The 115,343-nt window shown below is 44.3% G+C and carries 93 protein-coding genes and 1 tRNA gene (2 of these 94 running past the window's edge); 61 read left to right on the top strand and 33 right to left on the bottom strand.

Annotated features, from left to right (window positions below; genetic code table 11):
* Positions 1-2,269 carry the 3' portion of a DEAD/DEAH box helicase gene (locus EKG38_RS12070; protein WP_126520495.1) on the top strand. The gene continues 1,016 nt to the left of window position 1, outside the view, so 2,269 of the gene's 3,285 nt are visible here — the last part of the coding sequence; its start codon lies beyond the left edge, outside the window; its stop codon occupies positions 2,267-2,269.
* A 3-nt stretch (positions 2,270-2,272) separates the two neighbouring features.
* On the opposite strand, the gene EKG38_RS12065 is transcribed toward EKG38_RS12070, so the two are convergent.
* Positions 2,273-2,959: a flagellin gene (locus EKG38_RS12065; RefSeq protein ID WP_126520494.1), complete on the bottom strand. Its 687-nt coding sequence runs from the start codon at positions 2,957-2,959 to the stop codon at positions 2,273-2,275.
* 211 nt (positions 2,960-3,170) lie between these two features.
* A complete protein-coding gene (locus EKG38_RS12060; RefSeq protein ID WP_126520493.1) occupies positions 3,171-3,590 on the bottom strand; it encodes a secondary thiamine-phosphate synthase enzyme YjbQ in 420 nt (139 codons plus the stop codon).
* A 578-nt stretch (positions 3,591-4,168) separates the two neighbouring features.
* Here EKG38_RS12060 and EKG38_RS12055 point away from each other — a divergent pair.
* On the top strand, positions 4,169-5,461 hold the full coding sequence (locus EKG38_RS12055) for an O-antigen ligase family protein (RefSeq protein WP_126520492.1): 1,293 nt from the start codon (positions 4,169-4,171) through the stop codon (positions 5,459-5,461).
* 246 nt (positions 5,462-5,707) lie between these two features.
* Here EKG38_RS12055 and EKG38_RS12050 read toward each other — a convergent pair whose 3' ends face one another.
* The 3 genes from EKG38_RS12050 to EKG38_RS12040 all read right to left on the bottom strand — a co-directional run bounded on the left by EKG38_RS12050 (position 5,708) and on the right by EKG38_RS12040 (position 9,553).
* Positions 5,708-6,949, bottom strand: a complete 1,242-nt coding sequence (locus EKG38_RS12050; RefSeq protein WP_126520491.1) for a GGDEF domain-containing protein — start codon at positions 6,947-6,949, stop codon at positions 5,708-5,710.
* 191 nt (positions 6,950-7,140) lie between these two features.
* Entirely contained in the window at positions 7,141-9,201 is a 2,061-nt protein-coding gene (locus EKG38_RS12045; protein WP_246033155.1) for a sulfatase-like hydrolase/transferase, read from the bottom strand.
* An 88-nt stretch (positions 9,202-9,289) separates the two neighbouring features.
* The gene (locus EKG38_RS12040; RefSeq protein WP_126520489.1) at positions 9,290-9,553 is read right to left on the bottom strand and encodes a hypothetical protein; all 264 of its coding nucleotides are present in this window, start codon (positions 9,551-9,553) and stop codon (positions 9,290-9,292) included.
* 355 nt (positions 9,554-9,908) lie between these two features.
* On the opposite strand from EKG38_RS12040, the gene EKG38_RS12035 reads away from it, so the two are divergent.
* The 16 genes from EKG38_RS12035 (at position 9,909) to EKG38_RS11960 (ending at position 25,509) form a co-directional block, all read left to right on the top strand.
* Positions 9,909-11,360, top strand: a complete 1,452-nt coding sequence (locus EKG38_RS12035; RefSeq protein ID WP_126520488.1) for a L,D-transpeptidase family protein — start codon at positions 9,909-9,911, stop codon at positions 11,358-11,360.
* 37 nt (positions 11,361-11,397) lie between these two features.
* Complete coding sequence (locus tag EKG38_RS12030) at positions 11,398-11,805, top strand: helix-turn-helix domain-containing protein (RefSeq protein ID WP_500691051.1); 408 nt, start codon at positions 11,398-11,400, stop codon at positions 11,803-11,805.
* Positions 11,806-12,526: 721 nt separating this feature from the next.
* Positions 12,527-12,706 (top strand): Flp family type IVb pilin, encoded by a 180-nt coding sequence (locus EKG38_RS12025; RefSeq protein ID WP_126520486.1) that lies wholly within the window; start codon positions 12,527-12,529, stop codon positions 12,704-12,706.
* 111 nt (positions 12,707-12,817) lie between these two features.
* The gene (locus EKG38_RS12020; protein WP_126520485.1) at positions 12,818-13,393 is read left to right on the top strand and encodes an A24 family peptidase; all 576 of its coding nucleotides are present in this window, start codon (positions 12,818-12,820) and stop codon (positions 13,391-13,393) included.
* 10 nt (positions 13,394-13,403) lie between these two features.
* Positions 13,404-14,711: a DUF8689 domain-containing protein gene (locus tag EKG38_RS12015; RefSeq protein WP_439332656.1), complete on the top strand. Its 1,308-nt coding sequence runs from the start codon at positions 13,404-13,406 to the stop codon at positions 14,709-14,711.
* A gap of 40 nt (positions 14,712-14,751) precedes the next feature.
* Positions 14,752-15,579 carry a Flp pilus assembly protein CpaB gene (cpaB, locus tag EKG38_RS12010; protein WP_126520483.1) on the top strand — a complete coding sequence of 276 codons (828 nt, stop codon included), beginning with the start codon at positions 14,752-14,754 and terminating at the stop codon, positions 15,577-15,579.
* Positions 15,580-15,627: 48 nt separating this feature from the next.
* A complete protein-coding gene (locus tag EKG38_RS12005; RefSeq protein WP_185826844.1) occupies positions 15,628-17,079 on the top strand; it encodes a type II and III secretion system protein family protein in 1,452 nt (483 codons plus the stop codon).
* A gap of 18 nt (positions 17,080-17,097) precedes the next feature.
* Entirely contained in the window at positions 17,098-17,382 is a 285-nt protein-coding gene (locus EKG38_RS12000; protein ID WP_126520482.1) for a hypothetical protein, read from the top strand.
* 80 nt (positions 17,383-17,462) lie between these two features.
* Complete coding sequence (locus EKG38_RS11995; RefSeq protein WP_246033154.1) at positions 17,463-18,827, top strand: pilus assembly protein TadG-related protein; 1,365 nt, start codon at positions 17,463-17,465, stop codon at positions 18,825-18,827.
* Between the two features lie 9 nt (positions 18,828-18,836).
* A complete protein-coding gene (locus EKG38_RS11990; RefSeq protein ID WP_126520571.1) occupies positions 18,837-19,325 on the top strand; it encodes a TadE/TadG family type IV pilus assembly protein in 489 nt (162 codons plus the stop codon).
* Positions 19,322-19,777, top strand: a complete 456-nt coding sequence (locus tag EKG38_RS11985; RefSeq protein ID WP_126520480.1) for a TadE/TadG family type IV pilus assembly protein — start codon at positions 19,322-19,324, stop codon at positions 19,775-19,777. Before EKG38_RS11990 ends, EKG38_RS11985 begins: the two co-directional genes overlap by 4 nt.
* Positions 19,778-19,845: 68 nt before the next feature.
* Positions 19,846-21,144 (top strand): CpaE/TadZ family protein, encoded by a 1,299-nt coding sequence (locus EKG38_RS11980; RefSeq protein WP_126520479.1) that lies wholly within the window; start codon positions 19,846-19,848, stop codon positions 21,142-21,144.
* Between the two features lie 2 nt (positions 21,145-21,146).
* Positions 21,147-22,472 carry a TadA family conjugal transfer-associated ATPase gene (locus EKG38_RS11975; protein ID WP_126520478.1) on the top strand — a complete coding sequence of 442 codons (1,326 nt, stop codon included), beginning with the start codon at positions 21,147-21,149 and terminating at the stop codon, positions 22,470-22,472.
* Positions 22,473-22,484: 12 nt separating this feature from the next.
* Positions 22,485-23,462 carry a type II secretion system F family protein gene (locus EKG38_RS11970; RefSeq protein WP_126520477.1) on the top strand — a complete coding sequence of 326 codons (978 nt, stop codon included), beginning with the start codon at positions 22,485-22,487 and terminating at the stop codon, positions 23,460-23,462.
* A 2-nt stretch (positions 23,463-23,464) separates the two neighbouring features.
* Complete coding sequence (locus tag EKG38_RS11965; RefSeq protein WP_126520476.1) at positions 23,465-24,430, top strand: type II secretion system F family protein; 966 nt, start codon at positions 23,465-23,467, stop codon at positions 24,428-24,430.
* A gap of 44 nt (positions 24,431-24,474) precedes the next feature.
* Positions 24,475-25,509, top strand: coding sequence for a tetratricopeptide repeat protein (locus tag EKG38_RS11960; RefSeq protein WP_126520475.1), 1,035 nt, complete (start codon positions 24,475-24,477; stop codon positions 25,507-25,509).
* Between the two features lie 80 nt (positions 25,510-25,589).
* Here the strand turns inward: EKG38_RS11960 and asnS are convergent, their stop codons facing one another.
* Positions 25,590-26,990, bottom strand: coding sequence for an asparagine--tRNA ligase (gene asnS / locus EKG38_RS11955; protein ID WP_126520474.1), 1,401 nt, complete (start codon positions 26,988-26,990; stop codon positions 25,590-25,592).
* Between the two features lie 409 nt (positions 26,991-27,399).
* Here asnS and EKG38_RS11950 point away from each other — a divergent pair, with 409 nt between their 5' ends.
* Entirely contained in the window at positions 27,400-27,735 is a 336-nt protein-coding gene (locus EKG38_RS11950; RefSeq protein ID WP_126520473.1) for a hypothetical protein, read from the top strand.
* Positions 27,736-27,872: 137 nt separating this feature from the next.
* On the opposite strand, the gene EKG38_RS11945 is transcribed toward EKG38_RS11950, so the two are convergent.
* Both EKG38_RS11945 and pabB read right to left on the bottom strand, forming a co-directional pair.
* On the bottom strand, positions 27,873-28,442 hold the full coding sequence (locus tag EKG38_RS11945) for a CoA pyrophosphatase (RefSeq protein WP_126520472.1): 570 nt from the start codon (positions 28,440-28,442) through the stop codon (positions 27,873-27,875).
* Positions 28,443-28,498: 56 nt separating this feature from the next.
* On the bottom strand, positions 28,499-29,908 hold the full coding sequence (gene pabB, locus EKG38_RS11940) for an aminodeoxychorismate synthase component I (protein WP_126520471.1): 1,410 nt from the start codon (positions 29,906-29,908) through the stop codon (positions 28,499-28,501).
* A gap of 210 nt (positions 29,909-30,118) precedes the next feature.
* Between pabB and EKG38_RS11935 the strand changes: the two genes are divergently transcribed.
* The 5 genes from EKG38_RS11935 to yjjG all read left to right on the top strand — a co-directional run bounded on the left by EKG38_RS11935 (position 30,119) and on the right by yjjG (position 36,893).
* Positions 30,119-31,657 carry a fumarate hydratase gene (locus tag EKG38_RS11935; protein ID WP_126520470.1) on the top strand — a complete coding sequence of 513 codons (1,539 nt, stop codon included), beginning with the start codon at positions 30,119-30,121 and terminating at the stop codon, positions 31,655-31,657.
* 228 nt (positions 31,658-31,885) lie between these two features.
* Positions 31,886-33,940 carry a dipeptidyl-peptidase 5 gene (locus tag EKG38_RS11930; protein WP_126520469.1) on the top strand — a complete coding sequence of 685 codons (2,055 nt, stop codon included), beginning with the start codon at positions 31,886-31,888 and terminating at the stop codon, positions 33,938-33,940.
* 166 nt (positions 33,941-34,106) lie between these two features.
* Positions 34,107-35,435 (top strand): DUF2157 domain-containing protein, encoded by a 1,329-nt coding sequence (locus tag EKG38_RS11925; RefSeq protein WP_126520468.1) that lies wholly within the window; start codon positions 34,107-34,109, stop codon positions 35,433-35,435.
* Positions 35,432-35,980, top strand: coding sequence for a GDYXXLXY domain-containing protein (locus tag EKG38_RS11920; protein WP_126520467.1), 549 nt, complete (start codon positions 35,432-35,434; stop codon positions 35,978-35,980). Before EKG38_RS11925 ends, EKG38_RS11920 begins: the two co-directional genes overlap by 4 nt.
* 238 nt (positions 35,981-36,218) lie before the next feature.
* The gene (yjjG, locus tag EKG38_RS11915) at positions 36,219-36,893 is read left to right on the top strand and encodes a pyrimidine 5'-nucleotidase (protein WP_126520466.1); all 675 of its coding nucleotides are present in this window, start codon (positions 36,219-36,221) and stop codon (positions 36,891-36,893) included.
* 106 nt (positions 36,894-36,999) lie between these two features.
* Here yjjG and EKG38_RS11910 read toward each other — a convergent pair whose 3' ends face one another.
* Positions 37,000-38,583 carry an isocitrate lyase gene (locus tag EKG38_RS11910; RefSeq protein ID WP_126520465.1) on the bottom strand — a complete coding sequence of 528 codons (1,584 nt, stop codon included), beginning with the start codon at positions 38,581-38,583 and terminating at the stop codon, positions 37,000-37,002.
* 116 nt (positions 38,584-38,699) lie between these two features.
* On the opposite strand from EKG38_RS11910, the gene EKG38_RS11905 reads away from it, so the two are divergent.
* The 3 genes from EKG38_RS11905 (at position 38,700) to EKG38_RS11890 (ending at position 43,316) form a co-directional block, all read left to right on the top strand.
* Positions 38,700-39,644 carry a LysR family transcriptional regulator gene (locus EKG38_RS11905; protein WP_126520464.1) on the top strand — a complete coding sequence of 315 codons (945 nt, stop codon included), beginning with the start codon at positions 38,700-38,702 and terminating at the stop codon, positions 39,642-39,644.
* Positions 39,645-40,069: 425 nt separating this feature from the next.
* Positions 40,070-42,244: a malate synthase G gene (locus EKG38_RS11895; RefSeq protein WP_126520463.1), complete on the top strand. Its 2,175-nt coding sequence runs from the start codon at positions 40,070-40,072 to the stop codon at positions 42,242-42,244.
* Between the two features lie 277 nt (positions 42,245-42,521).
* The gene (locus tag EKG38_RS11890; RefSeq protein WP_126520462.1) at positions 42,522-43,316 is read left to right on the top strand and encodes an alpha/beta fold hydrolase; all 795 of its coding nucleotides are present in this window, start codon (positions 42,522-42,524) and stop codon (positions 43,314-43,316) included.
* A 94-nt stretch (positions 43,317-43,410) separates the two neighbouring features.
* Here EKG38_RS11890 and adhE read toward each other — a convergent pair whose 3' ends face one another.
* Complete coding sequence (adhE, locus tag EKG38_RS11885; RefSeq protein WP_126520461.1) at positions 43,411-46,011, bottom strand: bifunctional acetaldehyde-CoA/alcohol dehydrogenase; 2,601 nt, start codon at positions 46,009-46,011, stop codon at positions 43,411-43,413.
* A gap of 334 nt (positions 46,012-46,345) precedes the next feature.
* Between adhE and EKG38_RS11880 the strand changes: the two genes are divergently transcribed.
* The 3 genes from EKG38_RS11880 (at position 46,346) to EKG38_RS11870 (ending at position 48,389) form a co-directional block, all read left to right on the top strand.
* Positions 46,346-46,978 (top strand): YchE family NAAT transporter, encoded by a 633-nt coding sequence (locus EKG38_RS11880; protein WP_126520460.1) that lies wholly within the window; start codon positions 46,346-46,348, stop codon positions 46,976-46,978.
* Between the two features lie 225 nt (positions 46,979-47,203).
* Entirely contained in the window at positions 47,204-47,608 is a 405-nt protein-coding gene (locus tag EKG38_RS11875) for a CBS domain-containing protein (RefSeq protein WP_126520459.1), read from the top strand.
* Positions 47,609-47,699: 91 nt separating this feature from the next.
* A complete protein-coding gene (locus tag EKG38_RS11870) occupies positions 47,700-48,389 on the top strand; it encodes a class I SAM-dependent methyltransferase (RefSeq protein WP_126520458.1) in 690 nt (229 codons plus the stop codon).
* Between the two features lie 69 nt (positions 48,390-48,458).
* On the opposite strand, the gene EKG38_RS11865 is transcribed toward EKG38_RS11870, so the two are convergent.
* Together EKG38_RS11865 and yfbR are read right to left on the bottom strand one after the other, a co-directional pair.
* Complete coding sequence (locus tag EKG38_RS11865; RefSeq protein WP_126520457.1) at positions 48,459-49,793, bottom strand: anti-phage deoxyguanosine triphosphatase; 1,335 nt, start codon at positions 49,791-49,793, stop codon at positions 48,459-48,461.
* A 21-nt stretch (positions 49,794-49,814) separates the two neighbouring features.
* Positions 49,815-50,402: a 5'-deoxynucleotidase gene (gene yfbR / locus EKG38_RS11860; RefSeq protein WP_126520456.1), complete on the bottom strand. Its 588-nt coding sequence runs from the start codon at positions 50,400-50,402 to the stop codon at positions 49,815-49,817.
* 212 nt (positions 50,403-50,614) lie between these two features.
* Between yfbR and EKG38_RS11855 the strand changes: the two genes are divergently transcribed.
* Together EKG38_RS11855 and EKG38_RS11850 are read left to right on the top strand one after the other, a co-directional pair.
* Positions 50,615-51,490: a helix-turn-helix domain-containing protein gene (locus EKG38_RS11855; RefSeq protein ID WP_126520455.1), complete on the top strand. Its 876-nt coding sequence runs from the start codon at positions 50,615-50,617 to the stop codon at positions 51,488-51,490.
* Positions 51,491-51,764: 274 nt separating this feature from the next.
* Positions 51,765-52,811 (top strand): UDP-glucose--hexose-1-phosphate uridylyltransferase, encoded by a 1,047-nt coding sequence (locus tag EKG38_RS11850; protein WP_126520570.1) that lies wholly within the window; start codon positions 51,765-51,767, stop codon positions 52,809-52,811.
* Positions 52,812-52,864: 53 nt separating this feature from the next.
* Here EKG38_RS11850 and EKG38_RS11845 read toward each other — a convergent pair whose 3' ends face one another.
* The 7 genes from EKG38_RS11845 to EKG38_RS11815 form a co-directional block, all read right to left on the bottom strand.
* On the bottom strand, positions 52,865-54,079 hold the full coding sequence (locus tag EKG38_RS11845; protein ID WP_126520454.1) for a pyridoxal phosphate-dependent aminotransferase: 1,215 nt from the start codon (positions 54,077-54,079) through the stop codon (positions 52,865-52,867).
* Between the two features lie 289 nt (positions 54,080-54,368).
* The gene (gene efp / locus EKG38_RS11840) at positions 54,369-54,929 is read right to left on the bottom strand and encodes an elongation factor P (protein WP_126520453.1); all 561 of its coding nucleotides are present in this window, start codon (positions 54,927-54,929) and stop codon (positions 54,369-54,371) included.
* A 45-nt stretch (positions 54,930-54,974) separates the two neighbouring features.
* Entirely contained in the window at positions 54,975-56,153 is a 1,179-nt protein-coding gene (gene earP / locus EKG38_RS11835) for an elongation factor P maturation arginine rhamnosyltransferase EarP (protein ID WP_126520452.1), read from the bottom strand.
* A gap of 84 nt (positions 56,154-56,237) precedes the next feature.
* Positions 56,238-56,768, bottom strand: coding sequence for a flavodoxin FldA (fldA, locus tag EKG38_RS11830; protein ID WP_012142681.1), 531 nt, complete (start codon positions 56,766-56,768; stop codon positions 56,238-56,240).
* Between the two features lie 48 nt (positions 56,769-56,816).
* Complete coding sequence (ybfE, locus tag EKG38_RS11825; RefSeq protein ID WP_012142680.1) at positions 56,817-57,092, bottom strand: LexA regulated protein; 276 nt, start codon at positions 57,090-57,092, stop codon at positions 56,817-56,819.
* Between the two features lie 11 nt (positions 57,093-57,103).
* On the bottom strand, positions 57,104-57,325 hold the full coding sequence (locus EKG38_RS11820) for a DUF2788 domain-containing protein (protein WP_126520451.1): 222 nt from the start codon (positions 57,323-57,325) through the stop codon (positions 57,104-57,106).
* Positions 57,326-57,397: 72 nt separating this feature from the next.
* A complete protein-coding gene (locus EKG38_RS11815) occupies positions 57,398-58,174 on the bottom strand; it encodes an alpha/beta fold hydrolase (RefSeq protein WP_126520450.1) in 777 nt (258 codons plus the stop codon).
* Between the two features lie 291 nt (positions 58,175-58,465).
* Here EKG38_RS11815 and seqA point away from each other — a divergent pair, with 291 nt between their 5' ends.
* Positions 58,466-59,008 carry a replication initiation negative regulator SeqA gene (gene seqA, locus EKG38_RS11810; RefSeq protein ID WP_126520449.1) on the top strand — a complete coding sequence of 181 codons (543 nt, stop codon included), beginning with the start codon at positions 58,466-58,468 and terminating at the stop codon, positions 59,006-59,008.
* Between the two features lie 78 nt (positions 59,009-59,086).
* Positions 59,087-60,742 (top strand): phosphoglucomutase (alpha-D-glucose-1,6-bisphosphate-dependent), encoded by a 1,656-nt coding sequence (gene pgm, locus EKG38_RS11805; protein ID WP_126520448.1) that lies wholly within the window; start codon positions 59,087-59,089, stop codon positions 60,740-60,742.
* Between the two features lie 83 nt (positions 60,743-60,825).
* Here pgm and msrA read toward each other — a convergent pair whose 3' ends face one another.
* Positions 60,826-61,305 (bottom strand): peptide-methionine (S)-S-oxide reductase MsrA, encoded by a 480-nt coding sequence (gene msrA, locus EKG38_RS11800; protein WP_126520447.1) that lies wholly within the window; start codon positions 61,303-61,305, stop codon positions 60,826-60,828.
* A gap of 353 nt (positions 61,306-61,658) precedes the next feature.
* Here msrA and astE point away from each other — a divergent pair, with 353 nt between their 5' ends.
* The 8 genes from astE (at position 61,659) to EKG38_RS11760 (ending at position 72,845) form a co-directional block, all read left to right on the top strand.
* Entirely contained in the window at positions 61,659-62,702 is a 1,044-nt protein-coding gene (astE, locus tag EKG38_RS11795; protein WP_126520446.1) for a succinylglutamate desuccinylase, read from the top strand.
* A 220-nt stretch (positions 62,703-62,922) separates the two neighbouring features.
* Positions 62,923-64,101, top strand: a complete 1,179-nt coding sequence (locus EKG38_RS11790; protein WP_126520445.1) for a thiamine pyrophosphate-dependent dehydrogenase E1 component subunit alpha — start codon at positions 62,923-62,925, stop codon at positions 64,099-64,101.
* A 3-nt stretch (positions 64,102-64,104) separates the two neighbouring features.
* On the top strand, positions 64,105-65,082 hold the full coding sequence (locus tag EKG38_RS11785; protein ID WP_126520444.1) for an alpha-ketoacid dehydrogenase subunit beta: 978 nt from the start codon (positions 64,105-64,107) through the stop codon (positions 65,080-65,082).
* Positions 65,083-65,092: 10 nt separating this feature from the next.
* A complete protein-coding gene (locus EKG38_RS11780; RefSeq protein ID WP_126520443.1) occupies positions 65,093-66,721 on the top strand; it encodes a dihydrolipoyllysine-residue acetyltransferase in 1,629 nt (542 codons plus the stop codon).
* Between the two features lie 127 nt (positions 66,722-66,848).
* On the top strand, positions 66,849-67,916 hold the full coding sequence (nadA, locus tag EKG38_RS11775) for a quinolinate synthase NadA (protein ID WP_126520442.1): 1,068 nt from the start codon (positions 66,849-66,851) through the stop codon (positions 67,914-67,916).
* Positions 67,917-68,073: 157 nt separating this feature from the next.
* Positions 68,074-70,068: a methyl-accepting chemotaxis protein gene (locus EKG38_RS11770; protein WP_126520441.1), complete on the top strand. Its 1,995-nt coding sequence runs from the start codon at positions 68,074-68,076 to the stop codon at positions 70,066-70,068.
* A gap of 144 nt (positions 70,069-70,212) precedes the next feature.
* A complete protein-coding gene (locus EKG38_RS11765; protein ID WP_126520440.1) occupies positions 70,213-70,923 on the top strand; it encodes an HAD family hydrolase in 711 nt (236 codons plus the stop codon).
* A 344-nt stretch (positions 70,924-71,267) separates the two neighbouring features.
* On the top strand, positions 71,268-72,845 hold the full coding sequence (locus EKG38_RS11760) for a BCCT family transporter (protein WP_126520439.1): 1,578 nt from the start codon (positions 71,268-71,270) through the stop codon (positions 72,843-72,845).
* Between the two features lie 135 nt (positions 72,846-72,980).
* Here the strand turns inward: EKG38_RS11760 and EKG38_RS11755 are convergent, their stop codons facing one another.
* The 4 genes from EKG38_RS11755 to cls all read right to left on the bottom strand — a co-directional run bounded on the left by EKG38_RS11755 (position 72,981) and on the right by cls (position 77,901).
* Entirely contained in the window at positions 72,981-73,697 is a 717-nt protein-coding gene (locus EKG38_RS11755) for a 3'-5' exonuclease (protein ID WP_126520438.1), read from the bottom strand.
* Between the two features lie 3 nt (positions 73,698-73,700).
* A complete protein-coding gene (locus tag EKG38_RS11750; protein WP_126520437.1) occupies positions 73,701-75,584 on the bottom strand; it encodes a DUF294 nucleotidyltransferase-like domain-containing protein in 1,884 nt (627 codons plus the stop codon).
* 529 nt (positions 75,585-76,113) lie between these two features.
* Positions 76,114-76,203: transfer RNA gene (locus EKG38_RS11745), tRNA-Ser, on the bottom strand.
* A 240-nt stretch (positions 76,204-76,443) separates the two neighbouring features.
* Positions 76,444-77,901 carry a cardiolipin synthase gene (cls, locus tag EKG38_RS11740; protein ID WP_126520436.1) on the bottom strand — a complete coding sequence of 486 codons (1,458 nt, stop codon included), beginning with the start codon at positions 77,899-77,901 and terminating at the stop codon, positions 76,444-76,446.
* 265 nt (positions 77,902-78,166) lie between these two features.
* On the opposite strand from cls, the gene EKG38_RS11735 reads away from it, so the two are divergent.
* The 8 genes from EKG38_RS11735 (at position 78,167) to EKG38_RS11700 (ending at position 88,545) form a co-directional block, all read left to right on the top strand.
* Positions 78,167-79,021, top strand: coding sequence for an endonuclease/exonuclease/phosphatase family protein (locus EKG38_RS11735; RefSeq protein WP_126520435.1), 855 nt, complete (start codon positions 78,167-78,169; stop codon positions 79,019-79,021).
* 184 nt (positions 79,022-79,205) lie between these two features.
* On the top strand, positions 79,206-81,152 hold the full coding sequence (locus EKG38_RS11730; RefSeq protein ID WP_126520434.1) for a RecQ family ATP-dependent DNA helicase: 1,947 nt from the start codon (positions 79,206-79,208) through the stop codon (positions 81,150-81,152).
* A 181-nt stretch (positions 81,153-81,333) separates the two neighbouring features.
* Positions 81,334-83,112, top strand: a complete 1,779-nt coding sequence (locus EKG38_RS11725; protein WP_126520433.1) for a DUF885 domain-containing protein — start codon at positions 81,334-81,336, stop codon at positions 83,110-83,112.
* 213 nt (positions 83,113-83,325) lie between these two features.
* Positions 83,326-84,006 (top strand): response regulator transcription factor, encoded by a 681-nt coding sequence (locus tag EKG38_RS11720; RefSeq protein WP_126520432.1) that lies wholly within the window; start codon positions 83,326-83,328, stop codon positions 84,004-84,006.
* 337 nt (positions 84,007-84,343) lie between these two features.
* Positions 84,344-85,471 carry a M14 family metallopeptidase gene (locus tag EKG38_RS11715; protein ID WP_126520431.1) on the top strand — a complete coding sequence of 376 codons (1,128 nt, stop codon included), beginning with the start codon at positions 84,344-84,346 and terminating at the stop codon, positions 85,469-85,471.
* Between the two features lie 72 nt (positions 85,472-85,543).
* Positions 85,544-85,861: a zinc ribbon domain-containing protein gene (locus EKG38_RS11710; RefSeq protein WP_126520569.1), complete on the top strand. Its 318-nt coding sequence runs from the start codon at positions 85,544-85,546 to the stop codon at positions 85,859-85,861.
* Positions 85,858-86,139 carry a YeaC family protein gene (locus tag EKG38_RS11705; protein ID WP_126520430.1) on the top strand — a complete coding sequence of 94 codons (282 nt, stop codon included), beginning with the start codon at positions 85,858-85,860 and terminating at the stop codon, positions 86,137-86,139. The genes EKG38_RS11710 and EKG38_RS11705 overlap by 4 nt, the downstream gene beginning before the upstream one ends.
* A gap of 267 nt (positions 86,140-86,406) precedes the next feature.
* The gene (locus EKG38_RS11700) at positions 86,407-88,545 is read left to right on the top strand and encodes a methyl-accepting chemotaxis protein (RefSeq protein WP_185826843.1); all 2,139 of its coding nucleotides are present in this window, start codon (positions 86,407-86,409) and stop codon (positions 88,543-88,545) included.
* A gap of 94 nt (positions 88,546-88,639) precedes the next feature.
* Here EKG38_RS11700 and ansA read toward each other — a convergent pair whose 3' ends face one another.
* The gene (ansA, locus tag EKG38_RS11695; RefSeq protein WP_126520428.1) at positions 88,640-89,653 is read right to left on the bottom strand and encodes an asparaginase; all 1,014 of its coding nucleotides are present in this window, start codon (positions 89,651-89,653) and stop codon (positions 88,640-88,642) included.
* A 166-nt stretch (positions 89,654-89,819) separates the two neighbouring features.
* Positions 89,820-91,658 carry a signal peptide peptidase SppA gene (sppA, locus tag EKG38_RS11690; RefSeq protein WP_126520427.1) on the bottom strand — a complete coding sequence of 613 codons (1,839 nt, stop codon included), beginning with the start codon at positions 91,656-91,658 and terminating at the stop codon, positions 89,820-89,822.
* 583 nt (positions 91,659-92,241) lie between these two features.
* Between sppA and EKG38_RS11685 the strand changes: the two genes are divergently transcribed.
* Complete coding sequence (locus tag EKG38_RS11685) at positions 92,242-94,257, top strand: oxidoreductase (protein ID WP_126520426.1); 2,016 nt, start codon at positions 92,242-92,244, stop codon at positions 94,255-94,257.
* A 113-nt stretch (positions 94,258-94,370) separates the two neighbouring features.
* Here the strand turns inward: EKG38_RS11685 and EKG38_RS11680 are convergent, their stop codons facing one another.
* The 6 genes from EKG38_RS11680 to ubiG form a co-directional block, all read right to left on the bottom strand.
* A complete protein-coding gene (locus tag EKG38_RS11680; RefSeq protein WP_126520425.1) occupies positions 94,371-96,014 on the bottom strand; it encodes a methyl-accepting chemotaxis protein in 1,644 nt (547 codons plus the stop codon).
* 309 nt (positions 96,015-96,323) lie between these two features.
* Positions 96,324-96,671, bottom strand: a complete 348-nt coding sequence (yfaE, locus tag EKG38_RS11675; protein WP_126520424.1) for a class I ribonucleotide reductase maintenance protein YfaE — start codon at positions 96,669-96,671, stop codon at positions 96,324-96,326.
* Positions 96,655-97,785, bottom strand: a complete 1,131-nt coding sequence (gene nrdB, locus EKG38_RS11670; protein WP_126520423.1) for a class Ia ribonucleoside-diphosphate reductase subunit beta — start codon at positions 97,783-97,785, stop codon at positions 96,655-96,657. The genes yfaE and nrdB overlap by 17 nt, the downstream gene beginning before the upstream one ends.
* Positions 97,786-97,930: 145 nt before the next feature.
* Entirely contained in the window at positions 97,931-100,219 is a 2,289-nt protein-coding gene (nrdA, locus tag EKG38_RS11665; RefSeq protein ID WP_126520422.1) for a class 1a ribonucleoside-diphosphate reductase subunit alpha, read from the bottom strand.
* A 414-nt stretch (positions 100,220-100,633) separates the two neighbouring features.
* On the bottom strand, positions 100,634-101,338 hold the full coding sequence (locus EKG38_RS11660) for an HAD-IA family hydrolase (RefSeq protein WP_126520421.1): 705 nt from the start codon (positions 101,336-101,338) through the stop codon (positions 100,634-100,636).
* A complete protein-coding gene (gene ubiG, locus EKG38_RS11655; RefSeq protein WP_126520568.1) occupies positions 101,339-102,052 on the bottom strand; it encodes a bifunctional 2-polyprenyl-6-hydroxyphenol methylase/3-demethylubiquinol 3-O-methyltransferase UbiG in 714 nt (237 codons plus the stop codon).
* A gap of 297 nt (positions 102,053-102,349) precedes the next feature.
* On the opposite strand from ubiG, the gene gyrA reads away from it, so the two are divergent.
* Together gyrA and serC are read left to right on the top strand one after the other, a co-directional pair.
* A complete protein-coding gene (gene gyrA, locus EKG38_RS11650) occupies positions 102,350-105,064 on the top strand; it encodes a DNA gyrase subunit A (RefSeq protein ID WP_126520420.1) in 2,715 nt (904 codons plus the stop codon).
* A 178-nt stretch (positions 105,065-105,242) separates the two neighbouring features.
* Positions 105,243-106,337, top strand: a complete 1,095-nt coding sequence (gene serC / locus EKG38_RS11645; RefSeq protein WP_126520419.1) for a 3-phosphoserine/phosphohydroxythreonine transaminase — start codon at positions 105,243-105,245, stop codon at positions 106,335-106,337.
* A 48-nt stretch (positions 106,338-106,385) separates the two neighbouring features.
* On the opposite strand, the gene EKG38_RS11640 is transcribed toward serC, so the two are convergent.
* On the bottom strand, positions 106,386-107,591 hold the full coding sequence (locus EKG38_RS11640; RefSeq protein ID WP_126520418.1) for an amino acid aminotransferase: 1,206 nt from the start codon (positions 107,589-107,591) through the stop codon (positions 106,386-106,388).
* Positions 107,592-108,039: 448 nt separating this feature from the next.
* Between EKG38_RS11640 and aroA the strand changes: the two genes are divergently transcribed.
* The 8 genes from aroA to EKG38_RS11600 form a co-directional block, all read left to right on the top strand.
* Complete coding sequence (aroA, locus tag EKG38_RS11635) at positions 108,040-109,320, top strand: 3-phosphoshikimate 1-carboxyvinyltransferase (RefSeq protein WP_126520417.1); 1,281 nt, start codon at positions 108,040-108,042, stop codon at positions 109,318-109,320.
* A 288-nt stretch (positions 109,321-109,608) separates the two neighbouring features.
* Complete coding sequence (gene cmk / locus EKG38_RS11630; RefSeq protein ID WP_126520416.1) at positions 109,609-110,301, top strand: (d)CMP kinase; 693 nt, start codon at positions 109,609-109,611, stop codon at positions 110,299-110,301.
* A 102-nt stretch (positions 110,302-110,403) separates the two neighbouring features.
* The gene (gene rpsA, locus EKG38_RS11625) at positions 110,404-112,071 is read left to right on the top strand and encodes a 30S ribosomal protein S1 (protein ID WP_126520415.1); all 1,668 of its coding nucleotides are present in this window, start codon (positions 110,404-110,406) and stop codon (positions 112,069-112,071) included.
* Positions 112,072-112,142: 71 nt separating this feature from the next.
* The gene (gene ihfB / locus EKG38_RS11620; protein ID WP_012142641.1) at positions 112,143-112,430 is read left to right on the top strand and encodes an integration host factor subunit beta; all 288 of its coding nucleotides are present in this window, start codon (positions 112,143-112,145) and stop codon (positions 112,428-112,430) included.
* A 122-nt stretch (positions 112,431-112,552) separates the two neighbouring features.
* Positions 112,553-112,843: a LapA family protein gene (locus tag EKG38_RS11615; RefSeq protein ID WP_126520414.1), complete on the top strand. Its 291-nt coding sequence runs from the start codon at positions 112,553-112,555 to the stop codon at positions 112,841-112,843.
* A gap of 1 nt (position 112,844) precedes the next feature.
* Positions 112,845-114,005, top strand: a complete 1,161-nt coding sequence (gene lapB, locus EKG38_RS11610) for a lipopolysaccharide assembly protein LapB (RefSeq protein WP_126520413.1) — start codon at positions 112,845-112,847, stop codon at positions 114,003-114,005.
* Positions 114,006-114,090: 85 nt separating this feature from the next.
* The gene (gene pyrF / locus EKG38_RS11605; protein ID WP_126520412.1) at positions 114,091-114,795 is read left to right on the top strand and encodes an orotidine-5'-phosphate decarboxylase; all 705 of its coding nucleotides are present in this window, start codon (positions 114,091-114,093) and stop codon (positions 114,793-114,795) included.
* A gap of 109 nt (positions 114,796-114,904) precedes the next feature.
* On the top strand, positions 114,905-115,343 hold the 5' portion of the coding sequence (locus EKG38_RS11600) for a DUF2058 domain-containing protein (protein ID WP_126520411.1). Its footprint extends 104 nt past the window's final position; only the first 439 of its 543 coding nucleotides appear in the window; the start codon lies at positions 114,905-114,907; its stop codon lies off the right edge, out of view.

Below are 115,343 nucleotides of genomic sequence, written 5' to 3'. Positions count from 1 at the left end.
TGCTAACTTCTCGCTATTCAATGGTGAGGTCGTTTACTCATTGAGTGAGGTTTTTGATTACGCTCAAGAAGTACCTCACTGTTTAAATTTAGCCGCAGAATGGAATATCCAACTGTCAGACCTGCCATTATTAACCTCAATGTTTGAATCTCCCGTGTGGCAAAGTTTTCCCCTTGGCAGTCGTCTGTTACCCAGTGTATTGAGTGAGCAGATGATAGCCCTGTATCGGTTATCGTTGGCGGGGTGGTGCATTGAATTTGATATGAAGAATCGATTCAGTATTGTCAAAGCTCAACGTTGGTATGGTGACGTTGCTCAGGATCCTGGTAGTAAAAATTGGTTTGATCTAGAGATAGGCGTCGAAGTCAATGGACAGAAAATCAATCTGTTGCCTTATCTTGTCAAAGCGATTCGCTTGGGACTCGTCGACAATATTGAAGATAAAGATACTATTTTGATGGAGCTTGATAGTGGTGAGCGACTCTCTTTACCTGTGGATAGAGTCAAGCAGATATTAGCCGTACTGGTTGAATTATATGAAGCAAGGCCACTGTCAGATACCGAAACGCTAACACTTCCCATGCATCAGGTGACAAGGCTTGCAGAGCTATCTTCACAATTAAAGGGCCAACAGAAACAGTGGCATTGGCAGGGAACCACTTGGTTAAACAATAAAGCGCAGCAGCTTTACTCATTTTTAGATAGTCAGGCGCACAGTGATTTTTTTGTGCCTCAACCCGATGGGTTAAATGCTAAATTGAGAGAGTATCAACAGCAAGGCTTGAATTGGTTACAATTTCTGCAAAATCAGTCATTCGCCGGGATCCTGGCCGATGATATGGGACTTGGAAAGACCATTCAGACGCTGGCGAGTATTTTATTCGATAAAGAGTCCGGACGATTAACTAAGCCTTGTTTAGTGGTGGCTCCGACGAGTTTATTAGCAAACTGGTTGCATGAGGCGCAGACATTTACTCCGGCACTTAATGCACTCTTGTGGTCTGGTCCCCGACGTCACAAGTTAGCGTCACAAATTGAAGCGACCGACCTATTAATAACAAGTTACGGGACCCTACAGCAGGACTCACAATTTTGGGCCGATAAACACTTTCATCTGATTGTTTTGGATGAAGCACAAACGATTAAGAATGTCCGTAGTCGTATTGCAAAGGTGGTGGCGAGTTTATCGTCCACGCACAAACTGTGCTTAACGGGAACGCCACTGGAAAATCATTTAGGAGAATTGTGGTCGTTGTTCAATTTTTTGATGCCAGGTTTTTTGGGAACCTATGCGCAGTTTCAGCGTTTGTATCAATTCCCCATAGAAAAAGAGCAAGATGATGAAAGGCGTCTAGCTTTAGTTAAGAGGATCAGTCCTTTTATGCTACGCCGAATGAAGTCGGATGTAGCGACCGAACTGCCTGAAAAAACGATAATTAATGAGTATATTAGTTTAACTCAGGAGCAGGGCGATCTTTACGAAACCATTCGTTTGACTATGTCCGAAGAGGTGCAGAAAGCGGTGATGCTTTCCGGCATTAAGCGAAACCGTCTGGCGATAAGTAATGCATTACTGAAACTCAGGCAGGTATGTTGTCATCCTCAACTATTAAAACTCAGTCATAGTCATATTAGCCAGACTGAAGGCGTTACAGCATCGAATGATGAGAATGACAATAGTGACGCCACGGTTTCGTTTACTCAGGGAAGTGTCGAACAGGGGCTAACCGAATTTGCCACCAGCTCCGGTAAACTCAATTGGTTGGCAGATAAACTCCCCTCTATGCTTGCAGAAGGGCGCAGAATTCTTATTTTTTCATCCTTTACCAGCATGTTAACCTTGATAGGTGAACTGTTGGAACAATTAGCCGTCACTTATGTGGAATTGACCGGTAAGAGCCGCGATCGTGCAAGTTTAGTCAAACGTTTTCAGCAACATGAAGTCCCCGTTTTCTTAATCAGCTTAAAGGCCGGCGGTGCGGGTTTGAACCTTACCGCAGCCGATGTCGTTATTCATATGGATCCATGGTGGAACCCAGCCGCAGAGCAGCAAGCGAGTGATCGAGCGCATCGTATAGGGCAAGATAAATCTGTATTTGTCTATAAGTTGATCTGTAAAGATACGGTGGAAGAGCGCATCCAGTTGTTACAGGAGTCTAAGCAGAGCCTGGCGCAGAGTATCTATCAGCAAGAGAGCGCAAGTGTGACTGATATGAGTGGAGATGATTGGCTTGAACTACTTAAACCAATCACCATGGATGAATCATAATTCTCAGACAAATTGGTTGAAGAGTAAACCTTTGCGCTCCTCTTCATCTTTTTTTGTTCGTACGGCAATTCTTAGCTGAATTTCGGCTTTAACTTGTTCAGATGAGGTTTCTGCATAATCGGTATCTTGAATACGGGAACGGGCTTCAGATGTATTGATGCTACTCACTTGATAGTTATTGATGCGGCTATCTAAGCCATTGCTTTGAGCGCCAATATCGCTGGCAGTTTGATCTATGGTGGCACTGGCGTCCGATACTATTGTCTGAGAAGCCGAAGGGTCTGAGGCGTCGAGGCCAGAAATAAAATTGGCCTGACCCAGCGCGCTTTGTGCAATAACGTTGATCTCCTCCGTCAGTTGATCGAGTTCAGCTTGAATTGCGGCGTTATCATTGAGTGGGTTTCCGGCCTGTATCGATAATTCATTGGCTCGCTGCAGGCTATCCGTAATAGATGAGAGCTGACCAGCCTGCGTATTGTAGATGCTCTGTTGATCTCTGGCATTAGTTGCACGCCTGTCCGCTGCGTTAATACTGGAAGTTAATCGATTGGCTATCTGCAAGCCTGCGGGATCATCGGAAGCTCTGTTAATCTTAAGGCCCGAGCTGAGTTTTTCCGCTTCCTCCTCGCGTTTCTTCTCAAAGCGATCTATGTAGCTTAGTGCGGATGATTCTGTGCCTGGTAGCTTCATGTAAGCCTCATAGAATTTAGGAGTTACTTAATTATCTAACCTGGCTGGATAAAAAACAAACACTGCAGAGTGCCTATTTAGAGTAAATTGATGTAAAGAAATACTTGATAGAAGGAAGGGAACTAAGAGAGTATTTCTCTCAAAAGAATATGCTCTTGTTCTATAACGCAAAATCTACTAGAAAATGCTTAATCGGTAATTCCTTCTAAGTTCATTCTCCCTGTATTGTCACAATGAGGCTGCGTGCACCCGCGTGATCTCTTGGCTCGCACAGATAAATCCCTTGCCAGATACCAAGATTTAATCTGCCTTTTGTGATGGGTAGAGTGAGCTCACAGCCAAGGAGTGATGATTTAAGATGGGCTGGCATATCATCGGGACCTTCATAGGTATGCGTGTAATAGTGCTCATTTTCAGGCGCCAATCGATTGAAGAATCGCTCGAAATCTTCACGTACACTGGGATCGGCATTCTCGTTTAAGGTCAGTGCGGCCGAGGTATGCTGAAGTAGAATATGTACGAGCCCAACGCGTAATTGACTAATATCGGTCACTGCATGTTCAATTTCTGAAGTGATTAGGTGAAATCCACGTGTTTTTGCGGTGAGAGTGATCTGTTTTTGGCTCCAGATAGTATCTGCATCTGTCCTCGAAGTTTAGAGGGATTATATCGCCTCAGATGCTGTCTGAATAGAAGGTAAGCATGGCCCGATAAAACTAAATTAGCGGATCAGCTAAAAATAATTGAGTTTTATTGTATGAGATGCTGCTACACCGCGTTTGTCATACCAATTCATGTCATAAGAGGTACCGCTTAGTTTTTTAGTTATTGAAAATTTGTGATTCGTGGTGAGACATTCAGACCAATTACTTGGCTTGTTTCCTTTGTAGTAATAGTTTCTAATCAATGAAATTGCAGTGGCCACTTTTCTTAGCCTCGGCTTATACACAAGCCAGTATCTGTGCTGACCTTAGAAGTCGATTTGTTTGAATTGAAACTTTTTCGAGTATAGAGCTAAGGAGAGTTCGCAAAAATGTCAATGTCAATGTCAATGAATGTCTTCTATACTATTTACTTATAAACAAAAAAACAAACCATTCAATGGCCTATTTTTATATAGCAGATATAAATGAAATGTAGTTCAGCTTTATTTAGGGGGTGATAAATGATTGTGACAAGTTCAAAACAATCTCATTGGGAGTAAAGCGTATGAAAGGATTCAGTATGGCAAGATTTTTTAAAATTGAAAAAAAGGCCATCTTTTGTACGATGCTTATCTGGATAACTATCGCAGTGACGTTAGTTGGGGGAAGTTCACCTGTCATTACCTCTTTCACTATTGCCAAGTTAGAACTACTTTTTGTCAGCGCGTATTTTTTTATCCATGGGATAAGTTCAATAAAGAGGATATGCTTACAAAACTTTTTTAGCCCGTCACGTCTATACCTCTTTCTAGCTATATGTTTAATAATGTCGACCCTCACAAATTTTAACTCTGATAATGAAATTGAATCCACTGTCGTTAGCGTCAGTGTAATCTTTAAAATAATTCATTTTATTTTTTTTACTGTGTTGGTTTCTACTCTTGTTGAGTTTGCTTTAGTTCAAAGTGAAGTTTTCATTTATATTCCTATTGCTATTCTTTTTATTTCTGTGGTTGTTTTTCTTATGGGGGTGGGGGCATTTCCTTCGAAATTGTATGATAGCAGCCCTTTATTTCCTTTTGCGAGGAATATTAGGTATTTGGGATATCTTTGCACGGTGGGCATCTCAATTGTGGTTGTGTTGTTCATGAGTGAGAAATCAAAAGTATTAAATCTTTTCGGATTTTCATGTCTTATTGTTTCAAATTGCTCGTTATTGGTTTGGCTAGGTGGAAGAGGGTCATTACTTTCAATTCTAGCTGTTATAACTATCTACTGCATTTACTTGTATCAAACTGGAGAACTTAGATTGAAGAGAGTCGTTCCACTACTAGTACTGCTAATTTTGTCTGTGAGTACAGCGTATTCACTAACATGCTTTGAGTGGAATGGCCCTGCGAGATTCTTTAATCAAGGAGAAGTACTGCAAAATATTGAAGACGTGAATAAATTATCTTCAAGCAGAGTTTTAATTTGGCAGCAAACTCTTGAGGCGATTGGAGAAAAACCATGGCTTGGTCATGGGCCTGAGGGTTATCGACTTCATCCAGACCATATTTTTGGATTGCAACCCCATAACTCTATTTTACAAATATTGGTAACTTATGGCATAATTGCGAGCATAATACTACTTTATATTTTTGTGGGATTTTTAAAGATTTGTAAGAAACAGGTTTATGATTTAGATAATAATTACAGACAAGAAAGTGTAATAGCGACTATGGTTATACTTGGATTAGCTATACATAGTTTGGTGGATGGGACCTTTTATCATTCTCAACCTGTTTTCTACGCAATATTAGCCGCAGCAACCATTATCTCCATCGAAATTAAAGAGTTTGCAACCAATATCGGCTAAGATAGCAACTAAGCTAATAGTACTGTTCGGCGTTGTTGATTAAATGCTCGCTAGAAATATAGACACCAAAAAATTTCTAGCTAACTAGGAAGCTTGTTTCTAAACAAGCATTCCTAGTCCTATGGAGTTATTATTTTCCTTTACACCAGATAAAACTTCGTATTAGCACAAGTTTGAGCGTGTCATTATATTTACTGAAAATGTTAGAGTATATAAGTGATTTTATTACTCAAGTACATCAAAAAATCAAGCAAACCTCAAGTTTGTTACTTTATTTCTACCGCTGTTTTTTGCGCGATATAATGCCTTATCGGCTGCTTGTATTACATTTTCCGGTGAAAGCTCTGAAAGACTATCGGCAACACCTATACTCACTGTGATGCTTACGGACTCTTCCTCGACCTGTTCGGGCTTCATTTTTAGAACAACACCCCCACCTCTGATTGGCCGTGATTTATAGTTTCTGAGCTTTAAGTCATACTCAGCCACTCTGGTTCTTAGGCTATTAAAGTAAGGCATACATTGGTTAGCATTTTTCCCCTTAAATAAGACCGTAAACTCCTCACCTCCATACCTGAATAACTTTCCTTTCCCCTTATTCTTACTCATTAACTGCGCGACTAATCGAAGGACTTCATCTCCCGTTCTGTGTCCATAGGTGTCATTGAAATGTTTGAAATGATCTATATCTATCATGGCAATAGTATAAAGACCACTCAAATTTGTTATCTCAATCTCTAGTGCTCGTCGTCCAGGAAGCTCTGTCAATTGATCGATAAAAGCAAGTTCATGGCTAGAATCAATAATGGTAATCAATAAGACAGCAGCAGCTAAAGAGAAGCAGAGCTCTGGCATTAGTGGTTGGTAAAATGATAGGACTAAAACACTACTGAAGAGCAGGGCTATAAATATCGACTGTTCATAATTGTTCCCCCGAAATAGCAGTAGCAAAGCACTTATTAACGTTAAAAGGAAAGCCAATATAATAACCACTAAAGGTGCGGGGGAAATTGTTGGGAGAGGCTTTATGAATGATTGCCATAGCCAGCTTATGTCCATCAAAGCAAGTTGTCCCAACGCAATGTAAACCCATAGAAACTGTAACAGTATAAATCCGCAATATGCTGCACCAAATCTGGATAGTATCCTTTTTTCGGGCAGGAGATGTATGAGAAGTATATTTAATGGTAATAACGTTGCGAATAACACAAAGGTAATTCGATCTGTATCGTTAGCTATTGGCAAACTTAACCAGTTTTGAGTCACATAGTATCCAAGTAGCATCAATAGTGAGACTAAACCGGTGCTTCCCTGATTAAACGGCTGACTTAAGAACAAAACCAAGGTTAAGAGCACATAGGGTAGCGCGTTAAGTAACTCTTGATAGGTAGCTAATAGCGTAAACAGCTGCTCATTTGGCAGGTAAACTAGTATTGCTAAAAGAATGGGAAAGCCAATCTTAAATAATGAGCTTCTAAAAAATGACATGCTGAAATCCTTTGAATATACTCACAAAAATCCATATCGTGGTCTTTTTCAATTGTTAAAAGTCAACAAGTATATAAGACTTTAGCAATTTTATGTTTTATTCACTACTAACATGATAGTCAACAATTGCCCTGTGTACTTTTTTTATTTGAATGGTTAAGCTATCTCTTTTGTCCTGATTTGAAATATCTCTATGGATGAGACGGGACTTCTCTGTTCAAATTTGTAATATTGTTATCCTGCATCGATTGTGACTCTGTTATCGCATTTTGGCATTGTCCTGTTTTGTCAAAGCCCTGATCATCCCGGTAGTGTTCACACAAACGAGTAAGCATTTTTACCCAGGGAGCGCTACCCTGATAGTTAGTTATTGAACTCCAGGTCTTCATTTTTGTATCAACCAGAATCAGCTCTTCATAATCCGGTAACATGGCAAGTTGCCAGTGTTTATAATAGATAGAACGTTGCTTTTCACCTATTAATTCATTGTGAAGTTGCGGTAACATGACAATTCGCCCATTCTCTCTGACTTCATATTTGGATGCGGTTTCTGATAGGACTTTTCTATCGTCGATGAAACTTGCGTTGATTGATTTTACAGGCCGAGATGATTCCACGAACACCTCCCTTTCTGTTATATCGGTAATTTTTGATCTCCTCTCTTTTGGAAGTACAATTCCATCAAAGGCTTTATCTGAACGTTCTAAACTTAAATTAAGTTCGCTAAACAAACTCGGGGCGATGTCGATTAGTGAAAAAATACCGGACACCATTTGAGGCTTAGATGGTGACCCCTGGGGAAATTTTCTATATGCCATGAGTACGTTTGACTGTTCCTGGCTGAGAATATTAGTGCCGTGACCCCATGCATTGACATTCAGATTACTACTATCATTTATATTGTGGTTGGCTAATGTATCTTGTTCTAACATGAAGCCTTCACCATGATCTGATACCAGATAAACAATGGCATTTTCTAAGAAACCACGATTCATGAGTTCATCCATAAAATGATGAAATTGCTCATCTACCTTAGATAGCAAGGCTTGGTACATAAAGTGGTTATAATTGCCTTTCCATTTGGCGCTATCCATATCGATAAAGTCTTTTGAGGTATATGGCCAGTGCAGTTGACAAAAGTGAACGGCTAAAAAATTTGGCTTATTAGTAGATAAACTACTGCTCACAGTTTGGTTAAATAATATTGGGTCGTAGGCCTTTCCGTAGGCGCGGTTCATATAAAGGTACGGGAACAATATCTCCGAGAGGGGAAGCTTGATAAAGAGGTTTATTAAAGGGATATCTGCAATATTAGTAATTATGGCATCGGCGGCCCCAATTTTAGGTCCTACAACTTGATCGAAACCATACTCTTCATCTATTTGATTAAAACGCCTCTCATCCATTGCATAGGTTGTCATGTAACCTTGTTGTTTGAGTTCTCTGATTAAGGGGAACTCTGTTTGTACCAGCTCGGGTGGCGCGAGGTTAAATCTTGCACCATTTTTTATCGGGTATTGCCCCGATAGTAAGCTCATCCACGCAACATAGGTTCTTGCTTGAGGTGTATAGGTTTCATCAAAAATACTCGCCTCGGAAAGAAATTTATCAATATTAGGCGTGAAGTGGTTATCCCTGTTGCGGTAACCCAAATGATCCGGTCTCAATGCATCTATGCCGATAATAAACACATTTGGACTAGTTTTATCGATTGGGTCATACGTTTCATCAACCTTTGAGGTCGAGATATAACTTATGGATAAAGTCACCATAACAAGGCCAAGCGTGGCGTTTCTGCCTATTAAATGGTAGAGGCTCCATAAAAATTGAGTTGTGATTAAGCCACCCAGGACAGTTAACCCTAAAGGTGAAGCTAAAGGAGTATCCCTTAAAAAACCAAGCAGAGAAGTCGGAAACAGGTAAGCATTTGTGGCGAATACCAGCGTAAAGTGGGAGAGACTGATAATTAGCCAGATCTGTGTCCTTATCCCTTCGTGTCGAATCAAATAGAACCATGGTCGACAAGATAGAGTGATAATCAAGGACCAGATCAGATGCAGTAACAGGATAAGTAAGCCAAATTGTGCTAAATCAATCAGTAACCCTTGGCTAAGCAGATGTGTCTGGTTGACATGTATCATTGCGGTTGCAATAGAAAATGAGGAGTAGTATTGCAGCAGTTGCCTGAAGTTATAGAGTAAGATTAATGAAAGTAACATCAAGGCGTTCGTTCGCCAAAATGTTCTCTGCATAGAGACCTCTCCTGAGTTTTCAGGTTTTATAGCGTACATAAATTCCCTTAAATTCTAACCCTAAATACATAGACAGCTTAGAGGGCCACTATTTTTTAGTATCTGTCGTATTTTTGGTAACAGCTAATACTTTATATTTATTATTGTCCTCGAGGGCACTATAGACATCAGAAGCTGGCCAGTCTCCTAAAATCAGGTATCGCTCAGCTAAGCTGGAACCTGACGGACTGTCCGTTGTGATAGCCAATCTGGACTGGTAAACCTGCCATGCGGGGATGATATTGATCCCCAGTAAAAATATGATGATGACAGATAAGCTCACCTGTATTGTCCAACGGGTTCCTAATGTCATTGAAACTATCCATCCTTATCAGTATCTGCTCATATAAAGCCTGATAAAATATTATTTCTATAAAAAGTATAGTTGGCTTTGAGTTTGTTAGTAAAAAGTAAGATCATTTTTTAAGTTATTCAAGATGAAAGTTTGTCCATAGCAAATTTTTGTACTAAACGTTATAAAGATGATTTGACGAAAATTATAAGGTTGAGAACAAGATGTTCAAGAATTGCTGCCCAACCAGAATTTCTGATTTTTTTACAGCTAAAACCTATGTTCTGTAGCATCAAAGCTTACTTTTCTTTAATTTACTAATTACTTCCTTTAAATATTGAGTTGTAAGCAGTTTTTCTGATAAGGCGCTAAGAGTATGAGATTGGATTCATTGTTATTCATATCTATTGCGGTCGTTATGATGTTTGCTTGTGATCTGTCCGAGGCAAAGCCTTTGAGTGATGAACATATGATGTCAGAAATTTATGAACAAGATGCCGATGAGCTTCTATGGTTTGATCAAAGAGGCGTTAGTTTAAATGGAATGACCCTTATTAGTTTACTCGATGATCTTGGGGTAGAGGTCGATATTCCTCTATCTATTGAAGCCACTACATTGCGTAAACTAGCGGATACTAACTACACAGAAGCGTTATTGACCGTTATCGACCGGATGTCAGATTTGAGTTATAAAGAGCTGTCAGTGGAGCAAGTTAAACTGCTACTGGCGATTAAGAATGAGCGTTTAGCTGAATACCTCGATACAATATTACCCTCTTTTGATGAGGTTTACCGACTCAGAACCCTGATTGGTGAATACAAGAAGAAGGTAAATTTAAAGTGGCCCACGATGAGTCAACACGAATTTAGATTGGGGCAATCCTCAAATGAGGTTAAACAGTTAAGGTGGATGCTCACAGTACTTGGCGATCTTGAGCATAGTGAGTTAACCCGTTACCGGGAAGCCATTTATGATCCTATGGTCATAGATGGAATTAAGTCTTTTCAGCTTAGACATGGCTTAAGGGTCAATGGCAATCTTGATAAATACACTGTGGAAGCCATAAATGTCACTCCTTTGCAAAGAGTGGAACAGATGCAACGAAATCTGTGGCGTTGGATAGCACTATCCGGCCTAAGCTTTGAAAAGCTAGTGTGGATAAACATACCCGGTTATCAATTGAGTCTCTTTGAACAGGGGAGTGTGGTGTTACAGATGAAAGTCATTATAGGTAAACCGAGCTCACAAACACCACTACTCTCGACTCATCTGACTCAACTGACTATCAACCCAACATGGACACCGCCTGCTAGCATCATAAAAAGTGAGCTTTTACCCCTTAATGCAAAAGAGCCTGGATATCTTAATCACAAGCAGTTCGAGCTACGTGGTATAGGAATGAATAAAACACAGGTCATTAAACTGGATCAGATCAATTCCAAACAGCTCCCGACGCTACTAAGTCAATATAGGTTGGTGCAAGCACCGGGTGAAGATAATGCGTTGGGAAAGATGCGATTTACTATTATTAACAGACATTCCATATACCTTCATGATACGCCAGCTAAACAGTTATTTGAGAGTAAAAACAGAGCAATGAGCCATGGGTGTATTCGGCTGGAAAAACCTATCATTCTTTCTAAATACTTGGTGGAAACGGATGAGAAGGCAAGAGAGTTGAGAAACGCCTTAGAGGGAAATGAGACTCGGTATTTTTCTCTATCGACTCCTATTTCAGTATATATCACGTACCATACGTCTTGGGTTGATAACTCAGGAAAACTTCAAGTCAGACCTGATATCTATAACCTTGATATGGAGATATAGCACTATGGCCGAACCCGCGTGTGATACTCCCGACTTTATGAAACTTATTCAACAAGAAAAAAATGCCAGAATGAAATTGAAGCTGCTGGCCTTGCTTCATTTCCATGAAGGTAAGTCCAGATATCAAATTGCAGACTACCTGAAAGTAAGCCGAACAAGTGTCAATAAATGGATTACAAGTTATTTAACATATGGTCTGGATGGACTTAAAGATAAAAAGCACACTGGCAGACCAGCCTCTTTAACAGATGAGCAGGTACAGCAACTTTCACGATATATTAAACATCGTACGACGACACGAAACGCAGATAAACTGCAGGGCAGCGATATTCAGGCATACATCGCGGATAACTTTGGCGTATATTATGAAATTTCCAATATATACAGAATATTAGACCGTTTGGGTTACTCATGGGTGACTCACTCTAACAAGCGTTTCGGATAACTTTGCCGTATATTATTAAATTTCCAATATATACAGAACATTAGACCGTTTGTGTTATTCATAGGTGACTCAGTCTCAAAAGCGTGTATTGATCGATGGTATCTAGTTTCTGTAACTATTTTTGGCTAATCGGGTCGACAAAAGCTGATCGACCATTTATTTTTAAATACAGACTGAGTTTTAAATATTTTTCGTTTCGCCGTTGAAATATGGTAACAGAAATAATCATAAATTTTTGCTATCGACGTGTTTGACTGTTTAAAATAATCTTTTTAACTTAATGGGTTAGAGTCACTTCTTTTTGTTATTTATCCTGAATTAAACTGTCAACTGATTAATTATCTGATCTGATTTAGCTGTTATTTTAATAAACAGTAATCTGACGATTACTTATACTCTACCTCCTTTGATATCAATTGTTTAACGCTAATGTGGATGGGATTTTATATGCTTTTTAGCTATGCGTACGTATAGTTTCCCTTCAGAAAAGTATTATTAATAATCTATTTAGGCACATTTGACCTCCTCTACAACAGATCAGTAATTTAATCAGCGTGGTGCATCCCCGATACCTTTGCTACTTTTAAGTTAGCTTTAGGGTTCATGAGCTGTGGGCACTATTAGCAGCTAGGTGGGTCTAGGTAGGTGATATAGACCGACTACTAACTAAGGCGTTTTCGTAACCTTTAGTATTGTGTCGTTGAACTAGGAGAAACATATTATGAACATTAAACAGGTATTCATTGATTTTATTGAAGATGAAAGTGGATTAACTGCAGTAGAGTACGCTATCGCGGGTGGTCTTGTGGTGGGCGGTATGGTTGCAGCATTTACTATGTTGGGAGAGGGTGCAACAAAACGGATTGAAACACTCTGTTCTGCGGTCGGTGGTGATTGCTAATAAGAAATGATGGTTGAGTAATTAGGTGTATAAGTATTACATCTGTGTTCGTGATAGCAGCGGGCTAAATTCAAATTCGCTGAAGCTGCTATACTTTTTTGAGGAGGAGTTATGTCTGAAACACAATTATCTCTTCAATTGCTCTTAGCGGCTCTGTTTTTTATAGCGGCAATAAGCATCGATCTTTATAAAGAAAAAATTCCAAACACATTGTGCCTAATGGCTATCTTTTGCGGGTTTGCCATTAATGCATATTATGCTCAGTTATCGGGTGTGTTAATGGCTAGCTTTGGTTTTGGGTTGGCATTTATACTGCTTTTCCCTACTTTTTTATTTCGCATTCTAGGCGCTGGCGATATTAAGCTTATGATGGGAATTGGGGCCTTAATGGGACCCGAATTAATTTTTTCCAGTCTCGTGTATGGAATAGTTGCAGGAGCGGCGACAAGTTTAGTGCTTGTTATCTGGAAAACTGGATTTACCGGAGTATGGAAATCAATGAAGAGGTATTGGGACTGCTTTTACCTGCGAAGTTATTTTAAACCTGAACCAGGAGAAGCTGCCGGATTGACTGTTCCCTATGCACCAGCACTCGCTATTGGTTGGTTATGGGCATGCTTTCTCGATAAAGATATCGTGGCACTCTTTCAAAACTGGTCTCTCTATCTTAAGTTAGGGGTCACTTGATATGTTTAGAATGAATGCTGGCGATTCCATGCGAGAGCATAGAGTCGTAAATACGAGTATAAATTCTGAACTGGCTCCGAGACCTAAATCAATTGAAGATACGGGCATTCAAGAGTCTCTTTTACTCGACATTATGCTTAAACACCTGCTTGGAGGTGGGGTCTTAACTAAATCTGAATTGGTCATGAAAATGGGCATTTCTGGCGGCATTATTCAACATCTATTGGATAGTGCTAAACAGCTTGCCTGGGTTGAAAACAGACAATCAACTCCCGATGGACAGATGCGCTATGCGCTAAGTCATGGGGGAGAGGAATATGCCAAAAAAGTATCTGATAAGAGTGGTTACCGAGGTTTAGTGCCGGTTCCACTTGCTCAGTACACTGAAATTTGTCAACAGCAGTCCAGTCGAAAAAATCCAATCACCTTAGAGATGTTACAGTATGGGTTACAGGCGCTGGTTTTGCCCAATGCGCTTCTGCGCAAGATCGGTCCAGCACTGAATTCGAGTCGCCCGGTTCTTATTTATGGCCCTCCGGGAACGGGGAAAAGTTATCTCTGCCGTAATCTCAATTTAACATTGGGTGATAATGTCTTGATTCCTTATGCAATAGCTATCGGGAACGAGGTGATACAAGTATATGATCCACAACTTCACCATAAGGTTGAGAGCACTACGCCCGTAAATGCTCTGGATTTGGTACAAGGGCATGATCCTCGCTGGATCGAATGCAAGAGGCCACTACGTATTACTGGTGGTGAGTTAACCGCTGATATGCTCGAGGTGCAATTTGATAGCCATAGCCGAACCTACATGGCTCCGATTCAGTTAAAGGCTAACAATGGCATTTTACTTCTGGATGATTTGGGTCGTCAAATGATCAGTGCCAAACAGCTTTTTAACCGGTGGATTATTCCTATGGAAGAGCGAAGAGATTTTCTCTCTTTGCAATCGGGTGAACATTTTGAGATCCCTTTCGAGCTAATCTTACTTTTTTCTACTAACCTAAATCCTAATGACTTAGTCGATGATGCATTTCTACGCCGTCTTGGATACAAGATTCATTTCGACGCATTAGATGAGCCTTTATATCGCAGGATTTGGTTTCAGGTGTGTGAAGAGAAAGGGCTTAGCTGTAGTGAAGAGATGTTTCAGCATCTGCTCATTGAATTTCATCAGAGGTATGCAAAGCCTTTGATCCCATGTTATCCACGTGATCTGTTGGGAATTATGGCCGATCAAATTAGTTTTATGGAATTAAAACCTGAGGTAACGAAGGAATTAATTACAGAAGCTTGGTCAATCTATTTTGTGTAGTTCATATCGTTAGTCTTAATAAGCGAGAAAGGAGCTCTTGATGAACAATAAAACCATATTATTCGTCCTATTGTCGTTAATATTTGGTGTCGCAGCCGTTTTCCTTGCACAAAGTTGGTTGAAAACTAATACCGAGACCTTTAATCCGCAAGCTTCAACGAACGTGATCACTATGGCCACTTTGGTTCCGCTTGGAACATTACTTGAGCGAAAACATCTTATTCTTACTCCTATGCCGAATTCCGTTATCCCGGAAACAGCGATTAAAACATTTGAAGGTGCTGAGGGGATGGTCGTTAAACATAACCTGTATGCGGGCGAGGTACTTCGCAGCGAAAGGATAACTACAAAAGGTGAGGGAAGCACATTAGCAAGCTTGATCACTCCACAAATGCGCGCCGTCACCATTAGGGTTAATGATGTGGTTGGTGTTGCTGGTTTCTTACTCCCGGGTAATCGTGTTGATGTACTCAACCTATTTAAAAGAGGGGGGCGGCTGCAAACTGATGTTGTGTTGGCGAACGTTAAAATTCTTGCAATAGATCAACGCTCATCAAATGATGAAAACAAGCCAAAATTAGTTCGCGCAGTGACGCTCGAACTCAATTTAGATCAGGCTGAAGTGTTAATGATTGCAAAAGGTCGTGGATCATTACAATTAGCTTTAAGAAATCCACTTGATTCAACAAAAGTTGAACTAGCAGCAATTAATGAGGCTAAAGATACAATTGATAGCTCGCCCACGTCAGCAGCTGTCAAGCCTATACCTATGGTATCTAAAAACATTATTCAAGTTTCAACTAAAACGAATTCAAAAGTCTATCTGCTTAAAGGAATGCAAGAGCAGGTAGTTAAAGTGAGTCATTAGATATAGATGGTTTTTTTCTCGTATTGTATTAATAAAAAGGAGTGCACCATGCAAGGTAAATTAACCAAAATGGTTACGCTAGCATGTTGTTTTTTAGCTTTTGCTCTTGTTTTGATTAATTTTTCAGCGAATGCTGGCGGTCCAACAGGAGCGAACCGGGATATTAAACATATCCCTATCTTTAAGTCACGGGTATTAAAACTAAAGCAAGCAATTCATCGGGTATCTGTGGGGAATCCAAATATTGGTGATATTAAACTACTTCCTAATAACGAACTCTATGTGCTTGGAAAGAAGTTAGGTAGTACCAATATCATGGTTTGGGATAAGAATGAGCAGTTGGTCGATGTGATTGATATTGAAATCACACATGATCTAAATGGGTTAAAGACACGATTGCATGAGTTTCTGCCAGGTGAAAAGTTAGGTGTACAAACCTCACAAGGCCAATTATTGATTAGCGGCCAAGCGAGCAATTTGAAAAAAATGAATACGGCGGTCGAACTGGCACAGGCTTATGCTGATGCTGCATCTGTCTCTAAAGTTAAAAGTACAGTATTAAACATGATGACAGTGGGTGGAGATCATCAGGTGATGCTCGAAGTCGTTATTGCAGAAGTTCAAAAAGAGGTCGCCCGTCAATTTGATTCTAAATTCTTTATCTTTAACAAAGGCGATAAAGGGTTTATTGGTACGGCAGGTGCCGGTGGGGCCTTCGATCTTGACCCTGCTGCAGCCATAGACAGTAGTGGCTTTTTTGCTCGTTATCTCGAAGGCAATTTAATGATGAATTTTGCACTCGATGTAGCTAAACAACATGGTCTCGCGAAAGTTTTGGCTGAGCCTAATGTAACGGCGATGAGCGGACAATCGGCTGAGTTCTTATCGGGGGGAGAGTTTCCTATTCCGGTACCCGGAACCAATGGGTCCACGACGATTCAATACCGAGATTTTGGTGTCGGCGTTAAATTTGTTCCATCAGTATTAGACTCAGGTCAGATAAATTTAAGTTTAAACGTAATGGTAAGTGAAGTCAGTAACGCTAATTCGGTTACGCTTTCCGGAGGTTCTAATACCGCACTTGTCGTGCCTTCCATAGTCAAGAGAACGACAGCAACAACCGTTGAATTGGCCGATGGACAAACCATAGCAATCAGTGGACTCATCAGTGACACTTTACGTGAAAATATCGATAAATTACCGGGTCTTGGAGATATACCCATCTTAGGCCAGCTATTTACCAGTAAAAGTTTTAAGAGTGGGCAAAGTGAACTGGTTATTTTAGTAACGCCTAGGTTAGTTAGACCGTTTAATAAAAAGCAGCTATCACTGCCTACCGATGATTTTGTTTTGCCATCTGATATGGAGTTTTATCTCTTAGGCCAAATGTCACATAAGCAGTCCGAACAAGAGAAGCATGAAACGCCTTATGAAGCGATAGAGTCCGACGCGAAAATTGATGACAGTGGTACTCAGCAAAAATATGGGCATTCACTATAGTTAATGGAGAGGTGGTGTATGAATAAGTTAAACGTAAACCTTAGCGGCTACATTAAACCTTGCTGTTTGGTTGGCATTCTTCTATTAACGGCTTGTGCCCAAGTCAATGACTTTCCAATGGGAGAAAGTTACCAACAGGTGAAGCAAGTTCAGATATTAGACCCGGGGGCACCTGAAAGAAATGACGGTATTGTAGGTGTATTAGAGGGAAATTACGGTGAAAGAGTGATGCAAGCCTATCGTATAAGTAATGAGGCCCCCAAAACTGGGAGAGAAAAGGTTTCCGTTAAGGCGATTGATTGATTTTCTTAGGTGTGTCATGGGGAGTTAATTATTCAATGTAGGAAAATAGACGGTTTCTATTTCATAGCATGGTGATCAAGATGAATATAAGACCATATCGCAAACAAGCTGGAGCTATCCTGGTCATGTTTACCATTGCCCTTTTTTCGCTGTTAGTGGTTGCGGCAATGGCTCTTGATGGTGGGCATATGTTACTGAATAAGGGGCGTTTACAAAATGCCGTTGATGCGTCAGCGCTGCAAGCTGGAAAAGTGTTACAAGGCGAAGGTACACAGTTTCAAGCGCGGCAAGCAGCGACAGAACTTTTAATCGCAAACCTACAATATGTTGAAAATAGTGAGCTGGAAGGCGTGGTCACTTTGAGCTCTCCTGATTACAACTCTGATCAGGTTACCGAAAATCTGTTTATCGAGTTTTCTGAGTGGCCGGATCCCTTTATTCCTGACTCTCTTGAGGGCATTGAATATGTACGTGTTCGTCTTGAAAATGTTGGAATGCAGAATTTTTTCGCTCAAATTATCGATTTTAATAAGTCTATCAGGGCGTCGGCGGTAGCGGGAAGAAGTACTGATATTGCATGTTTTGACCGCATAGCCCCGTTAATGGTCTGCGCCAATGATGATAGTGCTGTGCGACCCGATCCAGTCCCTAGTGGTTATGATTTTGGTTTTTTGACCGATCAGCTATATATATTAAAAACAGCGGCGGGAGAAGATCATGATTTGGGGCCAGGAAATTTTCAACCTCTAAGGACTGATGGAAATAGAGGCGCTAACGATCTTAAAGGTGCACTGGCGGGCGATTTTACTTTAGCTTCCTGTATAAGGATTGGCGATGAAGTTCCTACAGAGCCCGGCAATAAACCTAACGCAGTGACCGAGGGTTTAAACACTCGGTTTGGTGAATATCCCAATGGCGGAGGGCAAAATGGGCTAAATGAAGGTGACCATAAACGGGACGTGAATACCTGTACCGGAACTCCAGTTCTCGTTGATGATGAAGGGGATCTTCTCATCGCCCGAAATGAAGATGGTACCCCCATTTATGATCCTGAATATGGAACGACGAATCCTGTTGATGAAGATGGAGGGGATATCGACTACTATTCCTTCTTTAACTATGATGAAGGCAAAGGTACGGCACTAGACAGCTGTATTGACGGCGATATCACAACGGGTGCTTTGATGGATGCTGGCCGACGAATGTTACCTATTGTTGTTGGCGATTGTACGGGTAAAACAAATGGTGCAAATACCGTTAAGATATTGGGAACCGGTTGTTTTTTCCTCACACAAAAAATCTATAAGCAGGGAAATAGAAACTTTGTCGTTGGTGAGTTTGTTCATATGTGTGGTGCTAGTGGAGCGACCTCATTAGATCCTACATTCGAAAGTAACTCATCAACCATCGTTTTGTTTCGTGATTCAGACAGTCCAGATTCATAGGAGTCGATGATGAAAATAGCTAAGCAGAAAGGTGTTGCTGCAGTAGAGTTCACTATACTGCTACCTATTCTCTTACTTCTGGTTATTGCTACAGCAGAGTTTGGCAGGGCAATATATCAGTATAGTAATTTAACTCGTATAGTTAGGGATGCTGGTCGTTATCTATCCGCGACTGCTATTCAGGGGACTTCTGGGCTTGATAGTAGTTTTAGTGGCGGCTGTTCGGGTACTGATTGTGATGACAATTGTAATGACTGTGTCACTCAAACAAAAGATTTAGTTATTTATGGATTAATCGGAGGTTCAATCCCCTTACTTAATGGACTCAATGCCGGTGATATCACTGTATCCGGCGATCCTGACACTCAGATAGTTACCATCTCTGTTGTTTATGACTGGCAACCCCTTTTTGGCGAACAGATTAATGGTTTTGGATTTGGAGATGGAATTCGCTTAGGTTTTGACTTTAATGTTAGCTATAGCTTGAGGGCTATATGAGGTATCAACGCGGAGTTTATGCCGTCGAGTTTGCGATTGTCGGCGGGCTGTTTTTAATGCTGTTGTTGGCCATGCTAGAAGTCGGTAGGTTGATGTATACTTATAATGTGCTCCACGAGGCTTCGAGAAGGGCAGCGAGAATCGCGGTGGTTTGCATTATTAATGATGTCGATATTCAAACCATGGGGCTTTTTGATGGCGTGGAGTTGGTTCCAAATTTAACGAACGCGAATTTGATCATTAATTACGTAGATACTGCCGGAGATACTGCAAGCGGAATAGATATCGCCATGGTTAGAGCCGATATTGTGAACTATCAGCATCAATTTCTTATACCAGGATTTGATAGAATTATCTCTTCCCCCACCTTTACGACCACATTACCCAGAGAGAGTTTTGGAGTGTACCCAGTTGGTTCAAGTGGCAAGTCTGGACTAATCGATTGCAATTAATTTGTTTCATTTCTGAAATTTTTACTATAGTAAATACAAGGACTTTTAAATCTGAGAAGGAAATCTGAATGGATAAGCCGCTGGAGCTCCTAGTGACGAATAATGATGACAGTGGAACGGTTAACGTTGGCCATTCAACTTCCGCTTCTATCGTGGAAGCTAAAGGCCGTCAACATGGCAAAAGCAGCAATATCTTATCTTACCCAGTACATGCTTTATTGATCAACAGTCTTCAGCTCCAGCTCACAGAGATTGAAACCAAATTAAATGATTGCCTGAATTTATCGTGGGAGGGTACTAGGGTGTTGAACGCTTATACAATGCGTGTAAATGCGGCTAGGCCATACAATTTGATTTTATTGGTGCTACCTAATGAAGAGAATAGTGCGATGGAGGCCCTTACACAAGCTGCGAGTTATGGCGTTGATATTGTGATTCTAGGGCAAAACACACCTCAAAGTGTCCTTCGCTTAGCCTTCCAACAAGGGGTCAGTGATTTTATTCCACTTGATGAGCCAGAGGTCGATCTGCTACAGGCATTAGAAAAGATTGCACTGAAACTTTCTGAAAAAGCCGACTTGGCACCCGTAGTGGCCGTGATGAATGGTAAAGGTGGCTCTGGAGCAAGCTTTATCGCAACGAGTATGGCTGTAATCGCCTCAGCGAGAGAAGAGGGGGAAGTGGCTTTACTCGACACGGATCTACTACAAGGCACGTTAGCCCATATGCTGGGGTTAGAGCCTAGCTATTTTATTACAGAAGCAATCCAAGAACTGGAGTCCTTGGATGAAGTTGCCCTAAAAGGGACTATGACCAACAAAGGACATTTGCATCTATTAGCTGCGAAACCGTTTGCAGTGTTGAATGCAACGGAGCATATCGAACTACGTAATACCAATGAGCTTCTTTTGAAATGTCGGCAATACTATGATCAGGTCATCGTCGATCTTTCTCGTGGTCCGGAGGTATGGAATGCAGATATTCTTACTAACGCCGATATTTTACTGGTGATGCAGCAGAATGTGATGAGTATTAGAGAAACAAAGGCCATTGTTAATCAGTTAGTTAATTTTATGGGGATCGATAGTAAGCGAATACATCTGCTAGTTAATCGTTATCAAAAGACAAATGCAGGAATAAGCCTAAAAGATATACAAGAGACAACTGGGATTAAGTCACTATTTGTCGTGGCAAATGATTTTAAGCTCGCCAGTCAGTGTATAGATTTGGGTACGCCCATAACCGATGTCGCAAAAAGAGAACAGATGCTGACTGATCTGAATTTGGTCACTGAGCACTTTTTTCCGAAGTCGAGTAATGGCGATAAAAATTCGAAAGGATTTTGGAACCGATTATTAGGTAAATAATTATGACAGTCCTGAGCCAACAAGGGATGACAAACTTTAAAGCGCTTTCAATAGAAGAGCTACAGATCAAAGAACAGGTCTATAATAAACTGTTAAGTGTGATGGATCTTTCTTTGATAGAAACGCTCTCAAAAGAGCAGGCCACAGAACAAATTATTGAGATTTGTGAAAAGCTCATTACCGAACTGCATCTGCCTATTAATCTGTCTTCCAGACAGCACTTGGTTAGACTGATCATAGACGAGGTATTAGGTTTAGGGCCCTTGGAGACGCTACTAGCAGATCCCACCATTTCAGATATCTTAGTGAACTCCTTCGATAGGATATATGTGGAGCGTCGAGGAAAACTCGAGCAGGTATCAATTAAATTTCACAGCAACGCTCACTTGCTCAATATAATAGATCGGATTGTATCAAGTGTCGGACGACGTATAGATGAATCATCTCCTATGGTTGATGCTCGTCTTGAAGATGGTTCCCGTGTGAATGCCATTATTCCCCCATTGGCACTAGATGGTCCCGCCTTATCCATCAGAAGGTTTGCGGTGGACAAACTCAATGCCGAACAGCTCATCAATATTGGTTCGATAACGGCACAGATGAATGAGTTATTAAAAGCTGCTGTTAAAGGGAAACTGAATATTTTGGTCTCTGGAGGTACGGGTAGCGGTAAAACGACACTGTTGAATATGTTATCCGGGTATATTCCCAGCGATGAAAGAATTGTTACCATCGAAGATTCTGCTGAGTTACAGCTGCAACAACCCCATACCGTTCGACTGGAAACACGTCCTGCAAATATTGAAGGACGAGGTGAAATCACCCAAAGAGATTTAGTGAAGAACTGTCTACGTATGAGGCCTGATCGGATTGTTATTGGTGAGGTTCGGGGCGGAGAAGCATTGGACATGCTAACCGCGATGAATACCGGTCACGAAGGCTCACTAACAACATTGCACGCCAACAGCCCGAGAGATGCATTAGGTCGACTGGAGTATATGGTATGTATGGCCGGTTTCGACATGCCAGTCAGTAACATAAGAACGCAAATCGCTTCCGCCATCAATCTGGTTGTTCAACTGGAGCGTCTCGAAGATGGCACCCGTCGTGTGACCAGTATTCAGGAGATTAACGGCATGGAGGGGGATGTCATTACTATGTCAGAGATATTCCGTTTTGTTCGGGAGGGGCGGGAACAAAATGGCGATATTATCGGTAAGTTTAACGCAACTGGTGTGATCCCTGGATGTCACAGTAAACTTAAACAGCATGGTATCGATCTGCCTTTCGAGTTGTTTAACTCTGGCGATCCATTCGCTGACTTTTAGAGGAACTTTGTGATGCCTTCAAATGAAATAATATTTCTGGGGTTAATTTTTCTGGCTGTTATCTTGTTGTCACAAGCACTATTTTTACCCGTATATAGCCCACAAAGAGCGAATACGGCCTTAGTGAGAAAGCGTCTGAAACAATTGTCTAAAAGTTCAGCGGGCACAGAATTTGATACTTCATTGCTTAGAAAAAATAAACTGGAAAAATTGACTCGATTCGGGAGAGCATTGGAAAAGATCGAATTCATCGAAAATTTAAGCTATCGCCTGGAACTTGCTGATTATAAGATGATGGGCCATCATTTTTTTTTACTTGCTTTAGTCTCCACCATCATAACAGGACTATTAACCTGGCAATTTACCCGTGAGCCTATCATTACGGTATTCGTAATGGCCGTGACCCTTATGCTGTTTCATATCAAACTTTCTCGAGATACCAATAAGCGTATGGATCAAATAGAGGCTAGCTTTCCCGATGCCTTAGATGTCGTTCGAAGAGCACTGCAGGCCGGATACTCCTTCTCTGATGCGATTAAGTTGGCTACTGAAGAGTTGGAGGGACCCATAGCTAAAGAGTTCAAGTTGATGTTTGTCAATATCAATTATACCAAAGATATTAAACGTGCACTGCTTGGGTTTATTGAACGAGTGCCTAGTATCTCAGCTATGGCTTTTGCCAGTGCCGTTATGGTGCAAAAAGAAACGGGTGGTAATTTGGCCGAGAATATTCAAAGTCTGTCGAGAGTGATAAGAGAGAGATTCACCTTCAGGCGTCGGGTAAAAACTTTATCGGCGGAGGGAAGGCTGTCTGCCTGGATTTTGATTTTGCTGCCATTTGTTCTGTTTGCTGTGATATATCTTCAAACACCTGCATATGTTGGCGAATTAACGGGAACTGAAGGTGGTAAAAAATTATTGATGTGGGGGGCTATTGGTATGACTATCGGTGGCTGGTGGATTAGCAAAATAATCAGAATAGATATGTAATTATGGACTATTTAATTGGATTGTTTGGTTCTCTCTTCGACGACCCTGAATACATAAAATGGGCGATTTTTGCTGTGGCAGGAATTGCAGGGGTCATGTTCGCAATGTCAGTCGCCTTCTTGATTAGTGGTATCTACTCGCCACTTCGTCAGAGGCTTAAGAGTATTAATAAAAAAGATCAGGGATATACGGGAACTGCCGATATCAACTCGACGATCGAGCATAGTATAGGCCGCGTCGCGAACCGTTCTCCAATCAACTTATCCAATGATGAGACTCGTAGGTTACTCATTCATGCGGGCTTACATTCAGAAAATGCGATGGCAGTTTTCAGCTCGATAAGATTAATCTTACTTCTTATCGGTGCGGGCTCGTCGGTTTTAGTCTTAAGCTTATACCCGGATTTATCAACAATGATGAGTGTGTATGTTGTTGCCCTGCTTGTTGGCGGTGCTTTCCTGTTACCCTCTTTGGTGCTCAAGAAGGTAGCTACTAGTCGAATGAGGATGCTGAAAACTGGGTTTCCTGATGCGTTGGATCTGTTGGTTGTGTGTTGCGAAGCAGGTTTAGGCTTGATGGCTGCAATGCAGCGAGTCGCCCGGGAGCTAGCATTGAGCCACCCAGCATTAGCCAGTGAGCTTGAGCTGGTATGTAGTAAGGTGAGAGCCGGTTTGACCGTTAAGGTGGCACTTCAGGAGTTTACCGATCGAACGGGGTTGGAAGATATCAAGGGGCTTAATTCAGCCATTTCTCAAAGCATACGTCTTGGTACCGGTATTGCGGAAACATTGCGTGTTTTTTCTGATGAATACAGAAATAAGCGACTTCAGGAAGCCGAGGAGCAAGCGGCGAAGTTAGCAGTAAAAATGATCTTTCCGATGATGCTATGCATCTGGCCTTCGTTTTTCATTGTTGCCGTTGGGCCGGCGGTGCTCAAGGTCATGAAAGTATGGGGCCAGGCATTTTAGGTAAGTACGGATGTAGATGTAGATAATAATCTTAGGGAGCGCTAATGAAAGATGTTGATCGATTTTTCAGTAATAAGAGGTGTGCACTTTCAGTGCTGATAGCACTGTCATTGCAACTACTTGTGGCCTGTACTGCGACAAAAACAGATGAGGAGTTGCTCAATTTAGAGATGACACCGCCGACTCGGCAAGATCTTTATGATGGCACCTCTATGGGATCTGTTACTGCGGCAAACCCTCCCAGAGATGAGGCAGATGCATTAGTGCGTGCAAAAAAAGAGGAAGGTAAGGGAAATCTGGATCAGGCATTATACCTCTACGTACAGGCGCTCGATTTTAAAGCCGATAACGCACTGACTCTATACAATATAGCTAGAATTCACAGTATCAAGGGTAATATTCAACTTGCCTATCTTACCTATAACGAATCCTTGACCATAGATCCTGAGTTGATGATGTCTCATGCCGGGCTTGGTTTGATTAATATGGATAAACGTCAGCACGAACAGGCAAAAATTCATCTTGAAAAAGCGGTGAGTTTAGATCAAACAAGACTCACGACTACCGGTATAGAGGCTCCGGAGGAGGGGTTGTACCTTTTGGATCTACAATCTCCAATACGAATTTATAATGCGCTGGCGATTCTTTATGACTTAGAAAATAGGCATGAAGAAGCCCGTCATTATTATTCTCTGGCATTGCGCAAAGAACCTCACTCAGCTTTGATTATCACTAATTTGGGATATTCACACTATCTCGGTGGAAATATTGCCCTTGCTGAGAAATACCTTAAGCAGGCGATTAAGGAAGATCCAAGTTTTGAACGTGGCTGGACTAATCTAGGACTGGTTTATGTCAGAAAGGGATTATATTCCAGAGCATTATCGACGTTCGAGCATACAATGGAACCTGCCGATGCCTTGAATGATTTAGGGTATTTCCTCATGTTAGAAGGGGAGTTTGAACAGGCTGTTGAATTGTTTCAGAGAGCCATTGATAGCTCTCCAAGCTACTTTGAGCAAGCTCAAAAGAATCTAAGAAGAGCATCGATGGAATTAGATACTCAAAAAAGGAATTAGTTTTAAACTGTTAAACATCAGATATAAAAAAACGCCCATTTGGGCGTTTTCTCGTTGTTTGGCTAACTTCAGCTAATAGCTTAGAAGTTTGCCGATTTTGGTGCTCGAGGGAATGGGATCACGTCACGGATGTTAGCAACACCGGTAACATATGAAACCAAACGCTCAAAACCAAGACCGAAACCTGAATGTGGGACGGTACCGTAGCGGCGCATATCACGGTACCACCAGTAGTCTTCCTTACTCAGACCCATCTCTTCAAGACGTGCATCAAGCACATCAAGACGCTCTTCGCGCTGTGCTCCACCGATGATCTCACCAATGCCTGGTGCGAGTACATCCATCGCGGCAACGGTTTTACCATCATCATTGAGGCGCATGTAGAATGCCTTGATGTCTTTTGGATAGTTTTTAACAACAACCGGAGCCTTGAAGTGCTCTTCAGCCAAGTATCTCTCGTGCTCGGATTGAAGATCGATTCCCCACTCAACGGGATATTCGAACTTCTTACCGCAACTCTTCAGGATCTCTACCGCATCGGTATAGTCGACTTGAGCAAAATCACTGCTGACAAATGACTCAAGACGCTCGATAACTGTCTTATCGACGCGTTGAGCGAAAAACTCAAGGTCATCACGACGCTCTTCCAGTACGGCTTTGAAACAGAATTTAAGCATCTGCTCGGCAAGACCCGCGACATTATCGAGATCGGCAAATGCGACCTCAGGTTCTACCATCCAGAATTCAGCTAAGTGACGACTGGTGTTTGAGTTCTCTGCGCGGAAAGTGGGGCCGAAAGTATAAACCTTAGACAGTGCGCTCGCGTAGGTTTCTGCGTTTAACTGACCCGAGACGGTCAAGAAAGACTCTTTACCGAAGAAGTCTTCGCTGTAATCGACTTTACCTTCGTCGGTACGTGGGAGATTTTCCATATCGAGAGTCGAAACGCGGAACATCTCGCCAGCACCTTCAGCGTCTGATGCAGTAATAAGCGGTGTCGAGACCCAGATGAAGCCCTGTTCATGATAGAAGCGATGAATAGCCTGGGATAGGCTGTTACGTACTCGCGCTACTGCACCAATAATGTTGGTTCGTGGGCGCAGATGAGCCAACTCTCTCAAGTGCTCGATAGAGTGACGTTTAGCCGCCATCGGGTATGTATCTGGATCTTCAACCCAACCAGCAACTTCAACAGCAGAAACTTGTAGCTCGAACGCTTGACCTTTACCTGGAGAGTCAACGACTTCACCGGTCATAACGACAGAACAACCAGCGGTTAGTTTTAAGATTTCGTCATTATAATTTTCTAAGCTATTTGGCACTACACCCTGAATAGGGTCAAAGCAGGAACCATCATAAACGGCAAGGAAAGAGATGCCGGCCTTGGAATCTCGGCGAGATCTTACCCAACCGCGAACAGTAACTTGCGAACCGATCGCAAATTCACCTTTAAATACAGAAGCGACAGATGTAATGCTCATTGTTGCTTAGTTCTCCAACGAAACGTTTTATAAAAAAATTTGGACGTTCATATTACCCTGCTGACGGCTTTTCTCAAGTGAAAAAGGGGATAATCATGCCATAGAAGTTAAATAAGCTGTGATTCTTTTGCATATGCTCGAATTTTATCCCTGATGAACAGAATTATTGCTGAGAAAAGCGGATTAAACCAAGGGATCATCCCTGGATGTTGATAGACAAGTGCTTCTATACCCGTGTTTATCGAACTCTGGTAATTTGTCGCACTAGTTTATGGTTCATAGGGTTATAGCGAGGGGAGAATAAAACTTATAAAAATAAGTAACTGAAAATCACGGTCATAATACAATATGATGTTGCTTAAAAAATGTTATATTTAAAGTATATCTGGTGGCTGACAGGAGAGACTAATTGAAAAAAGTTAAAATGTTTCAGTTATTGCTGGCTTCTCTTTCCATTATGGGGTGGTCACTGGCTGTATATGCACTCTTGCTTTTCGATGAGGCAAGGCCCGATCGCGCCGTAGGCTATTTTCTCAGTAAGGGAGCGTCAGTTCGTTTAAATTGGGATCCGATCCAGACGGTTCAACTCGAATATGTTATCTGGGTTTGTGCAGCGATCAGTTTGATAAGCATGATATTTAATTATTACACCGCTCACCATAGCAGGATGGGTTATTGGTTTAATATTCCATTGCTTCTTCTAAGTTCTGTTGCGGCGGGCTTGTATCTGCGCTTCTTTGTTTAGTTAAGAGAAATCCACTCTCTCTGTCTCTGGTTTCCGGATTGGCGGCTTCGTTCTAATACCAGGCTTGGATAACTACCTCTGGCCCTTCAATATCAAACTCATGAGTGCGGGTCAGCGGAAAGCCATAATTAGATCTGTTATTGGCTTAGTTGCTTACATAAGTGCTCGATAATTGCCGCCGTAGCGCCCCAGATAACATGATGTTTATAAGGGATAAAGTAGATTGGGTAATCTATGCCATTACGGCGGTATAGGTATTGTTTCCTGTTGGCTGTCTTTAATAGAAATTTCAATGGAATCGTAAAATATTCAGCAACTTCACCCGGGTCCAGTATGGGTTCAAAATCATTTTTTACGATGCCAAAAACAGGTGTGATTTCAAAACCTGTAAACGTCTTATATTTAGGATATTGTCCCAGTACCTCTACATTTGATATCGGCAGTGCAATCTCCTCCTCGGCTTCTCTTAAGGCTGTGGCAATGTGGCTGCTATCACTATTTTCTACTTTACCCCCGGGAAAACTGATTTGGCCAGGGTGATGCCGGAGATGGCTGGGTCTTTGAGTCAGAATGAGGTGAGTTTCATTCTTGACCTGAGTGAAAGCGATAAGAACGGCTGCCGGCTGAAGTTTACTGGAGATTAGGGGGCTCGTGAGAGCGGCAAGAGGTTGAAGGTTATACCTTATCCTCAACTCTATTAAGTTCATACGGCCCCCCAAGTTTATCAAACAGTTAATATTTACTCATACAAGTTCTGGTAACTTTAAGAGTACACCTTTTCAAGAACAGGAAGTATCTTACTGACCTTATCGAAGGTTTCCTGATATTCATCGTTAGCTTGGGAGTCGGCGACAATACCGCCACCAGCCCAACAGTGTATGTGGTTGGCTTGTGCAACTAATGTGCGGATGGTAATGCTGGTGTCCATCTGTCCATCTTGGCTGATATAGCCAATAGATCCACAATATAGGCTGCGCCTCGAGGGTTCAAGTTCTTCTATTATCTGCATCGCACGGATTTTTGGGGCGCCAGTAATAGAACCACCGGGAAAAGCCGCTTTTAACAGGTCGGTTGCTTGATATTTATTGTGTAACTCCGCCGTTACCGTACTAACTAAGTGGTGGACGGCTGGGAAACTGTCAATTTGGAAGAGGTGGGGAACCTTGACTGAGCCTGCTTTTGCAACTTTGCCTATGTCATTTCGTAACAGATCGACAATCATTAAGTTTTCGGCGCGATCTTTCTCTGACTCGGCGAGTTCGAGTGCAGAAGAGGTGTCTGCTTCTGCATTTTCAAATCGAGGTCGGGTTCCTTTAATGGGCTTTGTTTGCACTTGACCATCACGAAGCTGAATAAAACGCTCCGGTGAGATAGAGAGTATCGCCGCATCATCTAATCGGATAAATGCCGAAAAGGGAGCTCTGTTTGTCTCACGCAGTTTGAGGTATGCGCCCCATTCATCACCTCGATAGCTTGCGGTAAAGCGCTGAGTCAAATTGATCTGATAGCAATCACCACTATTGAGATAGGATTGAATTTTATCAAACTTTTCGATGTATTGAGCTTTAGTTATCTGATTAATCCATCGACTGGTTAGGCTGAAGTCACCAGTAACCGAATTGGATTTAGTATCGAGTCGGGTATTAAGTCGAGCCAGAGTCGACTCAAGTGCAGCCTCTCCATGATAATGTGCCAGAATCCAGCCTGCGTTTAAACGGTCGAAAATTAATGCCCAGGGATATAAGCCAATATTCATTTCGGGCAGTAATATGTCTCTGGCCGCTATTTCGGGTAGATGCTCAATCTGGCGACCCAAATCATAACTGAAGCAGCCCACTGCGCCACCGCTAAAGGGTAATGGGCTTGGATATTGATGAGGGAAATAGTGCTTTATGGTGTCATTGAGAAACTTGAAGGGGTCACCAGTGTGAACTTGACTATTCACTAATTCGCCGCTTCGTAGATGATTCACCCTGCTCGATTGGCCATCGGTTACAATCGTCGCGATAGGATCGCACACTATGATGTCAAATTTTGCATCCTGGTGAGCTGCATCTGCCGAGTCGAGCAGCATGGCCCAGGGCTTGTCTGCGAGGTGGGAGAATAGTTCTGTGGTGGTGTATTTCCAATTCAGATGCCTGAAAGCAAGTTGCTGCTGCGGCGAAAAACTCATCGATTAACCTTATCTAAAATGTGATATTCCCCTAAAAGTCGCGAAAGAGTATCATATCCAAATGCCGGGATTAATAAAAAGAAACACGCAAGCCATACAAGGCAATGACGTGCTACATTCTCTGCGGGCTGGGGGAGTGTATGAAATGTCCGAGCAGGAATAACTAAAAACAAATACGCAAGCCAAAAATGGCTAATGGAGCGCACCCTAATGTCTGTTGAAAAGGAAGTGTCTGTGACTAAAGAAGTTATCATTAAGCAAGCCGATCTAATTGAGAGCGTTGCCGATTCCCTACAATATATCTCCTATTATCACCCCAAAGATTTTGTCGATGCTATGTCTGAAGCCTATGACAGAGAAGAAAGTGCAGCCGCAAAAGATGCCATTGCACAGATCTTAATTAACTCTCGTATGTCGGCAGAAGGAAAGCGTCCTCTGTGTCAAGACACCGGTATCGTTACCTGTTTTGTTAAAGTGGGTATGGGTGTTAAGTGGGATAAGACTGATATGACGGTTCAGCAGATGGTCGACGAAGGCGTCAGACGTGCGTATCTGAACCCGGATAACCCATTAAGAGCCTCAATCGTTTCAGACCCTGCCGGAGCGCGTAAGAACACCAAGGATAACACTCCGTCTGTCGTTCATATCGATATGGTACCCGGGGATCATATTGATGTTGCTATTGCGGCTAAGGGCGGCGGATCAGAAAATAAATCTAAGATGGCAATGCTCAATCCCTCTGATGATATTGCTGCATGGGTTGAGAAGACACTGCCGACAATGGGAGCGGGTTGGTGCCCACCAGGAATGCTGGGTATTGGCATCGGCGGAACCGCAGAGAAAGCGGCGGTACTCGCTAAAGAGTCACTGATGGATCCTGTCGACATTCATGAACTACAGGCAAAGGGCGCTGAAACTGCCGAAGAGAAGTTGCGTCTGGATATCTTCGAGCGCTCAAATAAACTCGGTATCGGTGCTCAGGGCTTAGGCGGTTTAACCACGGTTCTCGATGTAAAGATCAAGTCGGTTCCAACACATGCAGCCTCTAAGCCTGTCGTCATGATCCCGAACTGCGCGGCAACACGTCATGTTCATTTTCACTTAGATGGAACGGGTCCTGCTGTATTGACGCCTCCATCATTAGAAGGTTGGCCCGTGATCACCCGTGAAGCGGGTGAGAACACTCATCATGTCGATCTAAACAGTGTGACACAAGCCGATATTGAAAAGTGGAAGAGTGGCGATACCTTGCTACTTAACGGCAAGATGTTAACCGGCCGTGATGCTGCCCATAAACGTATTCAAACCCTAATTGAAAGCGGCGAAGGTCTGCCTGAAGGGGTCGATTTTACCGGTAAGTTTATCTACTACGTAGGGCCAGTGGATCCCGTTGGTGATGAAGTTGTCGGCCCAGCAGGGCCAACGACAGCAACGCGTATGGATAAGTTCACCGATATGATGCTCGAGAAAACGGGCCTGATGGGGATGATAGGTAAAGCCGAGAGGGGATCTGCAACGGTAGAATCCATCAAGAAGAATAAAGCGGTTTACCTGATGGCTGTCGGTGGCGCCGCCTACTTGGTGTCGAAAGCGATTAAAACCTCCCGCGTTGTCGCTTTTGCTGACTTAGGCATGGAAGCTATCTATGAGTTTGATGTTAAAGATATGCCGGTCACTGTGGCGGTAGACTCCAATGGGGTCAATGCTCATGAGACGGGTCCCGCTATCTGGAAACTCAAACTCAGTTAACACCCTCTGTTTTTGGTCACTGAATTTTTAATAGCAGGTTAGACCGATGATACTTGGCTTAGGTATCTTGCCTAAGCCTTATTATTTGGGTAGTGTTCACCACCAAGATAAAATCATAGACTTGCATGGATGCGGGAGATAACAATTTTATTTATGTAGTGGCGGCGATGTTCGTCTCAATCAGGTCGCTTATAAATCAAACTTAAATCAACAAAGACGATAATAACAATGAAAAAAACTGCAATCATTCTTGCCATCGCGAGTGCCGGACTGTCAATGTCGGCTCAGGCCGCTAATCCAGAGCCTTTTACGGTGCAACATCTAGTTAAAATCAATAAGCTTCATTCACCCGCTTTATCAAATAGTGGCAGTAAAATTGTTTATGCTGTCAAAAAAATTGATGCAGAGGGTGAGTCCAGTTCCGATCTCTATATTAAAGATCTGTCTCAAGCTGACAGTAAGGCTAAGCAGCTGACCTCGGTAAAAGGCACTGAACACAGCGTCGCCTTTGCTGCAGACGACCAAGCTATCTATTTTCTCGCCGGTCGCAGTGGTTCCAGCCAACTGTATAAGTTGCCTTTAACCGGCGGAGAAGCTATTCAGGTCTCTGACTTCCCGCTCGATGTCGAAGGTTTCAAGCTGTCTCAAGATGGCACTCAAGTCGTAATGAACATGAGAGTATTTCCTGAGTGTAAAGATCTGAAATGCTCTGAGGATAAGTTTACTGCTGAGCAGGAGCGTAAATCATCGGGACGCGAATATAAACAACTAATGGTCAGACATTGGGATACCTGGAGTGACCATTCAAGAAGCCACCTGTTTGTCGCAAAGCTCAATGGTGAAAAGATCACTACGGCTGTGGACGTCACTGCAGGTTTAGATACGGAAACACCGCCAAAGCCATTTTCGGGCATGGAAGAGGTAACCTTTACACCTGATGGTAAACACCTTGTTTACGGCGCTAAAGCGCCGAGTAAAGATCAGGCTTGGATCACCAATTACGATTTATGGCAGGTTCCGGTAACCGGCGGCGATGCGGTGAACCTTACCGAAGCCAATAAAGCCTGGGACGCCAATCCGACGTTCTCTGCCGATGGCCGTTACCTGGCCTATCTTGCCATGACCAAGCCTGGTTTTGAGGCCGACAGATACCGCATTATGTTGCGCGATACGGTAACAGGGCAGGAGAAAGAGGTAGCTCCGTTATGGGATAGAAGCGCGAGTTCGCTCACCTTCGGTAAAGATAATCGTACACTCTATGTCACGGCTCAGGATGTCGGGCAGGTTACCGTATTTGAAGTTAATACCCAATTTGGTGATGTGAAAACGGTCTACAACGATGGTAGTAATAGCGTCGTTGGTGTGACTAACGAAAAGATTATTATTAACCACAAATCTTTAGTTCAACCGGGCGATCTCTACTCGATGAACTTGGATGGTCAGGGGATTAAGCAACTAACCCAAGTTAACCAAGAAAAATTAGCCGAGATCAAGTTTGGTGAGTTCGAGCAGTTTAGCTTTAAGGGCTGGAACAATGAAGAGGTGCATGGTTACTGGATAAAGCCTTCCGACTACAAAGCCGGTCAGAAGTATCCTATTGCATTCCTCGTTCATGGTGGTCCACAAGGATCATTTGGTAACTCATTCAGCAGCCGCTGGAATGCTCAACTGTGGGCGGGTGCCGGTTACGGTGTGGTAATGATCGACTTCCATGGTTCAACGGGCTATGGCCAGGAATTTACCGACTCGATCACACAAGACTGGGGCGGAAAACCTCTCGAAGACCTTCAGAAAGGTCTGACAGCCGTCACTAAACAGCAAAAGTGGCTGGACGAGACTCGTACCTGTGCCTTGGGTGGTTCATACGGTGGCTACATGATGAACTGGATCCAGGGTAACTGGAGTGACGGTTTCAACTGTCTGGTCAATCATGCCGGTCTGTTCGATATGCGCTCTATGTACTACGTGACCGAAGAGCTATGGTTCCCTGAATATGAGTTCGGTGGTACCTATGAAAACAACAAAGAGCTGTACGAGAAGTTTAATCCGGTGAACTACACTGAGAACTGGAAGACTCCAATGTTAGTGATTCATGGTGAAAAAGACTTCCGTGTTCCCTATGGTCAGGGTTTAGCCGCGTTCAGCCTTATGCAACGTAAAGGGATCCCATCTGAGTTGCTTATCTACCCAGAAGAGAACCATTGGATCCTCAATCCAGATAACCTTGAGCAATGGTACGCCAATGTACTTGGTTGGATGGATCGTTGGACCGAAAAGAAATAAGCGTTCAAACTTGAAATAACATAGACTTACTTACTGAGGCCAGAATATTTATTCTGGCCTTTTCTGTTTTTAGCGCTTAAGTTGAGACTAGAATATTTCGGCTTAAGTCGAGTCTCATCATTCTTAAATTACAACTCAGGTTGACGGTAGCGAATAAGGACAGGGAATGCGATTGATCCAGCTTTTCAAAAAGGAGTTGTCTCACGAAGCTCGTATCTGGGTGCGTGACGAGCTTGTGTCGGAGCAGCAGGCAAATTCGATATTGGCTCGCTATGGCACAAGTATCAACGATGACACGGATAAGAATTCCTTCGGTTATTACTTGCTGATGTCATTGGGGGTTTTGTTTATTGGTTTAGCGCTGATACTGATCGTTTCACACAATTGGGATGAGATCCCAAGAAGCATTCGTACGGGAAGTCTACTGCTATTAACCCTGGTGACCAACGCCGTCGGAATTAAACTATTTTTATCGAAGCGAAGTCGAGCCGGCATCATCTGGTTACTCTTTGGCGGCATGAGTTATGGTGCCAGCATCATGCTCATCGCACAGATCTATCATCTGGGTGAGCACTTCCCCGATGGCATATTCTGGTGGGCATTGGGTATATTGCCCTTGGTGGTGTTTACTCAGAGTCGACTTTTGGCGCTGTTGTCCTTGAGCTTGGCCAGTATCTGGCTAGTGGTCGAATCGGGGGAAGACTTTTTCCCGACGCTTTATCCGATATTTATATTAGTGACACTTTGGTTAACCCTGTTTCAGGCACGTTCTCGTTTGCTGTTCCTGGCTTGTGTTGTGGGTTTACTTGTCTGGATAAATTTAGGTTTGGCATGGATCATGGGGAGTGGCTATCACTTCGATCCCGTTGCAGAGCAATTACCATTTTCTTTAGGCCTGGGACTTATTATAAATGGGGTTGCCTGGTGGCTAATGCGTGCAAATAAGAGTGACTGGCGAGAGTACGGGCTGGTGGTACACATCTGGTTACTCAGGGCGGCCATTATTACCTTATTAGTATTCAGCTTCGAAGGCGTATGGGAAGAGTACCCGAGAGAGCAGAGTTGGTTGTCCGTGATGAGTGTTATCTTCATCATAGTGTCGGGTATGCTTGCTTTTGGGCTATCTCGCGCAAGTGGTCGATATGCATCAATGCCGGCATTGATGCTGACTGGCTATCTGGCGTTCTCATTTTATCTGGTGAGCGGGTTTAGCCATATGGAATTTATCGCAGCCATCGCGACCAACTTGATGCTGCTCTTAATGGGGATCCTCCTGATACGAAGAGGGATCGATCAATCAGAAACCCACTATTTCTATACCGGCGTTGTCGTCCTGTTACTGACGGCATTTATTCGCTATTTCGATCTCATTGGTGATTACATAGGTGGTGCTGTGCTGTTTCTCGTTGCTGCGGGTATCTTGATGGCCGCGGCAAAATACTGGAAGCATCATGTCACCCTTATCGCCTTAAAACAGGGGGAGGGTAGCGAATGAATACCATGACAATGCCTGATTGGCTGCATAAGAAGCCCGGTAAGCGAACGATACAAATTGGGCTTATTTTAACTCTTTTTTTTCAACTGGCTGTTTTATGTGTCGAATACCTGGGCTCTGTACTGCCAATATGGACAGGTGAAGAGATCATCTTAAAGACTGAGCCCGTCGACCCGCGCAGTCTGTTTCGGGGAAATTTTGTGCGTTTGAACTATGAGATTAACCGCATCCCGACTGAGCCCCAAACAGAGTATAAAATAGGGAGTCTGATCTACGTTAGCCTGGTTGAAAGTCATGGTATTTGGCAGTTCGATAAGCTCAATACCGCTAAGCCTCACCAGGGAACCTATATTCGAGGACGAGTACGCAGAATCGACTCTGGTACAGTTCGGGCTGAGTATGGCATTGAGGCATTTTTTATGCCCAAAGAGAAAGCCTTGAAAGTCCAAAATGAGATGGGCGGTCAGGCACAGGTTCGGGTATTTGTCGCCCCTAACGGTAAGGCTCGTGCGGTGGGGTTTAAATGTCTGGGAGAGGCGTGCTGACAACCTTTGTTTCGTTGGGAAGTGAATTTGAACAAATTACGACAGTGGTGATCAGGGCGAGTTCCAGAATCACTCAGGACCAGAATTACTCAGAAAGAGTTTTATGGTAATTGTTCGGCTTATAAAATAAACTCCCGCATCTAACGAGAGTATCCCTATGCTGGCGGCATGTTTAACCTGCCGCCGCACTAAGTAGAAGCCTCTTTCCCTATCAAGCAGACATAATAGAATATTATCAATGAAATATGATTGGATCCTCTTCGACGCCGATGAAACCTTGTTTCATTTCGATGCTTTCGAAGGCCTGAAATTGATGTTTAGCCGTTTTGGCGTGAGTTTTACCCGTGTCGATTTTGATGCCTATCAACTCGTTAACCAGCCACTCTGGGTCGATTACCAAAATGGTGTTATCTCTGCGGCGCAACTTCAGCAACAAAGGTTTACCCACTGGGCAGAAAAGTTAAGTGTAACCGCAAGTCATCTTAACAGCGCCTTTTTATCGGCAATGGCCGAAATTTGTGCTCTGCTGCCTGGCGCAAAAGAGTTAATAGAAATATTAAGTGGTAAGGCAAACCTTGGCATCATCACTAACGGCTTTACTGAGCTTCAGACCGTCAGATTAGAAAAGACGGGGTTGCTTGGTGCATTTGAGCATGTCGTGATATCTGAGCAAGTCGGAATAGCTAAACCCGATGTCGGGATTTTCGAACACGCATTGAAGCGCATGGAAAACCCTGACAGAGACAAAGTCTTAATGGTGGGTGATAACCCTCACTCTGACATTCAAGGCGGGCTAAATGCCGGATTGCATACCTGTTGGTTGAACAGCCACAATGCACCGAGACCGAAGGGGATAGAGCCTCACTTTGAAGTGACCTCGCTGCATGAGTTACAGCAGATCTTAGTGGCTTAATAGCGCTTTAACAATCCGTATTATTGTAATAAAAAAAGCCAGAGTATTGCTACTCTGGCTTGGCTCTAGTGGGAAGCTAGAAGGAAATGGTATTAATCAAATTTGATTAACCAAACTGGTTCATTGTGTTGTCTTTACCCGATGCTTTCAGTGCCTGATCTCCAGAGAAGTACCCTTTGTGATCGTCACCCATATCTGAACCCGCCATATTCTGGTGTTTAACACAAGCGATGCCCTGACGGATCTCCTTGCGCTGTACGCCGGCGACATAACCCAGCATACCTTGGTCACCGAAGTACTCTTTAGCCAGGTTATCTGTAGACAAGGCCGCAGTATGGTATGTCGGTAGTGTGATCAGGTGGTGGAAGATACCCGCTTCACGCGCCGCATCAGCTTGGAAGGTACGGATCTTCTCATCGGCTTCTATCGCAAGCTCTGTCTCGTCATAATCGATACTCATCAATTGAGCACGATCGTAACCCGATACATCCTTACCCGCTTCTGCCATTGAGTCGAAGATCTGCTGACGGAAATTAAGCGTCCAGTTAAACGAAGGTGAGTTGTTATAAACCAGCTTGGCATTCGGTACGGTTTCACGGATAGCGTTTACCATTGCGCCAATTTGGGCAACATGAGGCTTCTCTGTTTCAATCCACAATAGATCTGCACCGTTTTGTAAGCTGGTGATACAGTCAAGAACGCAACGCTCTTCACCCGTACCTGCTCTGAACTTAAACAGGCCGTTTGGAAGGCGTGATGGCTTAACGAGTTTGTCACCGCGTTTAAATACCACATCCCCATTGAGTAGGTTATCGGTCGATACCTCTTCAACTTCAAGGAATGAGTTGTATTGGTCGCCCAGATCGCCAGGTTCAGCGGTTACAGCAATCTTCTGTGTCAGACCTGCACCCAATGAGTCGGTACGGGCAACAATGACACCATCGTCGATGCCAAGCTCAAGGAATGCGTAACGTACAGCATTGATCTTGGCAAGAAACTCAATATGTGGCACCGTGACTTTACCGTCCTGGTGTCCGCACTGCTTCACATCCGATACCTGGTTTTCAAGCTGGATACAACAGGCACCCGCTTCAATCATCTGTTTTGCCATCAAGTAGGTGGCTTCTTCATTACCAAAACCGGCGTCGATGTCGGCGATAATCGGTACTACGTGCGTTTCGAAGTTATCAATCTTGTCTTGTACGGCGGCTTTGTCTGCACCCTCGGCTTTATCTAGTTCGCGAAATAGTCCACCTAATTCACGGGCATCGGCCTGACGAAGGAAGGTGTATAACTCGGCGATAAGGCTGGCGACAGACGTTTTTTCGTGCATAGACTGATCCGGCAATGGACCGAAGTCGCTACGCAGTGCTGCAACCATCCAACCTGACAGGTACAGGTAACGGCGTTTAGTCGTTAAAAGATGCTTCTTAATCGCAATCATCTTCTGTTGGCCGATAAACCCGTGCCAGCAACCCAGTGACTGAGTGTACTGTGAGCTGTCTGTATCATAGTTAGCCATGTCTTCACGCATTATTTTAGCGGTATACTTGGCAATATCCAAACCTGTCTTAAATTGGTTCTGAGCTCGCATACGGGCTACTGATTCAGGGTTGATTGCATTCCAGGCACTACCTTCTTTCTCTAATAAGGTTGTTGCTGTATCGATATCTGCTCTGTAATTTGACATGGTAAGTCCCTTCCTACAAAAAATGATTAACAACGATTGATTGCTTCCGTTAAGAATAATAGTAATATTGTGTTAAATTAGTCTAATTTATAGTTATTATCTTCGGTATTTATTTTATGAATATGTCTCGTATTGACCTGAATTTATTGGTTTATTTTGATGTTTTACTTCGTGAATTAAATGTTACCAGGGCTGCAGATCAGCTAGGTATCAGCCAACCAGCGATGAGTAACGGCCTGAAAAGGTTACGTGTTCTATTTGATGATCCCCTGTTAATCAGAACCAGCAAAGGTATGACACCGACCGAGCGGGCATCGGAGCTAAAACCTGAGATCCGCGAGCTGCTGGTGGGCCTGGAGAAGGCGGTACAACCCAAAGCTAAGTTCAACCCTTATGAAAGTGAGAAGGTGTTCAGAATGATGGCCTCCGATTACGCCGAAGCCACCCTGATCCCACTTCTCATTGCCAGATTACGTAATGAAGCGCCAAAGGTGATCCTTGACATCATGACACCCAGCGATGTTAACTTTCCCGATGTTGAGCAGGGGAGAGTGGATATGGTGATCAACCGTTTCGACAGTATCCCGCAATCTTTTCACCAAAAAGTACTGTGGAAAGACACATTCAGCTGCTTAATCAACAAAAAACATCCGGTACTGAAAAACTTTAATCTTGAAAGCTATCTGGATGCGCACCATGTTTGGGTAAGTAAAACCGGGATGGGGGTTGGTGTCGGTATGGATCCCGATGATGTTCAGCGCTTGGGCTGGGTCGATGAAGCGCTGGCTAAGCTAAATGCTAAACGCAGGATCACCGTATTTACCCGACACTATCAAGCGGCGAGTTCATTGGCAGAACGTCAAGACCTGATAGCGACAGTCCCCAGTAAGATGGCGAGACTGCAACAAGATAACAGTAGGGTAAGTATCGTTCCTCCACCTTTCGATATACCTCCCATCGAATTGACAATGGCATGGAGTCCGTTACTTCAACACAACCCAGCTCACAGATGGATGCGAGAGCTTATTACCGAAACCGCACGCATCATAGACAGGTTTTAATGCGGTGCGGTTCCCGGCTTCCATTCGATATTCCACCGTTCGAGTCGAGTTGACGATGGCATGGAGTCCGTTACTCCAACATAACCCTGCTCACAAATGGATGCGCGAACTGATCACCGAAACAGCACGCATCATCGACAGGTTTTAAGGTGGATGCGAGAGTTAATTACCTAAACCGCACGTATCATCGACAGGTTCTGATATGATTTTGAGTATTATAATTTGTATGAATGCCAATAATAATTACGATAAATTATATATATGCTAATAGGGTGATATAGACTCATAATTGTCTTATTTTCCATATTTGCTTATACAACCATCGGTACTTTGGTATGAATAGCAAAGGTTAATGAGCAACAGGTTCGAATAATAGAAGAGTCGCTATCAAGCTGACATCAGTTAATTAACAGAAGGGATGCGATATGACATCACGAATTCAAGTAGGCAATCTGCAAGTGGCCCCAGTGCTCTATGAATTGATCAATGAACAGATCATTCCGGGAACAGGGATCGACTCAGACAGATTCTGGACTAAGTTGGAAGCTATAGTCGATGACCTTGGGCCCAAGAACCGAGCACTTCTCGAAAAACGTGATGAATTACAGCAACAAATCGATCAATGGCATTTAACCCATAAAAAACATGAACCTGATGCTTATAAGGCATTCTTGACTAAGATTGGTTACCTTGTTCCTGAAGGTGAAGATTTTTTGGTGTCGACAGAAAATGTGGATATCGAGATAGCCGAGCAAGCGGGTCCTCAGTTAGTGGTGCCGGTTAAAAACGCGCGATTTGCCTTAAATGCTGCCAATGCTCGATGGGGCAGCTTATATGATGCCCTGTATGGTACCGATGCGATTAGCTTCGATGGCGGCGCAGAAATAACTCCACACTATAATCCTGTTCGCGGTGCAAAAGTTGTCGCTTTCGCTAAACAACACTTAGATACATTGGCCCCGTTAGCTGTTGGGAGTCACAGTGAAGCCGTTCATTATCAGGTCGATGGTGCAAGCCTGTTAATCACTCTTTCTGATGGTTGCGATACTCGCTTACGAGAGCCGGAAAAGTTTATTGGTTACCGGGGAGATGAGAAGTCACCAACAGCGATCCTATTGAAAAATAACGCCCTACATGTAGAGATACAGATAGATGGCGAGCATCCTATTGGTAAAACTGATAAAGCCAATGTCAAAGATCTTCTCGTCGAAGCTGCCGTCACTACTATTATGGATTGTGAAGACTCCGTGGCTGCCGTCGATGCCGAAGACAAGTGTGAAATATACCGTAATTGGCTTGGTCTTATGCAAGGCACCCTGTCAACAGAGGTGAATAAAAGTGGCAAGACCTTCACTCGTGAATTAAACGAGGATCGCCACTATAAAGACACCGAGGGGAGAAACCTGAGTCTACCGGGCAGAAGCTTGTTGTTTATTCGTAATGTCGGCCATTTAATGACAAATAATGCGATTTTAGACAAAGAGGGTAACGAGATCCCTGAAGGGATCTTAGACGGTATGGTGAGCGTGCTCGCCGCTATGCATGATCTAAAAGGTAACAATAACAAGCGATCGAATAGCCGTTCTGGATCTGTGAATATCGTTAAGCCCAAGATGCACGGCCCCGAAGAGGTCGAGTTTACCTGTGAGCTGTTTACTAGAATTGAAGATGCGCTCAAGTTATCCCGTGACACCATTAAGTTGGGTATTATGGATGAAGAGCGCAGAACCACGGTCAATCTTAAAGAGTGTATTCGTGTCGCACAAGATAGGGTCGTGTTCATCAATACCGGTTTTCTTGACCGAACCGGGGATGAAATACATACCTCTATGTATGCAGGACCTTTCGTGCCCAAGACTCAGATGAAGCAGCAAGCCTGGATTAATGCCTACGAAGATTGGAATGTCGATATTGGTTTGGCCTGCGGATTGCCAGGAAAAGCGCAGATAGGAAAGGGGATGTGGGCGATGCCAGATGAGATGGCTGCGATGTTAGCTCAAAAAGTGGCTCATCCAACGGCCGGTGCAAATACGGCATGGGTACCGTCTCCCAATGGCGCAACCTTACACTCTTTGCACTACCATCAGATCAATGTACAGGATCGCCAACAGATACTTGCCCAACGTGAGCGGGCTAGTCTGGATGATATATTGACGATTCCGCTGCTTGAGAACCCGGCAGAACTGACTCATGAACAGATCCAGCGTGAACTCGACAATAACGCTCAGGGAATTTTAGGTTACGTGGTGCGATGGATCGACCAAGGGGTAGGGTGTTCGAAAGTACCGGACATTAACGATGTCGGTTTGATGGAAGACAGGGCAACGTTAAGGATATCTTCTCAACATATCGCCAATTGGCTCGAACATGGTATCTGCACTGAAGAGCTGGTAATTGCTTCAATGCATAAGATGGCGAGGGTTGTCGATAAACAAAATGAAGCCGACAGTCAGTACCTCAATATGGCACCTGAATTTAACGGTATCGCTTTCAAAGCGGCTTGTGATCTGATTTTTAAAGGTAAAGAGCAACCATCAGGATATACTGAGCCCCTGCTGCATGCCTATCGCATCGAGGCCAAGTCTCGCCAACAGGCATAAACTGTCTCAATCGTTAAAAGGTTAGCTTCATTCAGAGCATAAGATTTTCAATACCGCCCCAACATTCAGTTGGGGCATTTTGTTATTAAAGAGTCTTCCTGCATCTCTGATTTTCCATCGTTCGCTGTCGTACTTCTCACAAAAATGCAGTCTTTCCTTATCTATATATTGCTTTGTTGTAACATTCCTTTTACTCTGAAAATAATTAGAGCTTTTACTCTAAAGCTGTTTTGCTTGAAATTAGTTTTTTCGAAACGTTAATAATAACGGAGCTGGTATGACTGAGATATTACAGGTTGGAGATGTGGATGTTTACGTTGAGGGTATGGGTGATGAAACCATAGTGATGGTTCACGGCTGGCCGGATACCTACCGAGTTTGGGATAAGCAAGTTGAAGTCCTCAAAGACAGATATCGTTGCGTTAGATTTACCTTGCCCGGTTACGACAAAAGCAAACCCAGACGGGCGTACGATCTGAAAGAGATTGTGCAGTTGATCAATACCATTGTCGACACTGTTGGCAATGGAAAGCCTGTGACATTGATGCTCCATGACTGGGGGTGTTTCTTTGGTTACCAGTTCTACATGAACTATCGTGAAAAAGTCACTAAAATCATTGGAGTGGATATCGGTGACGCGGGCTCTAAAGAGCATGTATTGTCGGCCAAAGTGAAAGCCTTTATGTTTGGTTACCAGATGTGGTTGGCAGCGGCATGGAAAATTGGCGGAAAACTGGGTGATGCCATGACTCGCAAGATGGCTAAATTGCTTCATGCGCCCGGAGAGGCCGAATCTATCACCTCATCGATGACCTATTCCTATTATTGGAAGTGGAGTCATGTGTTAACAGGTCGCTCTCTGGATCATCTTCCTCTGGAGATCACCTGCCCACTGCTCTTCATGTACGGTGAAAATAAACCCGGCATGTTCCACTCAACACCTTGGGTAGAAAAGATAGCCTCTGATAAGCGAAATAGGGTGGAGCCCTTTCAAACAAGGCATTGGGTAATGATTGAGGCGCCAGAACGGTTCAACAACATCATGTTAGATTGGCTGGGGAAGAAAGATTAGACTCACTACGTAGAGTAGAAAAAAGCCAGTTACTTAAGGTAACTGGCTTTTAATTATGTCAAATCTTACTCAGTGAGTTAATTGTCCAGTGAGTTTATTTGTCGCTGTAAGCTGTACCATAGAAGCTTGCAAGTAATACCTGCTTTAGCTCTTCGATGAGCGGATATCTTGGGTTAGCCCCTGTACATTGGTCATCGAATGCATCTTCAGCTAGCTCGTCGAGCTTTGCAAGGAAGTCGGCTTCGTTGACTCCTGCTTCTCGGATCGAAGCCGGAATGCCAATCGTCTTCTTGAGTTGATCGATCTCTTCAATGAGTGCTTCAACTTTTTCTTCATCGGTCGTTCCACTTAGATTTAAATATTCAGCAATCTTCGCGTAACGGCAAAGTGCCTTAGGACGGTCATACTGACTGAAGGCCGCTTGTTTAGTCGGCATGTCAGTTGCGTTGAAACGGATCACATTATTAATCAATAAAGCATTGGCTAAACCATGTGCAAGGTGGAACTCGGCGCCTAACTTATGGGCCATCGAGTGACAAATTCCCAAGAAAGCGTTAGCAAAAGCGATACCCGCAATAGTTGCACCGTTGTGTACTTTCTCGCGTGCAATAGGGGCTGCTGCACCGAGATTATAAGAATCTGGAAGATGCTTAAATAGTAGGTCCAAGGCTTGAAGCGCCTGGCCATCGCTGTATTCGTTGGCCATCACGCTAACATAGGCTTCGAGTGCATGGGTCACCGCATCGATACCACCAAAAGCGGTTAAGGATTTTGGCATGTCCATGACAAGGTTCGGATCCACAATCGCCATATTAGGTGTTAGCTGATAATCGGCAATAGGATACTTCATGCCGGTTTTTTCATCGGTGACAACCGCGAAAGGTGTCACTTCTGAACCAGTACCTGAAGTCGTAGGAATGGCGACCATCTGCGCCTTAACACCCAGTTTAGGGAACTTATAGATACGCTTACGAATATCCATGAAGCGCAATGCCAAGTCGGCAAAATCTACATCGGGATGCTCATACATCACCCAGATGATTTTGGCTGCATCCATTGGAGAACCACCGCCAAGAGCGATAATCACATCGGGTTGGAAGCTCTGGGCCATCTTAGCGCCCTGATTGACAATTGCTAAGGTTGGATCGGCTTCCACTTCGTAGAAGATTTCGGTTTCGAGACCTTGAGACTTTAGGATCTTAATCGTCTCATCACAGTAACCATTATTAAATAGGTATTTATCAGTAACGATAAGGGCGCGTTTTTTATCACTCAACTCTTCGAGTGCAATAGGCAGGCTACCACGACGGAAGTAAATTGAAGACGGTAGCTTGTGCCACAACATATTTTCAGCCCTCTTAGCGACCATTTTCTTATTGATTAAGTGACTTGGACCCACGTTTTCAGAGATAGAGTTACCCCCCCAAGAACCACAACCCAGCGTAAGTGAAGGCGCTAGCTTAAAGTTATAAAGATCGCCAATACCACCCTGTGATGCCGGTGTGTTAATCAATATTCGCGCAGTCTTCATGCGGAAACCAAATGTCATCACGCGATCTGTTTGTGTATCTTGGTTGGTGTACAGACCCGATGTATGACCAATACCACCCAATGTAACCAGCGCTTCGGCTTTATCCATGGCCGCTTCGAAGTCTTTAACTCGATACATACCTAATAATGGTGATAGTTTTTCATGAGCAAATGCTTCAGCTTCAGAAACATCTTCCACTTCACCAATCAGTACCTTAGTCCAGCTCGGAACTTCGATATCGGCCATCGCGGCTATGGTTACTGCGCTTTGTCCGACGATATCGGCATTGAGGCCACCATTTTTTAAGATGACACTTTGCATCGCAGCGGTCTCATCTTTAGATAAGATATAGCCGCCATGTGTAGCAAAACGTTCCTTAACGGCATCGTATATCTCATCGACAATTACGACGGCTTGCTCAGAGGCACAGACCACGCCGTTGTCGAATGTTTTCGACATTAAGATTGAGCTGACAGCACGTTTAATATCTGCGGTTTCATCGATGACAATTGGCGTATTACCTGCGCCAACACCGATTGCCGGTTTTCCTGAAGAGTAGGCCGCTTTAACCATTCCCGGACCGCCGGTCGCCAAGATAAGGTTAATCTTGTCGTGGGTCATCAACTGATTTGATAGGGCAACACTAGGCTTGTCGATCCAACCGATAATATCTTTAGGTGCGCCGGCTGCAATAGCGGCATTTAACACTAATCTTGCGGCTGTAGTCGTGGATTCTTTAGCGCGAGGGTGTGGTGAGAAAATAATACCGTTACGAGTTTTAAGACTGATAAGTGCTTTAAAAATGGCAGTAGAAGTCGGGTTTGTGGTTGGTACGATGCCACAAATAATACCGACAGGTTCCGCTATCGTAATGGTGCCGAATGTCGGATCTTCATCTAAAACCCCACATGTCTTCTCATCTTTGTATTTGTTGTAGATGTATTCAGATGCAAAGTGATTCTTAATCACTTTATCTTCAATCACACCCATGCCTGTTTCATTCGCAGCCATCTTGGCTAATGAGATCCTGGCATCCGCTGCGGCGAGAGCTGCAGCTCGAAAGATTTTATCTACTTGCTCCTGACTGAAATTTGCATATTCGGCCTGAGCATCTGCTACACGTTGTACAAGAAGATCGAGTTCTTGTTCATTTGTCACAGTCATAATACGTTCCTCGAAAAAAATTTAGCAAAACTTGGTGATTTGGCTAAATCATCTCCTTGGAGAAAAATTACACCCAAATGCCAATGTTAACCGTGATCATAACCACAAATCCGGCTGTATATGTAATAAAATAACGATGTTAATAACTTGTTTGCGCGTTTTAACGGCAATAACAGAGTTTGTTGATTAATTTTTTTTATCTGAAAATGTGAAATGAATTATAAAAACTCATTTTTCCCATAAGCAATCATAGGGTAGAGTAGCGCTCTTCGTAATGGTCTAAATAATAATATAGCTACACAGATTATTGTAGTTATAAGTAGAGGGTAAGTACTTGGATTTAACACTTTATGTTAAATTTTTTCTTGGATTAGTGGCAATCATTAATCCCGTTGGCTTGTTACCGGTTTTTGTCAGCTTAACCAGTCATCAGACTGAAGCTGAGCGTAACCATACCGGTAAGGTGGCGAATTTTGCGGTGGTCGTCATACTGTTAGTGACGATTGTGGCGGGACAACATATTTTGAATATGTTTAGTATCTCACTCTCTGCATTTCGCATTGCGGGTGGTTCTTTGATAGCCATCATTGCTATGTCCATGCTTCAGGGGAAGTTAGGTGAAGTGAAACGCAATGAAGAGGAAGGCCGAGAAGCGTCGGGGATGGAATCTGTCGCAGTGGTTCCTTTGGCGCTGCCGTTAATGGCAGGCCCCGGTGCGATCAGTTCGGTGATAGTGTCGGCCGCAGAGCATGACACTTTCATTAACCTTATCGGCATGTCTTTGACTGTGGTCTTGTTTGGATTAACGAGTTTTGTACTCTTTAGAATGGCACCATTGATCTATAAGGTTTTAGGAAAAACGGGAATTAACGTGATCACACGTTTGATGGGACTATTAATGTTATCCATCGGAATCGAAGTGATTGCCGCAGGTTTCAAGGGCATGTTTCCAAACTTGCTGGGTTAGCTACCACACGATGTAGACCCATCCATATAAACGCACTTTTATGTGCGTTTTTTTATGCGCGTTTTATTTAGTAGATTGAATAATGGGTAAGAACAATTGCTATTAATTGTCATCAACTTATCGATACCTCTCTTTAATTGATAACTCTCTTTAAAAGTCATAATATTAATAGGTCGCTTTGTAACTCCTGCGTCAGCAGTTTCATTCAATACAGGGAAGGTAATTATGGACAAAATGATCTCAACCTTAATGCAAGCGTGTGTGATCACAGTGGACGTTGATGCAAGCATCGAAAGTGTTGAGAAGATATTACACTTTCATCATCTGTCATGCGTTCCGGTTGTCGATGCTACGGGCAGATGTTTTGGGATCGTCAGTTCTACGGATATTGTTCACTTCCATGCGAGTAATAAAGACGCCAAAATTGAGCGGGCATGGGAAATCTGCACTCATAAAATTATCGAAGTCGGAACGGGGACTTCCATTAAAGAGGCTGCCCAACTCATGGTTGCTCATAATATTCATCACCTTTTAGTTGTCGAGGATGATGCCATTAGAGGGATAGTTTCATCGATCGATTTTATTGGTGAGTTTTTGCTGAAAATTGCGGAGCTACAAGAAACAGATTAACTCCACACTGAATACTTGCAGATTTTCCGTCTCGGTTGATACTTAAACTATCTCTTTAAATCACTGCCAGAAACTTTGGGAGGCGTTCATTATGTTTCGTCGCCGTGTAACTCAGGGACAAGATGCCTGTGTGCCTCAACATAAGATCATTGCGGTATACGATAAACTTGCACCCGTTTATGATATCTGGGGCGCACTGACAGAAACGAATGCCAGAAACAGGGCACTCGAGTTGGCCAACGTCGGTGATGGTAGTGCTGTCCTCGAGGTCGCGGTCGGGACGGGTTTAACCTTTTCAGAGCTTGTAAAACAAAATCTCAATGGAACAAACATCGGCGTAGACATCTCTCCCGGCATGCTTGAGAAGGCAAAGGCTAGACTCAAGAAAGTTGAAAACGCGACTTATCTCCTCGAAACAGGTAATGCATTTAATCTTAATGTAGAGAGTCATAGTATCGATATTCTTATGAATAACTACATGTTCGACCTGATTGCCTTTAAAGATATGCCCATTATTCTCAATGAGTTTAAAAGGGTATTGAAACATGATGGACGACTGATTTTAGTGAATATGACTCAAGGAGAATCTCGGCTCAGCCGAGTGTATGAGTTGGTATACCGCATATCGCCAAAATTGATGGGCGGTTGTAGAGGAGTCACGTTAACCGATGAGCTCATAGCTTCGGGCTTTAAAGTCGAGACGCGGGAATATATCCAGCAGATGTTGTTCCCATCGGAAGTTATTCTTGCCCGGCCCAAACCCCGGGCGCCTTTGGAGTAACGACTCTCTATCCGGAACTATAGAGACTTAAGGCTTTTATCGTCACTCCCGGAACGCTCGCTCAAAAGTCTATAGCTCTCCATTAAGCTCTATCATAGAACCCGCCTTAGGACTGAAGAGGTGCTGATGAAGTCTGGCGGCAAATTCATCTGTCATGCCAGAGATGTAATCGGCGATAACTCGATGGCTGTTTAGCCCTTTGGTGTGACTCTCCCGCCATCGCTCCTGGGTATGGGTTGGCAGTAATCGCTCCGGATCTGACTCAAATGCCTCAAACAGCTCCATCACAATCTGTTGTCCCTTGTATTCGAGCATCTGGATCTCAGGCTTTCTGATCACATATTTATAGACAAACTGTTTCAACACCTCTAATGCTTCAGAGAAACTGGTATCGAGGCCCGCATTGAAACGTAAAAGGGGGTCGGTAAAGGCTCTGTCTTCAACGATATCGATGGCGGTAACAAATCCATTGACCAAAGTGCCGATAGCATCTTTTCTGAGGTGGTGCTGATGAGAGAACAGATTCTGCCCTATGTTGGTAAACTCCTCTTTAATCCATGCATCATGACTCAACGTGAGTTTCGACGCCACATCCTGCTGCCATTGAGATGGTGTGACAATGCCCATGACAATAGCATCTTCGAGATCATGTACGGCATAAGCGATGTCATCGGCAAGCTCCATCACAGAGCAATCTAATGATTTAAATTGGGTACGCAGGTGTTTATTGGCACCGAGATCACGGTGAGATAAAAATCTTTCCCGGTCCGGTCCGTTTAACGGCTCGAGCACCCAATCGAGGATCTCACTATCATCATCGAAAATCCCCTTCACAGGTGTCCACTCTGAAGGTTTAAGCTGCCTGATGTTGTTGACAGGTTTGTTACCGGAAGTGCGAAATAACTTTGAGTAAGGAGCTGGGTATTTTAAGATCCCCAATAGGGTACGCCTGCACAGGTTCATACCATAGTATTCGGTGTAGGGTTCCAGACCTGTGAGTATTCTGAATGTTTGCCCATTACCTTCGAAGCCGCCGTGATCGCGCATCATATAGTTGAGTGCAACTTCTCCGCCATGGCCAAATGGCGGATGTCCGATATCGTGGGCGAGGCAAATAGATTCAATTAAACTCATTGAATCAAACAGGTGATCAAATTCCGGCCGTTTCTGCTTTAGCTGAGCACGAATGCCGGTTCCTATTTGAGACACTTCTAATGAGTGTGTGAGTCGGGTGCGATAGAAGTCGTTCATGCCTACACCCAGCACTTGTGTCTTAGCCTGCAAACGTCTGAATGCCGCGGAGTGAAGGATCCGCGCTCGATCCCTTTGATAGGGACTGCGATGGTCGTTGCGTCTTTTCTTCTCTTCAATCAGACGCCTTTCGTGCCATAGGGACTCTGTCATCGATAACCTTATTTTCGCGAGTTAAAGTAGTCTGTTAATGTCATCCAGGTTTAGTTTAAAGCTGGGAATGAAACAGTCGATGAAATATTTTACTGCCGGGTTTGGATCCTGTTCTAACGACTGCTCGAGCCGCTTCCTGGCAGTATTAAACTCATTATTCCCGGCTCTATGTTCTTCTAAACATTTAAGGAATGCACAAAGGGTATCGGCGGATTTTACCAGCTGTTTATATTCACTATCGGCATATTCACTGGATAACAGCGGCTGGTAATCACTCTTAAACTCCTCGGGCACCATCTCTAGTAGTCTGTGTTCTGCTATGGCCTCGATTTTTTTATACTCGGCCTCTATCTCTTTATTGAAATATTTAACCGGGGTCGGTAGATCCCCCGTTAAGATTTCACTGGCGTCGTGAAAGATGGCGACGGTAGCGGCTCGGTCCGGACTAAGTTGCGTTCCAAATTTTTGATTGCTGATTATGGCTAGGGCATGTGCAACCATAGCCACCTGCAAGGAGTGTTCTTGTACATTTTCACTTCTAACATTGTACATTAATGGCCAGCGTTGAATTAATTTCATGCGAGCGAGATGGGCGAATAAGTGACTCATGCTATTTTGCTACTTAATACAATGACTACATCAAGTTACATTAGCACAAGCCTCCTTGATAGAGGCAAATAATTGTCGTTTGCTACGAGTCGTCTACAGGTTTAGAGCTGGCTACCTATGTCTGTATCCAGGGAAATGAATTATTATCCCTTGGTTTCTTCAGATCGAATAGATAATCTAGCTTCGACTTAACTTTTAGGTGGATTACGGCTATGTTGGATTGGGTTCAAAAAATTGCCTTCAGTGACAGCAGCCCTCTTGAAACCCAGGGGATGGAGCATAAGTTTGGCTTCAGAAGGCTACAACCCAAGGTGATGCCCCATAGCCATTGGCATGGGCACATAGAGATTAACTATCTATTTAACTGCTCAGCTGATTATCTGTTTAACGGTAAGAAGATAAGTGTACCAGAGGGGCGTATGCTACTGTTTTGGGCCTCCTTTCCACACCAGATGACCGCAACACATGGCGAGGGCGAGCTGGTTAACGTCTATGTTCCTTTGCAGGCTTTCTTAACCTGGAAGCTGCCCAATGAATTTGTCAGTCAGCTTTTACATGGTGAGGTATTAGTTTCCGATAGCTTATATGCCTGTGATGAACAGATCACCCAGATCTGGGAAAAGGATTTGTCGATAAATAATCACATGATGACGGTACAGGTTATCAATGAAATTCGTGGTCGGATCCGGCGTATGTCGCTGGAAAATTACAGCACCTATGAGTTAGCAAATAAGGCGTGTAAAGACAGTCAGACACCGACCTTGAGCGGTTTGACCCATATACAAACCATGCTGCGTTATATTGCTGACAACTATGATCAGAAGATCACTATTGCAGATGTTGCTAACTCCACGGGGTTACATAAAAACTATGCGATGAAGTTATTTAATCGTGTCATGAGAGTTTCAATTAAACAATATATTAATCAGCTGCGCTTACAGCATGCTCAGGCTCTGTTAGTCGACACCGAGGATCCGGTATTAACTATCGCTTTAGAGGCTGGGTTTGGTTCCGTTAGCCGATTTTATGATATTTTTCAGCGTGAATATAATATGTCACCGTTAGAGTTTAGGCGGTGCGTCTTGTAGCCGTAAATATTTTTTTCATCTTGTCGATGGCCAGGCTACCTTTTAGTAGTTAGACTGTTCTTCTGAGATATATGTTACTTGTTGACCCCATATGCCGTTGAACTTTGTGTTTAAAGTAGGCTGCACTCTGAGCTTCTTTATCTAAAATCAACCATTCAGCTAAATGTTATTAAATGAGAAATAAAAGTCTCTTTTTAGGAATGACGTAAAGATGTTTATAAAGCTAGACTAGGTAGCAAAGACACCTATAGCAATAAGGCTAGCTGCTGTGACAATTTCAGAGCAATTCTATCCAACTGAGCATCCCCACCGCCGATATAATCCGTTAACTTCAGAGTGGATCTTACTTTCACCTCACCGCGCAAAACGACCATGGCAGGGGCAGGTAGAAGCTCTCGATGAAACGGCTAAACTGAGTTATGACGAACATTGTTTTTTGTGTGCAGGAAACGAGCGGATAAATGGAGAGGTTAACCCTCACTATCAGGGAACATTCGTTTTTCAAAATGATTTTGCTGCATTGAAACCTAACGGCCCGTCAATGTCATCAGATGATCCTCTGTTCACCATGCAAACGGAGCAGGGAGAAAGCAGGGTGATCTGTTTCTCACCCGATCACAGTAAAAGCTTACCTGAATTGGAGTTAAATGAGATTGTTCAGGTCATTAATGCTTGGCAAGAGCAGAGTGCGGAACTGGGACGAGTATATCCGTGGGTACAGATCTTTGAGAATAAAGGGGCGGTCATGGGCTGCTCTAATCCCCATCCACATGGTCAGGTCTGGGCACAGTCAAGATTACCTACTTTGGCTGTTAAGAAGCAGGCGAACTTCAGCGAATATTATAAGAAATTTAATCGTGCTCTGCTAAATGATTATATGAGTCGGGAGCTGTTAAACGAAGAGAGAGTCGTCGCCAGTAACAAAGATTGGGTGGTCGTAGTGCCTTACTGGGCAGCCTGGCCTTTTGAAACTTTGCTATTACCCCGATTTCCTATTCAGAGGCTCACAGAACTAACCGAAACAAGACGCCAATCACTCGCCGATATAATTCAACAAATTACCATCAGGTACGACAACCTGTTTCAAAGCTCATTTCCCTATTCAATGGGGTGGCATGGAGCGCCGTTCGATGGCTGTTCACATCCAGAGTGGACCCTGCATGCCCATTTTTTCCCGCCCTTACTTCGCTCGGCTTCTATCAGAAAATTCATGGTGGGTTATGAGTTGATGGCAGAGGTTCAGCGGGATATTACCCCGGAGCAGGCCGCGCAGCGGTTACGTGAATTGCCCTCGGTTCACTACAAGCAGCGAGCGATTTAAAGCGATCGAATGATCGCTTTAAATCGGCGAAACATAATGTCTAGGTTAAGGCGTTATTGCCTATAGCAATCCATAAATTCACCAAACTCGATTAATGCTTTTTCGAGCTCCTCTTTATGAGGCAAAAAAACGACTCTGAGGTGGTCGGGCTCTGGCCAGTTAAACGCAGTACCTTGAACCAGGAGGATTTTTTTCTGTTTCAGAAGATCGAGAACCAAACGTTCGTCATCACGAATGTTGAATTTCTTAGCATCGAGCTTGGGGAAAGCGTACATGGCCCCTTTGGGACATTTGACGCTTATTCCAGGGATCTGGTTGAGTAATTCAACACAGGTATCGCGCTGTACTTTCAAACGGCCGTCATCGATAAGCAGCTCATTGATACTCTGATAACCTCCCAATGCGGTCTGAATGGCGTGTTGATTCGGCACGTTCGAGCACAGTCGCATCGAAGCCAGCATATCTAAGCCTTCGATATAACTCTTAGCATCTTTTAAATTACCCGATAGCATCATCCAGCCGACACGAAAACCAGCGGCCCGGTAGGATTTGGACAGGCCATTGAATGTAACGGTTAAGATGTCATCTGAGAGACTGGCAGCAGGAATATGCTGAGCCTCATCGTAAAGTATCTTGTCATAGATCTCATCGGCGAACAGGATAAGGTCATTCTGTCTACAGATCTCGACGGCTTCGAGCAGTAGATCTCTAGAATAGACCGCGCCCGTTGGGTTATTAGGGTTGATGAGTACTAATGCCCGGGTGCGAGTCGTGATCTTACTCTTGATATCGTCCAGATCGGGAAACCAATCAGATTCCTCATCGCAGCGGTAATGTTGGGCCTTGCCGCCTGACAGGTGAACTGCTGCGGTCCATAAGGGGTAATCGGGTGAGGGGATGAGCACTTCGTCATCGCTATTTAACAGTCCCTGCATCGCCATCACAATAAGTTCAGAGACGCCATTACCAATATAGACATCTTCAATATCGACACCAAAGATCCCCTGCGACTGATAGTGCTGCACTATGGCCTTACGGGCAGAGAAAAGTCCTTTAGACTCACAATACCCCTGCGCGCTGGGAAGATTTAAGATGACATCACGGACAATTTCCTCCGGTGCTTCAAAACCAAAGGGGGCCGGATTACCGATATTAAGCTTTAAAATTCTATGACCTTCGTCTTCGAGGCGGCGCGCCTCTTTATGCACAGGCCCTCGAATGTCATAACAGACGGTATCTAGCTTATTTGATTTTATAATTGGACGCATCCACAACCTCTAAAATGCTATGTCGATGTAGGGCTATAATCAGCCACAACTTAAGTATTGGGACAATAACGAATTATGGCGATGTTGAGAAGGGTTTAAGTGGGTTTATAGAAGATAAATCTGACATTAGCTGTGGATAATTGCACTGAATTACAAGTTAATAACTTATCGGTTTAGTGTATTACTCTGCTTGCTTGCGTGTACTCAGTGTTTGCGACTGCTGAGGTTAAGTTCAGATACAAAAAAACCAGTGGCAGGCACTGGTTTTCAAAGTATTAAGCTTTATGACTTAGGCACGCTTCTTGAACTCACCTGTGCGAGGATCAATTTCAATCATTTCGCCAGTTTTTATGAAGTCTGCAACGCTGAGTGTTGCGCCACCAGCGACAGTTGCTGGCTTCATGACTTTACCTGAAGTATCGCCACGTGCAGAAGGTTCTGTGTAAGTCACTTCGCGTACGATAGTCGTCGGAAGCTCGACTGAGATAGCTTTACCTTCGTAGAAGGTCACCTGGCAAATCTCTTCCATACCATCAGTGATGTAAGCCGCAGCATCACCTAAGTTTCCAGATTCTACGTCGTACTGATTGTATTCAGCGTCCATAAAGACGTACATAGGATCGGCAAAGTATGAATAAGTACAGTCAAGACGTTCTAAGATGATATCTTCCATCTTATCATCACCTTTGAAGGTAGTTTCAGTCGTTGAATCAAGCAGTACGTTCTTTAACTTCATCTTAACGATGGCGGCGTTACGGCCAGAACGAGTCGTTTCAGTTTTCTGAACAACCCATGGGCTGCCATTTAACATGATCACGTTACCAGGACGGATTTCATGAGCAGTTTTCATTATACTATTTCCTATTTTTGGACTTTTCTATTTCAGTGCAGCATCTTAGCTATTTTTGACGAATTGAACCAGTCGAGTAGCAAGATCTGCATCATTTAATGCGAAAATTGGCCATTTTTGTGCGTGTTGCAACAAAGGCAAATTAACAGAATCAAGGTTTTGCCAGTGAAGATTCACGGCAGATTGCTGTTCTTGGTTGAATGCAAGATTCAATTCGGTCCAATACTTGGCAATTTCAGGTGCAAGATTATCGCAGTAAAGACTAATAAAAGCTTCTAATTTTACCAGGTGATAGTCATCTTCTTGAGGATAAATGTGCCAGATAAAGGGTTTAGCCGCCCATTGAGCCCTCAAAAATGAATCTTCGCCTCGCACAATATTAAAGTCACAACTCCAGAGTAGGCGATCGAAGCTCGGTTGATCTGTCATCGGAAGAATGTGAAGGGTCAAATTGTTGATAACAATCTGTTGCCCCGGGGTCAACGCTTCAACGGAGCAAGGGAGCAAATGAGTCAGGCTATTTAAGCTACGACCTTTGGGGAGCAAAGCATGTATCTTTTGAGTCGACTCTTGCCACTGTTGACACAGTGCCGGTAATGCCAGCGTTTCATAGCTGAAAACACTGATCACCTTATCTTGCACATCAATGCCGCTCAGACCTAACTGTGAAAACAGTGCCAGCTTATTAGCGGGGTCCGACTGCCACGCAGTGCGCTGCTCAAGCAACTCGTTTTCGCAAATGAGTCCCCCTGTTTTTGGAGTAAAGCCTGGAAAGTAAAAATACTTCTTTATACCGCTTGCTTGCATCGAGGGTAGACCATGACACCCTTCTACCCAATCTTCGGCACTTAGGTATTCCAGATTTAGCCAAAGCGGGGGAGTGTCATCGGGACTTTGCTGCTGTGCTATTAACTGAGATTTAACTTGCTCAGGCAGCTCACAGGCGAAGGCTTCAATCAGAACGGCCCCCGGCACGAAATTAATGTCTAACGGAACATTCCATTGATGTATGGTGACACGGTCAAACGTTTGTGTAGCCTGATCTGGTTTTAGTCCCGGTAAAATATGCGAGAAACTGTTTAAATCATCGACCCAGAGATTGATATCAATCTGGTATTCTTTGACGAGCTGCTTTGCTAAACGCCATGTTACGCCTATGTCGCCGTAATTATCCACGACTTCGCAGAAGATATCCCAGTGTTGATTAGCTATTTCAGTACTCATAAGTAGTTGTTTAATTAGTTAAGCATAAAAAAAGCGGCTGGAAGCCGCTTTAATTCGAATCTGATGATAACATGTGATGGAAAATTAATCTTCCAGCTCTGCTAAACACATCTCTTCGTGGATCTGTTTAACCCATGCATCGACGCGCTCTTCGGTCAGCTCAGGCTGTCTGTCTTCATCGATACCCAATCCGACGAAATGCTTCTCATCGGCAGTTAAGCCTTTAGAAGCCTCGAAGTCATAGCCTTCGATTGGCCAATGGCCGATGACGATACCACCACGACCTTCGACAATTTCGTTTACCATGCCCATGGCATCGAGGAAGTATTCTGCGTAATCTTCTTGGTCACCACAACCAAAGATAGCAACTAGCTTATCTTCGAAGTTGATCTGCTCCAGATCGGGGAAAAAATCATCCCAATCGCATTGAGCTTCACCGTAATACCAAGTCGGGATCCCGAAAAGTAATAGATCGTACTCTTGAATTTGCTCTTTGGTACTCTTGGCGATGTCTTTAACATCGACCATCTTCTTACCCAGTTTCTTCTGGATCATCTTGGCGACGGCTTCAGTGTTGCCTGTATCGCTACCGAAAAAAAGACCTACAGTTGCCATTGTCTTTCCTTTATCTAATTCACTGTGTTTTGGATTCGTTTACAAGAGTTATTGAGGAGTCACTTGCTCTTGTAATATTAATTCTATTAGTTGACTGCGGCTGATTTTACTGGCCAAAGCCTTATCATTCAAGGCGTCATACAAATCTTGTGACACCTTTAACTCAATTCGCTTTAACCCGTTAGCCCTATCACGCTGGATCTGGTTTCGCTTATTGACTTTTAGCTGCTGGTCTCTTGGTAGTGGGTTACTACGTGGACGGCCACGGCGTGTTTCTGTTGCGAACAGATCGATTGTGGTTCTGTCTGATGTTTCTTTTGCCATTTAATCAGTGTTTAACCTATGCCCGAGCCTTCCCAGGACATCTGTATTAATCCTTTTGCTATAAACCCGGCGCAGCCGAGAAATAAAACTAACCAAACGATATAGCGGCCAAATTTAGGGACATCGCCCTGTTTTAGCACATCATGGATGGCCATGCCGATAAAGAAAAAAATTGATGCAAAAAATAGGTTTAAACCTAAAGCTTCAATTTGTTCCATATACTGAGATAACATTTAACGCTTCCTCAGGCCAAAAGAGGCGCGAATATACCATAGATAATGAGTGTATGAAACGGAGTTGAGCGATTAATTCCTATCATTCTTTTCGATAAAGTCACCGACGATTCGGTTAAAAATGTTAGGTTTTTGTGCATGTAACCAATGACCTGTTCCTTCAATCGTTTTTGCTTTTACATGAGGGAATTGGGCTAAGATAGTTTGTCTGTGCTCAGAGGTAACATAATCCGACTCACCACCTCTAATAAACAAACTGGCACCGGTGTATTGCAATGGAACGGCGACATCATTATACCAGCCTATAAGATTGGCGTAACACGTCTTTAATCCTGTGAGGTTCATTTTCCATTGAAAGCCAGTGTCACTTCTTGACAGGTTTTTCAGTAGAAATTGGGCCGTACCTTCATCAATGCCTGCGTTTAATAGTTGGCTCAGAGCCTGGGCTCTATTTTGAACCAGACTTAGCTCAATCGAGTCAAGTGCTGCAAATACGGCATCGTGCCTGGATTGGTAGCTAACCGGCGCGATATCGGCCGCAATCAGAGATTGAATTCGATCCGGATAGTTGAGCGCGGCGGCCATGGCTATCTTGCCCCCCATAGAATGCCCGACCAGATGCGCCTGTGGAATCGATAATCTATCCATTAACTCGATGACGGCTTGAGCCAAAGTGGGGTAGTCCATCGATTCCCAATGTGAACTCAATCCATGATTCGGCACATCGACTCGTATGACCCTATGGTTTGCTTCCAGGGTTCTTCCCAGTGTTTTCAAATTATCTGAATTACCGAAAAGACCATGGATCAATATGACCGTCGATCCTTGGCCTGTAGATATAAAGTGCATGCTTGACTCGTAACGCTAAAAACAGGATGTGGATTGTGCCTCTAAAAAGGGCATTTTGACAAGATTCATTGTTTCTGGAGTCAAATGAGTGGTGGCTTTTTGACCGAATAGACGGAGTTTGTGCAAAGAGCAGCAGAACAATCACAATTTAGAACTAATGCCTCTTTATTATAAGGCCATAGATGGCATACACTTGGGAATCGATCTAACGAATAAAAACAAAGATCAAACCCGTCATTATTTGTTATTGAACAAAGCTAGATAAAATCTCACTTAAGGAAGATTAAGGTCATGAAATATATCGAGGTTGATGAAGAGTTATATCGCCATATAGCCGGAAAAACTGAGCGTATCGGTGAGAGTGCTTCAGATATCCTACGTCGTTTGCTGGGCCTGAACGTCGAAGCGGTGAACCATGATACCCCGCAGACAATCAGTCACCCGGGTATGGAACAAACCGACAACGTAGTAGCGCCCGTTGAAAACAGAGAGATTGCCAAAGACCTCACCGAAAGCATCGATAAAGAGGAACTGGCTGCACAAAAGGGAGCTGTTGGACGTTTTCTGTTTATCCTCGAAGCCGTTTACCGTGCTGCGCCGGAACAATTTTCTCAGGTCTTACAAATTCAAGGCAGAGACAGGTTATATTTTGCGACATCAAAAGCTTCATTGCTAAAGGCCAGTAAATCTGCAAACCCTAAAGAGATTGGCCAAAGTGGGTTTTGGGTCACGACCAATAATAATACCGCTAAGAAGCGCACTATTTTGACCGAGGTACTTCATCAATACGGTACCGTCGAAGCGCAAATAGAAGCCATAACAAATAACATTTAGTGAATTAAACATCACAACTTGTGCACCTTTGTGGGTGCGCAATTCTTGAACCGATCCATTTAATATCAGGAGATATCTTTGACGATTCATAAGCGAGCAGGACAGGTAGCGATTCAACAGGATTTGGTCAATATCCCTAAGCTAATGAGTAGTTACTACTGCATAACTCCGGATATGAAAATGGCTGAACATCGGGTCAGTTTTGGTACTTCAGGTCATCGTGGTTGCGCGTTTAACGGTAACTTCAATGAACAGCATATTCTAGCCATTACTCAAGCCGTCGTAGATTACCGAAATTCTGCAGGAATATCCGGTGCCTTGTATCTGGGTATCGATACCCATGCTCTCTCTCAAGCTGCCTATATCAGCGCCATCGAGGTTTTGGTTGCTAATAATATCCAGGTGATTGTGCATCAAGATGATGGTTTCACACCAACGCCAGTAGTGTCACATGCTATTGTGGTCGCCAATAAGCAAGGTGGACAATCAGTCGATGGTTTAATTATTACGCCATCCCACAATCCGCCTCAAGATGGTGGCATTAAGTACAACCCTCCACATGGTGGCCCGGCAGAGGGTGAGATAACCCAATGGATAGAGCAGCAGGCTAATCTTTATCTAAAGGATGACCTTAAAGGGGTCAACACCATTAGCTACAAGCAGGCTATCGGTTCAAGCTTGGTCGATTCGGTCGATCTCATCGCTCCCTATGTCGATGATCTCGACAGTGTCATCGATATGAAGGCGATAGCCGAGGCCGATGTGCGTATCGGTGTCGATCCACTCGGAGGTTCCGGGATCTATTACTGGGACAAGATAGCGGCTCGTTATGGTCTCAACATCAAACTGGTTAATGAAAGTGTCGATCCACGTTTCGGTTTTATGCCTTTGGATAAAGATGGCAAGATCAGAATGGATTGCTCTTCGCCCTATGCCATGGCCGGACTCTTGAAACATCAGGAACAATTCGATCTCTGTGTGGGTAATGATCCCGATTATGACCGTCACGGCATCGTTTGTCCGGGGACCGGTTTGATGAACCCAAACCATTTTCTGGCCGTTGCAATCGACTATTTGATCACACATAGGCCACTATGGTCAGAAAAGTTGGCGATAGGTAAGACCTTAGTTTCAAGCTCTATGATCGATAAAGTGTGTGCACAGCATCAGCGAATGATGAGTGAAGTTCCCGTCGGATTTAAATGGTTCGTCGAAGGGTTAGCTAACGCCAGTTTCGCTTTCGGTGGTGAGGAGAGTGCGGGGGCGGCATTTTTAAGACGTGATGGTTCAACCTGGTGTACTGATAAGGACGGGTTCATCTTAGCCTTACTGGCCGCCGAAATTCTGGCCGTCACAGGTAAGACTCCGGCCGAACGCTACACGGAATTAGTCGCTAAACATGGGGAAAGCTTCTATACCCGTGTCGATAGCCCTGTCAGCGCCGAAAAGAAAACCAAATTTGCCGAATTAATCGCGACAGAGGTCGATGTGAACTTATTAGGCACGAACAGGTTAGCCGGTGAGTCTATCCAAGATGTCATGACCCGAGCACCTGGCAACAATGCCAACATCGGCGGCATCAAGGTGGTTACCGAGAATGCTTGGTTCGCAGCCCGTCCCTCAGGTACCGAAGCTCTGTTTAAGATCTATGGTGAAAGCTTTATCAGTCAGGCTCACCTAGAGTCGGTGATCTGTGAGGCTCAGTCGATCATCGATCGAATGTTGAAGAATTAACAGTAGTAATCAGTTTCCTGGTTCTGGGTTCCAGCTTGTGGGTATTCTTCCTATTGCCTGGAACCTAGTACCTCTAACTGGCTTTAATAGGAGATGTGACAACTGGGTAAGTTGTTTTTTTCCAGGTAGTTCTGATGGTATTCTTCGGCTCGGTTAAATTGTAATACCGGAACAATTTCCGTCACTATCTGCCTCTCTCCCCATTTTCCACTACGGGCTAAGTCCAATTTAGACTGTTCAGCCACGGCTTTTTGCGCTTTAGAGTGAAAAAATATGGCACTACGATATTGTGAGCCTATGTCTCCACTCTGGCGATTTAAGCTGGTTGGATTATGGTTCTGCCAAAATACGGCTAACACCTGTTCGTAAGAGACCTGGTTTTCATCGAACTCTACCTGAACGACTTCTGCATGCCCCGTTTCTCCGGATTTGACTTCCGCATAGCTGATAGTGGAATCAATACCCCCCATATATCCACAGCTGGTTTTTGTCACTCCCTGGATCTGATTGAAAAAGTACTCTACACCCCAAAAACAACCTGCACCAAATGTCGCTATAGCCATACCCTACCTCACTTAAATTAGTTGCACGACCCGAATCGAATGTGGACAACACAATGAACGTCTGGACGGCTAGATGTCTGTATTGTGTTTCACTTCGGAGATAAATGCAAACAGAAATTGAAATAGTTGAGCTAACCTTGTGGCTTAAGGCGATTTACGCCGCCGATAAATGGCTGATGTGGACGTAAAATGCTAGTATCCTTGTTCGAGCTTTCATAAAAACTAGAAAAGGATCCTGCGCTTATATCCAAGTCACTTCTCGACATGTTGAATTCTGCATTTCGAAGTCGTTTGGGTATATATGTCTGTTTTCCAGAACATATCTTTGTGCAGGAACAATTAAGGAGTATCTCGTGTTTCAAGCGCTAAAAGAGTCGAAGGACTTTTTAAACCTCACCCTTGCTCATCCTCAACATATCGATGAAACCTGTTCATTTTCGGTAGGTGACCATACTCAAGTAGAAGTATGGGATACCGGTGTTATCGTATTTGAACCTAAAGTTAATCAAGGCAAAGATATAGTCCTGTCCTGTGCTGTACACGGGAATGAGACTGCACCAATCGAATTGTGCAACGAGCTGGTTAAAGCGCTGCTCGAAGAGAAACTTATCGCTAAACAAAGGGTGCTTTTTTTGTTTGGTAACCCTGCGGCTATTATCAATGGAACCCGTTTTATCGATGAAAACTTAAATCGACTATTTAATGGGGCACATTCATCTGGTGAAGGTCTGGTTAACCCGGAAAGGATCCGAGCCAAGAAACTCGAATTTTTTGTCGACAAGTTTTTTGCCGGTCAGACAGAAGATCGTCATCGTATTCATTATGATCTTCACACAGCCATTCGCGGCTCAAAGCATGAAAAATTTGCTATCTACCCTTATCGTCCGGGAAGAAAGTTTAGTGGTGAGCAGATCATGTTTCTTGAGGCATGCGGTATCGATACCGTGCTTTTTCATCACGAACCTACGACCACCTTCAGCTATTTTTCGTCTCTGAATTATCAGGCCGATGCATTTACCATCGAGCTGGGTAAAGTCTTGCCCATGGGGCAAAATGACATGACTCGCTTCATTGCGCTGAAGGAGATGTTAAACAGACTGATAGGCAATGACCCACTCGAGTTGTCCGATTTTGATGTCAACAAAGTTCATCTTTACCAAGTCTGCCGTGCTATTAACAAAGAGTGTGATGATTTCGAATTCACCTTCACCAATGATGTCGAAAATTTTACATCCTTTCCTGAAGGTTACATCCTGGCGAAAGAGGGCGGCAACAATATCAAGGTCGAACATAAAGTTGAGGCGATTGTCTTTCCTAATGCCAAGGTGCCCGTGGGGCAGAGAACCGTGCTTTGCTTAAAGCCTGCAACGACAGAGAATATCGATTTAGGTAACTAATCTCTATCGCCAGGACTGACATACAATGAACAGGGTCAGTTCGGTTATTGTAAAGCTAAAGATACGCGCAAGGCCGAGGTTAGTTTTATTAAGCGGGTGAGAATAGTTGATAGGTAGTTTACGTTAACGTAATGTTTCTCCCGCGTATTACAAATAATTGGCGTTCTCTATGTAGAGATCGCACCAAATAACAAATGCACTCAGCTGATAAGAGAATAGTATGAGCAACGCAACAAGCCATAATGAAACTGTCCATCGCGTCAGTTTTCTCGATAAGGACTCAGTGTCAGTCCCTATTTTAAAGATATTGCAAGCGGACGGTACAGTGTATGAAAATGCCGTTCTGCCCACGATAGATCAAGAACTGGCAACAAAAATTCACGATACTTGTGTTTTTACACGAGTATTGGATGAACGTATGTTAGGCGCTCAACGTCAGGGTCGTATCAGTTTTTATATGACCTGTACCGGTGAGGAAGCCTCAATCATAGGCAGTGTGGCATCGCTAGATAGCGAGGATGTCATCTTAGCTCAGTACCGTGAGCATGCTGCGATACGTTACCGTGGTTTTTCTACTGAGCAGTTTATGAATCAACTGTTCAGTAATGAGAAAGATCTGGGTAAGGGACGGCAGATGCCGATCCATTATGGCTCTGCCGAGCTAAACTATCAGACTATCTCCTCTCCACTGGCTACCCAAATACCTCAGGCATCCGGCGTGGGTTACAGCTTGAAGATGCAAGATAAGCGCAATGTCGCTGTTTGTTACTTCGGTGAAGGCGCCGCATCGGAAGGCGATTTTCATGCGGGATTAAATATGGCGGCAGTGCTTAAGTCACCGACCATCTTTTTCTGCCGCAATAATGGTTACGCCATCTCTACACCAACCAGCGAGCAGTTTATGGGCAACGGCATTGCCAGCCGTGGTCCCGGTTATGGCATACACACCATACGCGTCGATGGTAATGACATGCTGGCGGTATTAGCGGCGACACAACAGGCGCGTGCTCATGCTATCCACAATAAAGAACCAGTGCTGATCGAGGCGATGACCTATCGACTCGGTGCTCATTCCTCTTCAGATGACCCATCGGGTTATCGTTCTAAAGAGGAAGAGGCCAAATGGCAGTCACATGATCCGGTTAAACGTTTCAAGTTATGGATGATTAACAAGGGCTGGCTGACTGAAAAACAAGATGCAGACCTGTATGAGAAGTACCGTAAAGAGGTGCTTGCCGAATTAAAACTTGCTGAAAAGCGTCCTATGTCGATGCTCGATACAATAGTCGAGGACGTTTATGATGCTCCAACGCCTAGGTTGCAACAGCAGTTGAAATCTCTTAAGAAGCATCTGAACAAGTATCCTGATTCATATCCAAAAAGTGTAGGGAGAGTATAAGTCGTGGCAAAAATTAATATGTTACAAGCCATCAATGACGCGCTTTCGCTCGTATTGGAGACTGACGATAAGGCCATTTTGTTTGGTGAAGATGTCGGGCATTTCGGTGGAGTATTTCGTGCGACTTCCGGCCTGCAAGAAAAATACGGTAAAGAACGTTGCTTCAATACCCCATTGACTGAGCAGGGGATCGCCGGTTTCGCAAATGGATTAGCCTCTAACGGAATGACGGCGATAGCCGAAATTCAGTTTGCCGATTATATTTTTCCGGCCATCGATCAAATTGTGAATGAATCGGCCAAATTCAGGTATCGCAGTGGTAATGAGTTTAATGTGGGTGGTATTACCTACCGTACACCTTACGGCGGCGGAATAGCCGGTGGCCATTATCATTCTCAGTCTCCGGAAGCTTACTTTACCCAAACTGCGGGTTTAAAAGTCGTGGTTCCACGCAATGCCTATCAAGCCAAAGGTTTGTTACTCGCGTCTATTCGAGATAAAAACCCGGTTGTTTTCTTTGAGCCTAAGCGTCTCTATCGAGCCAATATTAGCGAAGTGCCAGAAGGCGATTATGAAATTGAGCTAGGCAAGGCAGAAGTGGTTCGCGAAGGTAAAGATATTACTCTGCTTGCGTGGGGGGCTCAAATGGAGATCATCGAAGAAGCAGCCGATATGGCGGCGAAGCAGGGGATATCCTGCGAAGTTATCGATCTCAGAACCTTGGCACCTTGGGATATTGAAACCGTAGCAGCCTCTGTTAAGAAGACCGGTCGTCTCCTTATTAATCACGAAGCACCATTAACGGGTGGGTTCGCCGGAGAGATCGCAGCCACGATACAGGAGGAGTGTTTTCTTTATCTTGAATCGCCAATCAGTCGTGTTTGTGGTTTGGATACTCCGTATCCATTGATCCATGAGAAAGAATATATGCCAGATGCGCTGAAGACATTTGAAGCGATTAAAGCAACGGTTAAATTTTAGGAGCTTGGCAATGATTAAAGAGTTTATTCTGCCCGATATTGGCGAGGGTGTTGTCGAGTGTGAACTGGTCGAATGGCTGGTGAGTGAAGGTGATGTCGTCAGTGAAGATCAGCCTATTGCTGATGTTATGACGGATAAGGCATTAGTCCAGATCCCGGCTCCTCACGCTGGTGTCATCAAAAAACTTCACTACGCTAAAGGTGAGATTGCCAAGGTGCATGCACCACTCTATTCTGTTGATCTGAGTGGGAATAGTGCTGCTGAAGTTGATGCGGAGACGGTTGCTGATGACCACAGTAATACTGAAGCTGAGCAAAGCGATGAAATAATTTCATCTACTGTTCTGACGCCATCTTCTCAAAAGGGTGTTCAAGTCGAAGAGTTCCTGTTGCCGGATATCGGTGAAGGGATTGTAGAGTGTGAGTTGGTCGAGTGGTTGGTGAGTGAAGGCGAGCAAGTGGTCGAAGATCAGCCCATCGCCGATGTGATGACAGATAAGGCACTGGTTCAGATCCCTGCGATAAAATCGGGAAAAATTGTCAAGCTGCACTATCGAAAAGGTCAGCTGGCTAAGGTTCATGAACCCCTGTTTGCCGTAGAGGTCGAACAGGAGTTCCCCGCTGCAGTCAGTGCAGGGAGCGAGGTAACTGACGCGACTGAATCGTTATCTGCAACAGATGATATGAAAGAGCCGGTAGCTCAGGGTAAGGCATTAGCTAGCCCTGCGGTTAGACGCCTGGCTCGAACATTGGATATTAACATCGCTCAGGTCCCGGGAACGGGTAAAAACGGTCGTGTGTTTAAGGATGATGTCGAACGCTATCATTCGGGCACAAACGCCAAGACCAATACAATGACTTCAAGCCCTGAACATGACGTTAGCTCAAGCAGTATCTCCGCGCAGAGTATGAACACTAGCGCAACAGATGGCGGTATAGATAGAGTCGAGCCTATTCGTGGTGTCAAAGCGTTGATGGCTAAGATGATGACCGAGTCGGTTAGCACTATCCCTCATTTCACCTACTGTGAAGAGATCGATCTGACTGAGCTGGTAGCATTGCGTGAGAGCATGAAGAAAAAGTACTCCACCGATGAGCTCAAGCTCACCATGATGCCATTTTTCATGAAATCTATGTCACTTGCCCTAAAGCAGTTTCCGGTGATCAACAGTCGGGTCAATGACGATTGCACCGAGCTTACCTATTTAAGCCGCCATAACATAGGTATGGCAGTCGACTCGAAAGTGGGTTTGCTGGTACCGAACGTTAAAGATGTGCAGAGCAAGTCTATCTTAGAGATAGCCGCAGAGATCACTAGGTTGACTACCGCGGCGCGTAGCGGTCGAGTCAGTCCGAACGATCTTAAGTCTGGTACGGTTTCTATCTCTAATATCGGTGCCCTAGGGGGAACCGTGGCGACGCCTATCATCAACAAGCCAGAAGTCGCGATTGTCGCCTTAGGTAAGTTGCAGGTGTTACCGCGCTTTAATGCCGATGGGGATGTCGAAGCAAGGAAGATCATGCAGATCAGCTGGTCCGGCGATCATCGAGTTATCGATGGTGGCACGATTGCTCGTTTCTGTAACTTGTGGAAGCAATACTTAGAAGAGCCGCAGGAGATGCTGCTCGCTATGCAGTAGTCGACTGAAATGGTAAATAAAAGGAACGCGATTTGCGTTCTTTTTATTTCTAATCGCTTAAATGAGTTAATCTTTTGCCTCCAATTACGTATAATCTCGCTAATATACATTTCTTCCTGGTTTTAACATGAGTCTGTCAGCCCCACAAATCGAAGATGTTCAATATCCATTTCCTGCTAAGCCATTGCCATTAACCGATCTTGAAAAGGCTAACTACAAGGCTCGTATCAAACAGTTATTGGTTGAAAGAGATGCCGTGTTGGTCGCGCATTACTATACCGATCCCGAGATACAGGCGTTAGCCGAAGAGACGGGCGGTTGTGTTTCTGATTCACTGGAAATGGCAAGATTTGGACGTGATCACCCGGCAAAAACCTTGATCGTTGCTGGCGTTAAATTTATGGGGGAAACCTCAAAGATCCTAAGTCCCGAGAAAACGGTGTTAATGCCGACGCTTGACGCAACGTGTTCCCTCGATATTGGTTGTCCAATTGATACTTTCAGCAAGTTCTGTGATGCTCACCCGGATCATACCGTGGTGGTATACGCTAACACCTCTGCGGCGGTTAAGGCTCGTGCGGACTGGGTGGTGACCTCGAGTATCGCACTTGAGATAGTCGAGCACTTAGATAGTCAGGGTAAGAAGATTATCTGGGGGCCGGATCGCCATCTGGGTAGCTATATCGCCAAGCAAACTGGCGCCGAGATGCTGATGTGGCAAGGTGATTGTATCGTTCATGACGAATTTAAGGCCAAGGCGCTTCGAGAACTAAAGATTAAACATCCCGATGCGGCCATTTTAGTGCACCCGGAGTCGCCCGCTAGTGTCGTCGAATTGGCCGATGCCGTTGGTTCGACGAGCCAGCTAATCAAGGCCGCACAAACCATGATTAATGACACCTTTATCGTTGCAACCGATAGAGGTATCTTCTACAAGATGCAGCAAGGGGCGCCGGATAAAATATTGATTGAAGCGCCAACTGGCGGAAATGGTGCAACCTGTCGAAGCTGTGCTCACTGTCCCTGGATGGCGATGAATGGACTTCAGGCCATTGAAGCCTCTTTAACTGCCACAGATACATCTCCCCATGAGATATTTGTAGATGATGACCTGCGTGAAGCCGCACTCGTTCCGCTTGACCGTATGCTGAATTTCGCACAGACATTAAATATGAAAGTGAAAGGTAACGCGTAATCGCAGATATTTTTACTGAATAGCCTTGTTGGTTTGATCTTAAATAAAAAGTCTTCATTATGGAGGCTTTTTTTCTATAACAACCGAAAATTTAACCATATGTACGCTAAACTTTAAGTCGGAAGTGAACTTTAGTGACATCAGAAAGGATCTTTTCATGAAGCTTCGATGGATCGGAAATTTAAGCATAAAAAACAAACTTATGCTCGTCATACTCCCTCCGATAATAGGTTGTATTCTATTTGGTACTTCCGTTGTATATAACCAGTATCAACTGGGACAGGGGCTTGAGCAGGTAAAAGTGTTGAGTCAATTGGCGACCGTGAATGGCGATCTCGTTCATGAGTTACAAAAAGAGCGAGGAATGAGTGCCGGCTTTATCGGATCCAAGGGAAGATCGTTTGCAAGTAAACTTCCAGGTCAGAGACAATTAACCGATAAACAATTATCAGGGTTTAATACATTCGTTCGTGAGAATACCTTACCGAAGGTATTCTCGAGTCAGCTGAGTCGTGTGAACTCCGAAGTCTCCAGACTGAATAATATCCGTTCCGGTGTCGATAGCCTGTCGATATCGGTGGCCGAAGAGGTCGGTTACTACACCCGTCTCAATAAGATGTTATTGAGTATTGTCGATCAAACGGCCAAGGAGGGAGATAGCCAGGAGATCGCTATTCAGGCCGCATCATTTAGTGCCTATCTTCAGATGAAGGAGAGGGCGGGAATAGAACGCGCAGTGTTAAGTTCGACATTTGGTAACCCTGAATTTAAGCCTGGTATGTTCATTAAGTTTGTCACTCTGGTATCGGAGCAAGCCAGTTACGAAGAGCGCTTTCTTGCCTTGGCTTCTGAAGAGGTTAAAAGTCGATATAGACAACTGACCAGCTCTCAAGCCGTAGCCGATGTTAAGGCACTGAGACAGATTGCATTAAGTCAAAAGGGTGAGGCTATCAGTGATCAAAGCGCCGAGAGTTGGTTTGCTAAATCAACGGCTCGAATCGAATTGGTACGAGCATTCGAAAAATCGCTATCCGAGTCATTAATTAAGGTGACAGAAAAACAGCTGCAAGCCTCTCAATCTGTGATGCTGAGTATCATAGTCATATTGATTATTTCAGGCAGTCTGGTCCTCTTTATCTCAGTTACTGTCGCAAAGTACATGCATAACCGGTTGCACTACCTACATTCGACTATCAGTACCGCGCAGCAAAATTACGATCTCAGCGTTCGAGTTAAAAGTGAGACAACTGATGAGCTTGGCGAACTCGGTAGGGCCTTCAACAATATGATGAATGATTTTGAGCAAGTCATTCACAAGGTAAGGGATAATACTGACAGGCTGTTGCATGCGTCAGAGAGGATGGATACCTGTGCAACCGCGATGCAGCAAGATGTTGCTATCGGACATAGCGAGGCCGAGCAAGTCGCCTCTGCGATGACGGAGATGAGTGCGACGGTGCAAGAGATCGCAATCAATGCAGTGAAAGCCTCAGAGGCGTCTGCAGCGGCCAATGTTGAAGCGAAAGAGGGAAATATTGAGGTCAGCAAAACCTGTGACAGTATTAACTTATTAGCGCAGGAGATAGGTGAGGCATCTACAGCTATTCATGAATTGGATAATGATATTCAAGGAATCGTGAGTGTCTTAGGCGTGATCAGTGGTATCGCCGAACAGACGAACCTTCTGGCCTTAAATGCGGCGATAGAAGCGGCACGTGCCGGCGAGATGGGAAGGGGATTTGCCGTTGTCGCCGATGAGGTGCGAAGTTTAGCTCAGAGAGCGCAAACCTCAACCGAAGATATCAGGGACATGACGGAACGCCTCGAGAAAGCGGCTGTGGTTGCCGTTACAGCGATGGATAAGGGTAAGTCCCAGGCTGAGATCAGTGTTACCGAATCGGAAAAAGCGGGTCAAGATCTCGATAAGATTGTGCATGAAGTGGGTGTGATTGACAGTATGAACGAACAGATAGCTGCTGCAACACATGAGCAGTCAGCAGTTTCCGAAGAGGTCAATCGTAATGCACTTAAGATCAGTGAAACCTATCAAAATACCCAAGTGGTCTCCGACGAGCTCAGTCAGCTAAATGAAACCTTATTAGCAGATGCCAATGCCATGGCCGAAGAGGTGAGTAAGTTTAAGCTGAGCTAAATGTCAGGCATTTAAAAATTGAGTGTACGTACACAGCCCTGTCGAAAGATGGGGCTTTTTTGTTTCGTTGCGTGTGACTAATCATTTTTTTAAAAAATAACACCCTGTATAATCCTGACAGAAGACATGAGAAGGATTAAAGTTATGAAGCTGCAGGCAATTTTGTGGGATTACGATGGAACCTTGGTTAATTCTGTACCCAAAAATATCGCGATCACAAAATCAATTTTATCTATAGTTGCTCCACACTTCACTGGAGATAAGCTTCCTAAATACCTATTGAACGAAGCGGCATATCACGAAGCCAACCATGGGGCAAAAAACTGGCAAGAGCTGTATAGGGATTACTATGGGCTGACCGAAAATGAAATGCTGAAGGCGGGTGCTCTTTGGGCCGAGCATCAAGAAAGTAACCAAACTCAGGTACGCTTATTTGATGGAATAGAAAACGTCATCGAACAGTTTTCTCATCTGCCTCACGGGATCTGTTCTCAAAACTCTCGGCTAAACATTTGGAATGTACTCAAACAAAATGGTTTAGATAAGCCATTTCAAGCGGTTGTGGGCTACGATGATCTGGATAGTCATTCACAGAAACCACATCCTTTCGGCGGTGTTAAGTGCTTAACCGATATTTTCGACGAGGCCGTAAATAAACGGGTTATGTATGTCGGTGACCACGAAGCCGATGTTAAGTTTGCGAAAAATATTGAACAGGCACTGGGAGCTGGCTCAAGAGTTATCTCAGTTGCTGCCGCTTATAGTGGCGCAACCCCCGATAGTTGGTCGGTCAAACCAGACTACGTCGCATCTTGTGTATCAGAGCTTAGTGGCATCATTGAAAAATACACCTGAAACCTGAAATACCCAGGATTGGAGTCTCACGTGACCGTGATGAAAAATCATAGTTAGAGATAAATTTGTTTTGCTTGTACCTGTTACCTTATGGGCTTTATAAAAATGAACAGCCTTTTAGCCTGAAGCTTAGTTAAAGATATTTTGGTTGTCGAAGTCCCAAAGTTAGATAGATTTAAAACTCAATTGGCAATCTGACTAAGCACTTTCACCCAGAATTCTTAATCTATTGTCTGGAAGGTCACAAGAGACGTTATTGCTTTCAGCAATAGGCTGCAAGTTGTCGTCGAATACAGTAAAATAACGTACATTTTTCGAATGAAAGTTATTCTAAACGAGGGTCAATGAATACCAGAAAAGATAAATACAGTATTGATAATACCGATTACACAATCGGACAAGATAACATTCAAAAATGGGGCTTCGATGTTCACAATCCTGTTTTTGGGATCAGCGCTGCCTTAATTGGACTCTTTTTATTAGCCATATTACTGGTCGATCCTGAAACATCCAAATCCGTATTAGACGGCATAAAATGGCAAATCATTGGGGCTTTTGATGGTTTGTTTATGTGGTCTGCCAACATTTTTGTCGTGTTTTGTGTGGCAATGATTGTCTCTCCATATGGCAAAATTCGATTAGGTGGTGATGAGGCAAAAACCGACTACTCGATGAAGTCATGGATAGCAATGTTATTTGCTGCAGGTATGGGTATTGGACTCATGTTTTGGGGGGTTGCAGAGCCTGTTGCCTACTTTACCGGTTGGTACGAAACACCCCTTAATGTTGCCGCAAACACACCGGAAGCCGCTAAGCTGGCTCTTGGCGCCACAATGTTCCATTGGGGACTTCACCCATGGGCGATTTACGGCGTAGTGTCACTGTCGTTAGCATTTTTCGCTTACAATAAGGGCTTACCGCTTTCAATGCGTTCAGTCTTTTATCCAATCCTGGGCGATCGCACTTGGGGTTGGCCTGGGCATATTGTTGACATTCTAGCGGTGCTTGCCACTCTCTTTGGTCTTGCCACTTCTCTTGGACTGGGTGCTCAACAAGCCGCCAGTGGTTTTCACCATGTGTTCGGCATTGATAACGGCCTAATGCTTCAAATCGCTATCATATTTATAGTGACTTTGTTAGCGGTTATTTCTGTCGTCCGTGGCATTGAAGGTGGTGTGAAAATCATCAGTAATGTCAATATGCTGCTGGCGCTTGCTTTAGTGGTGTTTGTGACTTTGGTTACTTTTGCCGTATCCATGGGAACTATTCCGACCACAGTCATGGGATACATTGAAAATATTATTCCTTTAAGTAACCCGATTGGCCGTGAAGATGAAGCCTGGATGCATGGCTGGACTGTTTTCTATTGGGCATGGTGGATTTCTTGGTCTCCTTTTGTCGGCATGTTTATTGCGCGTATTTCGCGTGGACGTACAATTCGTGAGTTCATGACGGCAGTACTCATTGTACCAACGGTTGTTACTATGCTTTGGATGTCAGTATTTGGTGGTGTTGCGATTGATCAAATCGTTAATAAAGTCGGTACGTTAGGTGAAAAAGGCTTAACAGAAGTGCCACTTGCCATGTTCCAAATGTTTGACGCATTGCCAATGGGTAATGTTTTGTCTCTGCTCGCTGTTGTACTAGTGCTGGTTTTCTTTGTGACCTCATCAGACTCTGGTTCACTGGTTATTGATAGCATCACATCAGGTGGTAAAGTCGATGCACCAGTTCCTCAGCGCGTATTCTGGGCATTTATCGAAGGTGCGATTGCTGCTGGTCTGGTTTGGGTGGGTGGCACAGAAGCCATTGAAGCCTTGCAAGCCGGTGCTATTTCCACAGCTCTACCGTTTACCATTATTTTGTTGGTGATGTGTGTCAGTTTGATAATGGGACTACGAACAGAACAACGTCTTCGTTAATCTGTTGAACCGTTAGATAAAAATATAGGCCGAGTGATGCACTTATTATTTAAATACTGCATTACTCGGCTTTTTTTTATTATCGCTAAAGTGTTATAGCTAGCGCTTTATAATTCAGGATTTATAACCCAGATTTTATAACCAAAGCTTTTTAATTGGCGTTTCTGGGCTGAAGTGGTGGTGAATTTGCGCTTGCAGTAACTCCGCAGTAGCAATAGCGTCGGTTAAAGCATCGTGTGGCGGATAAGTAGGCAGATTATAACGGGTACGACTATTGGCGAGTCGAATCGATTCTGGTCGGGTATTTTTAAGCCAATCTATAAAGCTTCTCGGGCGAGCCTGCTGGATGTCAGCTTCAATTTGCATGGTATCAACGACGGGGAAGACAATGCCCTCGTTGATCAAGCTTCTTAGCGCCGCATCAAAGAAATCACGTTCAATTCTGCGGTAATGCACCACCACAATTTTCCCTGCCAGCTCATCCAATAACTGCTCTAAGATCCGCAATAAATCCGGTGCACCTTTCAAATCAGAGTGGGTAATACCATGGATGATGATTGAATCTTCTTGGAGTTTATCTTCCGGTGTTATAAACCAGTGTTTCGCCTGTCTACAAGCAATTCGTTGCAGGGTAAAAGGGACTAAACCAATACTGATAATACTGTTTTGATCTGCATCCAGACCCGTGGTTTCAAAATCTAAGGCAACAAAATCAATATCCTTAAGTTTGATTTCCTCATGGTAAGTGCTGGCATTATAAAAGTTAGTCAGGCGGCTATCTTTACTTTCTAGTGCTTTAATTTGCAAAAAAGCTTTCCAGTTTAAGATCTCTTGATTACTGAAATTGCGCATTATTTACCCCTGCATGCTGTTGGCAGTGTAGCGGAACTTTAAAAAGTTTTGCGCACTACTCAAGACCAAAAAGGCATCTTTTAGGTTACGCCTTTCAAAATCAGACATGTTTTCAGGCTCAATATTGTTATCTGGCTCGTGCTCTGACTCAATGTCTAATGCTTGATGGCGAATGCGAACTAAAGAGATGAATTCCATCGCATGTTGCAGGTCTTTACCCTTTGATGGAGGTAATATCCCCGCCTCTATGATGTCTTCTAATCGATCAAATGAGTTTTGCGATTGAGAGCCGATAGCAAGGGCGTGCACACGGATGAGGTCGGCTAACGGTGCAGTACCTCGTCTTTTCAGATTAATGGAGTTGTTATGGCGACCATCTTTTTCCATCACAAAGTCTTTAAAAAAGCCAAGTGGTGGTGTGCGGTTTAATGCATTTCTAGCAAGACAGGCCAAGAAGCGGTTGTTCTTTTTCGCCTTTCTAAGGATAAACGCGTTCAACTGTTCAGCCCATTTGGGTCTGCCATACACACCGTAGAGATCGAAAAAGATGGAGCAATTAAGTAGCGCTTGCGGGTTTGGATTATCAATCCAATCTGCAAAACACTCTTCCCATTGAGATTGTGTTTTTCGATACTCAGGATTCGTTGCCATGATGTCACCAGAGCAATAGGTGTAACCGCACGCGGCTAAACCATCACAAACGTAGGTGGCAAGCTGTTTAAAGTACTCCCCATGTAGTGACTCTTGGTACTGATTATCGAGAATGATCGCATTGTCTTGGTCGGTAACGATAAGCTGTTCATCACGGGCCATCGATCCTAATGCTAAGAAGCAGTAAGGTACAGGTGGTGGCCCAAATTTCTCTTCAGCCAACTCAAGTAGACGCTGTTTAAAACTCCTGCCAATTTCCGACATAGCTCGACCGACCATGTGTGAGTTAGCATCTTCGTTTATCATGCGGACAAAACAGTCTTTGAGTTGATTCGACAGCATAATCAAATCTTCAATGCTGTTTTGCTGGAAAATACTGCTGACAAACAACAAGCTGTTTTGAGATTCATAACGAATGATGTCGCTGACTTCAATTAAGCCAATCGGTTGTTTGTTTTTTAGAATGGGCAGGTGATGAACGTTATAACGCAGCATTAACAACATCGCTTCAAAAATATAGGCGTTGTGATCCAAAGAGATGAGTTCTGTAGACATCACCTCGACCACTTGGGTATCGACATCTAACCCTTTTGCGATAACTTTGGCGCACAGATCGCGCTCGGTAATAATGCCAACAAAGCTGTTACCACCTTCATCGGCAAGGTTTGGATCATTGATGATTGCTGCAGAGACATTCTCTTCAGACATTATTTTGGCAACGTTCTGAATTGTGGTGGTGGTAGGTAGCATCACTGGTGCGCCACTGAGCAAGGTCTTTACTTTTGAGGTGGTCAGTGAATTGGCATCATCACTATTGTCTTCAACTGCTTGCTGTAATCGAATACTGCCTTCTACTTCAACAAAGTCGGCAAAAGTGTCATAGCGTTCGCAAAAATCTTCAAAAATGTTTGCTGGAATGCAGTATAAAAGAGTGTCTTTAATTGATTTGGCTGGGAAGCGAACTTTATTATTGGTTAACAGCCCCATCTGCCCAAATAAGCCACCTTGGTCAAGGCGGTTATAAAGCTCACCAGTACGGCGATATATCTCGACCACACCACTGCGGATCATAAAGAGATCGTGTATTTTATCCGCAAATTCAATGATTGTACTGTCAGCTCGGTAGTATGAGATCTCGACACTTTTTGAAACTTCGATTAACGCTTCTTCAGGCAACTGATCAAAAGGGGGATATTTGCGGATGAAATTTCGAATTTCAAGTAGCTCGACTTCCATGGTTCGCTCGATATTGATGATGATTTGAATATATGATCAACAGTATATGGTATCTAAGGGATATATGCAGCCAGCCAGTTTCTCAGACTCTTACTCTTATTATTAATAATCATACGTTTTCATCGAAACTGGTCGGCATAGCTTGCTATCAATCCTACTGCACTGTTCCGATTTGACTGGACACTAAGTTAATCGGCATATCGTAACGAAATAGGAAGAATAGGTATAATTAGAAGCTGCCTAAGAGAAAATAGTAGACCAAATATGCTAACTCATCTGTGTCGATAAATGGGTTAGGGGACCTATTTTAAATGGGGAAAGTTATTCAGTTTGTTTAATGCACACTTTAAGTCGGGTGCGGGGGGAGCCTCCTCTTAATTGATGCACTGCCGCAACAGTAATCAGCTAATTCAAATGACTCATTCGTATAAAGAACACCACTCACGGGATATCTGGTGTATCACTCATAAGCTCAGGACAAACCTGAAACGAAAAAGGCTGTCCATTCGGACAGCCTTTTTTCTAAATATGGCGGTGAGGGAGGGATTCGAACCCTCGGATGGTTTAACCCATCACACACTTTCCAGGCGTGCTCCTTAAGCCACTCAGACACCTCACCAAATTGTTAGTCATGTTTAATGTGTTTGACTCCACATTTAGTCAGACATTGTCTGCTAACGGGGTCGTACTTTACGCAAAACCCATAACGCGGTCAAGCGATAAAACATGGGATTTAGGCGTTTGCATAATAGATAAACAAATCATTAGATATGAAGCGTTTTTTTGCTCGGTCATCACCTGTGAACTCTTCATTTGATGGTGTCTTTCCGATGATAACTCTCTGTTTTAATCTCATCAATTAAAGCAGCGGACTAAAAAGGTAGAAAAATTGTTCGATGACTCGTTTGTAGACGGGACGCTTTTTCCAGGCCTTAATATCGACCAAGTGGGCATCATCTATGTAAGACTGTTGGAGAAGATTCAATTGATCCGTGAAGCTTAGATCATCCACAGCCAGTGTCACCTCGAAGTTTAACCATAGGCTACGCATATCCAGGTTGACCGTACCTATAAGGCAATGGCTTTCATCGATGACGACGGACTTGGTATGTAGCAGACCACCATTAAATCTATGAATCTTCACCCCGGCACAGAGCAGTTCAGCGAAAAATGACCGACTGGCCCACTCAACCATAACAGAGTCATTCTTATCTGGAATGATGATGTTAACGCAGATGCTACGATGGGCCGCAGCGATGAGGGCAACCAACAGGTTCTCACTGGGGACAAAGTAGGGGGTAGTGATCACAATTTTATGTTCGGCTTGATATATGCTTTGCAGCAGAACCTCATGGATGATCTCTTCCGGCATCCCCGGACCCGATGGGATCACCTGTACCATATCGACTTTCTCTGATTCGGTATGGGGTTTACAAACGGGAAGTTCGGGCAGTTGACGTTGATTCGTTTCCACTTCCCAATCCCATGATTGAATGGCATTGAGCAGAGGGACCGTAGTGCCCTTTATTCTGACCATGACATCTATCCATTGCCCGACACCTGAACTGGTCTTAAAACAGCTTGGATCGACCAGATTCATTGAACCTGTATAGGCAATGACATTATCGATAACGACTATCTTTCTGTGCATTCTCAGATCCATGCGTCTAAACAGAACTCTGATGGGGCTGACCTTTAACGCCCTTGCAATGTGGATCCCCTCGGCTTCGAGTATGGCTGGCCACTGGCTTCGAAAAAATTGATTGCTACCGGCTGAATCTAATAATAATTTCACGGATACATTACGCTTAGCGGCATTAATCAGTGCTAATGCCACATCATCGGCCATGCCACCGGGATGCCAGATATAAAACTCAAGATGAATTGTCGACTTTGCCCTATCAATATCTTTGATGAGAGAACTCAGGATCTGCTCGGGAGTCGATTGTAATTCGAGCGCATTGTCGGCCAATGAGGGGATCCCCAATTGGTTCTCACACAGGGCGCTGATTGATTGAGCGTGTGAACTCAAGATATTTGGCCGATACTGACGGATTTGATAGAGATGGGCGAACCAATCGGCGTAGGGCTGATACATATCTTTCGCGCGCTGGGCACGGGTTCTGCCGATATTTTGTTCACCAAAAAGCAGGTAGGCAAAAATGCCAACGATAGGGATGACGTAAATCACCATCATCCACGCAAAGGAGACTCCGATAGAGCGACGCTTGATAATAATTCTTGCAGTAATGCCCGCTATGATGACCCAGTAGAGCAGGATGCCTGCCAGGGTTAGCAGTTGATAAAAATGTGCCATTGAGTAATGCGCCACTATTTAAGAAATTAAGAAACTAAAATAAAAACCTAAAATGAAAAAGTAAAAACAGAAAACTAAACATGCGTTTCAGTGTGCATTTAAATCCTGACAAATGACAGGCATTTCATACCATAACCAAGCGGTTACCTTATGTATGAAGTAAATTTAATCTTATTCATTCCTTTATCACTCGTGAGTTATTGGTTTTTTCTTTCTACAGGACTTATTATGGTTAGTAAGTGATCTATATTTTTGATGTTATTGAATGAAATTTTTCTCAAAAAATAGGTGGTTACTGGCTGTAGTTTGTTTTATTGCTATTAGTTTCGTCCTGACTTTCAGTGGGATTAACCACGCTAACGGTACTCCAAAGGTGATGATTAATTTGGTCGAACCAATTTTTCAAACTCAGTGTGCACACCCTTCGCCCTCCGGTCACCTCGATCTGGACGGTAGGCTTAATGTGTCGGTGTGGAATATCTACAAGCAAAAAAGGAAAAACTGGAAACCAGTGCTTAAGCGACTCACTCATTCCAGCCAACTCGTTTTACTGCAAGAAGCCGGGCTCACCACAGAGATGGTTGATTTCATCAACTCTCACTCCTTAAATGTGGCGATGGCGAAAGCGTTCAAACTTTTTGGTACTTCGCTTGGGGTAATGAATTTATCAGTCTCGGAAGCCAGCAGTGCCTGCGCGTTTCATGCCACAGAGCCCTTGATCAGGTTCGCCAAATCGGCGCTTGTTACTCATTATCCTCTCTCCAATGGTGAGACACTTCTGGTCGTCAATCTACATGGTATCAATTTTGACTGGAAACTGACTCGATATACCGAGCAGTTTGAAGCCTTGAGTCTGGAACTCGGAGGGCATCACGGTCCGATAATTCTTGCCGGTGATTTTAATACCTGGCGAAAGGACAGACTAAAGCTGATCTCTGAGTTTGCTAAGCGATTTGGATTAAGTGAAGCTGAGTATCATCTGGATGAACGTCAACGTTTCTTTGGATTGGCCTTAGATCATCTCTTCTATCGGGGGCTCGATTTTCATCATGCAGAATCTAAAGTGACCGACGCTTCGGACCACAACCCCATCATCGCGCACTTCACACTAAAATCGTGACAGGTGAGTCAGCCAGCTTGCTGAATTAATATTAGTTTGATCGTTTGAATATCAGCTTTTGTTTACCGTTTCAATGGTGAAAGCCGACTATCATGCTTTGTAACTATTGCGACGTCGCACAGCTTATGTAGAAGGGTGTTATCATATACGCATAGGAAAACTCGCTCTTCGATAGGTTAATTTTATGTCTCAATCTCCCCATGCATTATTACAGGCTCACTTCGGGTTTTCAGATTTCAGGAGTGGCCAATATGATGTGATTAACCATGTCCTGCAAGGGCATAGCGCCGCGGCAATATTTCCTACAGGCTCAGGTAAGTCATTGTGTTATCAATTGCCGGCAATAGCGCTCCCTCATCTCACCTTAGTGGTTTCACCCTTGTTAGCCTTGATTCAGGACCAGTTGTCCTTCTTACTGTCGAAGGGGATTAACGCTGCCAGTATCGACTCCAGTCAGAGTCGGGAGCAAACTCTGGACGTTATGCGAGGGGTGAGGCAGGGGGAGATAAAGATATTGATGATCTCTGTTGAGAGACTCAACAATGAGCGTTTCAGACAGTTTATCAGCGAAGTGGCTATATCGATGTTAGTGGTCGATGAGGCTCACTGTATCTCCGAGTGGGGACACAATTTTCGGCCCGATTACCTTAAGCTTCCACGGTACCGTAAAGAGTTGAACATCCCTCAAACTCTACTGCTGACTGCCACCGCGACACCAAAGGTGATAGAGGATATGGGCAGTAAATTCGGCATCGACTCTGCTAACGTAACGCTGACCGGTTTTTATCGGCCCAACCTTCACTTAAATGTTAAGGGGGTCACTAGCCGGGATAAAGTTGATGAATTGGCGCTATGGCTTAGCACCAGAGTCCATCAATCCGGCATCATCTACGTCACCCTTCAGCAAACTGCTGAATTTGTAGCAGAGCAGCTTACGCAGCGCAACATTCCTGCCAAAGCTTACCATGCCGGCATGACATCCGAGGTTAGGCAAGCTATCCAGCATGACTTTATGTCCGGAAAGCAAGAGATCATCGTCGCGACCATCGCCTTCGGGATGGGGATAGATAAGAGCAATATCCGATTTGTGGCGCATTATGATCTGCCTAAATCCATTGAAAACTACGCTCAGGAGATTGGGCGAGCGGGACGAGATGGACAGAACTCCGATTGCTTAGTGCTCGCCAACGCCGATAACCTGAGTACCCTGGAGAACTTTGTTTATGGTGACACGCCAGAGCCCTGCGCCATCAGCGTTGTTCTCGATGAGATCCTCAAAGCGGCAGAGCTGAGCCCTGGACAAGCTCAGTGGGAGGTCGTTCTTAACAGTTTGTCTAATCAGTCCAATATTCGGCCCTTGTCCTTAAAAACACTTTTGGTTTATCTCGAACTTCTGAACATTATCAAGCCCACTTACAGTTATTTTGCCGAGTACAAGTTCAAATATCTTATCCCTGAGGCAGAGATCATCGAGGTGTTTAAAGAGGAGAGGAGGGACTTTATCCGAGCCATATTTACCAGTGCCGATAGGGCTAAGATATGGTCCAGTGTGAATTTCGATAAACTTAACACCACTTATACCAGTGATCGTCAACGGGTGTTGAAAGCAATCAACTACCTGGACGAGAAGGGAATGATTGAACTACAAAGTAAGCAAGTGACTCAGGTATATCAGATTCTCGATACTCAGTTTGACCGGGAACAGCTACAAATATCCCTGTTTGAACGCTTCAATGGTAAAGAGACCAGTGAAGTAAAGCGTATTAACCAGCTGATTGGCTTATTTACCTCGGATCGCTGTTTGAGTCGTCAACTGGCACATTATTTTGCCGACGACCAGATGACTCAAAATTGTGGGACTTGTTCGGTTTGCCGGGGCGAGCAGGCGGTGTTACCTCCCATCCCAAATCTAAAGCCTCTCAATGATATGGATTTCAATCAGCTCACAGCAGCAGCTGTGTCTAAGTTAGGTAAGGCATCGAGCCCCGTCTTGGTGTCGCGCTTTCTGTGTGGGTTAACAACGCCAATCTTCACTAAGTTGAAGTTACGCGCCTGCAGAGGGTTTGCCACTCTAGAGAAGTATCGCTTCAGTGAGGTGAAACTCTGGGTTCAATCACATCTGAGTGATTAGGCAATTTACTGTCAAGCTTTAGTAGGCTGATGACTCGTTTAGCCGAATACTATCAGTGTGGAAAACCCAAGTTGTAACACTATATTTCAGCTTCGACATCGAAGCTGAAATATTTTTTTATACATGCTTTACTAAGTTCGAAAAAATATAACCAATAATAAATTAGAATCGGGATAAAAACATGAAAAAAGCAACACTGTCATTAGCGGTAGCTTTGTCGTTAACAGCGCTCGCTGGTTGTCAATCTCAAGAGGGTGCTGAACAGGTGTCGCCAGCTCCGTTGGCCTCAAGCCAACAGTTAAGCTTTGCCCAATTTTCAACACAGTTTATCGACGCTCTATGGAAGCAAGCACCGACATGGGCACTCTATAGTGGTTATCACAAATATGACGGCGTGCTTAAAGTACCGAATGCCGCTAGCCGTGTTGAGGCAATAACGTTTAACACGCAACAATTGTTGATGTTACAGGCTTTCGACATCGATTCATTGTCGGCTAACGAGCTTATTGATTATCGTCTGATTGAGAACTTGCTTAAACGTGATACCTGGGAGATCACTGAGTTCAAATCCTGGCAGTGGGACCCTTCGTCTTATAACGTTGCCGGTGGCTTTGCGCAGCTGATCAATGAAGATTTCGCCCCACTCGATGATAGGTTACGTTCAGTATTGGCTCGAATGGAGAATGTCCCCGACTATTACCTTGCCGCTCAAGAGAATATAAGTAACCCGACACTCGAGCACACACAACTGGCTCAGATGCAGAATAAAGGTGCATTTTCTGTTTTTTCAGCAGAATTGCTCGCCCAAGCCGAAAGCTCGGGGCTGACTTCTGATGAAAAGGCACTATTTAAAACTCGGTTCGATGCGGCGACTCAGTCAATCAATGAACATATCGATTGGCTCTCGGCTTTAGTCACTAAATTGGAAAAAGAGGGCGCACGAAGCTTTAGAATCGGCGAAAAGTTATATGAAGAGAAATTTTCATTCGATATTCAAGCTGGAATGAGTGCAAAAGGTCTGTATGAAAAAGCCTTGGCAGATAAAAGCCGAGTTCAGGGTGAGATGGCAAAGATCACCGCTAAGCTATGGGATACCTATTTCGACACCCCTAAACCGTTAGATGATAATAAAGCGACCCGTCAGCTGATCGATAAACTCTCCTCTAAGCACGTAAAACGTGAGGCGTTTGTCGATGAAGTTCGTGCTCAGATCCCGGCCTTGATAAAATTTGTCAATGACAAACAACTCGTGACCTTAGATCCTAAAAAACCCTTAGTCGTACGTGAAACACCGGAATATATGCGTGGTTTTGCCGGCGCCTCTATCAGTGCACCCGGGCCTTATGAAAAATCCAGCAATACCTATTACAACGTAACACCACTCGATGCCATGAGTGATGAATCGGCTGAAAGCTATCTTCGTGAATATAATCATTGGATCTTGCAGGTGCTGAATATTCATGAGGCGATACCGGGCCACTACACTCAACTCGTGTACTCAAATGAATCTCCGAGTATGGTGAAGAGCCTGTTTGGTAATGGCGCTATGGTAGAGGGCTGGGCGGTTTATACTGAACGTATGATGCTCGAAGAGGGCTATGGTGATTTTGAGCCTGAGATGTGGCTCATGTATTACAAATGGAACCTGCGTGTCATAGCCAACACACTACTGGATTACAGCATTCAGGTGAATGGCATGACAGAGGATGAAGCCATCCGCTTAATGACCGAAGAGGCGTTCCAACAAACCGCCGAAGCCGAGGGCAAGTGGAGAAGGGCGACCTTGAGTCAAGTTCAGTTGACCAGTTACTATTCCGGCTATCGTGAGATTTATGACTTCCGTGAAGAGCTAAAAGGGAAGCAGGGTGAGCAGTTTGACCTTAAAACCTTCCATGAAAAGTTTTTAAGTTATGGTAGCGCCCCGGTAAAATATGTTCGCCAGCTGATGCTTAATCAATAAAATCAGAAGAGTTTATTTTTGAATCTATACAAGGCCGGAATATTCTGGCCTTTGTTTTATCACGCTATCACTAATTTCAATCTCTTGCTTCTTAGCTCTTCACTCTGACAACAAACTTACTTGCTCACATCACAGATTTGAAAAAACAACTGGAAATTCATCAATGCATATAGTAGTGTAAACGATAACGGTTCGTATTTGCAGTAGTGGTAAATGAGTAAAGTATTAGTGGTAGATGATGACCTGATATTCAGGGAGTTACTCAAAGAAGCGTTAGAGTGCGAAGGCCATGAAGTTGTCAGTGCTGAAAACGGTATGGAAGCCTTGTCCATTCTCGAGCGTGAACTCCCGGACATTATCCTGCTAGATATCATGATGCCAAAGTTAGATGGATTTGGATTATTGGCCGCTAGAAAAGATCAGGTCCCTGTGATTGTCATCTCTGCCATCGACAATGAAGATGAAAGAATTAAAGGTTATGAGCTTGGGGCTGATGACTTTTTAACGAAGCCGTTTAGCATAAAGGAGCTTTTAGTGCGCATGACTGCATTACAACGACGAGTCGAGTTAACCCGGGCCGAGAACAGCAGTGAATTAGCCTCCACAAGCTGTGATATTCAATTTGATGATATGCAGTACTGTGTGTCAATTGCCTCGCGGGAGGTCGTGTTAACTCAAACTGAATTTAAGTTATTTAAATACCTGTTCGAGAGAAAGGGAGAGGTGATCACCAAACAGGAATTACAGCGTAGTGTGCTTCAAAAGGACTTAGGTCGATTCGATCGAAATCTCGATATGCACATCAGTAATACCCGTCGAAAGCTGGCCGATACTCAGTTACCCAAAACCTTGATCAATACAGTTAGAGGACAAGGTTATAGTTTTGCTTCTTAAAATCTTTTATACGTAATAAAGCCGCCATTAGTGTGGCTTTTTTGCTTTTCGGGCTGCTCAATACCCAAGCCGAGAAGCAACACGTTTCTGCATTCTTTATCATAAGAATAAATATTGAATTAGAATAACTAGTACTGCTATTTCATGAAGACCACCACGGATGGTGGGAATGTCGTTAATGCAGGAGCAATTAACTACCTTGAACTCTGTCACTTCTCGACATGCTGAATCCTGTATTTCGAAGTTGTTTGGGTATATACACATTTTTCGTTTATCCTATCCGCAATCTGACAAGTATCCTATGACTTGTCTTCTCAGTACGAACAAAGGAATCGTTATGCGGATCAGTGCCAATTTTGATGGTGGTAATATTGAAGTCCTTAATCAAGACAATATTAATGACGTACAACTGGCTATTCGTCCCGATGTAGGTAATGAATTTTATCAGTGGTTTAACTTTCGTTTAGAGGGTGAAGTCGGTAACCAGTATACCCTTAATATTATGAATGCTGGCTCAGCCTCATATACAAAAGGCTGGGAAAATTATCAAGCCGTTGCCACATACGATAGACAGACGTGGTTCCGTTTACCGACGAAATATGAAGATGGGAAATTGACCATTTTAGTCGATTTGGATTGTGATTCTATTCAAATTTCTTACTTTGCCCCATACAGTTATGAACGTCACCAAGATCTGCTTGCCGCGATTCAGGTACATCCTCTGGTAAGCCTTGAACATTTAGGCCTCACTCTGGACGGTCGCGATCTATCCCTTGTCAAAGTCGGCGATGGTGACGAGTCTAAAGCCAACATCTGGATCACAGCGCGTCAGCATCCCGGTGAGACAATGGCCGAATGGTTAGTGGAAGGACTCATCAATAATTTACTTGATGGCGACAGCCCTAACGCCAAGGCGCTTCTCGATAAGGCCAATTTTTATATTGTGCCTAACATGAATCCCGATGGCGGGGTACGCGGTCACCTTCGTACCAATGCGGCGGGTGTTAACCTCAATCGTGAATGGCTGAGCCCGTCATTGGAGAAAAGTCCGGAAGTTTTCCATGTTACCAACAAGATGAAAGAGACGGGTGTGGATCTCTTTTATGATGTCCATGGCGACGAAGGTTTACCTTTTGTGTTTCTGGCTGGCTGCGAAGGCGTACCGTCATTTGATGCAAGAATGGAAGCATTGCAGAAAAAATTCGTGGATGCGTTACTTCTCACCAGCGCCGACTTCCAATCTGAGTTTGGTTACGACAAAGATGAGCCGGGTAAGGCCAACCTAACGGTCGCATCTAACTGGGTTGCAGAAACCTTTAGTTGCCTCTCTAATACGCTTGAGATGCCATTTAAAGATAATGACAATATGCCCGACCCTATGGCAGGTTGGTCTCCTGAGCGTTCGATCTATTTAGGCGAAGCGTCCTTAACGGCCATGCTTGCCGTTGTCGATGAGCTGAGATGATCGAATGGGCTTCAGAGCTAAGCGCTCTGAAGCCCATATTATAAAATAGTTAATCTGTTCTTTGAGGTAATGATGGCGTTAATTGAATGCCCAAGTTGTAAGAAGCGGATCTCCAATAAAGCGAAGGAATGTAACTCGTGCGGTGCAAACCTCTCAGGTAACACTGAGTCATTGTCGTTGATAAGCAATATTAAACGCTCTAATCAGTTGATGAATCAAAGTCTGTTATGCATGTCTCTGTTTATTGCCGGTGTTGTAGTCTGGTTTTGGGACGGAGAGCCGGCTCAAGGAGTCAGATCTTACATTGCCGGTGGTCTTTTCGTATTGGGCTTTGTTGGATATTTAATTACCAGGGTAAGAATCGTCCTGCATAAACGGAAAAAAGTATGACTGATATTAATAAAATGATCGATGAGATGCCTCAAGAAGTGTATGAGCGTCTTATGAGCGGTGTCGAGTTGGGTAAGTGGGAAGATGGTACCGTGCTGACACAAGAGCAACGTGACTCAACCATGCAGCTGGTAATGCTTTATCAGGCAAGAAGATTGGATCAGACTGACCATTTTACGATTAATAGTGAAGGTAAAATGAACGAGCTGACAAAAGCTCAGTTAAAGAAGCAGTTTAAAGGTGAGCCGATCGCAGACTTTAAGCAAGAAGATTTTTAAGCTGTAAAGTATTAAGAAGTAAAGTTCTGAGCTTTTAAGCACTGAGAAGTAAAGCACTCCAAAGCCCTATAGGTTAATACTTGCCTGTGGGGCTTTCTTTTTTATGCAATATATGAGTTGAGGGTTGGGAGCCAATTCCAAAGTGTGACCAGTGTTAGGTTTGTAATAAATTGTATCGCGGCGTGTTGTGCCGGCGTTGTATAAATGTTTTGAATGGATACAATCGTTTTTTTATTTTTATATACACTTATGTATAGGGATTTACCAATGAGTAGTATGTCTATTCGCCGCAAATTTGCGCTTACTTCATTTCTCTGTTTATTTACCTCTTTGAGTATTCTTATGGCCTCGTTTCTATACTATTCGAGCCAGACCCAAGCATTGATTAAGGAGCAAACATCGGCGAGTTTACGCAGCTCTACCGAATCATTTGTCGCAGCCCTGGCAAATGAGCAATCTGAAATTATAAGCGCTGTTATCGAGCATCATTTGGTTACGGCGGATACCATGGCTCACTCCATAATGAGTATGCGTAGTGATGCCATCAGGCGTGGTAGCGAATCGAGGCTTCTACGTATGGAGCTCAATGATTACACAAAAAAGATGCTTGAACATAATGGTGAGGTCCTCGGCATCTATATTGTAATGAGTCCTGACACTCTAGGTGCCGACTCTGCGTTTATTGAAAATGTCACGGTCGCATCAAACGGTGCCGGACGATTCGCCCCATATTGGGCAAGAGTCGATGGGCAGATAGAGCTGGAGGTGATGCTTGAAGAGGATATTACCAACACTCAGTTAGATAAGCTTGGTTTACCCGATAATGAATGGGTGACATGTGCAATAGAGAGAGCTAGCCCCTGTCTGCTGGATCCCTATCTGGATAAAGTCGGCGGTAAGCCGGTGTTAATGACCTCTATTACCGTGCCACTCATAGCCGATGGTAAGACTCTGGGGATGTTAGGCTTGGATGTGTCTCTATCCTCTTTACAGCCAATTATCGAGACGGCCGATAAGCGCCTGCTAAATGGATCGGGAGAGGTCGTTTTATCGAGTCAAAGAGGAGTTGTGGCTGCCTATAGTTCAGACCGCAAGAGTCTGGGGGAAAAAATCAGTTCTCTAGAGTTAAATAAAAAGGCTAAGCTCGGTGATTGGCACGAAGAGCAAAAGAGTTCGATACAATGGAGCTCTAATGGTGAGGACTTAGTGACGTTGCGGCCAATTACCTTCGATGGGCTAATTGATAAGTGGGGATTGATTTTAACTGTACCTGTATCGGCAGTGTTAGCCGATTCTTTGGCGTTAGAGGAGAGGGTAGTCGACTATAATCGCGGCTCCTTATACAAAATTTTGCTATCAGCCATTATCATCACTGTTATTTCCCTCTTCATCGTGTGGCGCTTTTCTTTTTATCTGATTAAACCCCTAAATAATGTCACCGAGAGACTACAGAGTATCGCTTCCGGTGAATGGGATCTTACCCAAAGGATAAAGATAGACAGTTATGATGAAATTGGAACCCTAACCCATTGGTTTAATCAATTTCTTGAAAAACTGCAGACCACGGTTAAAGCCATTGATCACTCAATAAAGAATGGTCAGTCTACTTCCAGCCATGCATCCGATATCGCCGGTCGAACGAGCCTCAGCAGCCAGCAACAGTTTTCTGAGGTCGATCAAGTGGCCGCCGCAATTGAACAGATGTCTACCACTGCGGGCATTGTATCGGAAAAAACGTTGCTTTCAGCTAATGCGGCTAACGACGCCAGTCTGGCTGCAGAGAAAGGCAGGAGTGTTGCTAACCAGACTTCACTTGCCGTTGAGTCATTGGTGGAAGAGGTCTCCGCTGCCATGCCTTTGATCGAAAAGTTAAATACTGATAGCGCTAATATTGAGAAAATACTATCGGTTATTCAGGGGATTGCGGAGCAGACAAACTTGCTGGCACTCAATGCTGCAATCGAAGCGGCGAGAGCCGGTGAACAGGGAAGAGGGTTTGCCGTTGTTGCTAATGAGGTGCGCGACCTTGCCGAGCGAACAAAGAACTCTATTGGTCAGATAAGTCAGGTCACCGACCTTTTTCAATCGAGTAGTCAGGATATCTTAAAAACTATCACCGCAGGTAATGATAAGGCTATCAATGCTGTCAGTCAGGTTAAAGAGATGGCTAAGCAATTGGCTGATATCGAAATGCATATTCGAAATATTACAGAAAATGAAGCCGAAATAGCTAAAGCGACTGCAGAGCAGAGCAGCGTCGCTACCGAAATAAGTTACAACATAGCGAATATCAAAGAGGCAAGCCAACATATCAGCCGTGAAGCAGAGTCATCGGCAACACTGAGCGATGAGTTAAAACAGCTTGCAACGGGGCAGCAACAGATTGTCAGTCAGTTTAAGGTGTAGATAAATTCAGTGTTGCGCAACCTAAGGTTGCGCAACACTGCGATAATGGTTCTATAGTTTTAGCTAGTGTGCCGGACTTAGTTGATGACCAACCTTAATCTTCGCTGAGTTCACCGACTAAATTTTGCTGCATTGCTTCTCTGATCTCTTGCGTCGACATCGATTTAGAGAGTAAGTAATGAAGTTTTGTTAATGCCGCTTCTGTCGTCATATCTGAACCGCTGATCACACCCGCCGCTTCTAATGCATTGCCTGTCGCGTAGCCTGACATGTTGACCTTACCCTGCAGACATTGTGTCAGGTTGACCAGTATAATGCCGCGCTTATGTGCATCTGACAGCACCTTCAACAATGCCGGATTTTGAGGCGCATTTCCCACACCATAGGTGAGTAATATCAAGGCTTTTACCGGTTGCTGAAGGATATTCTCAATAATATCTGTGGTGATACCGGGGTATAGGGTGACAACACCAATCGGTTGCGGGCTGATGGTGGCAACTTCGAGTTGTTTATTCTCATCTCCGCCAACTTTGCCCGCCTTTAAACGAATCTTTATGCCAGCCTCTAACAGAAGAGGGAAGTTCGGTGAGGCAAAGGCCCCGAACCCGTCGGCATGTGCCTTAGTTGTGCGATTTCCCCTGAACAGTTTGTTGTTGAAAAACAGACAGACTTCGGCAACGGGGTAGTTTGCCGCAATATAGAGGGAATTTAACAGGTTGGTTTGACCGTCAGAGCGCAGTTGTGCCAGCGGGATCTGAGACCCGGTCACGATGACGGGCTTAGACAGTCCTTGCAACATAAATGAGAGCGCAGATGCAGTGAAGGCCATGGTGTCGGTACCATGCAAGATAACGAATCCATCGTAGTTATCGTAATTGTCCTTGATATCATTGGCTATCATCTGCCAATCCGTCGGCGCCATATCTGAAGAATCTATGAGAGGGCTATATTCATGAATGACAAATTCAGGCATTTCGTCATGATAAAATTCAGGCATAGACTTAACACAATTAGTGAGAAATCCGGCGACAGGTGCGAAACCTTGCGCCGTTTTTTGCATGCCTATTGTGCCGCCGGTATAAGCTACATATATGGAACGTTTGGTCATTTTCTACTTCAGATGAACACTAATTGGCTGAAGTATACTTGCTAGAAGAGTTCACCCCAATAAGAAATCTGAGATATCACTAAAATTTTGTATTTGTAGAATAGTTTAGGCATAAAAAAACCGGTAGGAGAGGACCCATACCGGTTTCTGTTTAACTGGCTCTTGCCTAGAAGTTACAGGTATCGCAGTAGAGATACATGCCGTTAGGGTCGTCGAATGAACTGAACTCCTCAATTACACCTGACCACTTTGAAAGCAGTTGTTCGAATACTGTACTGGTTGTCGATTGTGGCAAGTAGGCCGCAGCCGACGCAAACATCTCCTGGATGAAGAGCTCTTGTGGGCTCAGCTCCTGCTCGATGATCTGACTGTCGAATGTTTCAAGGTTTGCCATCTTAGCGGCTTTCGCAACGGCGCTGTCCAGATCGCCAAGCTCATCGACTAAGCCGAGCTCTACGGCTTTCTTACCTGACCACACGCGTCCCTGAGCTATGTTGTCTACATCGTCCAGACTCATACCGCGCTCAGTCGCAACGAGCGAGATAAAATCATGATAGCCACGTTCTATATGACGTTGAATGACAGATTTTATCTCGGGAGTGAGGCCTTTTGTAACCGATATCCCCGCCCAGTCAGAAGTGGCAACACCATCTGTGTGTATACCAATGCTGGATAATGAGTCTTCAAAGGTTGTGACCATGCCGAAGATACCGATTGAGCCGGTAAGCGTGGTCGGCGTTGCATAGATATAATCAGCACTGGCTGAGATCCAATAACCGCCGGAGGCTGCATAGCTCCCCATGCTGACGACAACCGGTTTTCCAGCTGTTTTAAGTGCCAGTACCTCTTGTCTTATCTGCTCCGAAGCAAATGCGCTTCCGCCCGGGCTATCGACTCTTAACACAATAGCTTTAACCTGATCATCGAAACGCGCCTTACGCAGCAGCTTTGATGTGCTCTCGCCACCAATTTGACCGGCAGGTTGATTGCCATTAAGTATGGTCCCCTTCGCGACAATAATACCCACAGTGTCGTCGATTAAGAGGGAAGGGTGAGTGGCAATCAAAGACTGATAATCGAAAAAGTTGACCTGCTTGAAGCTGTTTCCTTCATCGGCTTTACCCACAGTGTCGATCATCTTGAGCCTGAATGCCTCGGCCGATGCCAGTTCATCTACCCAGTTCATGTTAAGCGCCATCTCGGCAGATTTGCCGTTGGCTTTCTCTAATTCTATAAGGTACTGATCGGCACTGAGAACAAGTTTATCGGCTGAAATATTGCGGTTCTGTGCGACCTGAGTCTCATAATTGGCCCAGATATCGTTAAGAAGTTCGGTGTTGGCCTCTTTGGCTGCGGGGGACATATCGTCGCGAATATAGGGTTCCACGGCAGATTTGAAAGTACCGACACGGAAGATATGTGCCTTAATTTTTAATTTATCTAACGCCGACTTATAGTATTGGCGATAACGACTCAAACCTTCCAGTTCGACACTACCTTGTGGATTCAGGTAAATAGTGTCGGCAAAGCTGGCAAGAAAATATTGGTTTTGACCGTACCAATTCGCCTTGGCTATGATCGGTTTTCCCGACTCTTTGAAGCGGGTTAGCGCGTCGCCTATGGATTGGAGTTTACTGATCCCGGTCCATCTCAGGTGACCAATATCCAGTACTATCGATGAGATCCGTGTGTCCAGGGCCGCGTTATCGATGACATTGAGTACATCAGCAAGTAACAGTTCACCACCGGCTTCGTTGCTCTTGCTGTTTTTCATGGCGGCTTCGATGGGATCGACTTGCCTTTTCTGTTCAACGATAGAACCGGATAGGTTCATCACTAACGCCGAGCCTGAATCAAGTTTTACATCGTCTTCAACAGTCATTACAACTATGATTGCCGCGAGGATACCGAAGAAGAAAAGGTTCAGGATCAGCTTACGGATCCCATTTACGGTATTCCAAATCAGTAGGGATATTCTTTTTAAAAATGAGGGCTTAGCGGACATCATCCACTCCTATATTGCTCTAATATGCATATGCTAACTGAAAAAAGCTCGAGAGGGAAAACTGAATTGTAAAGGAATCTGTAAGACTATCCATATTGTCGTGCAATACAGGCATTCACAACATCTGACCTCCAAGGTCTTAAGCGTTCCATACGCTTTAAAGACATGTCCCATCTGACCCACACGGACGTGGGAAATGCCTGAGTGATATCGGGAATATCACAGGCCCTATGGGTCAGGGGAGGAGATGTCATAAGTTTGTAGGGAACATACAAGACCCTGTTGTTCGCAACGAGTGAGGAACATGGTGATACTAGGTTTAAGCTCGTAAACACCGCATTGGATGCACTAAGGATTTGATTTGTCTCTTGATTGTATTATACCCGTTTTACTAAGTATCTGACCATTCAGCGGGAGTTCAATGCTCTGTAGGTGAGTTGGTATTACAGCACTTCAGCTTAAACGAACTGGATAATTTATTGTGCTGCTTATTTATACCTGAGCCACTTAATAAGATATAGTTGAGCTGAGATAATACAAAAGGTATGCTGGTTTAAATCACTTGTTTAAAAAGGATGTTTGAATGTCGTTTCCGCATTTATTAGAACCCTTAGATCTGGGCTTTACTCAGTTAAAAAACCGTGTGCTTATGGGGTCAATGCATACCGGTTTGGAAGAAGAAAAGGGCGGTTTTGAGAAATTGGCAGCTTTTTATAAGGAACGTGCTCTGGGTGGTGTTGGATTAATCGTTACCGGCGGCATTTCCCCCAACCTTCGTGGCCGCTTAGCCCCTAATGCCTGCCAGCTCAGCTTTCCCTGGCAAGTGGGTAAACATAAAGTCGTGACCAATGCGGTTCACGAAGCCGGTGGTAAAATCTGTATGCAGATATTGCATGCCGGCCGCTACGGTTACCACCCTTTTTCACAAGCGCCGAGTAAGATTAAGTCACCAATCACGCCATTCACTCCTTCATCCATGTCTTCGAGACAAGTAAAGTGCACCATTAAGGATTATGCGACCAGTGCCGCTCTCGCTCAGAAAGCGGGTTATGATGGCATCGAAGTGATGGGAAGCGAAGGTTATCTCATCAATCAATTTATCAGTAGTCGCACTAACATCAGAGACGATGAGTGGGGCGGGACTTTCGACAATCGGGTGCGTTTTCCACTGGAAATCGTTCGTTCTATTCGTAAAAAAGTCGGCGACAACTTCATTATTATCTTCAGACTATCAATGCTCGATCTCGTCGATAATGGCTCCAGCTGGGATGAAGTTGTTGAACTGGCAAAGTGGTTAGAAAAAGCCGGCGTGACCATAATTAACACCGGTATTGGTTGGCATGAGGCGAGAGTACCGACCATCGCGACCAGCGTACCTCGTGGCGGTTTTGCCTGGGTCACCGAGCGACTCCAAAAAGAGGTGTCACTGCCCTTAGTTGCGACGAATCGAATCAACACTCCTGAGATTGCCGAGCATATACTCTCTTCCGGTCAGGCAGATATGGTGTCGATGGCGAGACCTTTCCTGGCAGATGCCGACTTCGTGAATAAGGCGGCTGCTAATACACCTGAGTTGATTAATACCTGTATCGGGTGTAATCAAGCTTGCCTGGATCATACCTTTGCCCTGAAGCGTGCCACTTGCTTAGTTAATCCAAGAGCTTGTTATGAAACTGAACTCAACTTTACACCGACGTCAAACAAGAAACGTATCGCAGTGATGGGGGCGGGGCCTGCAGGGATGGCCTTTTCGATCTATGCCGCATCTCGTGGTCATGAGGTTGTCCTATTTGAGGCAAAACCTGAAGTCGGAGGTCAATTTAACCTCGCTCGTAAGATCCCCGGTAAAGAGGAGTTCAATGAGACTATTCGTTACTTCAAGGAACAGATGAAACTCAATAACGTCGAGTTGCGCCTCAATACACGGCTCGACGCCTCTGTCGTCAGAGATGAGCATTTCGATGAAGTGGTCATGTCATCGGGTGTGGTACCAAGAAAAATCGACCTGCCAGGCTTTAAAGACCCGAGAGTCGTTGACTATCAGCAAGTGTTGAATGGTGAAGTGACGATAGGGGAAAACGTTGCCCTTATCGGTGCAGGCGGTATTGGTTTCGATATGGCACATTATCTGTGTGAGCCGGAATCTACGACACTACAGCCGGATAAATGGTTGAAGCAGTGGGGCATAGATAAGGGTTACAGCCACAGAGGGGGATTGATGGAACCTGAGTCGGCTGAGGTCCCTCGTCAAATCTATCTGCTACAGCGTAAAAGCACTAAGATGGGTAAAGGTTTGGGTAAAACCACCGGATGGATCCATCGTCTGGTATTGAAAAAGCATCATGTTCATATGAAAACCGGTGTGACCTATCAAAAGTTTGATGATCAGGGGTTACATATCTCAGTCGATGGTCAGGATGAAACGCTTGCCGTTGACAATGTCGTGCTCTGTGCGGGTCAAGAGTCAAACAGAACGCTACTCGAGGAGATGAAGGCAACCGGGTTACCCGTACACCTGATTGGTGGTGTCGATGTAGCCGCAGAGCTCGATGCTAAGCGGGCCATCAGACAGGGCGCAGAGCTGGCCATTCGCCTCTAGTGAGTTAGCCGCACTTCTACTTTGAATAAGGGCGCTAACAGCCTGAATGTCTCCTCTTAAATATCGGGAAGGCATTCAGGCTTTTTCATTTGAAAGCGTACTTTGAATAACTACTACACTCTGAATTGCTGGATCATTCCGTCGAGATTGACAGAAAGTTGTCTCAGTTCTCTGCTCGATTGGGAGACGAGATGCGATCCTTCTGATACGCGCTGACTTGCATCGCTGATATTGGTGATATTGCAATTTAGCTCTTCGGTAACGGCGGTTTGTTGTTCTGTGGCACTGGCCACCTGAATGGCAATATCATTGATACTGCCGATAGCATTGCTGATCTCTTCCATGGCCAAGTGAGCCTGATCTGCCGCTACCACGCTGGTCTGCATCTTACTTTGACTCGATTTCATCGATTCAACGGCCTGCTTTGCGCGCTCCTGTAATACTTCTATGGTGTCTTTAATTTCCCGTGCCGATGTTTGTGTGCGTTGTGCCAGTACGCGGACTTCATCTGCCACTACAGCAAAGCCGCGTCCCTGCTCTCCGGCCCGTGCAGCTTCAATGGCGGCATTGAGGGCGAGTAGGTTTGTCTGTTCGGTAATATTGGCTATCACATCCAAAATAACGGCTATCGCGTCGGTGTCTTTCTGTAACTGCTCGATGACGGTGTTGACCTTGTCGATCTCCTTTGCTGACTCATCGATGGCCAGAAGTGTAGAGGTGACCACGCTCTGTCCCTGTGTGGTTGCTTGTACTGCATTATTAGCAAATTCTGCCGTTTGGCTGGTGTTACGTGAGATCTCGACGATCGATGACTGTAACTCGTTCATCGCAGTGGCAACCTGAGTGACTTCATTGCGTTGCTGCTCCATCCCTGTGGCTGAATCACTTGCAACCCTACCCAGATCTTCCACGGCACTTCCCAATTGCACAGAAGAGGTGCCAATTTGGGTGATCATCTGTTGAAGCTTCATTCGGGTAGAGGTAAGCACATCGGCTAAAGCACTGTATTCGGCGCTGTTAAATCTTTCTCGTTCAATGTTAACCGCTAAATTTCCAGACGAGATCTCAGTGAGTACTTCAGTGGTCGCTTGCAGTGGAGCAAGGATGCGGCGTACGAGAATAATGCCTGTAAAGACGATAATCAGGATAAATATGATTGCGATAACGATGAGACAGCTCTTTAAATTATTGATTGCACGGCTACTTGACTGTTTGGCGCCATTGACTATTTCAGCTTGTTGTTGGGTGAGTGTCCGGATCCCGGTTTCTATTCTGTCATAGATTTTCCAGGACGCGGTTGAGGTTAACATCTTAGCCGTCTCTCTTGGTTTAGCGTTGCTATCCATGGTCAGAAACTGATCATGAAGTAACTTAAACTCCGCAATGGGTTGTTCTAATCGTGCGAGTTGTTCCTGTGTCTGGACATTAGCCAGCCTCTTTAACTCTGTGAAGGTCTGATTGAGTGTGACGGCCTCCCGTTCAATATATTGAACTGAGTCTGAACTCATCTTAGTGCCTAATACGCGTCTTAGACTGTATCCGATCTGCTCTCTTCTTAGCCCCGAGCTTGATTGCAGTAACTTAGCGGCTAAATTGCTGGAAATATACTCACGTTCCAACGAATCTATCTGCGAGCGAACATTTTCTATGTTGTAGCCGATCAGGGTCAAACCAATGCAGAATATGATGACCAATGCAGAGAATGTAGCGATCAGGAGACGTTTGATAGAACCGTAATTATTCTTGTCAGTATTCAAGATGTTCAGCCCTTTTGTTGGTGCTTAAGTTGTGAGTAGGCGGTCTTAATGACTAGGGAATATCGCTGGTAACCAAGTCGTAGACCGAAACTGGGGATGGGTTAAGACTCCAAGATTGATGCCAAAGCAGTTTTCTTGGTTCTGTGGAGCGAGAGGCGGGAGCAAGATCACTAAGTTGTGATATTTCGTATTTTAGGGGCGTTAAATGTCGTTAATATCACGAGATATCGAGACTATATCATTGATTGATAAATTTAGTGTAAACAGGGAGTAAAGTGATTTTTAGAGCAAAATAAAATCAGTTTTGCATTATATATTCGCGGTTTCCGGGCGCTTGTGTTTAGGTGTCGCCCTGACAACCTGGGCACCATCGGCTGACAGATCCAAGTCGAGATCACTGTCGGGCATACAGCAGCAGGGCAGGCACTCATCAGTCTCAAGTGAAACCAGAGGCTCGGTATGATAAGTCACACTGCCGCTTCTTATCTTGGTTTTACAGGCACCACAATAGCCATTGCGGCACTCTGAAAACAGCTTAACATTCTTCTGTTCGAGCGCATCTAACAGGCTTATATGTTGCTGATTGAACAGCAACACAGGTTGGCCATTTAGGCTGACGATAGGAGCCTTGTGGAGGATCTTAAAGTTCGAAGTCATCGAAGTCGTCATCTGAGACGGTTGCATCAACTTGGCCGACTAAATATGAGGTGATCTCACTCTCCTGAGGAGCGACCTGAACATTGTCGCTAACAAGATATGTGTTGATCCAAGGCAGTGGATTATTCTTAATAGCAAATGGTGCTTCGTAGCCGATAGCTTCCATACGGTTATTACTGATGTACTCGATATACTGCTTAAGTATCTCAGCGTTTAGACCGATCATAGAGCCATCTTTGAATAGGTAGTCAGCCCACTCCTTCTCTTGCTCAACAACATCGAGGAATACTTGACGACCCGCTTCATGAAGATCACGGCAGACCTCAACCATTTCAGGATCATCATTGCCATTGGCCCAGAGTTTAAGAATATGCTGTGTACCGGAAAGGTGCAGAGCCTCATCTCGGGCAATTAATTTGATGATCTTGGCGTTGCCCTCAAGCAACTCACGCTCTGCAAAGGCAAATGAGCAGGCAAAGCTGACATAAAAGCGAATAGCTTCTAATGCATTAACTGAGCACACAGCAAGGTAGAGTCGCTCTTTGAGTTTGCGTGTCGATACTTCAATGGTCCTTCCTTCAACTTCGTAACTGCCTTCACCTTGTGATTGAAGGAGCTGTGTCGTTAAGATCACGTCATCAAAATATTTAGCAATGCTGGTCGCACGTTTTAAAATCGCTGGGTTGACTACGATATCGTCGAACACTTCACCTGGCTCAGTGAACAGGTTTCGTAAGATATGGGTATATGAGCGGGAATGAATGGTTTCACTAAATGCCCAAGTCTCTACCCAGGTCTCAACTTCAGGTAGAGAGACAAGTGGCAATAACACGGCATTGACGGAGCGTGCAGCCATGCTGTCCAGTAGAGTCTGGTACTTTAGATTGGAGATGAAGATATGTTTTTCAGATTCAGTTAAACGTTGCCAGTCTGCGCGATCTTTTGAGATATCGATCTCTTCAGGGCGCCAGAAGAAAGAGAGCTGCTTTTCAATCAGCTTTTCAAAAGAGACATGCTTTTGTTGGTCATAACGAGAGACATTAACAGGGTTACCCAAAAACATAGGTTCGAGTAGTTGATCGTTTTTTACTTGGTTAAACGTCGTATAGGTCATGAACGTCCCTTAAGAGATTACTAATTTGTTGTATTAAACACTTTTCAGCGGTTGCCAAAACATTACACCACTGAAAAGTGAGTCTATCATTATGCGAAGTGAACCGGACAATAGGCTCACTTCATTTTTCCAGGCGACAGTGAGCTTAGATCTTACAAGCTCCGCCTTCGCAATCCTCGTCCTCTTTCTCAACACTGACAATGTCATTGTGAGAATCGCTCGCACCGTCGCGAGTGTTATGATAGTAGAGTGTCTTAACGCCAAGTTTATAGGCGTTAAGTAGATCTTTTAGCAGCACCTGCATCGGTACTTTCTGACCCTCGAAGCGACTCGGATCATAGTTGGTGTTAGCCGAAATGGCCTGATCAACAAACTTCTGCATCAGTCCTACTAACTGCAGGTAACCTTCGTTGTTTGGCATCTGCCAAAGCAACTCATAGCTGTATTGATACTTATCAAAGTCTGGTACCACCTGCTTAAGTTGCCCATCCTTACTGGATTTAACACTGATTAACCCACGAGGTGGCTCGATACCATTGGTGGCATTTGAGATCTGAGAAGAGGTCTCTGATGGCATCAATGCAGACAGGGTCGAGTTACGTAAACCGTGCTGGACGATATCCTGGCGCAATGTTTCCCAATCCATATGCAGCGGCTCATCACAGATCTTATCCAGATGACGCTTATAAGTATCTATCGGCAAGATACCCTTAGAATATGTTGTCTCGTGGAATGAAGGGCAAGCACCTTGCTCTTTAGCCAAATTCATCGATGCTTTCAATAGATAATATTGAATCGCTTCGAAGGTCTTGTGAGTGATGTTGTTCGCCGAACCATCGGAATAACGCACACCTTCCTTCGCTAAGTAGTTAGCAAAGTTGATCACACCGATACCCAATGTTCTGCGGTTCATCGAAGACTTCTGAGCTGCAGTGATTGGATAGTCCTGATAATCGAGTAGGTTATCGAGTGCACGAACAGCAAGATCCGCAAGGGGTTCGAGTTCAGAAAGATCTTTTATGGCGCCTAAGTTCAGTGCAGACAGCGTACAAAGCGCAATCTCGCCTTCTGGATCATCGATATTATTCAGTGGCTTCGTTGGCAGTGCGATCTCGAGGCAGAGGTTAGACTGTCTGATCGGTGCAATTTTACTGTCAAACGGGCTGTGCGTATTACAGTGATCCACGTTCTGAATATAGATACGACCCGTCGATGCACGCTCCTGCATAAGCAGTGAAAATAGTTCAGAGGCTTTAACTTGTGTTTTACGAACAGAATCGTCCTGCTCGTATTGAAGGTAAAGACGCTCAAACTCATCTTGATCTTCGAAGAAGGCATCATAGAGGCCAGGGACATCAGATGGACTAAACAGGGTGATCATGCCGCCCTTGATCAGTCTTTGATACATCACCTTGTTTAACTGTACGCCGTAATCTAGCTGACGAACGCGGTTATCTTCGACACCACGGTTATTTTTAAGAACCAATAGAGATTCAACTTCCAGATGCCAAAGTGGATAGAAGAGTGTTGCCGCTCCACCGCGAACGCCGCCTTGTGAACAAGATTTAACTGCCGTTTGGAAGTACTTGAAGAAAGGCAAACAACCGGTATGGAATGCTTCACCGCCGCGAATAGGGCTGCCTAATGCACGGATACGACCCGCATTGACACCGATACCGGCTCTCTGACTAACATACTTAACTATCGATGACGCTGTCGCATTAATAGAGTCAAGGCTATCACCGCACTCGATCAGAACACATGAGCTGAATTGACGTGTCGGTGTACGCACACCGGCCATAATCGGTGTCGGTAGAGAGATCTTGAAGGTCGAAACCGCATCATAGAAGTTTTTGATGTAGGTTAAACGTGTCTCTTTTGGATATTTGGCAAACAAACAGGCCGCAACCAAGATATAGAGAAACTGTGCGCTCTCATAGATTTCGTGAGTGACACGGTTTTGAACCAGATATTTACCTTCGAGCTGCTTAACTGCGGCGTAAGAGAAATTCATGTCACGCCAGTGGTCAACATAACTGCCTAAGGTATCGATCTCTTCTTGCGTGTAATCTTGTAAAATATGCGCATCGTACTTGCCCATCTCAACCAGTTTAACTACATGTTCGTAGAGTTTAGGCGGTTCGAATTGACCGAACGCCTTCTTACGAAGATGGAATATCGCTAAACGAGCCGAAAGAAATTGGTAATCAGGAGACTCTGGGGAGATCAGGTCGGCAGCGGCTTTAATGATTGTTTCATGAATAGCTTCTGTTGGAATGCCGTCAAAAAACTGCAGGTGAGAGCGAAGTTCAACTTCAGATACCGATACATTATTGAGGTCTTTGGCAGCCCATGTGATGACACGGTGGATTTTATCTAGGTCGATGGTTTCACGTTCGCCACTGCGTTTTGTGACTTTCAGATTGCTATTCATTAAAGATAGGCCTTGGTTTTAATATTTATGAAGGTGTTCAGTGCTGACCACCCTACGATTCCTTGTAAACAATCAAATTGAACACCGAAAATCGGTAGTTTCCTTGACTTCACACAAGCGAGCACTTGTGTCTCTGATTGTCACTAACACACTATATATGGTGTTTTTTAATTTCTTAGGTACAAGATAGTGAGGTTGAGCACATTTTGCAAGTATGAATTTTGGGGGCATCTTGTGGATAACCTGAGGGTAAACTTGCCTGTTAGTAATGGCTAACCTTTGATGACTGTTTTTATTAGGCTTGCAGGCTGGAGAATAAAAAATAAGCGAACTGATCCAGATCAAAAATCCAAAGGATCGACTGGCGATCTTTTGGATCTTTGAGTGAATAGTACGCGCTTAATTAGGCTGTACTTAAATTGGTCTGTTTGAAATTGACTCAATAAAAAAGTCGATGATAGCGATGGGGGATTCAAAAGAAAATTGTCCCGGCCAGGAGTGAGTGTGAGTCAGGTCGTCAATATAACCCCATTGTGCGACGCCACCCAACATTGCGCTATCTGCTGCTGCGACTAAGTCACGTTCGGCATCACCTAAGTATAAGATCTCATGGACCTGACAATTAAGTTGCTGCGCGGCGAGTAGCATGGGCGCGGTATGAGGCTTTGAAAACTGCGTACTGTCACCGCTTATTACCGTTTTCATTCTTTGCGTGAGTGATAGGGCTTGGATTAATGGACGCGTGTATTTCGCCGCCTTATTGGTAACTATTCCATAAGGGATCCCATTCGTGTCGAGATAATCGAGAAGGTCGGCAACGCCATCGAACAGTTGGCAATGGTTTCCGTTAACTCGTGCGTAGCTATCCAGTAAGCCCTGTTGAACGGCTCGATGTTGAGTATCGGTTGCACCGGGTAGGGCTGCTTGAGCTAATGCCAAACTGCCATTAGATGCCACGTGGCGCATGGTTTCCAGCGACACTTGCGGGTGGTCGAACGATTCAAGACTCATGTTAAGTGCGGCAATAAGATCGGGGGCGGTATCGACGAGTGTCCCATCGAGATCAAAAAGTACCCCTTTTATATCGGTTGCAATCAGGGCTTGAGTCACCACTGTCATTTAATCAATACTCTTTCTGGTCGCTATCATATAGTTAACATCGACATTTTGGGTGTAGGTAAATGTTTCGGTGATCGGGTTATAAGTGATACCGGTAGCATCTTCACAAAACAGTTCGGCATGTTCGGCCAAGGAGATTAATTCAGATGGCTTAATAAACTTATTATGGTCGTGTGTACCGACAGGCAGCATTTTCAACAGGTACTCGGCACCCAAAATCGTTTCGACGTAAGCTCTGATATTACGATTAATAGTGGAGAAAAAAACATAACCGCCAGGTTTTACCATGTCGGCACAAGCTTGCACTACAGAGCGAGGGCTGGGGACGTGCTCTAACATCTCCATACAGGTCACGATATCGTAGGTTTCTCTATGTGTTTCACGATGAGATTCGGCAGTGTCTTGAATATAGTTAACTTCAACATCCATCTCCAATGCATGCAGACGCGCAACGTCTAAAGGTTCAGTACCCATATCCAGACCATCGACGATAGCACCAATTCGCGCCATGCTCTCGGATAGAATACCGCCACCACAGCCAACATCGAGTATACGTTTACCAAAAACGCCACCGCTGGTTTGGTCGATATAGTTGAGGCGAAGCGGATTTAATTTATGTAATGGCTTAAATTCGCCTTCAGGATCCCACCAGGTTTCGGCCATTTTCTCAAATTTGGCGATCTCTTGTGGGTCGACATTGATCTCTTGATTCACTTCTTGCTGCACTATATCACCTCACTAGCGATTACTTAATATTGTCATTATACCCATAGGTTCTAATAAACAAAGGAGATTCAAAAGAGATTTAAGCGATAATTTAACCAATTGATTATTTAGCGAACATAGTTTGATATGAGTCAATTAATTATAATTTATATCTAAAGTTGAATAGGGTCTACCGACAATAAATAACTGTGTTAGAATGCCAAATCACGTTTTCAGGCTCAACAATTTCACCTGCCCATTTCGAGTAGTGATTTGTCGGCTAAATTTCAAGGGATCGAGCAGTTTATGACTGATCTGGCTTCATCTATAACACCAATTAATATTGAAGACGAATTAAAGAATTCATATCTTGATTATGCAATGAGCGTAATCGTAGGCCGGGCATTACCAGATGTCCGTGATGGCCTTAAGCCTGTTCATCGCCGCGTTCTTTTCGCGATGAGTGAGCTTAAAAATGATTGGAACAAACCCTATAAAAAGTCGGCACGTGTTGTCGGTGATGTTATCGGTAAGTACCACCCTCACGGTGATACCGCTGTGTACGATACGATAGTTCGTCTGGCACAACCTTTCTCAATGCGTTACACCTTGATCGATGGACAAGGTAACTTCGGTTCCGTCGATGGTGATGCTGCTGCTGCGATGCGTTATACCGAAATCCGTATGGATAAGGTGGCGCATCAGTTATTAGCCGATCTCGATAAAGAGACGGTCGATTTCGTGCCTAACTATGATGGCACTGAGTTTATTCCAGAGGTATTGCCGACACGGATCCCGACCTTATTAGTTAATGGTTCATCGGGTATTGCGGTCGGTATGGCAACCAACATTCCGCCACACAACTTAAATGAAGTCGTGTCGGGCTGTTTGGCCTTGATTGGAAACCCAGATCTGACCATCAATGAACTGATGGAATATATTCCGGGCCCGGATTTTCCGACAGCCGCAATCATCAATGGCCGTAAAGGTATCATCGATGCGTATCACACCGGTCGTGGTCGTGCGGTCATGCGCGCTAAAGCCGAAGTTGAAACGGAAGACAATGGACGCGAGCGTATCATTGTTCATGAGATCCCGTACCAAGTTAACAAGGCGCGCTTGATCGAAAAGATTGCCGAGCTGGTTAAAGATAAGAAGATCGAAGGTATTAGCGGCCTACGTGACGAGTCTGATAAAGACGGTATGCGAATCGTCGTTGAGATCAAGCGTGGTGAAGTGGGCGAGGTTGTACTAAACAATTTATACGCTCAAACACAGATGCAGTGCTCGTTCGGTATAAACATGGTGGCACTGACCAATGGTCAGCCTAAGCTGTTTAACCTTAAAGAGATGCTAGAGTGCTTTATCTTACACCGCCGTGAAGTTGTTACACGTCGTACCGTATACGAACTGCGTAAGGCTCGTGAACGTGCGCATATCCTTGAATCTTTAGCGATTGCATTGGCGAATATTGACCCAATCATTGCATTGATTAAAGCCTCTCCAACGCCAGCAGAAGCTAAAATTAAGCTTGTTGCCGAAGGCTGGGAGCTGGGTAATGTACAAGGCATGCTTGAAAAAGCAGGTGATGATGCAGCTCGTCCTGAGTGGTTAGAGCCAGAGTACGGTATTCGTGATGGTCGTTACTACTTAACAGAGCAGCAAGCACAAGCGATTCTGGATCTGCGCCTTCATAAGTTGACCGGTCTTGAGCATGAGAAGATCTTAAAAGAGTATGAAGAGCTACTCGAGATCATCGCAGCGCTTCTTTATATTCTTCGCAGTTCAGAGCGTTTAATGGAAGTGATCACAGAAGAGCTTCAAGAAGTTCTCGAAAACTTCGGCGATGAGCGTCGTACTGTGATTAATGCTAATGAAGTTGACATGAGTCTTGAAGACTTGATCAACGAAGAAGATGTGGTTGTGACACTTTCACACCTAGGCTATGCCAAGTACCAAGCCCTAACGGATTACCAAGCGCAGCGACGTGGCGGTAAAGGTAAAGCGGCGACGAAAGTGAAAGATGAGGACTTCGTAGAGAAGCTCCTGGTTGCTAACACTCACGACACGATTCTTTGTTTCTCAGACTTCGGCAAGATGTACTGGCTTAAAGTGTACCAGTTACCGCTTGCGAGCCGTACGGCTCGTGGTCGTCCGATTGTTAATATTTTGCCACTGTCTGAAGGCGAACACATCACGGCTATCTTGCCGGTTCGTGAATATGCCGATGACAAGTACATCATCATGGCCACAGCTCATGGTACCGTTAAGAAAACTGCACTGACTGCTTACAGTAATCCACGTGCAAACGGTATTATTGCGGTTAACCTTAAAGATGGCGATCAGCTTATTGGCGTAGATATCACCAATGGCAATGACGAAATCATGCTCTTCTCAGATGCGGGTAAAGTTGTTCGTTTCAATGAGAAAGTACGTGATTCAGAAACTGGCCAAGTTAAGCTCGATCCTGAAACCGGTGAAGAGGTCTTAGCTTTACGTCCAATGGGCCGTACAGCGACCGGTGTTCGCGGTATTCGTCTTGAAGGTGAGCAAAAAGTGGTGTCGCTAATCGTTCCTAAAGACGATGGAGCAATCTTGACGGTGACTGAAAATGGTTATGGTAAGCGTACCGACCTTTCTGAGTATCCTGCTAAGAGCCGCGCGACTAAGGGTGTCGTTTCAATTAAGGTCAGTGAACGTAATGGTTCCGTGGTTGGCGCTGTTCAAGTTGGCGAAAACGATGAAATCATGCTGATCAGTAACAAGGGCACGTTAGTACGTACCCCAGCTACCGGGGTATCGAGTATTGGTCGTAACACTCAAGGTGTAACGATAATACGTACCGCAGAAGATGAAATAGTGGTTGGTCTTCAACGTATCGATGAGATTCAAGAGCCTGCTCCTGAACTCGACGAAGAGGGTAACCCGATTGTTCCTGCAGCCGATGAGGCCGTAGAAACAACATCTGAAGTAGATACACCTAAAGCTGACGATGCACCTGAAGCTGAGCCAGCTGAATAGTTGCTAATGTATTAGCGAATATGATTAACGGGCGTCCAATTGGACGCCCGTTTTGTTTTATTCTTTACAAAAGATTGAGTTATTTGAAAATAGTCTAGGTAACTTGTCTTTTCCTATGACAATATGGATGGCTACATAAAAGTGGCCAATAGCATTAAGAAAGGCAAAGGAGAGAAGAGTGAGCACGACATATAATTTCTGTGCAGGTCCCGCCATGTTACCCCAAGCCGTAATGAAGAAAGCTCAGGGTGAGCTGCTCGACTGGAACGGGCTGGGCACATCGGTCATGGAGATAAGCCATCGCAGTAAAGAATTTATTGCCTTAACCGATCAAGCCGAGACCGATTTACGTGAATTGATGTCAATTCCAGAAAATTATCATGTGTTGTTTATGCATGGAGGCGGTCGGGGGCAGTTTTCAGCTGTTGTGAATAATTTTCTCGGCGAGAATGGAAAAGCGCTCTATCTTGTCTCTGGAAGTTGGTCAAGATCTGCAGTAGATGAAGCTATCAAACTCACAAGTGATGCACAAATTGACACCTTAGATCTGCTCGTTAATGATAATGGTATCAGCGCCGTCAGCATTCCTGAACTAGCGGGTAAAGCAACGGATTACCGCTACCTGCATTACTGTCCTAATGAGACGGTTGATGGTATCGAAATTGTTGAAGAGATAAACTGTCCTTGGCCCATTGTGGCCGATATGTCATCCAATATCATGTCACGTGAAATCGATGTCAGTAAGTTTGGTCTGATCTATGCCGGCGCTCAGAAAAATATTGGGCCATCGGGTTTAAGCATCGTTATCGTGCGTGATGACATGCTGAAAATGCCGAGCCTGCCGCAATCATCCATCATGGATTATCGATTAGCCGTTAAGCATGGCTCTATGTATAACACGCCACCGACATTTGCGTGGTACTTAGCTGCCGAAGTGTTTAAATGGTTAAAAGTCAGTGGTGGCGTTGCTGCAATGGCAAAGACAAATGCCAAAAAAGCTGAGCTTCTCTATGATTTTATCGATGGCTCCGATTTTTATAACAATACCGTTTCAGCGCAGAATCGCTCCTTGATGAATGTGATATTTTATCTGGAGAATGAAGATAATAACGCCGACTTTCTGGCCGAAGCGAGTAGAGCTGGCTTAGTGGCACTAAAAGGGCACCGAAGCGTTGGTGGTATGCGTGCGAGTATCTATAATGCCATGCCTATCGAAGGGGTAGAGAAGCTGGTCGAGTTTATGAAGGGCTTTGCTGATAAATACCAGGCTTAATTGCGAAGAAAGCTCCTAGAACCTAGGTTCTAGGAGCTCGAACCTCAGTTATATTACCTTCGCAATAGACTCCGCTAAGTAATCTACATTTCCATGTCCGATACCTGCAATACTTATTCTGCTTGAATCTACCATATAGATACTGTGCTCTCGTTGGAGCTGTTCAACCTGCTTTGGATTGATACCAAGGAAGGAGAACATTCCTTTCTGCTCGGCGATAAAGTCAAAATTACGCGTAACACCCTTTTCTTTCAACTTTTCTACCAACATTGAGCGATTGCCGTTAATGCGGTCGCGCATGATTTTAAGCTCGGCTAACCACTCTTGCTTAAGCTCATCAGAGCCCAGAACAGTTTCAACAATGGCAGCGCCATGAGCTGGCGGCATAGAGTAGATGCAACGTACAACGTACAGTAAAACCGAAAAGGCGACATTAGCCGATGATGCATCTTTACCTACGATGGAGCAGGCCCCGATACGTTCCCTATATAGGCCGAAGTTCTTAGAGCAAGAGCTACATAAGATCATGTTATCGACGGCGCCGGCCATCTTTCTAACACCATAGGCATCTTCATCCACGCCATCGCCAAATCCCTGATAAGCCATATCGATTAGTGGGGTGAAGCCCTGTGCTTTTGTCAATTCGATGATTTCGTCCCATTGGCTCTGGTTCAGATCCATGCCACTTGGGTTATGACAGCAAGCATGTAAAAGCACCACATCGTCGGGTCCAACGTTTGCGAGCGCGGCTTTCATCTCATTAAATTTAAGGGATTTTGTATCATAGTCGTAGTAAGGGTAGGTTTTAACGGTAATACCCGCCGCTTCAAACAGACCGGTATGATTAGCCCAGGTTGGGTCGCTGACCCAAATCACCGCTTCGCCACTTTTCGTCACCGAGCTGGCTCGTTTGATGAAATCTGCTGCAACACGAAGGGCACCTGTTCCACCGGGAGTCGAAACGGTACGAACACGGTTAGCCAAAATCGCGGGATTACCTATGCCAAAAGCAAGCTCGCCAAGAAGTTGGTTGAAACGAGCAGAACCGGTAGGTCCGATGTAAACTTTTGTTTCCTCGGTGTCTATTCGATGTTGCTCTGCCTTTTTAACACAAGTCAAAATAGGGGTATGACCCGTTTCATCTTTATAAACACCGACCCCAAGGTCGACCTTGTTGGTGTGTGTATCTTCACGATACTTAGTCATAAGTCCTAAGATAGGGTCAGAAGGCATAGGGGTTAGTTTATCGAACATAGCTCAATCACCTTTATATATTTGTAGGCAAGTCTGCCTTTTCTAATTGACTTTAGGGTAACGTAAATAAGGCAGTTTGTAATAGCTAATCATGATAATTAACTCGAGCCCTGATATGGCATTAAATTATTCCAGTGGTCGAGTTTGCATTTGGTTGACTTCAATAAAACTGTCCAACGAGGAGGAATATTGCCAAGTTAAATGAGGATTTTCGCCCTTAAAGCGTAAAAAAGGGTTAAAACCTCAGAAAGCATAGTAAGTGTTGCACTTACTACTTGAATCTAACGCGAGCAATCGGTAACTTTATACGTACGAAGTTCAAACACCAGTCAGTCGGATAACCATTTTGTCGTGGTGGTTGTTAGTGCCGTTTGCACTGTTCGGTTGACATGAACATCTATTGCTAACCTGTGGGTTGTTTGTCCCGCGATAATAAAGAAGTATTTTAATGAAGCAGCTACGTCTTGAGCCAATCAACAAGGTTCAGGGGACCATCAATATCCCTGGATCGAAAAGTATCTCTAACCGCGCGCTTTTGCTTGCTACACTTGCGAAAGGCACCACGACACTGACAAATTTACTCGACTCCGATGATATCCGTTATATGTTGGCGTCGTTGAAACAGCTTGGCGTAAATTATCGTCTATCTAATAACAATACCGTTTGTGAGCTTGAGGGAATGGGAGCGCCACTTAATAGTGAGCAAGCCCAAACCCTTTTTCTTGGTAATGCAGGCACGGCAATGCGTCCCTTATGTGCAGCGTTAACGCTGGGACACGGCGAGTTTACCTTAACGGGTGAGCCTAGAATGGAAGAGCGGCCCATTGGTGATCTCGTCGATGCGTTGAGACAGCTTGGAGCCAATGTTACTTACCTTAAGAATGATGGCTTCCCGCCTTTAACCATTAATGCAACCGGACTCGAAGCGGGTGAAGTTGAGATCGCAGGTGACCTTTCCAGCCAATTTTTAACCGCATTGCTTATGGTTGCGCCATTGGCGACCGGCGACGTTAATATCAAGATAAAAGGGGAGCTGGTCTCTAAGCCCTATATCGACATCACCATCGCTTTGATGGCTCAGTTTGGTGTGCAAGTGGTTAACCACAGTTATGAACGTTTTGAGATAAAAGCCGGACAAGTCTACGTCTCACCGGGTAAGGTCTTGGTAGAAGGGGATGCTTCATCGGCCTCCTACTTCTTAGCGGCTGGCGCGATTAAAGGTGGTGAAGTAAAAGTCACCGGAGTTGGGCGCATGAGTATTCAAGGCGATGTGAAGTTTGCCGATGTCTTAGAAAAGATGGGCGCCGATATCGAGTGGGGGGATGACTACATCATTTCACGGGGTTCGACGCTCAAGGCTGTCGATCTCGATATGAACCATATTCCCGATGCGGCAATGACTATTGCAACGGCTGCCCTGTTTGCAACTGGCACTACCCATATTCGTAATATCTATAATTGGCGCATAAAAGAGACTGACAGACTCGCCGCTATGGCAACCGAACTTCGTAAAGTCGGTGCGATTGTCGACGAGGGAGACGATTATATCAGTATTACTCCCCCAACTAAGCCACACACGGCAGATATAGATACCTATAATGATCATCGAATGGCGATGTGTTTCTCTATGTTAGCCTTTGCTGACTGTGGGATCACGATTAACGATCCAGATTGTACATCTAAAACCTTCCCTGATTACTTCAATCAGTTTGCTGCATTAGCGCAGTAGCTTCAGCAATGTTATTAAAGAGTTAATATCCCCGGTCGCTTCTGGAAAGACAATTGATCAAGTCTGGAGGCGATTGGCGGTATCGATATCGATCCGAAAATGTGGGTTTGATACTTTTTATTACAAATTTTAAGTTAGAAATTTATACCGCTTTCTTCATCTAGTTGGTTTATAATACGCGCGCTCATTTTTCGGTGAAATCATTTTGACCTATCTCATTTTTCAAAGATGTCATATGACTAACCCATTAAAAATCTTATGAAAATGGATTTTACTGTGGAGAAATATATGTCTGAACGGACTCCTGTTGTCACTATTGACGGTCCAAGCGGCGCGGGAAAAGGTACCATCAGCCAGTTATTAGCCGAACGTTTAGGCTGGAAATTACTGGACAGCGGCGCAATTTACCGAGTATTAGCCTTAGCAGCGCTCCATCACAATGTTGAGCTGGATAACGAGGACTCGCTGAGTTTGTTGGCCGCGCATCTGGATGTGCAGTTTATTACCGGTAACGGGTTACACGGCATTAAGGTTGTACTTGAAGGCGAGGATGTTTCAATCGATATTCGCAGTCAAGAGTGTTCAAATGCCGCGTCTAAAGTGGCGGCTTATCCACGCGTAAGGGAAGCCTTGTTGCGCCGTCAACGTGCATTCAATGAAGCACCGGGTTTAATTGCCGATGGTCGTGACATGGGAACAGTTGTTTTCCCCAATACCCCTGCTAAAATTTATTTAACCGCATCTGCGGAAGAAAGGGCGCAAAGACGCTATAATCAGTTGCAGGACAAGGGCTTCGATGTTAATATCGACCGTCTTTTGTCCGAGATAATAGAACGTGACGACCGCGATACCAATCGCAGTGTTGCTCCTTTGGTTCCTGCCGAGGATGCTTTAATCATCGACACGTCTGGAATCGGGATTGATGAAGTGCTCGATATTGCGTTGACGCACATACAAACTAAATTACCAAGTGTGAGCTAATTTCGGCTGACACTTTATTATTCGCAACATGGATGATGCGGATTATTATACTGACTCCACGTCCAGGATGAGCCGTGGTTTATTAAAGAAAGTAACTAAAACATGACTGAATCTTTTGCTGATCTATTTGAACAATCCCTTAATGAACTTGAGTTCCGTCCTGGTTCTATCGTAACTGGTGTAGTTGTATCTATCCAGAACGGTATGGTACTGGTTGACGCTGGCCTTAAGTCAGAAAGCCCAATCCCAGCTGAGCAGTTTAAGAACGCCGCAGGCGAACTTGAAATTTCTGTTGGTGATTCTGTGCACGTAGCGCTTGACGCTGTTGAAGATGGCTTCGGTGAGACTCAACTGTCTCGCGAAAAAGCTAAGCGTCACGAAGCTTGGATCGTTCTAGAAAAAGCGTACGAAGATGCTGAAACTGTAATCGGTGTCATTAATGGTAAGGTTAAAGGCGGTTTCACTGTTGAATTAAACGGTATCCGTGCATTCCTACCTGGTTCTCTAGTTGACGTTCGCCCAGTTCGCGATACAGCTCACCTAGAAAACAAAGATCTAGAATTTAAAGTTATCAAGTTAGACCAGAAGCGCAACAACGTTGTTGTTTCTCGTCGTGCTGTTATCGAATCTGAAAGCAGTGCAGAGCGTGATGCTCTTCTTGAGAACCTACAAGAAGGTCAATCAGTTAAGGGTATCGTTAAGAACCTTACTGACTACGGTGCATTCGTAGACCTAGGTGGCGTTGACGGTCTACTACATATCACTGATATGGCGTGGAAGCGTGTTAAGCACCCATCTGAAATCGTAAACGTTGGTGACGAAATCAATGTTAAAGTTCTTAAGTACGATCGTGAGCGCACTCGTGTTTCACTAGGTCTTAAGCAACTTGGCGAAGATCCATGGTTAGAAATCAGCAAGCGCTACCCAGAAAACACACGTTTGACTGGTCGCGTTACTAACCTAACTGACTACGGTTGTTTCGTTGAAATCGAAGAAGGCGTTGAAGGTCTTGTTCACGTTTCTGAAATGGATTGGACTAACAAGAACATCCACCCATCTAAAGTTGTTAACTTAGGTGATGAAGTTGAAGTTCTAGTTCTAGACATTGACGAAGAGCGTCGTCGTATTTCTCTAGGTCTTAAGCAATGTAAAGTTAACCCATGGGATGACTTCGCAGAGCGTTTCCAGAAAGGCGACAAGGTTTCTGGTAAGATCAAGTCAATCACTGACTTCGGTATCTTTATCGGTCTTGACGGCGGCATCGACGGTCTAGTTCACCTATCTGACATTTCTTGGAATGGTACTGGCGAAGAAGCTGTTGCTGAATACAAGAAAGGCGACGAGATCAACGCAGTTGTTCTTTCAGTTGACCCAGAGCGTGAGCGCATTAGCTTAGGCGTTAAGCAAACTGAAGACGATCCGTTCAATGCTTATCTTGCAGATAAGAAGAAGGGTACTGTTGTTAACGGTACAGTTACTGCAGTAGACGCTAAAGGCGTAACTATTGAACTAGCTGAGACTGTTGAAGGTTACTTACGTGTAGCTGATATCTCTCGCGAGCGTATCGAAGATGCATCTACAGTTTACTCTGTAGGCGACGCTGTTGAATCTAAGTTCATGGGTGTTGACCGTAAGAACCGTACTATCAGCCTATCTATCCGTGCGAAAGATGAAGCTGAAGAGAAAGAAGCAATGGCTAGCTTGAACAAGCAAGAAGACGCTGTGATGAGCAGTGCTATGGCTGAAGCGTTCAAAGCGGCTCGCAAGTAATCGCCTGAAGTTCTGGGGTGCTTGCACCCCTGTTAGGTGACTGTGTTTGGCTTGATAATAGAGGGTATAGGATGACAAAATCCGAACTGATCGAAAAACTCGCCACGAGGCAGTCGCAGATGTCGGCTAAAGAAGTGGAAAGTGCAATCAAAGAGATGTTAGAGCAGATGGCTCAAACATTAGAAGGCGGTGATCGTATTGAGATCCGTGGCTTTGGTAGTTTTTCTCTTCACTTCCGTGCGCCGCGTACTGGCCGTAATCCTAAGACTGGAACATCAGTCGATTTGGATGGTAAGTATGTTCCGCACTTTAAGCCTGGCAAAGAACTGCGCGAACGTGTTGATGCAATTAATGCTTAAATGACATTGTTTTAAAAGCCTCCGAATGGAGGCTTTTTTATGCCTAAAATTCAGTAATCCCTAGCTAGTTGAGTGAAATTCTTAGATAATCAAGGGATATCATTCGGTGTGTGGAGAGTCACGTGAAGTCATTTATCATCACAGTGTTAGTTGCACTGTTTTTCTTTCTTGCACTGATTTTTGGTGCTCGCAACGAACAAGTTGTGACGATAAGTTATTTCGTTGCTCAGGGTGAGTTTAGACTGCCTATTGTGCTTGCAGTTGTCTTTCTTGCGGGTTTCCTCATAAGTTGGATTTTTGCGATGTATCATATTGCCAAACTCAAATTGGCACTAAGAACAGCAAACAAAAAGAATTTAAATCTTGAAAATAAAATGACTGATTCAACATTGCTTCAGGAAGTAGACGCCTAATATGCTTGAGATCCTGTTTCTGTTACTACCCATTGCAGCCGGATATGGCTGGTATATGGGACGCCGCAGTGTGCGGCATAAACAGAGTAGCGATCGCAAAAAGTTGAGCCGTGATTACTTTACCGGCCTTAACTTCCTTCTTTCGAACGAGTCAGATAAAGCGGTCGATCTATTTATCTCCATGCTCGATGTAGATGACGACACCATAGATACACATCTATCTTTGGGCTCACTGTTTCGTAAGCGCGGCGAAGTAGACCGCTCAATTCGAATTCATCAAAATTTGATTGCCCGCCCTAGCTTAGCTACCGAACAACGCGACATAGCTATGATGGAGTTGGGCAAAGATTACCTCGCAGCCGGTTTTTATGACCGAGCAGAGGAAATTTTTCAAAACTTGGTTAAGCAAGACGATCACAGCGAAGCCGCTGAAACCCACTTGATCGATATCTATCAGGTGACAAAAGAGTGGCAAAAAGCCATTAACATCATAAAAAGTCTAAAACGTAAGCGGCAACTTGTTTTAAAGCACAATACCGCACATTTTTATTGTGAGCTTGCCAATGAAGAAGCGGACAGCGGCGGACAACTCAAATTATTACACGCTGCAATCAAGCAAGACCCACAATGCGGTAGAGCAATCCTGACCTTAGCCCAAAAATATCTCGATCAAGATGAACTCATAAAGTGTAAAGATATGCTTTATAAGCTGTTAGAAGCTGATGTTGAGTTGATCCCCGATGCGCTGGCGACCTGCAGACAGGCATATCACGAGAGTCATGATTCGACGGGCTACTGTGACTTTCTCAGGCAGGCACTTCAACAGGGCGCAGGTGCCAGCGTTGCGATCACTTTGGCGCAGCACCTGATAGAGCAGGGGGAGACTCAGGCTGCCGAGAAATTAGTACTCGATGGTCTGTACCGACACCCCACGATGAAGAGTTTTCAGCATTTAATGCAGATGCAGATGCAACAGGCGGAAGATGGGCAGGCTAAAGAGAGCCTGACCATGCTTGAGAAATTAGTTCAGCAACAGATTAAGTTCAGACCAGGTTATCGCTGTAGTGAGTGTGGCTTTCCTTCCCACAGTCTCTATTGGCATTGTCCCTCTTGTAAAAGTTGGGGCAGCATTAAACGGATACGGGGATTGGACGGCGAATAGGCTCGTTCCATTTAACGATGAGACAAGGGAACCCTTGACTCGCAAATGAAGATGAACAGTAGAATGCAAAGCAATTGGAGAAATAATGAACAATAAACCTATCGTGGTCGCCCTGGATTTTGATGACAAAAATGCTGCTTTGCAATTGATCGATCGATTAGACCCTCAAATGTGTCGTTTAAAAGTGGGCAAGGAGATGTTTACCCTCTTCGGTCCAGAGCTTGTGAAAGATATACATAACCGTGATTTCGACCTGTTCTTAGACCTTAAATTCCATGATATTCCAAATACAGTGGCCAAGGCTGTTACAGCAGCGGCTGAGTTAGGTGTTTGGATGACCAATGTGCATGCCACCGGTGGCTTGGCCATGATGGAAGCGGCAAAGAAGGCTCTCGTTCCTTACGGTGAAGACGCACCTCTGCTCATCGCGGTCACCGTATTAACCTCTATGAGCGATGAAGATCTTAAGCTTATCGGCATCGATGTACCAGCCTTCGAACATGTTCAACGTCTGGCAAGACTCACACAACAGGCTGGTCTCGATGGCGTTGTTTGTTCGGCTCACGAAGCCCAGCAATTAAAAGCAAGCTTAGGTGAGAGTTTTAAATTAGTGACGCCGGGTATACGCCCCGTTGGAGCAGACAAAGGCGATCAGCATAGGATCATGACGCCACCTCAGGCTATTGAGGCGGGATCAGATTATCTTGTCATCGGTCGACCTATCACTAAGGCCGCAGACCCATTGGCTGCGCTGACCGCGATCCATCAGTCGTTGAACATTGGTAGTTAACATCGCAGTCCTTGAATTTTCAGTTCTCGAAATAGTGGTTAGCTAAAGAATAGAGCTGGAAATATGAGTTTAAATGTAAGAATCAATTGAACAGTTAAGTGAGAAACAGATGGCAAATCCTTTCCAGGAACAGTTACTCAAAGCGGGACTTGTGAGTAAACAGAAAGTTCAGAAAGCCAAGACACAGAAAAAGCGCGATCGTAAGGCCAAGGTTGACGATGGCAGCGCTGCGTTGAAGCAAGAGATCGCCGCACAGAAGAAAGCGCAAGCAGAGAAGGATAAGGCGTTAAACGAAAGACGATTCGAAGAAGCGTCTGAGAAGGGGTTAGTCCGCGGGCTCGTCACCGAGTTCAAGCGTCTGGCGATTAAGCTGCCTCAGCATGCCGAGTTAAAATTCAACTACACCTTTAACAATAAAATCTTCTCTCTCTATGTTGACGATAAACTGCAGTCTCAGCTTCTCAATGGCCAGCTGGGTATTGTGCGCCATGAAGAGACCAGCTATCTGGTCCCTCATAAACTGGCCGAACGCGTCAATATGTTGGTGC

Source organism: Shewanella canadensis (genome assembly GCF_003966225.1).
GTDB lineage: Bacteria > Pseudomonadota > Gammaproteobacteria > Enterobacterales > Shewanellaceae > Shewanella > Shewanella canadensis.
The sequence above is the reverse complement of the archived record's forward strand: the minus strand, read 5'-3'. Positions and strand labels throughout refer to the sequence as shown.

What these genes read in the sequence shown, in the direction of transcription:
- nrdB (WP_126520423.1), bottom strand. Translation starts at nt 97,785, where the DNA reads ATGACCTATACGACGTTTAACCAAGTAAAAAACGATCAACTACTCGAA.
- EKG38_RS11820 (WP_126520451.1), bottom strand. Translation starts at nt 57,325, where the DNA reads ATGTTATCTCAGTATATGGAACAAATTGAAGCTTTAGGTTTAAACCTA.
- cmk (WP_126520416.1), top strand. Translation starts at nt 109,609, where the DNA reads ATGTCTGAACGGACTCCTGTTGTCACTATTGACGGTCCAAGCGGCGCG.
- EKG38_RS11965 (WP_126520476.1), top strand. Translation starts at nt 23,465, where the DNA reads ATGGACTATTTAATTGGATTGTTTGGTTCTCTCTTCGACGACCCTGAA.
- EKG38_RS11660 (WP_126520421.1), bottom strand. Translation starts at nt 101,338, where the DNA reads ATGACAGTGGTGACTCAAGCCCTGATTGCAACCGATATAAAAGGGGTA.
- earP (WP_126520452.1), bottom strand. Translation starts at nt 56,153, where the DNA reads ATGAGTACTGAAATAGCTAATCAACACTGGGATATCTTCTGCGAAGTC.
- EKG38_RS11790 (WP_126520445.1), top strand. Translation starts at nt 62,923, where the DNA reads ATGAGCAACGCAACAAGCCATAATGAAACTGTCCATCGCGTCAGTTTT.
- adhE (WP_126520461.1), bottom strand. Translation starts at nt 46,011, where the DNA reads ATGACTGTGACAAATGAACAAGAACTCGATCTTCTTGTACAACGTGTA.
- ihfB (WP_012142641.1), top strand. Translation starts at nt 112,143, where the DNA reads ATGACAAAATCCGAACTGATCGAAAAACTCGCCACGAGGCAGTCGCAG.
- EKG38_RS11925 (WP_126520468.1), top strand. Translation starts at nt 34,107, where the DNA reads ATGCGATTGATCCAGCTTTTCAAAAAGGAGTTGTCTCACGAAGCTCGT.
- EKG38_RS11995 (WP_246033154.1), top strand. Translation starts at nt 17,463, where the DNA reads ATGAATATAAGACCATATCGCAAACAAGCTGGAGCTATCCTGGTCATG.
- sppA (WP_126520427.1), bottom strand. Translation starts at nt 91,658, where the DNA reads ATGTCCGCTAAGCCCTCATTTTTAAAAAGAATATCCCTACTGATTTGG.
- nadA (WP_126520442.1), top strand. Translation starts at nt 66,849, where the DNA reads ATGAGTCTGTCAGCCCCACAAATCGAAGATGTTCAATATCCATTTCCT.
- EKG38_RS11735 (WP_126520435.1), top strand. Translation starts at nt 78,167, where the DNA reads ATGAAATTTTTCTCAAAAAATAGGTGGTTACTGGCTGTAGTTTGTTTT.
- EKG38_RS11705 (WP_126520430.1), top strand. Translation starts at nt 85,858, where the DNA reads ATGACTGATATTAATAAAATGATCGATGAGATGCCTCAAGAAGTGTAT.
- EKG38_RS11770 (WP_126520441.1), top strand. Translation starts at nt 68,074, where the DNA reads ATGAAGCTTCGATGGATCGGAAATTTAAGCATAAAAAACAAACTTATG.
- nrdA (WP_126520422.1), bottom strand. Translation starts at nt 100,219, where the DNA reads ATGAATAGCAATCTGAAAGTCACAAAACGCAGTGGCGAACGTGAAACC.
- EKG38_RS11990 (WP_126520571.1), top strand. Translation starts at nt 18,837, where the DNA reads ATGAAAATAGCTAAGCAGAAAGGTGTTGCTGCAGTAGAGTTCACTATA.
- EKG38_RS11865 (WP_126520457.1), bottom strand. Translation starts at nt 49,793, where the DNA reads ATGACAGAGTCCCTATGGCACGAAAGGCGTCTGATTGAAGAGAAGAAA.
- EKG38_RS12030 (WP_500691051.1), top strand. Translation starts at nt 11,398, where the DNA reads ATGAAACTTATTCAACAAGAAAAAAATGCCAGAATGAAATTGAAGCTG.
- EKG38_RS11910 (WP_126520465.1), bottom strand. Translation starts at nt 38,583, where the DNA reads ATGTCAAATTACAGAGCAGATATCGATACAGCAACAACCTTATTAGAG.
- EKG38_RS11730 (WP_126520434.1), top strand. Translation starts at nt 79,206, where the DNA reads ATGTCTCAATCTCCCCATGCATTATTACAGGCTCACTTCGGGTTTTCA.
- EKG38_RS11930 (WP_126520469.1), top strand. Translation starts at nt 31,886, where the DNA reads ATGAAAAAAACTGCAATCATTCTTGCCATCGCGAGTGCCGGACTGTCA.
- EKG38_RS11945 (WP_126520472.1), bottom strand. Translation starts at nt 28,442, where the DNA reads ATGAACTTAATAGAGTTGAGGATAAGGTATAACCTTCAACCTCTTGCC.
- EKG38_RS11985 (WP_126520480.1), top strand. Translation starts at nt 19,322, where the DNA reads ATGAGGTATCAACGCGGAGTTTATGCCGTCGAGTTTGCGATTGTCGGC.
- cls (WP_126520436.1), bottom strand. Translation starts at nt 77,901, where the DNA reads ATGGCACATTTTTATCAACTGCTAACCCTGGCAGGCATCCTGCTCTAC.
- asnS (WP_126520474.1), bottom strand. Translation starts at nt 26,990, where the DNA reads ATGAGCATTACATCTGTCGCTTCTGTATTTAAAGGTGAATTTGCGATC.
- EKG38_RS11815 (WP_126520450.1), bottom strand. Translation starts at nt 58,174, where the DNA reads ATGCACTTTATATCTACAGGCCAAGGATCGACGGTCATATTGATCCAT.
- EKG38_RS11755 (WP_126520438.1), bottom strand. Translation starts at nt 73,697, where the DNA reads ATGCGCAATTTCAGTAATCAAGAGATCTTAAACTGGAAAGCTTTTTTG.
- EKG38_RS12015 (WP_439332656.1), top strand. Translation starts at nt 13,404, where the DNA reads ATGAATGCTGGCGATTCCATGCGAGAGCATAGAGTCGTAAATACGAGT.
- yfaE (WP_126520424.1), bottom strand. Translation starts at nt 96,671, where the DNA reads ATGACTTCGAACTTTAAGATCCTCCACAAGGCTCCTATCGTCAGCCTA.
- fldA (WP_012142681.1), bottom strand. Translation starts at nt 56,768, where the DNA reads ATGGCAACTGTAGGTCTTTTTTTCGGTAGCGATACAGGCAACACTGAA.
- EKG38_RS11760 (WP_126520439.1), top strand. Translation starts at nt 71,268, where the DNA reads ATGAATACCAGAAAAGATAAATACAGTATTGATAATACCGATTACACA.
- EKG38_RS11725 (WP_126520433.1), top strand. Translation starts at nt 81,334, where the DNA reads ATGAAAAAAGCAACACTGTCATTAGCGGTAGCTTTGTCGTTAACAGCG.
- EKG38_RS11640 (WP_126520418.1), bottom strand. Translation starts at nt 107,591, where the DNA reads ATGTTCGATAAACTAACCCCTATGCCTTCTGACCCTATCTTAGGACTT.
- EKG38_RS11765 (WP_126520440.1), top strand. Translation starts at nt 70,213, where the DNA reads ATGAAGCTGCAGGCAATTTTGTGGGATTACGATGGAACCTTGGTTAAT.
- pyrF (WP_126520412.1), top strand. Translation starts at nt 114,091, where the DNA reads ATGAACAATAAACCTATCGTGGTCGCCCTGGATTTTGATGACAAAAAT.
- EKG38_RS11935 (WP_126520470.1), top strand. Translation starts at nt 30,119, where the DNA reads ATGTCTGTTGAAAAGGAAGTGTCTGTGACTAAAGAAGTTATCATTAAG.
- EKG38_RS12040 (WP_126520489.1), bottom strand. Translation starts at nt 9,553, where the DNA reads ATGACATTAGGAACCCGTTGGACAATACAGGTGAGCTTATCTGTCATC.
- rpsA (WP_126520415.1), top strand. Translation starts at nt 110,404, where the DNA reads ATGACTGAATCTTTTGCTGATCTATTTGAACAATCCCTTAATGAACTT.
- EKG38_RS11715 (WP_126520431.1), top strand. Translation starts at nt 84,344, where the DNA reads ATGCGGATCAGTGCCAATTTTGATGGTGGTAATATTGAAGTCCTTAAT.
- EKG38_RS11895 (WP_126520463.1), top strand. Translation starts at nt 40,070, where the DNA reads ATGACATCACGAATTCAAGTAGGCAATCTGCAAGTGGCCCCAGTGCTC.
- EKG38_RS11875 (WP_126520459.1), top strand. Translation starts at nt 47,204, where the DNA reads ATGGACAAAATGATCTCAACCTTAATGCAAGCGTGTGTGATCACAGTG.
- efp (WP_126520453.1), bottom strand. Translation starts at nt 54,929, where the DNA reads ATGAAAACTGCTCATGAAATCCGTCCTGGTAACGTGATCATGTTAAAT.
- EKG38_RS11720 (WP_126520432.1), top strand. Translation starts at nt 83,326, where the DNA reads ATGAGTAAAGTATTAGTGGTAGATGATGACCTGATATTCAGGGAGTTA.
- ansA (WP_126520428.1), bottom strand. Translation starts at nt 89,653, where the DNA reads ATGACCAAACGTTCCATATATGTAGCTTATACCGGCGGCACAATAGGC.
- lapB (WP_126520413.1), top strand. Translation starts at nt 112,845, where the DNA reads ATGCTTGAGATCCTGTTTCTGTTACTACCCATTGCAGCCGGATATGGC.
- pabB (WP_126520471.1), bottom strand. Translation starts at nt 29,908, where the DNA reads ATGAGTTTTTCGCCGCAGCAGCAACTTGCTTTCAGGCATCTGAATTGG.
- EKG38_RS11905 (WP_126520464.1), top strand. Translation starts at nt 38,700, where the DNA reads ATGAATATGTCTCGTATTGACCTGAATTTATTGGTTTATTTTGATGTT.
- EKG38_RS11975 (WP_126520478.1), top strand. Translation starts at nt 21,147, where the DNA reads ATGACAGTCCTGAGCCAACAAGGGATGACAAACTTTAAAGCGCTTTCA.
- EKG38_RS11780 (WP_126520443.1), top strand. Translation starts at nt 65,093, where the DNA reads ATGATTAAAGAGTTTATTCTGCCCGATATTGGCGAGGGTGTTGTCGAG.
- EKG38_RS12065 (WP_126520494.1), bottom strand. Translation starts at nt 2,959, where the DNA reads ATGAAGCTACCAGGCACAGAATCATCCGCACTAAGCTACATAGATCGC.
- EKG38_RS12020 (WP_126520485.1), top strand. Translation starts at nt 12,818, where the DNA reads ATGTCTGAAACACAATTATCTCTTCAATTGCTCTTAGCGGCTCTGTTT.
- aroA (WP_126520417.1), top strand. Translation starts at nt 108,040, where the DNA reads ATGAAGCAGCTACGTCTTGAGCCAATCAACAAGGTTCAGGGGACCATC.
- EKG38_RS11920 (WP_126520467.1), top strand. Translation starts at nt 35,432, where the DNA reads ATGAATACCATGACAATGCCTGATTGGCTGCATAAGAAGCCCGGTAAG.
- EKG38_RS12050 (WP_126520491.1), bottom strand. Translation starts at nt 6,949, where the DNA reads ATGTCATTTTTTAGAAGCTCATTATTTAAGATTGGCTTTCCCATTCTT.
- EKG38_RS11750 (WP_126520437.1), bottom strand. Translation starts at nt 75,584, where the DNA reads ATGGAAGTCGAGCTACTTGAAATTCGAAATTTCATCCGCAAATATCCC.
- gyrA (WP_126520420.1), top strand. Translation starts at nt 102,350, where the DNA reads ATGACTGATCTGGCTTCATCTATAACACCAATTAATATTGAAGACGAA.
- EKG38_RS12035 (WP_126520488.1), top strand. Translation starts at nt 9,909, where the DNA reads ATGAGATTGGATTCATTGTTATTCATATCTATTGCGGTCGTTATGATG.
- yjjG (WP_126520466.1), top strand. Translation starts at nt 36,219, where the DNA reads ATGAAATATGATTGGATCCTCTTCGACGCCGATGAAACCTTGTTTCAT.
- EKG38_RS12025 (WP_126520486.1), top strand. Translation starts at nt 12,527, where the DNA reads ATGAACATTAAACAGGTATTCATTGATTTTATTGAAGATGAAAGTGGA.
- EKG38_RS12055 (WP_126520492.1), top strand. Translation starts at nt 4,169, where the DNA reads ATGAAAGGATTCAGTATGGCAAGATTTTTTAAAATTGAAAAAAAGGCC.
- EKG38_RS11890 (WP_126520462.1), top strand. Translation starts at nt 42,522, where the DNA reads ATGACTGAGATATTACAGGTTGGAGATGTGGATGTTTACGTTGAGGGT.
- cpaB (WP_126520483.1), top strand. Translation starts at nt 14,752, where the DNA reads ATGAACAATAAAACCATATTATTCGTCCTATTGTCGTTAATATTTGGT.
- msrA (WP_126520447.1), bottom strand. Translation starts at nt 61,305, where the DNA reads ATGGCTATAGCGACATTTGGTGCAGGTTGTTTTTGGGGTGTAGAGTAC.
- EKG38_RS11970 (WP_126520477.1), top strand. Translation starts at nt 22,485, where the DNA reads ATGCCTTCAAATGAAATAATATTTCTGGGGTTAATTTTTCTGGCTGTT.
- EKG38_RS11870 (WP_126520458.1), top strand. Translation starts at nt 47,700, where the DNA reads ATGTTTCGTCGCCGTGTAACTCAGGGACAAGATGCCTGTGTGCCTCAA.
- EKG38_RS12005 (WP_185826844.1), top strand. Translation starts at nt 15,628, where the DNA reads ATGCAAGGTAAATTAACCAAAATGGTTACGCTAGCATGTTGTTTTTTA.
- EKG38_RS11700 (WP_185826843.1), top strand. Translation starts at nt 86,407, where the DNA reads ATGAGTAGTATGTCTATTCGCCGCAAATTTGCGCTTACTTCATTTCTC.
- EKG38_RS11980 (WP_126520479.1), top strand. Translation starts at nt 19,846, where the DNA reads ATGGATAAGCCGCTGGAGCTCCTAGTGACGAATAATGATGACAGTGGA.
- EKG38_RS11960 (WP_126520475.1), top strand. Translation starts at nt 24,475, where the DNA reads ATGAAAGATGTTGATCGATTTTTCAGTAATAAGAGGTGTGCACTTTCA.
- EKG38_RS11710 (WP_126520569.1), top strand. Translation starts at nt 85,544, where the DNA reads ATGGCGTTAATTGAATGCCCAAGTTGTAAGAAGCGGATCTCCAATAAA.
- EKG38_RS11845 (WP_126520454.1), bottom strand. Translation starts at nt 54,079, where the DNA reads ATGCGTCCAATTATAAAATCAAATAAGCTAGATACCGTCTGTTATGAC.
- ybfE (WP_012142680.1), bottom strand. Translation starts at nt 57,092, where the DNA reads ATGGCAAAAGAAACATCAGACAGAACCACAATCGATCTGTTCGCAACA.
- EKG38_RS12000 (WP_126520482.1), top strand. Translation starts at nt 17,098, where the DNA reads ATGAATAAGTTAAACGTAAACCTTAGCGGCTACATTAAACCTTGCTGT.
- EKG38_RS11855 (WP_126520455.1), top strand. Translation starts at nt 50,615, where the DNA reads ATGTTGGATTGGGTTCAAAAAATTGCCTTCAGTGACAGCAGCCCTCTT.
- seqA (WP_126520449.1), top strand. Translation starts at nt 58,466, where the DNA reads ATGAAATATATCGAGGTTGATGAAGAGTTATATCGCCATATAGCCGGA.
- EKG38_RS12045 (WP_246033155.1), bottom strand. Translation starts at nt 9,201, where the DNA reads ATGCAGAGAACATTTTGGCGAACGAACGCCTTGATGTTACTTTCATTA.
- EKG38_RS11685 (WP_126520426.1), top strand. Translation starts at nt 92,242, where the DNA reads ATGTCGTTTCCGCATTTATTAGAACCCTTAGATCTGGGCTTTACTCAG.
- yfbR (WP_126520456.1), bottom strand. Translation starts at nt 50,402, where the DNA reads ATGAGTCACTTATTCGCCCATCTCGCTCGCATGAAATTAATTCAACGC.